Raw genomic sequence first — 102388 nt, forward strand, 5'->3', positions numbered from 1 at the left:
AGCGCCGCTACAAACGGCGCAACCGGATCGAGATCATGTTCGGGCGTCTAAAAGACTGGCGACGTGTCGCTACGCGCTACGACAGGTGCCCTATGACCTTCTTCTCTGCCATCGCTCTCGCCGCAACCGTTATCTTCTGGCTATGAGCAATGAGTCCTGAGCCTAGCAGATGTTTGTCGTCCGGCGAACAGACTTCCCCGTGGTAAGTGGAAAAAGAAAGACGCTGCTTACCGAATAAAACGCATTGTGAGCCTGTTTCTTTACAAACCTAACCTCTCTCAGTCAGGCTATGTCGATCAGATCGCAGGTTTTGGTGGTGTTCTGGTCCGTCCTGATTGGTTTGATGACAAATTTTATGACATTCCAGATGTGATGTGGACCGTTGATGATCCGTGGATTTCCGGACATCTTGAGCGTCGCGGCATTCCGATTTGGATGACGGGCAAAAGAAAATATTTGCCGGAAACTGAAGGCGCTAGGGTCGATAGCTTGCTCAATCTGGTTGAAGAGGGACATGACCGAACCCGAGCAGATATTGCGGTGATTGATTATTTCCGAAAGCATTACGGCATCTGGAAAAAAGCTGGCAATTGGGTTGAAACTTATTCGGTACGCACCGCACCAATGCGGGAGCTTGTCCGGAGAAGAATAGAAGAGTTACAAATGCAGGGCCGGATCTGATCCGGCTTATGCTTGCGCCGCACTAGACATCAGCCTACTGCAGCTATCGTATTAAATTCATTTGAGAAAAAAGTTCCGCTGAACTTAAATGGTGCGGTCGAGAAGATCTTTAAACACCTTAAAAAAACCCGTAAAATAACGGATTAGGTGTCCCACGGAAACGGAAATCGGCGCATTAAATAACAATAGGTTAGCATATGGGTGTCCCACGGTTTCAATGAGCTCAGATTAGCTGCGCGAGCATTTTCTCCGCTACATAAGTAGCGACTAGAGCTCTTATATTTTCAGGGACAAATCGGTTTTTACGGCCTTTCAGTCATTACCGGCGAACCCAATAAATTCAAAATTAGTCGTTCAGAAGCGAGTGTAGTTCATTATACCCATTTGACGAATCGTGAAGATCAACGTGGTTGTTATAAGTCGGTCAAATTCCAAGTTTTGTGCCGAAGCTCGCTTTCTTAAGACTGTCGATGAAGTCTGAATGTTTGACAGTAAGGTCAGCACGACGCAAAAGAATCTGAGTTATCGTCCAAGCAATATAGTGAACGTTGTTGACCTCGATCTGGGCCACGGCTCGCTCTCCACTGTGAACAATGCGCGACCGGAGATCATAATGCTTCTTGAGGCTTGTATATAATGCCAGCCTCGTATCGGGCTTCTCGCTCCATATCACTCCTGCATATCGTGAAATTGTTTCCGTGACAGGACCATCTTTACTCCCCGAAAGTAGCGCTTCAATCGTGGTGAAAAAGAAGAGCACTCGCTCCGCAGGTTCTTGGGCACGGCGTGCTCGGGTCAGCCATCCCAACGCCTGTTGCATACGTTCTGCTAGCGTGTTGCGCTCGGGATTGAATACCTGCTCCGCAACCTTAATCACACTCGAGCTATTGAGAACATCGATGATATCGGCATCAAGTTCGTACCAAGGCGCAGCCGAGCTCCCGCCGAAGGCTGGACCATTAGGGCCAATACGCAAGCCTTGGGATTGGGCGGACTGTGGGGAAATGGGATGCGGTTCGATATCTGCTAGTTTGGGGAATAACCCCTTCGGCCCGTTGTAGTGCAGGCGAACGAAACTAATCGCCACATCGATAAACCATAGAGCCTGTAGCTCCAGTCCTTTCGGCATCCCCTGTACCGACACATCCCAGCAAAGAGCCGGAAGATGGATATGCGTTTCGAAAGAACTTCCCTCTCTTATGATGGTGAAGGCGTTCTTTTCTTGAGCAGGCGGAGAAATTCGGAGAACTGATGATAGACTTTCTACCTCTTGTCGAATTGTTTCACGCGTGGTTATCCGAACAGGCCCAACCCTCACCTCATCTAAATTACCTATGAAACGAAAAAGGGGGTTCGGACGAATTATGCGATACCGTGTCGTCGCCGCGTCACTGATACCAACTGCTATCGCTTTAGCTATATCTTTTACGCTATCGGTTCCACTGCTGCTGAATGCGAGACTGCGGGCGACTTCTTCGACTGATTTCTGATGAATGCGGCTTGTGCCGAAGACTTTTACCGCTCGGGCCGACAAATTTCGCGAAGCATCGATGAGTTCCTCGGTGAACTCCACAGTGCCGTGCCCACCACTGCTAAACCCTTTGCTTGAATCCTTCAGAAGCGCATGAAACACTTCTTCGCTCTCAACGAGCGCAGCCTGAAACGCCTTGACAAACACTTCTGCGAGTTGGACCAACTGATGATGATTAGCCATACGGTTTTAGCTCAGTTTATTGTTTTACTAGGACTCATAACGATCACTATCCTAGTCTCCGTACGATGTCTTGAGGCATACGTTACCCACATCACGCTTTATGTGCGAACAAGAGACCCATCGGCGATTTCTTGAGTTCCTTATGCGCGTTTTTGATATCCATGAAGCGCGGGCGGGCGGGATGTTCCCGAGCCACTCCATATCTGTCTCTGCGACTCGCTGCAGGCCCTTAACCATATGTAGAAATATGCCGGACCGGTAGCAAGTGCAGGCGGTGTGGAATTTAACGAAGCTGCGGCCGCTCTTTCGCTTATGGATAATGCTGGTAGCGGTGTCACGGAATGGGTGAGTGGAAACTCAATGCCGTTTGGGATGGTGTCACTGCGCGGGTCAATAAGGTCAAAAATTCCTTCTACAATCTTTATGACGCTGTTGTGGAGAATTCCTACATTCCTGACATGGTTGTCGAGATTGGCGAATGGCTGCGGGGCAGGGTGTAGCATCACATAATTCTTATGGAAAATCGCGGGGCTGTTGGAAATGATGGAGAAAAACATGCCAGACGAGCAGGATCTGCGATCCCGCATGAATGCCGCAGAACATCAAATCACTTCTATAATTCCGCATTTGACAGCGTTGGAGCAATGGCAGCGCAAATCAGAGATAGACGGTGCGCGCGACGGGGAGCGCTGGAAGAACGTGGACAAGCGATTTGATGAACTCGACAATAAGATCGAGAAGGTAAGCGGCATTCTGTCAAAAATTATGTGGCTGGTCGTGTCCGGCCTTGTCATGGCCTTCGTCGCTTTTGTCGTCAGCAGCGGGTTAAAAGCGATTTAAAGGTGAGGGAACCGTTTTGAGTTTCTCAATAAAATCAATGGGTGATTTAGGATGTGAGGTGAGGGGCTTGGCAAGTTGCGATGATTGTTAACCTGCTGATTTTGTTAGTAAATTTAAGCTTAATCAGCTTAAACATGGTGCGGTCGAGAAGACTCGAACTTCCACGGGTTGCCCCACAGCGACCTCAACGCTGCGCGTCTACCAATTCCGCCACGACCGCCCGTGGTAGGAGCCGAACTACGTCGGCGAGAGGGCATGTAGCAAATCACTTGGGAGCGCACAAGCCCCTTGTGCAGGTTCGGGCCATCTTTTTGTGCAGCTTTGTTGAAAAGTCGGGGATTGTGATGAAATATCGCCCTAAAAAGCCAGAAAACCGGGATTCAATACCGGATTCGATATCGACGGGATCCAAGAAGATCATTCGTCAAAGGGTGTTAATAACGATTTCTGCAGGCCCCAGTGAAGAATTGCACTGCTTTATTAAAAATAAGAATCGCAGTTTAGCGAACGATTCCCTGTAATCGTCGAATATCTTCAATCCGTTTTATGGTCTCGCTATAGCCAATATCAATCGCTTCGGCAGCGCGATGAAAATCCGCCAGTCCAATAAGTCCTATAGTGGGCATTATGGATAAGTCTGGCGGGTCCCCGGCCATTCTTGCGCGGGAGATGCGATCCTGAATTATATTGAATGCCTCCATCATCACGCCAGTGATACCGAGACGGTTTTCTTTTTCACCTCTGGCCGTCGCAGTTGATTGTTTAAACTTCTGCTGAGCCTGAGCGTTTTTAATTACGGCCGCGCGACCAAACTGGTCGTAATGAAGATTAACTGCCAAAACGAGCCGTTGCTCATACGCTCTGCAAACCGAAACCGGGACAGGATTTACCAAGGCCCCATCAACCAAAATTCGACCTTGCCAACGTACCGGTTCAAAAACACCAGGAAGAGCATAAGAGGCTCGCATCGCGTCGATAAGCGGACCTGAAGATATCCAGATCTCGTGACCCGTGTGCAGCTCGGTGCAAACGGCTACAAAAGGTCGGCTGAGACTTTCTAACTCTACGCCATCAAGATGCTCTCGCAGGCGGCTGTCGAGCTTCATGCCACCCAATAGGCCGCTGCCACGAAATGTTATATCTACTAGATTGAACATGCGTCGCCGGGTCAGGCTGCGTGCGAACTCTTCCAGTTCGTCTAGCTTTCCCGCAAGATAACATCCGCCCACCAGCGCGCCGATGGATGTGCCAGCGATCATGGCTATTTCAATTCCGGCTTCGTCTAAAGCGCGTAATACCCCGATATGAGCCCAGCCGCGAGCTGCACCGCCGCCAAGAGCAAGCGCAAGTTTTTGAGATTCTCCGGCTGGATGGATCGTCTCTTCAATGTCAGTTTCAGTCAGTTCGAGGGTGTTTGTTGGTGCCTTCCGTCGTGCTGTCCATGAAAGCATTGCGAATGTTCCCCTATCCAACAAAGACTAGCAGCAGATCGAATTGGATCATATTGCTCATAGGGAGGAGTATGGGATCAGTTAGGCTTAGAGGACAAGTCTGATATTTTGCAGGTCGTCTTCCACGATGACTTTCCGGTAAAAGCAAGAGCGGCGCTCGGTGTGGCAGGTAGGGCCGTCTCCGGCCACTCGCACTTTCAGCCACAGAGCGTCTTGATCGCAATCAGTGCGTAATTCGACCACAGTTTGGAGGTTGCCAGAGGTTTCCCCCTTTTTCCAAAGCGTGTTGCGCGAGCGCGACCAGTAATGGGCAATTCCGGTCTCAAGCGTTAGGCGCAACGCTTCTGAATTCATATGGGCGACCATAAGCAGTTCGCCATCCGCAGCGTCGGTAACTACGGCAGTGATAAGTCCAGATGCATCAAAGCGCGGCATGAAAACCGCGCCTTCTTCTATTGTCGTTTTATCGGCAGGCTGACGAGGAAAAATGTTCATGACAACCCCGTTAGCGAACCAGCTGCATGAAACGCACTTGCTCATCCACCCGTTCTTTAAAAGCGCCGGTGAAGGTCGTTGTAATGGTTGAAGAACCTTGTTTGCGAATGCCGCGCATTGCCATGCACATATGTTCGGCCTCAATCATTACAGCTACGCCGAGTGGCTTGAGAATACGCTGGATACTGTCGCCAACCTGCGCAGTGATGCTTTCCTGCGTTTGTAGACGCCGAGCAAAAATATCAACCACGCGTGCAATCTTGGACAAGCCCACGACCTTTCCATCTGGAAGATAAGCTACATGAGCCTTGCCAATGATTGGAACCATGTGATGCTCACAATGGGAAAAGAAGGGAATATCTTTCACCAAAACAAGGTCATTATAGCCAGATACTTCCTCAAAAGTAGTTCCAAGCACATCTTCGGGGCTCTCGGCATAACCGCCGAACAATTCTGAATAGGATTTTACAACCCGTTTAGGTGTCTCAAGAAGACCTTCTCTGGCAGGGTCTTCACCAGCCCATAATAAAAGAGTCCTTACGGCTGCCTCGGCTTCAGCCTGAGTGGGCCTGAGAGACTGAACAGGCTGGTCGGAATTTTCAACGGGTTTTAGGATGCGAGCGTCCATCAGTATTCTCCAGTAGTCTCCCTCTTAAGAGGAGACGAGTTAAACGGACAATACAACGATGCGCTTTGTGAGCGGGCGATGTATTGATCCGACAGAACAGGCTGCCGGATGATATGAGCGGCTGCCAATTGCCATGTGATAATCTGCCCATGGCGCAGTCGCCTCTTGCCTATTATATAGACAGTAAAAAGCAACTTCAAACCACAGCGAGATGACATTTTTTTGTAATTTCGCGGTTGGATGGAAGGATCGTTCCGATGATCGATGATATTTATAATAAACGTATTCTCGAATTCGCTGGCAACATTGAACGGATTGGGCGGATCGAGGATGCGGATGCAGTAGCAACGGTCCACTCCAAGCTCTGTGGTTCAAAGGTAACTGTCTATTTGAAGATGGCTAATGGCATCGTCACTGACTTTGCGCATGAAGTGAAAGCCTGTGCACTGGGGCAGGCGTCATCATCAGTCATGGCGCGAAATATTATTGGTACTTCTGCCGAAGAATTGAAGGCTGCACGCGACGCTATGTATCGGATGCTTCAGGAGGGTGCGGCACCGCCACAAGGACGATTTGCCGATCTAAAATATTTTGAACCTGTTCGGGAATATAAAGCGCGACATGCTTCAACACTACTGACGTTTGATGCGGTCAATGACTGCATAAAGCAAATTGAAGAAAAGGCTAAGGCTGCCTAATGTGTGTCTGCGGCGGAAAGCATGAGCAGGGTTCGGGCAGGGCGCGCGTATCGCCGAAAAATACCCGCAATTTCACGGATCCGTGGCGAAAAACCCCGGGAAGACTGTTTGGAACCTCGCTTATACGTTTTTATCAGTTGACGCTTTCATCATTTATCGGCAATTCCTGCCGTCACTTGCCTACCTGTTCGGAATATACATATGAGGCCATTGCGCGTCATGGTTTATGGAATGGTGGCTGGTTGGGTCTGTTTCGCATTGTAAGATGCGGCCCCTTTGGAACACACGGGCTTGATCCTGTTCCACGGAGCCTGACAAAAGACCAACGCTGGTTTACGCCTTGGCGTTTCTGGCGCAAAAATGAAAGATGATTTTTCGCTCGATGGAGCGAAGTATAACTATTATGCAAACTCTTGCATAATATTCGGAAACCACCCGCAATCGTTGGCGGGACTGGATAAGGAAGAACAGAATGTCTGATGTTGTTTCCCTAAAATTTCCTGATGGATCAGAGCGTCAATACGACTCGGCAATGACTGGCGCCGAGCTTGCTCTATCCATTTCAAAATCACTTGCCAAGAAAGCTGTAGCTTACGCTATTGATGGTACTGTGCGTGATCTTTCAGATCCAATTGGCAATTCTGGCACGGTTGAAATTCTGACTCGCGAAGACCCTCGTGCGCTTGAACTTATTCGCCACGATACCGCTCACGTGCTGGCAGAAGCCGTTCAGGAACTATTTCCGGGGACACAAGTAACCATTGGGCCCGTTATTGAGAACGGATTTTATTACGATTTCGCACGGGATGAGCCATTTACCCCTGAAGACCTTCCGGTGATTGAGAAAAAGATGCGTGAAATAATTGCGCGCAACAAATCATTCACCAAAGAAATCTGGTCTCGTGAAAAGGCCAAACAGGTTTTTGCTGAAAAGGGCGAGAATTATAAGGTCGAGTTGATTGATGCGATCCCGGAAGGGCAGGATCTAAAGATTTATTACCAAGGGGACTGGTTTGATCTTTGCCGGGGTCCGCACATGGCTTCTACCGGCCAAATTGGCAACGCTTTCAAACTGATGAAGGTTGCAGGTGCCTATTGGCGCGGTGATTCCAATAATCCAATGCTTACTCGCATTTACGGTACGGCATTTGCAAATGAAGCTGATCTTCAAGCCTATCTACATATGCTTGAAGAAGCGGAGAAGCGTGACCACCGCCGCCTGGGGCGTGAAATGGATCTTTTCCATTTTCAGGAAGAGGGCCCCGGCGTGGTATTCTGGCATGCCAAAGGATGGCGCATGTTCCAGAATTTGGTCAACTATATGCGTCGCAGGCTTGATAGTCATGGCTATCAGGAAGTGAATGCTCCGCAGGTGCTAGACAAATCGCTTTGGGAAACGTCTGGCCACTGGGGTTGGTACCGTGACAATATGTTTAAGGTTACCGTAGCAGCCGATGAAACCGAGGATGATCGGGTATTTGCACTTAAACCGATGAACTGCCCCGGTCACGTGATGATTTTCAAACATGGCTTGAAATCCTACCGTGATCTGCCCATCAAACTGGCTGAATTTGGCAATGTCCATCGCTATGAACCCTCTGGCGCATTGCATGGTCTGATGCGCGTGCGAGGGTTTACGCAGGATGATGCGCATATTTTCTGCACAGAAGAACAGATGGCGGCCGAATGTCTGCGCATCAATGACCTGATCCTTTCTGTTTACAAGGATTTTGGTTTTGAGGAAATTACCATCAAGCTTTCTACACGTCCTGAAAAACGTGTTGGTTCCGATGAGCTTTGGGACCGTGCTGAAAGCGTGATGATGTCGGTGTTGGAGCAGATTGAACAGCAGTCTGAGGGGATCAAAACCGGAATTATGCCGGGTGAGGGCGCGTTTTACGGGCCTAAATTTGAGTATACTCTGAAAGATGCGATCGGTCGTGAATGGCAGTGCGGAACCACGCAGATAGACTTTAATCTGCCTGAGCGTTTTGGTGCATTCTATATCGATAAGGATTCCAATAAGCGCCAACCTGTGATGATTCACCGGGCCATCTGCGGATCAATGGAGCGTTTCCTTGGGATTTTGATCGAGAACTTTGCCGGACATATGCCGCTATGGTTCGCTCCAACTCAGGTTGTCGTTGCCACCATCACCACCGAGGCCAATGACTATGCGTTGGAGGCAGCTGAAAAGCTTAAAGCGGCCGGACTTCAGGTTGTCACCGACCTGCGCAATGAGAAGATCAACTATAAAGTACGCGAGCACTCGCTTCAGAAAGTGTCGGTGATTCTTGTTTGCGGGATGCGGGAAGCGGAAGAAAAGAGCGTCAATATGCGCCGGCTCGGTTCCAGAGATCAAGAATCCATGTCTTTGGATGAAGCCATTAGCCGGTTGACCAAGGAAGCGACGCCGCCTGATCTATTACGATTGCGTAACGCACAGTAAAAATAAATTGGCCCGGTTGTGACCGGGCCTTTTTCTTGAGATTTGCATCAATCGGCAGCATCGTCTGGAACTTCAAATTCCGCACTGGCGATGACTTCAATTTCCTCATTATTGCCCGAAGATACCTTAAAATCGCGCTGATAAATGCGATCTTTGTTTTTCGCTACCGCGACATATTCGCCTTCCATCAGCACCATAGATGAATAAGCACCAACGCTTTCCCGCACCGCATCTCCCGATACGTTGAGGATAGACCAAGAAGTGTCGGCGAGTGCTTCGCCGCCTTTGTCACGTACCAGTTTCAAAGTTACTTCTGCTGCACGATGCTGAACGGCAGCTTCCGTTAATTTGCCCGGCTCGACGCGGATATCTGCGCGAATAATCGCATTTGCGGAACCATAATTAGAGACGACATGATAGGTTCCGGCATTTAGACGAATAACCGTATCAGGCTCAACGTCGGGCACAATGAGGGAACGTTCCGCATTATCGTCATCGGCATAAATGGTAAAACGAACGAGGTCGCTTTTGATTGGTATGTCATCCGGCAGGGAAGCGCTCAGCTTCATGCCACCTGCATCCAGATTCATGACTTCACTGCGGTTTGCGTTGCTCAATGTAATGCGCTTTGTAACGCCTGCTCGCCCAAAGGCCGCATGAACGAGATAACTTCCGGGAGGCAGGTCAAACACCGCAGCTCCGCCCACGGAAGATGCAATCAACGGCAAATGCCCATCTGGACCTATATTGGGCGAAAATACTCGCCAGACTATTCCATCGGATAATTCGGGTCCGTTTTCAATGAGCCGCGCTTTCAGGCTAAGCTCAAAGGTCTTGACCAAAGGATTATTCTCTGGACTACCGGGTGCGGCATACGGACTGATCGGCGGCAGCTCTAAGTTTGGCACAGATAAATTAAGCACAGGTGCGGTGCTTGAAATGGAATCAGTGTTTTGTGCAGCGGCAGAATTGGACAGCGCTAACATTAAAACACCAATGAGATATGTGTTTCGCATGAACAAACCGATCCAGTTCTCAACGCATTGATTTTGACGGCATCGTGTTATGGGCCCATGGCTGCGGCAAATTCAAGGCTATTTCGATTGATTTAGCATCGCTCGTCTTTTGCGCGCAGCTCGAGAAAGAAGTATTGATCGTGCCAAGCGAAAATTCGTAGATTCGACTTAAAGCATATTCTAAATGAGGACGAAATGGCCAATCCTGTATTTGATTTTCTTGCGCAGAGAAGTTCCACGCCAATTGCTGCGATGGAGGAGCCTGCACCCAATTCACAGGAGCTTGAACAAATTTTAACGGTAGCCACACGTGTGCCAGATCATGGTGGGTTAACGCCGTGGCGTTTCATTCTCTATCGTGGCGATGCCCGTTATGCGATTGGCGAATATTTGGCTAAACGTGCAGAGGAGCGCGAAGGGCCACTTGCGGAAAACCGCATTGCTCAAGAAAAAGCCCGTTTTGCGCGGGCACCTCTCGTTATCGGAGTTATATCATCGCCCGTCGACCAAGATCGTATCCCGGAATGGGAGCAGTTTTTGTCGGGCGGAGCGGTGGCGATGAAACTTTGCCTTGCCGCAAATGCACTAGGCTACGCCACCAATTGGATTACCAACTGGTATTCAAACGACGAATCCGCTCGCGCCTATCTCGGACTAGCGCCGCATGAACGGGTTATCGGTTTTGTTCATATCGGCACCTCGTCTAAATCGGCACCCGATCGACCACGGCCAAATTTGAATGAACTTGTGACGGAGTTTCAAAGTCCGGATGAGCATTCATCATAAAGGAAAATAAGGTTTTATATATCGAATGATATTTTATGAAATCGGTAACGGACACGGATTGCCACATAACCCGTTGAAAGCGATCATCGCACCGCGTCCCATTGGTTGGATTGGAACGAGATCGCGCAACGGCTGTGTGAATCTGGCTCCATATTCCTTCTTTAACATGATCGCAGATACGCCGCCTCTGGTTATGTTTTCGTCTTCGGGCAAAAAAGATAGTGTCAGCTTTATCGAAGAAACTGGAGTTTTCACGGTTAGCGCAGTCGGTGATCGATTGAAGCAACAAATGAATATTTCATCCATCGATGCGCCACGCGGAACAAGCGAATTTGAATATTCCGGCCTGGCAACAGCACCGGGCCAGTTGGTGGAAGCGCCTTTTGTTAAAGAGGCTTATGCCGCTCTGGAGTGCGAAGCTGTTGAAATCAAACAATTGCGCGACCGAAGCGGCAATTTATCCGAAAACTATATGGTGATCGGGGAAGTTGTCGCTGTACATCTGGATGAAAATGTTCTGACAAACGGGTTGGTCGACATTAAAAAGGCTCGGCCAGTCTCGCGCTTAGGATATATGGATTACGCGACCACAGAAGAAGTGTACCAAATGTTCCGTCCAAAATGGCCGAAAGATCTGTGACCGCTCAAAGTCCGCTTTTTTTCGATTCTTGCCAGATGGCTTCCATTTCCTCCAGGCTTGCATCTTCCAAAGAACGGCTGGCCTGTTTCAAGCTCTTTTCAATGAAATGAAAACGACGGGTGAATTTGGCGTTGGTCGCCATTAATGCGGTTTCTGCATCTATATCCAAATGGCGCCCCAAATTTACCACGGCAAATAAGAGATCCCCATATTCTTCTTGAATTGAGGAATGTTTGCCCTCGGAAATTGCTGATTTAAGTTCTGCGATCTCTTCTTCAATTTTGTCGATTATGGGCGCCGCTTCAGCCCAGTCAAAACCCACTTTTGCAGCTTTTTGCTGAAGTTTGAGCGCTCGTAACAGGGCAGGGAAGGCGTGGGGAATATCGTCTAGATATCCGTCCTTTTCGTCTGCGGCCAGACCATTCTGGTCTCTTCTCCTCGCTCTTTGCGCTTTTTCTTCTGCTTTTATGCGGCTCCAAGAATCTTTTGCCATTCCGGCTTTGCGTTGCTCAGCATCGCCAAATACATGTGGATGCCGGCGGATCATCTTGTCGGTCACAGTTTGAACGACATCCCCAAAGTCGAAATCCCCGTTTTCCTCGGCCATGCGCGCATGAAATACGACCTGCAACAGAAGATCTCCCAATTCCTCTTTTAGATCGTCCATATCATCGCGATCGATGGCATCAAGAACCTCATAGGCCTCTTCCAGCGTATAGGGTGCGATGGAGCGAAAATCCTGTTCGACATCCCACGGACATCCCGTATCCGGATTGCGCAGGGCGGCCATAATTTCCAGAAGACGATCAATGTTGCGGGAGGGCTTCATTTGGGCTCCGATAGGTAGGATGTGCAGTAACAATTAAACCTTGGTTATCTGATTGACTTGCAGTTAGTCCAGCTTTTGCTTAGTCAGACAGGATTGCACCTCAAAACCTTATGTTAACGTTTGGATAATGAAGAATGACAATCCTTGTAACAGGCGGCGCAGGTTATATTGGCTCTCACACTTGTGTTCAGTTGATCGAAGCTGGCCACAAAGTGGTGGTTGTGGACAATTTTGCAAATAGTCATCCCGAAGCATTGCGCCGGATTGAAAAAATTACCGGTTTTGCACCGCGCAAGGAAGCGGGTGACATTCGAGATCGTTCGTTTCTCGAACAGGTGATCCGTCATCATAATTGCACTGCGGTTGTTCATTTTGCGGGATTAAAAGCCGTGGGCGAATCGAATGAAATGCCCCTGCATTATTATGATTGCAATGTGTTGGGCACGCTCCGCTTGCTGCAGGCAATGCAATCGACCGGCGTCAAGACGCTTGTTTTCAGCTCATCCGCTACCGTATATGGCGACCCGGTAAAACTGCCGATTACGGAAGATCTGCCTCTATCCGCTACCAACCCATATGGTCGGACAAAACTTATAATTGAGGACATGCTCCGCGATCTTTTTGCCAGTGATCCGAGCTGGAAAATAGCAATTTTGCGGTATTTCAACCCGGTTGGTGCGCATGAAAGCGGTTTGATCGGAGAGGACCCCAAAGGTATTCCAAATAATTTGATGCCAATCATTGCACAGGTTGCGACTGGCCGTCGGAAGCAGCTCAATGTTTGGGGTAACGATTATCCGACGCGCGATGGCACGGGAATACGCGATTACATCCATGTCGTTGATCTCGCGCAAGGTCATTTAAAGGCTCTAAACAAATTGCAGGATCCGCAATGTTTTGCAGTCAATCTCGGCACAGGGCAGGGGCACAGTGTGCTTGAGGTGATCGAGGCGTTTGAGCACGTATCAAATCGCAAAATTGAATATGAGATTTCTCCCCGCAGAAAAGGGGACGTAGCTGAATGCTATGCAGATGCAAGTTTCGCACGCGATTTTCTAAACTGGCAAGCCAAAAAAGATCTGCGGCAAATGTGCCAAGATATGTGGAACTGGCAATCGAAAAACCCCAACGGTTATGAATAATATCAAAGCCGCAGCTTCAAGAAGGCATATTTAATGCGTCTTTTGCCAGATCGCTTCACCACTATGCTTGTGGCTACCATGCTGCTGGCTTCGTTCTTGCCCGTGCGCGGGGAGATTGCGGTTTGGTTTAGCATTGCTACTAAAATTTCTGTTGGGCTCTTATTCTTTTTGCACGGTGCGCGTCTATCACGTGCGGCTGTGCTAAGCGGAGCGACACATTGGAAATTGCATCTGACGGTTTTGTCAGCAACTTTTGTGCTGTTTCCGATGTTGGGATTACTCGCTGGATGGGCAGTGCCCGGTCTTTCACATTCGGCATTTTATGCGGGTATACTTTATTTGTGCGTACTGCCGTCAACGGTACAATCTTCAATTGCTTTCACCTCAATCGCTGGCGGAAACGTCGCGGCGGCAGTTGTTTCGGCGTCCGCATCTAATATTTTTGGCATGTTCATAACACCGCTCTTCGTCGGTTTGCTCTTCACAGTTCAAGGGGGCGGTGGAATTTCATTTGATGCATTTCAATCAATCTTGCTTCAACTGTTCGCGCCTTTCGTGCTCGGTCAGATCCTGCAGCCATGGATTGGCAGTTTTCTTCGGCGTAACAATAAACCGCTCGCTATTGTTGATCGCGGCTCCATCTTGATGGTGGTTTATCTTGCGTTTAGCCAAGCGGTTACCACCGGGCTCTGGCAGACGGTTACGTGGAATGATCTTGCCGTGATGACATGTATTAGCATCACGCTTTTAGTCTTTGTTCTCGTCGTCACATGGTATGGTAGCGAGTGGCTGGGCTTTAATAAAGCCGATAGGATCACGATCTTATTCTGTGGTTCGAAAAAGAGTCTGGCTAGTGGTGCGCCCATGGCGAGCGCTATTTTTGCCGGTTCAGACATTGGGGCGATCGTTCTGCCGCTGATGCTTTTTCACCAAATCCAGCTTATAGCTTGCGCTATTATTGCACGCAGGCTTTCGCGCAAAAATCTGAGATAGACAATCTCGGCATCACAACAAGATAGGCAAATATGACCCAACAAAATGGTAGTGCAGATGCGCCGAAAACATTCGACCAAGAGGCTTTGGCGGAAGCATATAATAGGGCGTTAGATTTAGAAAAATCTGGCGATTTTAATGCTGCGGCTGAAGCATATCGAAAAGTTCTTGAAATTGATCCGGATGATCATGGCGGTGCAGCGGTACGCCTAGCGAGTATGGGCCGAGGCCAAGTTCCACCGAAAGCACCGGACGCTTATGTCAGCACTCTTTTTGATCAACATGCAGAAATGTTTGATTCCATACTTGTTGATCAGTTGGGATATGATGTTCCGCTGCAGGTGCGTGAAACTTTGCTTGAAATTGACAATGAATTTCAAGCAGATCGAATGCTTGATCTTGGCTGCGGAACCGGCCTTTCTGCAGATGCGCTGGACGATATGGCCAGCCATAAAACCGGCGTCGACATTTCCGAAAATATGATTGAAGTCGCTTTTGAAAAAGGCGATTACGATGCTCTTTATGTGGGCGAAGTGGTCAAGTTTCTCGAAACTTGGGACGAGGGCCAGTGGGATTTGATCATCTCGACGGATGTGTTGCCGTATATGGGAGAATTGGAGCGTTTGTTTGCGGGCGTGTCCGCACATTTGAAGCCAGGCGGATATTTTGCTTTTTCAAGTGAAACATTATCGGCAGATCAACTCGGCGGCCGGGACTTTATCGTTGGTGCTTATCAGCGCTTCGCTCACGCTGAGCAATATGTCCGTAGAGTGCTTATTGATAACCAGCTTGAATGTGTGATCTGCAAAAATATTATTGTGCGAAGAGAACAGACCGAGCCGGTGCCGGGCCATCTCTATATTGCACGAAAGCTATGATAGGAATTATCGTAGCTAAACCGTTTGGCAATGCAGTCTTGTCTATCTGGCCCACAATGCGTTCACGTATTTAGTAATGCATGACACGCATTAGCTGCCGCAGGTGTCAGCTCTGATGCGACCTATGACATTACTATAGTCATCAATCGGTTCCATAATCCATATTATGTGATACATGGGTTGGCTATATGAGCGACGCCTATTGGCTTTAGGCTTGTTCCCTGCTTGCGAATTACGCTAACCGTTATTTTGATCCCGCTACACGATTAAGCTGCCACTTTGTCCCCGGCCCTATAAGGCACTAGGGCCGCTTTCATTGGGCGACATCCCGAAAGCACAACTCTGGATTGGTTTAGTTGCGGTTCAGTTCATTGGACCGAAATAGCGCGTGGTTATCTAAATTAAGATGTCAAAAATTCCGACTGTGTCTATCGTTAGATTGCCAATATCAAATTCAGGCAGGCGTTAACGCAAACCAAGTGGAACGAAGTTCTATTAAGAACGTTATTTAGCATATCGTATTAAACGAGTTTTGCGAACTGATCTGTTCGGGAAAGGGTCTATCCGCTTATGTCTGTTTTAATTAGTCTGCTCGTAACGGTTCTCGTTGTTTTCCTTATATTATATCTAATCAACATGTTGCCGCTCGACGGACGTGTGAAGCAAATAGCTCAGGTGATCGTCATCATTTTGGGTATTGTTTCACTTTTAAAATATCTTGCCGTTTTTTAACCGAAAACCGAGGGTCGACGGCAATATAATGAGACCGTTTTCGGTGCTCTCATTTTGTTGATTGCGATCTTTGTATTTTTTAAGTAGCATAAACAGTGACGGCTACTTTTAGTTGCATTTAATAACAGGTTGCTATTATAGCTGGCATAACTTCACCGAAGTTAATTTGACGAAATTCATTTTTTCAAGAAGGTCGTCTTATCGTGATCCGTGTCTTGCTTGGGGGCGGCATATGAAAGCGGCATTTGTAAAGGCGTCATTAGTGACGGCCGTATTGACGGCTATTTCACTTCTATTAGCCTGGGGGATTTGGTAGCGAAGTTGGGAAATTAAGCGAAAAGCTCGGTTTAGGGTTCGGTCTGGGCGTGGATATAACCCTGCCTTTTTTGATGATGTTTCCTCCCCTCACCTATATTTTTATTCAGCATAATAAGCTAAAAGAAGCATATGAAGATCTTGAGACGGCGCATTCTGAGCTACAAGCGCGGTCTCGAATGGATCACATGACGGGTTTGCTTAATCGTGAAGCGCTTTTTGAAGCGATGAAGGTGAGCCGGTCTCGCATTAATACCGGCATGGTATTAGTCGTCGATGCCGATCATTTTAAAAGCATTAACGACACTTATGGGCATGGTACAGGTGACCGTGCATTGAAACTCATTGCGTTTGCGCTTCAGAATGTAACACGCAAAGGCGATCTTGTTGGGCGCATCGGCGGTGAAGAATTTTGTGTCTTTTTACCCAGTGCTAGCTTGGAGGTGGGGAACCATGTCGCTGAGCGAATACGCGCTGAAGTTGAGAATACGCCTTTCTATGCCACTGATAATAAAATCTATCCGCTAACCATTAGCGTGGGTGTGGCTGTTGCGGCTAAACACGAGACGAACTCTCAGGTCCTTAGCCGGGCTGATCGGCATCTCTATATGGCAAAGCAACGGGGCCGTAATTGTGTTGTTTCTGATAAAGAGTGGGATGACGTGCCCGATACGACGATAGTATCAATCAATGATGGGCGCAGTTCAGCTCACTATTGATGCGTCAGTGCCAGGGTTCAACTTCTTCTTCTGACCAGCCGATTGGAGTAAAACCGATTTTCTGATAGAGTTGTAAGGCGTAAGGGCTATCAAGGCTGTTGGTGCTGATTGTCACCTTTTCAGGCCCGTGCGCCCAAGCATTTGCTACAGCTTCACTCAGAAAAAACCTTCCCAACCCCCTGCCCTGATATTCGCTTATCAGGCCAAAATAAACGATTTCCGCGCGTTCGGGCAGCTTTGAAATATCGATTTCAACAAAACCCGCTGGGCATCCATTGACGTATAAAATGTGTATTTCAGTCTTGTCGGAATGGATGATCGCCGCCAATTCCTCATTCGTCTGCAATCGCCGAAGCATCCAATGATGCTGGCGTCCGATACGTTCATAGAGATAGCGATAAAAATGCAAGGGCATATCGCTGGCACGCATTATCGCCATTCTTATACCAGCAGGTGCCGGAGCGGCCATATTAGGCCGCTCGGTCATGGCTAGATAGGTAATTCTGGCGTGGAGTTTTTCAGCCATTAATCCGCTTCACCCAAAACGACTGGCGTGTCGGGACGACTGCCCCATTCGCTCCAAGAGCCATCATACAGCCGGTTATCTTCATGTCCTAACGAAGCAAGTGCCAATGTGATAACAGCGGCCGTCACACCGGATCCGCAACTCGTCACCACAGGTTTGTTGAGATCAATACCGGCCTCGTCAAAAATTTTGCGAAGGCTTGCGAGATCTTTCAATTCGCCTTTTTCTGATAGCGTATTTACTGGCACATTTCGCGCACCCGGCATATGGCCAGAACGCATGCCAGCACGCGGCTCAGCATCGCGACCGGTAAAGCGGCCGGCAGCTCGCGCATCGGCAATCTGCGCGGTGCGTTTTTCAACAATTTCTACCATTTCGTGAAATAGCACCACTTTGCTTTGATCAAATGCAGGTTTGAAAAGCGATGGCGCGATTTTGGTGACTTCATCTGTGGTCGGAAAACCAGCTTTTTTCCAATTATCGAACCCGCCATCCAGCACCAACGCATTTTTGACGCCCATAATTCGGAACATCCACCATACACGCGGTGCGGAAAACATGCCGGGACCATCATAAATAACCACGGTTTCATCGGCAGTTATGCCCATTGATCCTACCATGCGTGCGAAATATTCCGGTGACGGCAAAGTATGTGGTAATGTGGAATCCGGATCTGCGATCTGGTCTTGGTCAAAAAATATGGCACCGGGAATATGGGCTGCATCATATTCTTCGCGTGCGTTGCGGCCCGAGGCGGGCAAATACCAAGATGCATCTATGATAGAAAGGCCCGGTTCTCCGAGTCGATCCTTGAGTGCTTCACGAGAAATGACGTAGGCGCTTTTTTCAGACATGTTTTCTCCCAAGGATTTGTTCAGACTTGCGGGTTCGTACCAAACCGAATACGAAATCGTCGGTTTTCCTTTCCCTTTTTCTCAATCTTTCCAATATAAATTTCGCCGACTTCATTCGTTTGTGAAACATGGGTTCCACCGCAAGGTTGCGAGTCTATGGAGCCATTTTCTCCTATAGCTACCATCCGAATGCGACCGGTTCCGATCGGAGGACGAACGTTCTTGGATTTTATGAGATCGGGGTTTGAAAGCAAATCATTATCGGTGATCCAATGATAACTTATTGCTTCGTTTGCGTTAACAAGCTCCATCAGCTTTTCTGTGACAAGTTCCTTGGTGTAACTAGGGTCTGGTAGATCAAAGTCCACCCGGCTTTCCTCTTCGCCTACTGCGGCACCTGTAATGGGAAACGGACAAACGACTGATAGTAAATGGCAGGCGGTATGCATGCGCATTAACTTATATCGGCGCTGCCAATTAAGGTGGAGTGTGAGTTTTTCCCCGATTTGAAGTGTTGGTTGTCCGTCTGCGGGCATGTGAACGATTTCGTTTTTAGTCTCGCCCGTTTGGGTCGCGATAATTTCCATACGCGATCCGTCGGCACGCTCAAAATAGCCTGTGTCACCAGGCTGCCCACCAGAAGTTGCATAGAAAATCGTACGATCGAGGATTATGCCGCCATCCACATTGATTGCCAGCACCGAGCTTTCCGCGGTCGATAAATAAGGATCTTCACGGAAAAGAGCTTCAGTCTCATAGGCCATGGCTAGTCCTCGTAAGGTATATTGAATTGGGCTTTTGTGGTGAGCCAGCTTGGTTCGGGAAGGTTTTTTGAGCGCAAGAAATTCGGATTGAAGAGTTTGGATTGATACCGATTACCATAATCACACAAAACGGTCACGATTGTGTGGCCCGGACCAAGTTCTTTGGCAAGACGAATGGCACCGCCAATATTGATGCCGGTAGAACCTCCAAGGCAAAGCCCCTCCTCCTGCACAAGATCGAATAAGATTTCGAGCGCTGTGGCATCGGTGATCTGATAGGAAAAATCGGGTTTGAAACCTTCAAGATTAGCAGTGATACGCCCCTGCCCTATGCCCTCGGTAATGGAATCACCTTCAGACTTGAGTTCTCCGGTTGTATAAAAAGAATGGAGAGCCGCGCCGAGTGGATCGGCAAGCGCAATCTTAATGTCATTATTTTTCGCTTTGAGACCAAAAGCCGTGCCGGCAAGGGTCCCGCCCGATCCAACAGCAGCAACAAAGCCATCGATTTTGCCGTCAGTTTGTTGCCAAATTTCTTGAGCAGTGGTTTCAATATGGGCGATTCTGTTGGCAATATTATCAAATTGATTTGCCCAAATAGCGCCATTGGGTTCGGTTTTTGCCAATTGTTCAGCAAGACGGCCGGATAGACGCACATAATTATTCGGGTTTCGATAGGGTGCCGCTGGCACTTCAATCAGCTCTGCGCCCAGCAAGCGCAGTGCGTCTTTCTTTTCTTGGCTTTGGGTTTCGGGAATAACAATCACGGTTCGATAACCCAGAGCCTTCGCAACCATAGTGAGGCCAATTCCAGTATTGCCTGCGGTTCCTTCTACGATCACACCGCCCGGCTTGAGCAATCCGCGTTTTTCCGCATCGCGAATGATATAAAGTGCTGCGCGATCTTTAACAGACTGGCCAGGGTTCAAAAATTCGGCCTTACCATAAATCTCACACCCCGTGAGCTCAGAAGCTTTCTTTAAACGGATCAGCGGCGTGTTGCCGATAGCGTCGAGGACAGTGTTATGCATGGCCTGTATCCTTTCAATTGAAAGGAAATTATGGGTAAGCTGTTCATTCTTCAAGCAAGTAGCCGCCCAATTTTAGTCACCACTTGTAATTTCACGCCTTAATTCTTTGCGCCTATGAAAAAACCGCCCCTTTCGGAGCGGTTTCGAAGAAAACTCACTTCATATCCTGTCATGCAGCCTTTGGGGCACCGGAAGAATTGCGGCGTTTACGCCGAAATGGACGTTTTGTTTGCGTAAGCATATCGCCATTCGTCGTGGCCTTGGGAGCAACTGCTTGTCGATGTTCGCTTGCTTTTTGCTCAGGACGACGGTTTTTCTGTGCCGGCTTTTGGGAAGCGGGTTTACGATTGCGCTGTGGCCGCCCGTCCGCCCCGGAATTAGCGATAGGTGCCGGTGCAGGAGCTGGCTTTACCGGAGCATCTGTAATCGCGAGCTTGGTGCGAGTAACGCGTTCAACAGCCCGCAATTTGGATTCTTCTGTCGCCGGATCGTAAAGTGTTATCGATGCACCGCTGGCACCGTTGCGTCCGGTACGCCCGATACGGTGAACATAGGTTTCAGGCTCGTCAGGCAAATCGTAATTTACAACGTGACTGATACCTGGAACGTCGATGCCGCGAGCGGCAATATCCGTGGCAACCAGAATGCGCAAAGCGCCGGAACGAAAACCTGTCAATGCGCGCTGTCGAGCATTTTGGGACTTATTTCCGTGGATTGCAGCCACATCGTACCCATCTCGCTCAAGATGCCGCACCACCGCATCCGCACCATGTTTGGTGCGGGTGAAAACGATAACCGATTTCATATCTGGATTTGTCAGCATCGCGGAAAGCAGACGACGTTTTTCCCGCGTTGGTACCGGATGGACCACCTGCGTGATTTCAGCGGCAGTTGTTCCCTGTGGTGCGACTTCGACGCGCACAGGATCGCGCAGGAGCGCCTGAGCGAGTTTTGCGATTTCTTTCGGCATAGTTGCCGAGAACAGCGCCGTCTGACGGTCTTTATGCGTGCCTTTAGCAATGCGCTTCACATCATTGATGAAGCCCATATCAAGCATGCGATCAGCCTCATCAAGAACCAACCAACGCGTTTCCGACAGATCAATAGAATTCTCACGCACAAGATCGGTCAAGCGTCCCGGCGTGGCGATCAATATGTCGACGCCCGGCTGCATACGTTTGATCTGGCTTAAGCGTGAAACGCCGCCCAGAACAAGTGCCGTTGATATATGTGCATTTTTAGCAACGGAGCGGATGGTTTCTTCGATCTGGACCGCAAGTTCACGGGTGGGTGCAAGGATCAAAGCGCGAGCTGTTTTGCCCTTTCGCTTATCTCCCAGAGCGATGATTTGCTGCAAGATGGGAAGGCTGAAGGCCGCCGTCTTGCCAGAACCAGTTTGCGCAATACCCAGAATATCCCTACCCTGCAATTGATGCGGAATAGCCTGAGCCTGGATTGGCTTTGGTTCGGTTAGACCCGCTGCCTCTACGCCTTTAAGCAATATTCCAGTCACGCCGAGTGCGGCAAAGCCGCCAGTTATTTCTTCGGTCAATTCAATCTCTTTCAACGGATCCATTGATGGGTAATCCGCTTTAAAACTCGGAACAAGCGCAACTTGCCCAATAAAATTTTTTGATGATACGACGGGACGCCGGATGAAAATCCCAGCGACTTGCGCAGCCGTGCCCCAACAATGGTTGAGGTTCTTTTGCAAGCGAACCATTTCGAAAGCAAAAGACGAGACGCAACAAGTCCTAGTCCGGGAAAGCTGAACATATTCAGCCCATGCGCCTGACGGGCATATGGCCTTTTCTCGATGAAAAAGCAAATATTTTCGCAAGAATCCTGCTGTTAAATGATGAAATCCGCCAAAACTTGGTTATCCGTGATATCCTGAAAGGCCCAGCCGGCTTCGGTGAATTTCTTTTCGAGGATTTTAAACCTTGATGGTTCCTTGGTTTCGATACCAATTAGCACCGAACCAAAATTTCGCGCTGATTTTTTAAGATATTCAAACCGGGCAACATCATCGTCGGGCCCTAGTAAATCAAGAAAAGAACGCAATGCACCGGGGCGTTGCGGGAAGCGGAAAATGAAATATTTCTTTAGTCCTTCGTAGCGTAGTGCACGCTCTCGAACATCGGGGAGACGTTCGAAATCGAAGTTGCCGCCTGAAACAACAATGACAATAGTTTTGCCTTTTAGCTCGCTTTTTTTGAAGTCTTTCAGCGCATCAATGCCAAGCGCGCCCGCAGGTTCAAGCACAACGCCTTCAATGTTGAGCATCTCGACCATTGTCGAACATAAACGGTTTTCGGGGACCGCAATTACATTTTCAGCATTGAAATTTTTTAGAAACTTGAAGTTTTCCTTGCCAATTTCTGCAACCGCGGCGCCATCGACAAAATTATCAACGGTTGGAAGTTTAATTCTTTTTCCTGCTTCCAGACTCAATTTGAGGCTTGCAGCTCCTTGCGGCTCTATGAACCGAAATTGACAGGTCCAGCCAAGCACACTGAGGTAATGGGTGACGCCGCCCGACAGCCCGCCCCCACCCACTGGCAAAAAGATCAAATCAGCTTGTTTATCTCCGGGCAATTGCTCGACAATTTCTAAGGCAACAGTGGCTTGGCCTTCCATAATCTTTGGATGGTCAAAAGGCGGCACCATTATGCCATTATTGTTTGCAGCATATTCTTGCGCGGCAGCATAGCAAACATCAAAAATATCGCCCACCAGCCGAATGTCGACAAACTCGCCACCGAAAGCCCGTGTTTTATCGATTTTTTGCTGGGGGGTGGTGACTGGCATAAAAATTACACCCTTGCGGGCGAAATGCCTACAAGTAAATGCGAATCCTTGCGCATGATTACCGGCAGATGCACAGACAAAAACCGCGTTTTTATCGAGGGTTTTGACCGCATGAGAAATGAAATTGAGTGCGCCGCGGATCTTATAGGAGCGAACTGGCGTCAAATCTTCCCGCTTAAGCCAGATCTCAGCGCCATATTTGCGAGAGAGATATTCATTGTGCTGCAAGGGCGTCTCTGGAAACAGCTCATGCATATCACCATGAGCTTTTTTCACGGCTTCAAGGAAGGTGGCCATTATCTATTCCAATCATTCAGCTTTTGCTGAATGGCTACATGCGACTAACGTTGCAGACAAGGCAAGATTTTTATGATCGCGCCATTTTTAGTTTGAAATTGGTGCGGACGACGGGGGTCGAACCCGTAAGCCATTGTAGTGGCGGCAGATTTTAAGTCTGCTGAGTTTACCAGTTTCTCCACGTCCGCAGCTCGAATTGTGTATGTCATGATTTGCGACATAATTTCAAGCCACTTCACGCATTTACACAACTAGCTTGGTTGGTTTCAAGCTCTTCTGGCCTGAACGACATGACAGTGAAGCGAATTATAAGTTCGTGTTGGAACTATGCTTAATTTAGTTGCGGGGGTCTCCGCCCAGAGATTAATCTGAAACAAAAATGGAGTTGCGGATGACCACTGTTGAACAGCAGACTGTGACTGCTGCAATGCTCGCTATTGGAGATGAACTCCTTTTCGGGCGGACCAAAGATAAAAATATCGGCCATTTAGCTGATGTACTGACGGCAGCGGGTATTGATCTGAAAGAAGTGAGGATTGTTGCTGACGATGAATCAGCGATAGTGGAGGCATTAAACGCGCTGCGGCATCGTTTTGATTACGTGTTTACATCGGGAGGCATCGGGCCAACTCATGATGACATCACTGCGGATGCAGTTTCAAAAGCGTTTGGGCTCGACTGTATTTACGATGAAAAAGCGATGAAGCTGCTAGCAGAAAATTACGCCACACGTGGACTGGAATTCACACCTTCCCGCCAGCGAATGGCGAGAATGCCCAGGGGAGCGCAACATATTGATAACCCAGTTTCCGCTGCTCCTGGCTTTCAGATAGGGAATGTATTTGTGATGGCCGGGGTGCCGTCTGTTTTTCAGGCTATGATTCACAATGTGTTGCCCCGTCTTCGCATGGGTCGCAAGCTAATGTCCAAAACCGTTCATTGTGCGTTTGGAGAAGGCGTTATCGGTGCCCCGTTGACTGACATTCAAAACCAACATTCGAACACGGTCATTGGATCTTATCCGAAATTCGAAAATGGTCAGTTTAGCACTGAATTGGTGGTTCGGGGAGCAGATGAAAATGCAATAGATGCAGCGGTACAGGCTATCAAGGAGATGATCACACAGCTTGAAAAGCAAGGTGCTGCATGAATCCCAAAGAATTACCATTGTTAGGTCAGGCTCATATTATGATAAACTAAAAGCAGCCTGAAGGAGGTTAAATATGTCTTATAAGACGTTAGTTGCATACTCCCGAAGTGAAAACGAGCTAGCGCGTGTGGTCACTGCTATTCGAGCGGTGATGGGTAAGTTGCCAGATATTCATGTTATTGGCCTTTATTCGATACCATCGCCCATTGTTTATGCCGATCCGAATGGATTTATCGATCCGGGCATGTTCGAGTTGCATGACAAACAGCACAATGAGCTGTCGTCAAAATTAAAAGCAGCTTTTCAGACAGAAATGGATCGGCTGGGCCTTCCCCATGAATATAAAATTGCACGGTCGGAATCGGGAACTGCTGCCGAGGCTGTACTTACTTCATGCTATGGGGCTGAATTGCTTGTTGCGGCGCAGCCAGACCCTAACGATCCCACGATGAGCCATGAATCTGCGGATCCAATAGTGTTTAATGCAAGTTGCCCGGTTCTGTTGGTGCCCTATGCCCCTATAACGCCGTGTGAAGGCATCGATCGCGTGGTGGTGGCATATAACGGCAAACGCGAAGCCGCACGAGCGGCATTTGATGCGCTTCCCCTATTGAAAGCAGCGTCGCATGTCGAGCTTATTTGGGTCGATGCTCCGGTGCGAGATGAAGGCGAACCGCTAGCTGGAAGTGGAATTGTTCGTGCGCTTACCCGTCACGGAATCAATGTGAACCTTTCACATATCCCGTCCAATTCTCGCTATGCGCAAGATGTGCTGCGGGACTATGTTATTGCTGAAAGAGCGGACCTATTGGTGCTAGGTGCTTATAGTCATTCCCGCATCCGGGAACTGGTTTTTGGTGGGGTTACCCGATCCATGCTTAACAATCTGCCGGTGCTAACTCTATTCTCTCGCTAATTCAGCTCTGCGTAAAAATGAATGCGAGTGACCGCAGATTTGAGGCAGCTCTTGCAAGAAAGGCTTTTTTGCGGTTATCAGCATTACCCGGCGCTGACCGTGCCGGGCGGAGTGTCTTTGATCAATCTGTGTTAATCCGGAAGTATAGTAGGGTGATCGCAGATTTTGACAGGTCAGCGCGCCTGGCATCCGCCAACGCGCATTTTAGTAGTATCGATCTGGTTGAGTGACCGGATCATCCACGGAGCGTTTCGATGTCGTTGCCCGATAAAGCCTTTCCCGTCTCTTGGGACCAGTTTCACCGTGATGCACGCGCCCTCGCCTGGCGCATTGCTGATATGGACCGCGAATGGAGAGCAATTGTCGCCATCACGCGGGGCGGATTGGTTCCAGCCGCGATTATATGCCGGGAACTCGGCATTCGTTTGATCGAGACGGTCTGCATTGCATCTTATCACGATTATGACACTCAAGGTGACATGCAGGTTTTAAAAGGCATTGGTAGTGGCTTGCTTGAGAATCAGGGCGATGGGGTTATTGTTGTCGATGATCTGACAGATACCGGTAAAACGGCGGCAATCGTACGTGAAATGATGCCTAAAGCGCATTTTGCGACTGTATATGCAAAGCCGCAAGGACGCCCGCTTATCGACACATTTATTACCGAAGTTTCGCAGGATACTTGGATATATTTTCCATGGGATATGGGCTTCACTTACCAAGAGCCGATCGCGCAAGGTAAGCGGGGCTAAATCAAAAGATTTGAACTGCAAATCTGGTAATATCATCGTCACAATCACTGACTAAGATTAGCAGCGGATGTTTGCTCATCAGATAAGATGTGGCGATGTTTGATTCGTCCGTTGCTGTTCTGGAGGGCAGTAACGGAGAACTGTTGTGCTTTTTTCGAATCGCATAGCTTAGTTGAAAATTTAAGGCTTTTAGATTGAAAACAGCGGCTCAAAAATTTGTTGCGAAGGAAAAGCGTATCCTTACGCCTTCTGGCCGTTTGCAGCAGGTTGCGGCCCTAGTCTATCGCTTTAAAAAGGACAAGTTGCAGATCCTGCTGATTACCAGCAGGGGAACTGGCCGCTGGGTCATACCTAAAGGCTGGCCGCAAGTGGGTCGCACCCTAGCAGAAACCGCGGCGTGCGAAGCATATGAAGAAGCTGGCATTCATGGTGAATTGTTCCCCCACCCGATCGGACAATTTGATTATTGCAAAAATGATCTGCCACCAGAACGACTTAATAAATTTACCGTTTCGGTATTTCTGTTGCGGTTTCTGGAGCAAGCGGAAAGCTGGCCAGAGCGTGATCAGCGAAATTGCTTATGGATAAGCCCTATCGAGGCAGCGGAGCGCGTCGATGAAGAAGGGTTGAAAGAGATTCTTCGACAATTCAGCGCCCAGCATTCATTCTTCGCGACTGAATGATTGTTCCCGGGAAATATGCTCATATGGCGCTCGGTTTTTGGACCGAATAAATCCGAAGACCGAGTTTGTATTCAATGTCATTATAATTGTCTGCGTTCTCCCCGTTATCCACATTTCACCCTACTCGTCCCCACAATATATAGGGGTAGGCTGTTTATTAAGAAGCAAGGCTTGACCCTAATGAGCGAGTCGCTTTTTATATGATTATCGTTGCGTAAGTAGCGTGGGCTGAGCGTTTTATCCTTCGGTCTTTCCTCACTTAGTTGGAGTTATTTTTGAGCGGGCGCTGTGTTCACACTTGCAGCACCGCCGATAAATTTTTATTTTCAAAATTGGGTTTACGTCTATTTTTTAAAAAATAATCCGCGGGTAATTGTCGATTTTATACTAGATTTAGTGGCTTTTGTCGTGGTAGGGTACTATATAGAGCAAAGCATCGCTAAGCATTTATTGATTAGCGATGGCGTTGCGTGCAGTCATGTCGGCATCCAGGAAGCCAAAATGACCGGAATTTTTCAGGAGGGCTGGGCTCTTCGAAACCATCACCGGCCTTATCGGTTAGGTGATTAGAGATCAATCCAACAGGAAGCGAGCTTTTGGGCAAGAAGCTGTTGGCGGGACTACTATATCTAGATTGTTTGGATGGGACAGATGAAGATCGAGCGCCGTTTTACCAAAGAGAACCAGTCGGCCTATGCGGATATTGAATTCCGTAAGACGATCAGTGAGATCAAGAATCCAGACGGTTCGATCGTGTTCCGCCTTGAGAACATTAATGTTCCTGCGCAGTTCAGTCAGGTGGCTGCAGACATTCTGGCGCAGAAATATTTCCGCAAGGCGGGTGTTCCCGCTCGCGTGAAAAAGGTCGAAGAGAACAATGTTCCGTCCTGGCTGTGGCGTTCAGTTCCGGATGAAGCTGCATTGGCCGAACTTCCGGAAGATGAGCGTTTTGGCTCGGAAATGGATGCGTGTCAGGTTTTCGATCGCCTGGCCGGTACTTGGACCTATTGGGGCTGGAAAGGTGGATATTTCGATTCGGAAGAAGACGCGAAAGCCTTCCGTGACGAGCTTGCCTATATGCTGGCGACGCAGCGCGTAGCGCCAAACAGCCCTCAATGGTTTAATACGGGTCTCCACTGGGCCTATGGTATCGATGGTCCGGGCCAAGGGCATTATTATGTTGATTGGCAGACCGGCAAGCTTAACAAGTCAAAATCGGCTTATGAACATCCACAGCCCCACGCCTGCTTTATCCAGTCTGTTCAGGATGATCTCGTCAATGAAGGCGGTATCATGGATCTCTGGGTGCGTGAAGCGCGCCTGTTTAAATATGGTTCGGGTACCGGGTCTAACTTCTCGCATTTGCGTGGCGCGGGTGAAAAGCTTTCGGGCGGTGGCAAGTCATCGGGCCTGATGAGCTTCCTCAAAATTGGTGACCGTGCTGCTGGTGCGATCAAATCAGGCGGCACGACCCGTCGTGCTGCGAAGATGGTGGTTGTTGATGTCGATCACCCCGATATTGAAGAATATATCGAATGGAAGGTGAAAGAGGAGCAGAAAGTTGCCGCCCTCGTCACCGGCTCCAAAATCGTTAAGCAACATCTCGTCGCCATTATGAAAGCCTGCGTTAATTGCGAAGGTCATAATGATGATTGCTTCGATCCGCTCAAAAACCCTGCGCTCAAACGCGAGATCAAAGCAGCCAAAAAGAACCAAGTTCCGGAAAACTATGTGCAACGTGTCATTCAGTTCGCACGCCAAGGTTACACGGATATTGAGTTCCAGACCTATGATACAGACTGGGATTCGGAAGCCTATCTGACGGTTTCAGGTCAGAATTCAAACAATTCTGTTTCTCTGAAAGATGAGTTTCTGCGCGCAGTGGAAAATGATGGCGACTGGAACTTGACGGCACGTCGCGATGGTCGCGTAATGAAGACGCTCAAGGCTCGCGATTTATGGGATAAGATCGGTTATGCGGCTTGGGCCTCGGCTGATCCGGGTCTACATTTCAACACCACGATGAATGATTGGCACACCTGCCCTGCTGAAGGTCCGATCCGCGCATCAAATCCGTGCTCGGAATATATGTTCCTTGATGACACGGCTTGTAATCTTGCTTCGATCAACCTGCTGACCTATCGCAATCAAGATGGTACGTTTGATATTGAGGCTTTTGAACACACGGCGCGCCTGTGGACGATCGTGCTTGAGATTTCTGTAATGATGGCACAGTTCCCATCCAAGGAAATTGCTCGCCTATCTTACGAATATCGTACGCTCGGATTGGGTTATGCCAATATTGGCGGCCTGTTGATGACTTCCGGCATTCCCTATGATTCCGATGAAGGCCGCGCCATTTGCGGTGCATTAACTGCAATCATGACCGGTATAGCCTATGCTACATCGGCGGAAATGGCGAAGGAACTTGGAGCTTTCCCAAGTTACGAACCTAATGCAGCCAATATGCTGCGGGTTATCCGCAACCATCGCCGTGCGGCCTATGGCGAAAATCAGGGCTATGAAGGCTTGGCTGTCAATCCGGTTGCATTGATTGCCGAAAATTGCCCCGAACAGGCGCTGATCACCCATGCCCGCGCCGCTTGGGATAAGGCGCTCGAATTGGGTGAAAAACATGGCTATCGCAATGCTCAGGCGACGGTCATTGCACCAACCGGGACTATTGGTCTGGTCATGGATTGCGACACCACGGGTATTGAGCCTGACTTTGCGCTGGTGAAGTTTAAAAAACTTGCCGGTGGTGGGTATTTTAAGATCATTAATCGTGCCGTACCGGAAGCCTTGCGCACATTGGGCTATTCGGAAAGCCAGATTGCTGAAATTGAGGCCTATGCGGTTGGTCACGGCAACCTCAATCAGGCTCCGGGTGTCAATCCTGCTTCTTTGAAGGCTAAGGGCTTTACCGATGAGAAAATTGAAGCGCTGAATGCTGCTCTCAAGAGTGCTTTTGATATCAAGTTCGCCTTCAATAAATGGACGCTGGGCGAAGATTTCTGCAAAGAAGTTCTGAAGCTCACGGATGAGCAACTCAACGATTTTTCGTTTGAAATGCTGCCAGCGCTCGGATTTTCGCGTCAGGATATTGATGCAGCCAATATTCATGTTTGCGGTGCTATGACATTGGAAGGTGCGCCTTTCCTTAAGGAAGAGCATTACGCTGTGTTCGATTGCGCCAATCCATGCGGTAAGATCGGTAAGCGTTATCTTTCTGTTGAAAGCCACATTCGCATGATGGCTGCGGCTCAGCCATTCATTTCGGGTGCGATCTCTAAAACGATCAATATGCCCAATGAAGCAACGGTTGAGGACTGTAAGAACGCATATATGCTGTCCTGGAAGCTGGCTTTGAAAGCTAATGCACTTTATCGTGATGGCTCCAAACTTTCCCAGCCGCTTAACGCATCGCTTATCGCGGATGATGAGGATGAAGATGATGCGGTCGAAGCACTGATTGAAGCGCCGGCTGCGGCACGGGCTGTTCAGGTGACAGAGCGTATCGTTGAAAAAGTGGTCGAAAAGTTTGTCCATGAACGGGAAAGACTTCCAAATCGTCGTCAGGGCTACACTCAAAAAGCGGTTGTGGGCGGGCACAAGGTCTATCTGCGCACCGGTGAGTTTGGCGATGGCCGTTTGGGTGAAATCTTCATCGATATGCATAAGGAAGGCGCTGCTTTCCGTGCAATGATGAACAATTTCGCCATCGCTGTTTCGCTCGGGCTGCAATATGGTGTGCCGCTGGAAGAATATGTCGAAGCTTTCACATTCGTGAAATTCGAGCCAGCCGGTATCGTTCAGGGCAATGACGCGATTAAATCCGCGACTTCGATCATTGATTATGTCTTCCGTGAACTCGCCGTCTCCTATCTGGGGCGCAATGATCTTGGCCATGTCGACACAAGCGACTTCTCCAATACGGCACTTGGCAAAGGCATTCAGGAGGGTAAAACCAATCTGGTGTCGACCGGCTGGACCCGCGGATATAAGCCTTCGCTGGTGCCTAAGGACACACCATCGGGCGAAGCGAAAGGTATGGCCGCGGCCAAACCGCAAGCTTCTAATGTAACGACTTTGAAATCATCGTCTCGCCCAACCACAGTTGGTTTGATGACTGACGGAGCAACAGCTTTCAAGCGTGACGTTGATGAACAGCCAATTCCCGTAGCCCAGCCAGAAAAACCTTCGGCGACGGAGCTGTTTTCTGACAAGGCGGCGGCAGAAGCGGCGTCTGCCCGTACCGAAAGCGCTAATTCTGCTAGGAAATTAGAAAACGACCGTCGTATGAAGTCGATGATGCAGGGTTATACAGGCGATAGCTGCACAGAATGCCAGAATTTTACGATGGTTCGTAATGGCACCTGTCTGAAATGTGACACTTGCGGCGCAACAAGTGGTTGTAGCTAAGAAATAATATAATGCGCGGATTATTCGATCCGCGCATTTTTATTCTCGCAAATTTTCCAAGTTATTTGCGTGTGCCTTATCAAACTGATTGCAATACTTCGTAGCCTAAGCTTCAGTGTAGTTACTTTGTTGTCGCAAAGTTGCTCACTACTAAGTTGATGATTCAACTTTATTACGAACTAACGTTCTTGAATAATTGCTACCTCCTGAACTGGAAACCGGATTTTGCAAAAAATATCGGAACAGAAACCGGTTCAGCTTCGTTTCTTCAGTGAAAACGGATGAAAAGGAGATAGGGTATGCTTAGAACCACACTTCTGACGACAACATGCGCGCTTCTCATCAGCGGGTCAGCTTTTGCACAAGACACTGCCCCGGCCCCAATGGATGGTGCGCCTGCCGCTTCTGAAATGCCAGTTTCCTCAAAAGATATGTTTGGCAATCCACGCACGGGAGAAACGGACACTATCGGGTTTCTGGAAGCTAAAGACGGGCAGATTCTTGTTTCGAGCTTTATCGGCCAAAGTGTCTATGAAAGTGAGGCGAATGACGCCCAGTCCGTGGGCAAGCTCAATGATTTGATTGTGAGCGCAGAGGGCGAAATTGAAGCCGCTGTCATTGGAGTAGGTGGATTTCTCGGGATCGGCGAAAAAGACGTCGCCGTAAGCCCTGATCAGCTTCAGCTTGCTGAACGCAGCGATGGTAAAAAGTGGCTATTTATAAAGGCGTCCAAAGAACAGCTTGAGGAGGCACCCGCTTTTGATCGTGCGTCCCTGTTCGTTGACGGAGTAGCTGATCCTGCCGCAGCATCGCGGTCGAATGCAGATAATCCAGATGCTACAGCTCCGGCTCCTGCCGCCCCGGCAGCCCCTGCTGACCCTGCCACAACCCCTACTGATCCCGCTACGGATCCGGCAACGCCTGCTGATCCCGCATCGCCTGAAACGGCACCTGCCAACTAGTAAGCTTACCCTCCGACCAATGCAACCCTGGCTATCACGCCGGGGTTTTGCTTTCGATCAAAAATCCCGTCTTGATTTCGTTCTGGGCTCACCTTACCAAATATTGATCGGTGGCACGCCTTTGAGCGTATTGCGAAATCGGGTAAATGCTTTGTCGGAATTTCTCACCAACTATCCCTGGGCCCACACAATCATAGCGTTAGCAGCACTCTTTCTGACTGCTTCAGTCGCTAATTTTTTCCTCAAGTTCATCTTCCTTAAGGTACTACATAGGATTGTTAAGCGGACAACTTTTGGTCAAGATGAAGAACTCAAGCGGCACGGGGTTATCCGCCATCTTACAAATATTGTCCCTGCCCTGATCATCGCATCAGGTATTGTGGCAGTGCCAAGCCTTCCAACAGCGGCAGTTATTGCTGTCCGCAATGTGGCAATTGCATTTATCATTCTGACAGTGGCGATGGCGCTGAATTCGCTCTTGAGCGTCGTTGATACGCTTTATGGACGCAAGGAAGAGGCAAAAGACAGGCCACTCAAAGGCTATATTCAAGTCGCCAAACTGGTTGTTTATCTCATTGCAGCGGTTTTGATCATAGCGACATTGCTTGATCGATCCCCGCTCATTTTGCTGTCGGGCGTCGGTGCGATGGCAGCGGTTTTGATTCTTGTATTTCAAGACACGCTTTTATCGCTGGTAGCCAGTATGCAAATCGCATCTTCTAATATGGTGCGCGTTGGCGATTGGATCGAAATGAAGAACCTTGATGCAAATGGTGATGTGATCGAAATTGCCCTCTACACCGTTAAAGTTCAGAATTTCGATAAAACCATCACGACTTTACCAATTCGCAAACTCATTACCGAACCAATGAAAAACTACCGAGGTATGCAGCAGGCTGGCGGAAGACGGATCAAGCGATCAATTTACCTCGATCAATCAACGATTCGCTTTATAACTGAGAAGGAGCGCCAGCAGCTTGCAACAATTGATCACCTTAAAGATTATCTGACGCGCAAAGAAAAAGAAATTTCTGAATGGAACCAGAAACTGGGCGAGCGCGCTCGCAACCCGATCAACACACGGCGCTTTACCAATATAGGAACATTTCGAGCCTATATTGAATCTTATCTGCGCGCCCATCCATATATTCACGGTGGAATGACATTATTGGTTCGTCAACTTGATCCCACTCCACAAGGTTTGCCGCTAGAAGTCTATTGCTTCACCAATACTACCGTCTGGGCTAATTACGAAAATATCCAATCCGATATCTTTGATCATATATATGCAGTGATGCCGGAATTTGATCTACAGCCCTTCCAGAATCCTACTGGCAAAGATTTGCGCAATTTGGGCGTGAAAGAAATGCTGAATTAATTCGCGTTTCGGAACATTTGGAACATGGCTGCTAGCGCAGCCACACAGCCATTGCCCCTGTAACGCCGCGGACATTTAAATGATACAGGGGCAATTATGCGATAAATCTTTTCGATTTATGGAATGGAAAATTCATCCCGGAGCTTAACACGCCTTAGACCAATCCGTTACGAGCAATTTGCGACTTGCTTTTTACTGCGGCTTGGACCTGCTCAGCAGGGTGCTTTGACTCTTTGCGCAGCCATAACGCCACCGCAACCCGGCAATATTGGGGTCGTCCTCAGTCATCTTTTTCAAGCATTTCTTTAACAGTAGTAGCTAACTGTTTGAGAGAGAACGGTTTTGGAAGGAAACCAAATTTTGCATCTTCGGGCAGATTGCGGGCGAAGGCATCTTCTGCATAGCCGGAAACAAAGACAAATTTTATATCCGGATAGGTTTTACGCAATTCGCGTAACAAAGTGGGGCCGTCCATTTCCGGCATCACGACGTCTGAGACGATGATATCCACTTTACCGTCTAATTCCTCCAGCACTTCCAATGCTTCCACGCCGGAGGCAGCTTCATGAACTGTATAGCCGCGGGATTGCAGTGCCCGCACGCCACCCATACGTACTGCGTCCTCATCCTCGACCAGCAGGACGGTTGCTGATCCTGAAAGGTCAGTCGCTTTTTCGGCGTCTTTTTTCTTAACGGACACAGTGGAGTCCTCGGAGCCTTTTTCTACAATCAGGCGCGGGAGGAAAATCTTAAAAGTTGTCCCTTTTTCAAGCTCGGAATCGCAATAAATGAAACCGCCCGTCTGCTTGATAATGCCATATACCATCGATAGGCCGAGGCCCGTGCCCTTCCCCACTTCCTTGGTGGTAAAGAAAGGTTCGAAGATTTTTTCGACGATATCAGAAGGTATACCCGAGCCATTATCTTCGACTTCGAACAATACATAATCGGCTTCTGGCAGATCGCGATAATGCAGGGCAGAAATTTCTTCCGCTGGGACATTGCGCGTACGAATGGTGATCTCGCCGCCTTCTGGCATCGCATCACGCGCATTAACCGCAAGATTGACCGCGACTTGCTCAAACTGACCGAGGTCGGCCGTCACAGGCCACAGGTCTCGGCCGTGTTCTATCTTAAGTTTGATATCTTTACCGACCAAGCGCGCGAGAAGCATACGCAAATCTGCGAGAACATCTGTCAGATCAAGAACTTCAGGTCTTAGCGTCTGTCGGCGAGAGAATGCCAACAATTGGCGCACCAGCGAGGCAGCGCGATTGGCATTCTGCTTGATATTCATGATGTCTGGGAATGAAGGGTCAGCAGCGCGATGGTTGCTCAACAGCAAGTCTGACGACATGATTATTGCGGTCAACACATTGTTGAAGTCATGCGCAATTCCGCCAGCCAGCTGCCCAACCGCTTGCATCTTCTGGCTTTGCGCCATTTGATTTTCGAGCGCTTTTTGTTCCGTGGTCTCAACAGCTGAAATAATGGCCGCTTCTTCGATCGCTTCTCCGCCCAAATCAGTGACTGCACTAAGATAAAAGCGAATATGGCGATCTTCATTACCCGGCAGAACAGTATCGACCGGGGAAATAATCGCTTGCCCTGCAAATGCGGCGGCGAGCGCGTTATTAAACGCTTCACGGTCGCGTTCATGCACCACGTTCTCAAGCTTCATACGCCGATCAATGTCATCTCGATCAACTACGGAAGAGAAAATATCAAGGAAGCGCGCATTGGTACGCAAGGTACGCCCTTCGGCGTCCACTGCTGCAATAGCCATCGGTGCGGAGTTAAAGAAACGCGTAAACCGCACTTCAGACGAACGTAACGCTATCGAATCATCATCACCTTCAGCACGATCAAGAACAATTGTGCGGCTGGTGCCCGGACTGCCATCACGTGCTGCCTGTACGCGATGATAAAAACGCACGGCAAGACTCTGCCCATTTTGTTTGATGAGGTCCAGATCAATCACCGTATTACGGCTGGTTCCGGGTTCTGCTTTAACCGCTTTGATAAGCGCCATTCCGCTGCCGGCAACGATCTCGTTTAGCGTCAAGGAACCGGGTGCAAATTGCGTCAGATCAACACCAAGCCAGCCAGCGAGCGTCGCATTGAGATAAATGATACGGCCCGCTGGGTCTGCAGAGAAAAACCCTGCCGGGGCATGATCAAGGTGGTTAATTGCTTCCTGCAGCTCTTGAAAGAAACGTTCCTGCTCGGATCTTTCTTCGGAAATATCAGCGATCTGCCAGACAATGAGTTGTCCTTTAAACTCGGCCCCGCCGTCGAAAGGACGTGCCTTTATACGATACCATACGGGGTTAATATTTGTCCCGTTGGGGTGGAGTAATCCGTTGGAAAGGCGAACTTCCTCCTGTGCGGATTGCCCATCATGCACCGCATTGGTCATGCGATAAATTGCATCGGAGGCTGCGGGTTCTTGTGAAAGAATATTATCGAGCGAGCGGAGATCCTCGACGCCCGTTGCGCCGGTCATGCGAATATAGGCTTCGTTGGCATAAACGATCTGACCACGCGCATCGGCAATGACAGTACCTTCTGGCAGCGTATCCATAAACGCTTGCGCCAAATTCTTGCCTGTGTCGCGTTGTTTAAAGCTAATCAAGCCTATCGCCATGCCGAACAGGTAAAAAACCCCTATCATCGACAAAAGGCCCATCAGAACCAGTGCGAAGCCCTCCCCCAAACTCTTATGGAAGAGTGCATAGAGGATAGCAGTGCAGATAAGCACGATGCCGAGGATCAGCAGTCGTATGCCCGCTCTGGAACCATGCTTTGGCATGAGAAGCGGTTGTTGATGGTTGTGGTCCGTCTGTCGCGACATCAGGCGCATTGCCCTTTCGTGGTGGCTTGGTGCCTATGGAGGAAACAATTGTTTCCGATCATTTCATATTCTGGAGGAAGCGCTAGCTCATTCATAAAACAAAACCAACACATTCCCGGTTATATTTGAACTTGAGCGGAACTGTTCCACATTTTTCACATATTGCTTGGTATAGCCGATTCGCCAAAGGGGTTAATCGCACGTCAATAAACTTTGGGGCGTCTGATCAGACATTGAACGAGCGTTTTCTTGATTTTGGTTGGGGATCATTGGTTTGACCTAAAGCGTTGCTACATTCCCATCTTAATCAAATTGAACTACTCTTCGGCAAAATAGTTACTATAAGACTCGCCGCTTGATGCGGCTTTTGCTCCGCAAACTTTTGGTGAGTATGAGAGGATTATCCGCATGAAAGATTGGCTCAGCGGTTTTTTGGGTGAAAACACTGTAAACTTCGGCGGATTCATCCTTATCCTAGCGCTTATTATATGTGGAATTTTCGTGGTTCTCGCATTTATGCGTCGCATCGGAGGTGGAAGCTTTACCGTCGGCGGACGTAACGCGTCTTTACCCCGACTTTCCGTAATGGATGCTGCCCCGGTTGATGCCAAACGCAAGCTGGTCTTGATAAGACGAGATGATGTTGAGCATTTGCTGCTTATCGGCGGGCCAACCGATTTGGTGGTGGAGCAAAATATCAATAAAGAGACATGGAACGATCAGAAAAGATCGCCATCACGAATTGAACCGGACGATGTTGAACGATTCCGCCAGCGTGAAGCAGCTCTTGGGGCCAATATTGATAGCACTATTCAGCTGAATTCGCCGATTGAGCACTCTGAACCGGTCGCTCCGAAGGTTTCTACGCAAGCCGAAAAAGTAAATCCAGCGCATTCGTATTTACAGCAACCCATCAGCGCCGTTGCCCCACAGATCGCAAGGCGTGAAACTCAGGCACGTGAAATTCCGTCTGCCCCGCGCCCTGCTCCGTCGCATCCTCCGCAGCCCCGGCAAGTCTTGCCGACGCAACCATCTGAACCGCAATCTGGGCCTAGGCTCCATCCTGCCTATCCGTTGAGCCAAGTTTCGCGCGGTGTCTTAACATCCACATCTGGGGCTTCAGCATCATCAGCAGCAGGGTCAACATCGGGAGCATCAACCAGTGCTTCAACGAATGTTGATCTGGGTAAGGTTAACCCAGCTGCAGAAGCTTTGGCGCCAAGGCCCGTTCCTACGCAGGTGACAGATCCGGCTGTTCAGAACGAAGCGGATAGGGCGCCAACTCGTCCTTTCAGCGAATTTCAATCTTTTGCAGATGTTGGTAGTTCTGATCCGGGTTCAGATAATAAGGATCTGCGTGTCACGGATTCGTCTTTGAACCAATCGGCAGATAGGACGGAGTTGTTCGATACGGTAGACTTTGAAACAGAATTGCTTGGGTCTTTGGATATTTCGCCTATTGAGCCCGAAGCAGAGCATTCCATTGAAGATGAGATCGAAAAGCTACTTGGGGATCTGGGCAAGGAGCGCAACCCCGACAGGTAGTGAAACCGAAATTGTATTGCCAAAAATAGCAAAAAGGCTGCATGAAAATGCAGCCTTTGTAATTTCAAACAATCGCGCTTAATTAATCGTCACGGTAGACTTTTTCGCGACGTTCATGCCGCTCTTGCGCTTCAATAGAAAGTGTTGCGATTGGACGAGCGTCTAGCCGCTTCAAACTAATCGGATCACCAGTTTCCTCGCAAAAGCCGTAAGTGCCCTCATCAATACGGCTAATTGCTGCATCAATTTTGGAAATCAGTTTACGCTGCCTGTCACGCGCGCGTAACTCAATTGCCCGGTCTGTTTCGGAGGATGCCCTATCCGCCAAGTCCGGATGATTTGCGTTTTCCTGCTGTAACGCTTCCAGTGTTTCACGGGCTTCACGCAGGATATCATTCCGCCAAGCAATCAGCTTCGAACGGAAATAAGACTTCTGCCGTTCATTCATGAACGGTTCGTCTTCAGTGGGCCTATAGTCAAGGTCGATTAATTCACTCATTCTGAATCACCCCACATCTAGGAGACGCGAGCGGTTATATAAGTCCAACTCAACGAGGACACAACCGAAAATAGCTCCAACCCCCAACATTTTAGTAATTTTCGATTGAACAATACTTACGCAATACCTCAAATACACCTACGGCAAAGGAGTTGCATTCTAAAACTCTATAATGTTTTCAGTCATTTAAATTGTTATCTTCTACCAAAACAGCATAATTACACCTTTCCCAATAGACCACAACCGTGAGAGATGACGGTATGCGTGCATTTCGTTTGGCTCAAGAAAACGCGATGTCGCTATTGGTCCTGCAACTTGCGGAGAAGTGTGGCAAGATAGCCAATGAGGAATCGCATGGGACTATAAAATGAGCCAACTTCTCCTTCTTCGACATGCAGCGGCAGCAAAAGCGGCTTTTATGATGAGCGATTTCGATCGCCCTCTTGCCGAAGAGGGGCGCGCATCGCTTGAAGTGCTGGCGAATGCAATCTCGGAGGCTAAGCTCTTTCCTGATCGAATTTTGGTTTCAGCATCTTCTCGAACCAGAGAAACCGCTTTGATTTTAACGGAACGCTTGGGACGGACAATTGAAACTATTGTCGATGACATGCTCTATAATGGCGGCACTATAGATTATTTGGATAGTATAAAACGGCATGGGAATGTTGATCGGTTAATGCTGGTCGGCCATAATCCAACTATAAGTGATTTGGCGCTCGCCCTCACCGGGGAAGACACTGCGCATGCTATTTCAAGGCTTATTTCTGGATTTTCGCCATCAAACATGGCGACAATTTCTTTTGAAACAGCACTTTCGGATATTGAGACTAAGCAAGGTCGCCTCGAAAGTTTCCCACTACCTTGATAGTCAGAAATTAAGGATCTGCATCGAACTATATTGCTTTTGTCATTCTGTGGTTCCTATTTATAAGATTAACAGAGTGCCGAGACGGAAAAGCCATTGGGAAAATTGACCAGCTTCGGCGACGAAGCAAAAATCGCCTTTGATACGCTGACAGATCGCGCAAGCAATCTCCTGTCACCTTCTGTTCGTTTGGGGGTCACTGGGCTCTCGCGGGCTGGTAAGACGGTATTCATCACATCGTTGGTGCACAATCTGGTGCATGGCGGTCGGCTGCCGATGTTTGAGGCTTATAAATCCGGGCGAATTTCTCGTGTGCTGCTGGAGCCGCAGCCTGATGACGCTGTACCCCGCTTTCAGTATGAAGAACATTTAGCTGCTTTGCTCGATAAGCGAATTTGGCCAGAATCAACCCGAGCAATTTCTCAGTTACGATTAACTATTGAATTTGAAGCCGCGTCGGCCTGGGGGCGTTGGCTGTCGCCCGGACGTCTATCAATCGATATTGTCGATTATCCGGGCGAGTGGCTGCTAGATCTTCCCCTTTTGGGAAAGACATATCAGGAATTCAGTGCAGATTCGTTTTCACTCGCCAATGAGATCACCCATAAAGGCTTGGCAAAAGAATGGTTAGCGGAGGCCCAAACGGTCCATGCCTCTGAGGATGCGGACGAACTGACTGCGCAAAAACTTGCAAAAAGCTTCACAGCCTATTTGCGAGCTGGCAAGGCGGATGAGCGTGCGCTGTCCTCGCTCCCGCCGGGACGATTTTTGATGCCCGGAGATTTGGACGGATCGCCCGCTTTGACCTTCGCTCCTCTTCCCAATCTCACTGAAAATGATTTTAAACCGGGCAGTCTCGGCGCGATGATGCAACGCCGCTACGAGGCATATAAAACCTATGTCGTTAAGCCGTTTTTTCGAGAACATATTGCGCGTTTGGACCGGCAAATTATTCTGATTGATGCAATGCAAGCCATGAATGCAGGGGGTGCGGTCGTTGCGGATCTGGAGCGCGCTTTAACTGATATAGTTTCCTGTTTTCGTTCGGGACGAACCAATTTGCTTACGGGATTAATCCAGCGTCGGATTGGCCGAATATTGGTGGCAGCGACAAAAGCCGACCAGCTTCATCATGAAAGCCATGACCGGTTGGAGGCTATCGCCCGACGTCTTGTTGAACGTGCGATACATCGCGCTGGAGTATCTGGAGCCGACATTGAGGTGCTGGCCATGGCCGCAGTGCGGGCCACGAGAGAAGCAAGCGTGAAGGAAGGTCGAGACAGTTTACCCGTCATTGTCGGCACCCCCCTTAAAGGTGAGCGAATTGATGGAAGGCTTTTCGATGGTGAAACCGAAACAGCTATATTTCCTGGGGATTTACCGTCCAATCCCGATGCAATTTTTCAACATTCCGCAGATGCGGAATCGGCTGTGCGATTTGTTCGTTTTCGGCCGCCCAAGTTGGAAAGGACTGCCGAAGGGGTAACGCTTTCTTTGCCCCATATTCGGCTTGACAGAGCTTTGCAATTCTTGATTGGGGATCGGCTGGTATGAGTAAAATTCCTCCGAGAAAACCCACGGCATTCGATATGGGCCCTACCAATGAGCGTAAGCATAAAACAAATGATGCGCCCAGCAGCCCTCGCCGCCCCCGAGCCGTTTCTGATCTTGAGCAGCTTGTCATTGAAGCGGATATTTTTGCCCTCAGTGCTGAAGAACAGGAAGAGCTAGCAGCTCTTGATCCGAATTTTGAGCCACAACCCTCAAGGCATTGGTCTTTAAGTCGAATTTTGTTTGGTGCGCTTGGTATTCTTCTTTCATTTGCCGTGGGCATCTGGATTGAGGACTTAATTAGCGCACTTTTTATACGCGCCGACTGGCTTGGATGGACCGCCTTAAGCGTGGCGATTGTCGCGGCTATCGCTTTTATCAGCATTATCTTTCGCGAGTTGCTAGCCCTTCGGCGATTAGCCTCGGTTCAGCATTTGCGCAAACATGCCGTAGATGCGGCTGCACACGATGATATGGCAGCGGCGCGCAAAGCCGTTCAATCTTTGCGTTCGATTGCAAAGAATTTGCCCGAAACCGCTCGTGGGCGCCAAATGCTCGACAGTCTGACCGATGATATTATTGACGGACGCAATCTGATCAAACTTGCAGAAACCGAAATTCTGCGCCCACTTGATCAAGAAGCGCGAGCGTTGATTTTACACGCTTCACGTCGGGTATCAATCGTCACTGCTATCAGTCCGCGGGCTTTATTGGATATTGGCTATGTTATTTTTGAGTCGGCCCGTCTCATTCGAAGGCTTTCGCAAGTTTATGGGGCTAAGCCCGGCTCCTTGGGATTTATGAAACTGTTGCGCCGGGTGGTGGCACATCTTGCGGTAACGGGAACCCTAGCGATGGGGGATAGCGTAATTCAACAATTGGTGGGACAGGGGCTTGCTTCGCGATTATCGGCCAAATTGGGCGAAGGTGTCGTTAATGGGTTGATGACTGCGCGGATTGGCATTGCCGCAATGGAAGTTGTTCGGCCCTTCCCGTTCATTGCAGAGAAACGGCCGGGCGTCGGCGATTTTCTGAGCGATCTAGCGCGCATGGCTGGGCCAAGTCAAAAGACGAAAGCTAGCAAATAAGCGCAGCTTGCTTTATGAAATCTTGACGTAACGTGCGTATGAGAACGAAGCATTAACCATTCGATAGGATTATACAGACTGTGATTGGCGATAGGCCATTCGCAAATTGACGAATCCACCCCCATTTGGGCTGTTAGCCCCGGACAGAGCTGAACATGAAGAAACATATTGCTGCCTGCCTCACGCTGCCCGCTCTGCTTTTGGCCGCGCCTGCAATGGCTGCTGACAAAGACGAGAAATTCTTCCGCTCTATCGAAGGGCAGTGGTCGGGACCTGGCGAAATCGTTGCTGGAAAATATAAGGGTACCAAGTTTGTTTGCAATCTCGAAGGTACGACACCGGAAGCTGCGATCGGAATGACGCTGGATGGCTCATGTCGCGTCGGTGTGTTTTCGCAGGCAATGAAGGCGACCGTGACCCGGGTTGGCAACACTTATTCTGGCAAATTCAACGATGGCGCTGAAGGAAAGGGATTGAACGTCACGTCAGGATCGGTCAGCGGAAACCGCGTCATATTGGGGCTTAATCGCAAAGAATTAAATGGCGCGATGCTGGCCCGCGTTGCGGACAAAAACACGATGAATGTGACTGTCTCAGTGAGGGTCGATCAAGATCTTATTCCAGTCATTGGGATGAGTCTAAAGCGCGTCGATAATACGGCGGTCGGTAGTATCGCAAAAAACTAAGCAGATCCTATTTCTCGCCACCAGCCCGCCGATGCGCGGGCTTTTTCGATACCTGTTTGTTCACAGTCCTTTTCCCATTGCGAGACGGTTCGCCCGGTAATCACAAGATCAGGGGCGATATCGTTCAGTGGAACCAAGACAAAAGCGCGTTCGGAAATGCGTGGATGCGGGAGAATGAGAGTTTCCTCAGACATATTGACCGCCCTTTCCGCTTCGTCGAGCATCGCAAGAATATCTATATCAATGATGCGAGGTCCCCAGCGCTCCGATCGTACCCGTTTCAATTGACGCTCTATCTCCAGACAAACATCAATGAGATTTAACGGCTCTAAATCAGTCTCTATCTCAGCGCAGGAATTATAAAACCATGCCTGATCTGTTTTCCCCCAAGGCGGAGTGCGGTAGACGGGGGATACTTCAATAACTCTCGTATCACTACGGGAGTCGAGCAATTGCAGTGCGTTTGCCATAGACACGATGGGATCATCGAGATTGCCGCCCAAACCTAACCAGGCGCGAAAAGATGGCTGCTTTTTGCTCACTGGGGATAAGTCACTGTTACTTCAACGTAATCCAATACGCCTGGTACCGGTGCATTGGGCTTTCGAACCGTGATTTCCGCACGTTGGATTTGAGGAAAGCGTTCTACCAATGCGCGCCCAACATCAAGAGCCAAAGTTTCAATCAGGTAACGTTGCCGGCCAGTTATAATGTCTTGAATGACGGAAAAAGCGATGCCGTAATGAACAGTGCCCTCAATATTGTCTTCTAACAGCGAATTGCCCGGTTCTACGTCCAGCACAGCATCAACGTAAAAGCGCTGCCCAAGGGCGTGCTCTTCATCAAGCACACCGTGGTGCGCAAAGAAAGCGCAATTCATAATGCGAATTGTGTACACGGTTTTAATCCTACTCTGTTGCTGCTTCGCTTTGCAGGATAGCATCAGCAACTGCAAGAGCGTCCCTATTAAAAGCGACATTATGGACCCGGAAAATGCTCGCTCCAGCCAATCGCATTGCAATAGAGGTCGCAGCCGTTCCAATATCTCGGTTCATCGGTGCATCCTGACCAGTCATAGCGCCAATAAAACGCTTGCGCGAAGTGCCAACCAGCAGCGGATATTCGAAAGCCTGAAGCTCTCGAAAACGAGCCATTAAAGCAATGTCTTGCTCGGTGTTTTTGCCAAATCCAAAGCCCGGATCTAAGCATATTCGCGATTTTTCAACACCACATTGTTCGGCGATCTGGAGCGAGACATTTAAAAAATTATGCTGATCAGCGATTACGTCTTGATCGGTGATGCGGTCGCGGCTCGTATGCATGATAACGAGACCTGCGCCAGTTTCTTTCGCAATGGCGGCGATTTCGGGTTCCCTTTGCAGCCCCCAGACATCATTGACGATATGGGCCCCGGCCTCGACTGCCCTAAGTGCGGTTGAAGCGCGATATGTATCAATCGAAATAAGGCAGTTAAATTGTTTAAGCGCTGTGATGACGGGAATAACCCGCGCAGCTTCGGTTTCTGCGTCTATCGAGGCTCCGCCGGGCCTGGTCGATTCTCCGCCCACATCAATGATAGTGGCGCCTTCATTGAGCATTTTTTCAGCATTCGCCAATGCTTGATCAAGTTCATTATAGCGTCCACCATCGGAAAAAGAATCCGGCGTAACATTAAGGATGCCCATGATGATCGATTTTGATCCAATAGCGATGTTACGGCCGTGAGCGAGCTGCCAGAGTTTCGACATTTCAGATAGTTTCCAACCGGGGAATGAGGGATGTAAAAGCAGGATTAAAGATAGTCAGCCTAGTTCTCGTGATGTTGTTAGAGTTCTCTTGACCTTTGCGTGCCATGTTACACATGTGTTTATGAATTTGATTTAGCTTTTTGAAGAGGCACCGGGCACATGTCATTAGGAAAATGGGTTCTAGCCACCAGCCTGACGCTCTTGGTCGCTACATCCCATGTGAACGCTGCGTCAATCCACAAAACTATTCGCTATTACGACATTAACGGCAAAACCGCAGCAGATCTCGATAAGGCCCTGTCAGCCAGCGGGCCATTCCTCAAAAAAACTGGTCAGCATCATCCGGGTGCTGCTCAAATCCGTTTTGATGCAAAAGTGCGCTACGGGCGAAATTCTGGTGATGTTCGGTGTAAGGTGCAGGATGTTTACGTCAATATTCATGCAAAAGTTACACTTCCGCGTTGGAAACAGCGGCGGCGAGCGTCCATTGAGCTCGCCTTGATATGGGATACACTCCTTCGCGATATTCGCAGGCATGAAGAAAGCCATATTGTAATCGCCCGCAGTTATGCCAGTGAAATGGAGCGCCAAATACGAGCGCTCTATACCCGGCGCGATTGCAGCACTTTGCGGGCTGATATCGACAAAGTCACCAGTAAGCTGATGGAGCAGCACGATAAAGCACAAGAACGTTTTGATCGTGTGGAGACAATCAATTTCGAAAGCCGTTTCGAGCGCCTCCTGACATATCGAATGGAGCAAATGCTAAAACAAATTCGTTAATGTCAGCAGCGGCGTGGGGTCCCTCGCCGCTTTGGATTACTCCACACAATCGATCTAATTTTGTGGTTCAGGCGGTCTAGTTCTGACGTTCGGGAACCTTCACCACCAATCCGTCGAGCTCGTCGCTCACACGAATTTGGCAGGAAAGACGGGAAGTCGGCTGCACTTCATAGGCAAAGTCCAACATATCTTCTTCCATCGCATCCGGCCCACCGACAATGCCAGCCCACTCTTCGTCAACATAGACGTGACAGGTTGCGCAAGCGCATGCGCCTCCACATTCTGCATCAATGCCGGGAATTCCGTTGCGGATTGCAGCTTCCATTACGCTTGATCCGTTGTCAGCCTCGACTTCTGTTCGCAATGAGCCGTCCGCAGACACGAATATGATTTTTGTCATTGTTTAAGTTCCTAAGCACGCCGGTAGGCAGAGTTTTGATTCACTGGCTTACATCTGGGGAGATAGCGAGAGTGGATATATAATTACCGAGCCAAATACGGCCTTCTCGCCATAAGTTCAACTGTGGGCAGCGCTGAACCTTCGATATGCGCCAAAATGCCGTTATTTTTATTTCGTAGCTTTTTCTGTGTGTTTCTCACGTTTGGACTGCCCTGCGGCGCTATAAAGAGTTACAGTACCGCAATGTTTAATTGCTGTTCTAATTTAATAATCTTTTTTAGCTGACAATCTAGGTTAGGCGATAATGTTAACGAATTTCAGTGCGGGCTTTGCAGTCAATTTTGCTGTATAATTGATTTCCACAGGTGCGCAGCAGGTAAAAAAGCCAGAATTCGGGGTTTTTCATATCGGCGCCCTATTTCTGTTAACCTTATATTTAAACTTTTAGGCATCGCTGATCTGCGCCTATTTCCTAAATAAGGATGAGCCGGTACGATGCAAAATAGCGGAAAAAATTCGTAACGGTCTTGGATATTGTGACCGTGACAGTAATGAGTACGAGGTAGGCAAAGCGATGGCTTCCAAATCGAAGGCGCATAAACTCGATCACGAAGTAGAAGAAGCGCTGGAGAAAGCGCTGGAAATTGATTTCGGTGACGATTTCGATATCGACCTGAATCTCAGCGCGTTTGACGATGAGTTCTCGGTGGACGATCTCGAACAGCAAATATCGCGTGCCGCCGAAGAATTGGTGGCCGAACAAAATAGTAAGGTTGGCGCGGCAGGCTCCACGGGCGATGTGAACGCCGAAACGAAAAACACTGTGGAATCTGTGGAGGCCATTTCGGTCATTCCGAGCCCTGCTGCACCACCGATTCCACCGGTCGTGGGTGTTGCCAAAAGCCTATCGTCCGCTGCTGCCGAAAAGCCCGCCGCTATTGATAAAGCAACCGTCAAAACCGAGGCTGCAAAGCCCGCTCCTACAATCGCGGCTACTCCTCTTCGTACGCCGGCTAATGATGATTCCTTTAGCGCCCGCCCGATCGGCGCTGCGCCCCGTCGGGTCACAGAGAAAACCTCAAAGCTGTTTTGGACGACAACCGCTATCAGCGCCCTTTGGGCCGCAGGTGGTTTGGCGGTCAGCAAAGCAATCAATCCTAACGTTTTCTCAAGCCTTGGTGAGACTGCTCAATTCTTTGGATCTCCTGCCGGAATCGGCGTCGCGACGGGTGTTGCGCTACCGGTTATGATGTTCTGGGGCTTTGCTCATTTGGTTCGTCGCGCACAGGAAATGCAATATGCAGCGCGTGACATGTCCGAAGCCGCGATGAAACTCATGCAGCCAGAAGCAATCGCCGGTGACCGCGTTTCTACGCTGGGCCAAGCGGTGCGTCGTGAAGTGGCGGCAATGAACGAAGGGATTGAGCGCACGCTCGCACGTGCCGTTGAATTAGAAACGCTCGTTCAGGCAGAGGTCAATCAGCTCGAACGTACTTACAGCGATAATGAAGTGCGGATCCGCTCACTGGTCAGTGAACTGGGGAATGAGCGTGAAGCGGTGGTCAGCCACGCAGAGCGTGTGCGTTCATCGATCTCCGGCGCGCACGAACAGTTAAAAGAAGAATTATCAAGCGCTGCCAATATCATACGCGACAATGTTCTTTCAGCATCTCAACAGCTGACATCGGTTCTTGGTGAATCCGGCGAACGCCTGATCAGCAATATCAATGAGAGTGGAAGCGCAATTGCGGAAGCAATCGAAAAACGCACCGGTGATATAGCATCGGGAATAACAACGTCTGGCGAAGTATTTGCCAACGAGCTTGATAGCCGCATTGCGAAACTTGATCAGCATTCAAAAGATGTGACTGAGCGCGTCAGTGCCGCATTGGATAGTCGCATTTCTGGTATCACCAATCTTCTTGGTGATGCGACCCAGACAATGGTAAGCGAGTTTGACTCACGCCTTGCCAATCTGGACAGTACTTTGGAAGAGCGTGGACGCTCATTGATTTCCGAATTTGAAACCCGCGCCCATGCGCTTGATAGTAGCACAGAGAAGCTGAATACAGCGCTTGAGGCTCGGTCGAGGCAGATCAACGAAAATCTCATCGCCCGCACGCGCGAAATTGCCGAAACATTCTCAAGCGGTCGTACTGGCTTTAGTGCAATGATTGATGAGACCAAAGCGCGTATTAGCGACGATCTCGCCTCAGTCAGCGAAAGCGTGGGTAATGTTCTTAGCGAAAAGGCAAACGCCTTTGCAGGTAAACTCGCAGAAAGTCGCGATATTCTGGCGTCTTCTCTGGATGGTGAGACAGAGCGGGTGGCCGCAATTATCCGTGATCATGCTGGCACGCTTGCAGCGCGCACCGGCGACATTGAGAAGGCCGTAGCGGAAAGCTCATCTATCTTGACCTCGGCGGCAGACCATCATGCAGCAATTCTTTCTGAGAGAACTGCCGCGCTTCAACTTGAAATGGCCAACAACGCTGATCGACTGGAAACTTCATTTGCAGAACATAGCCGTTCGCTAGAAGAGCGGGCTATTTCGCTGCAAAATGTAGTCGCTGGCAATCAGGCCCTACTTGCCCAGCTGCTTGACGAACGCACCGCCGCTCTTCGAAATAATTTTGACGAGAGTCGTGAGGAGCTTGCGAAATCCTTTGAGGAGCGGATTGCTTCATTAACGGCAATCATCGCTGACAATAAGGACGCCCTAGCCCGTACTTTGGACGAGCGCGCACAAATATTGAACGAAACAATAGGTGCTAGCCGCGAGGCTCTCGACGCTACATTTAGCGATCATGTACAGCGAATTGAGGAACGGACAAGTGGCCTGCGCACTGTGTTGGACGTTCACAATAATTCCCTCGCCAATATATTGGGCGAACATGAACAAGTGATCGAGAATCGTGCTGAGATCATCCGATCCGCACTTGCTGAAACAACAAGCTCTCTGAACGAGACGTTGCAGCAGCATGAGCAGACGCTCTCACAACGGACTGCTGATCTGCATAATGCAATCGAAAACAGCAGCGGTGCCATCAGCAAGGCATTTGAAAATCAGTCCGGCATCATCGAAGAACGCACCGAAACGATGGAAAAAGCATTGTCCATCGGTGTCGACAATGTACGTCGCGCATTGGAGCAAAGCGCTGGTGTGGTCGCCAGCTCATTGCGTGACAAAATTACCGAAGCTGCTGGTACACTTTCGGCAGAAGCCGCGAAGGCGGGCGAAGCACTCAACGGTTTTGGCGAATCCTTTAGTGCGAATATCATCAACAATCTGGCCGCAACGGAGGAGCGTTTGGGAGATCGTGCAAACGCTCTCGCGGGCCGCCTCACCCAGATTGAAAGCAGCTTTGCCGATACAGCGCTGAAAACAAGCGAAACGCTTTCAGAACAGTCCGAATCTTTTGCTTCACGGGTTGCGGAAAATCTTGCTGGAACCGAAGCACGACTTGCTGAGCGGGCGACGGCCATTGCCGGTGGTTTGGAGACGATTGAAAGCCGCCTCACCGGCGAACTTGGAGCAATCGAATCACGTATTGCGGAAACGGCCTCTCACACGAGCCGCACACTTGCGGAGCACAGCGAAGCCTTCTCCAACAGTGTGGCGGAAAACCTTTCCGGCACGGAATCGCGGCTTGCAGAACGCGCTGACGCAATTGCAACCCGCTTGGGCGATATCGGCTCGCGGATTACAATGGAACTTGGCTCCGTTGAGGCACGCATTGCGCAGGTAACTGATACGACTGCCATAACGCTTGAGGAGCGCACACGCGAACTCAATGAGGTTCTCGCTGCACGCTCGCAAGAAATTACCCAAATTCTCAACGATACGGCAGAGCCGCTGGTGCAGCGTTTGGCAGATAGCGGCCGCGGGCTTGCACATCAACTTGAAGAGGCAACCCATGCCGCGACAGATCGTTTGCGGGCGGAAAATGCCGCTCTTGTAAACGCTCTGGCCAGCCGCACCGCCGAGACAATCGCTGCGGTGCAACAGGCGCAGTCTAGTCTTTCAGGTAATGTAAGCGAACTGATTGATCGGTTGGCTAATTCCAATGGCGAATTGGGTAAACTGATCGATGCTGCGGCGCGCAATCTTAACGATATTGACAGCCGCTTGGTGGACACAACGTCCAGCTTTGTTGAAAATGCCAATCGTGCTGCCCAGATGTTCCAAGCATCGACCGGGCTTATTGATGGTAATATCGGCACGCTTCGCGCGCTTTCTGACAGCACCTTGTCGCAGATTGCTGATATTGCCAATCGCTTTGAAGATCATGGAAGGGTTCTCGCTTCGGCATCAGAACTGATCGGCAACGCCCAGAACAATCTGGTCGGAACGCTTGAAGACCGACAGAATGCCCTCGATAAATTGGCATCCGGTCTGGTGGAGAAATCCGAAAGTGTCGAGCAGCTCATGCGGTCCTTTGAGCACATTGTCAGCTCGGCATTTGAAAGAGCCGAGGGCCAGACGCGCAGTTCGGCAGAAAAAATGCGCGAGAGCGTTTCTGAGATTGTTGAGCAAGCATCACAGAAGTTCTCGACTGCTACGGAAGAGATTCGGAGAACAGCCGCAGAAATTCGTAGTGAGCTCGACACTACCCGTGGTGAGCTGAAGCGTGGTGTGCTTGACATGCCAGCAGAAGCTAAGGAAACCACGACGGCAATGCGCAAGGCCGTGAGCGAGCAGATCAATGCGCTTAAGGAGCTTGCAGCAATCGTTAATAAATCGGGTCGCTTGGTCGATGTCGGCGAAAGCCGTGCCAATCGCCCGGCTTCGCGTCCGGTACAAACGCAGCGTCGGGTCGCTGCACCGGCTCCAGTCGCAGCGCCTGTAGCACAACCGGCTCGTACTGCTACTGCCACTCAAACCCGACCAGCTGAGAATTCGAGGACCAATTCCACACCAGCGGCAGATAGGCCACGTGGCTGGGTTTCAGATCTTCTGGCACGCGCGTCGCGAGAGGAAGAAAATGATGGTGAAGTGGTGGGGCAGCCCACGGCAGCGCCTCGGTCCCCTCGGCACGTGGTTGAATCGTTAAATTCGCTTTCAGTGGATATCGCCCGTGCAATTGATCATGACGCATCGGTCGAGCTTTGGGAGCGTTATCGCCGTGGTGAACGCAATGTATTCACGCGACGTCTCTATACGCTCAAAGGCCAGCAGACTTTTGACGAGATCAAACGCAAATATCAGACGGACGGAGAATTCCGCCGTGCAGTGGATCGTTATATGGATGACTTCCAACGTCTGCTGGAAGATGTTGCGCGGAACGACCGGGACAATATGGTCATGCAGACCTATCTGACTTCAGATACGGGCAAAGTCTATACAATGCTGGCTCACGCAGCCGGACGGCTTGGCTGATTTCTGCGAACTTAACAAACATAAAACGCGGCTCGGTTGGGCCGCGTTTTTGATTCAAATAGTTAAACGGACAATTTCAAGCGTTAGATTAAATGATAGGCCATATCGCACTGTGTATAAATCACCGCGAGAATTGGCATCTGCTGAACTCCTCATGCGGCGCTAATTCACCGAAAATAATAGATCCACTCGGCAACTGGCCTGGCGTGAAAACTATTGATGCTTTGATTTTTCTGATAGGGCCTAGGCATCGATCAGCGTTAGAAAGCAGTATGTTCGGCGCAGTCGTATGAACCACCAGCTTTGCTGGCAGTCCCACGACGACCGTTATTAGAAAGAATTTCGGCGTTGCTCGCAGCGTTCACGCGTTAGAGCGAAGAAACGGTCCAGGTTACGACTTCACTCAAGGTGCGGTCAAAGGCAGTATTGATCGCTTTTACATAATCGCTGTTACTGCCCCCGCTAACCGGAACCTCATTGCGAAAGATACGCGTGGCGCGCACTTCCCCAGTTTTATCGTTCATCAATCGGACCGCGAGTTCAACCACTGCACTTGTCCCCGACCCGTAGGCTTGGATGCCAAAAGAGCGTAGATCAGTCAGAATTTGGTAGTTGATTGCTAGTCCATCCCCAGGACGGCCAACCCCGCCGAAAACCCCTGTATTCTCGTAGGCTTGCACGAGGCGGGACTGCACAATATTTGTGAGCCGATCACCCCATTGTGCGCCTTTGAGATATTCAATCGATCTCGGTGCGGAACTTACGACAATATTTTCACTATCAATGGCTTTGAGTGCGGTAGGCGGAGGAACCAGAAGCTGCAAATTCTTTCGGTTTGCGCTACTGACCGCTGGCTGCGGAGCCGACAGATTAAACGTATCAAGTGGCGTGGTCGTACCACAGCCCGCGATGGTGATGGCCAGAATTGTCGTACTGATTATCGACGAACTACGCACGCGCCTAACGGTCATGTCGTTGGATCCAGTTTTGAAATTCAATGACGCGTCCTTCCATCATAACGGGGAACGTTGCCTGGTCCGCCAAAAATCAAGCGCTGTGGATTTCGCTCCAGCTCAGTAATCGCTTGCTCTATACGTTGAATAGTGCGGCGGCTATCGACTATCAAGGCTTGCACATCGCGCAATCCCTGCCCCGAGAAGCGGTCCAGATTTGCTGCAATAGGCGCGATACGATTGTCCAGATTGACCGCAGTTTCCCGGATGGCTTGTAGCGTCGCATTCGCCTGCGCTACTACCCCGTCTTTATCGTCACTAGAAAGAAGCTTATCCGCTTTGGCCATGATGCTGTCTACGCGCTCGGAGGCGGCGTTAAGACGTTTCATCATCTCTTTCGCGTCTGAAATAATTGCACTGATATTGCCGGTATTTGATCCCAATTCTTCGATTATATCAGAGTTTTTCGCCAAAGCGTCGGTAAATATTTTGGTGTTGTTTATCGTATCGGTTAGCGGGCCTCGGGCTTCCTTAGCAAAACCCTCCAGCTCACCTAAAACGCTATTGGCACGTGCAAAAATATCTTGAGCAGTCGCCAACAAATTATTCACTGCTGACGGATCGGCATCAATGCGAGCAACCGTGTCCTCTTTAGCTGCTTCTGTTAGAAGATTCGGTTCGTCGAGCCTTCCGCCTTTCAATTCAATATAGGCTTGGCCGGTAAGCCCCTGAAAACCAAGAGTCGCAGCTGTCGAACGTGTGATGGGAGTCGTCGCATTTACACGTGTCTGAACAATAACCATTTCAGGATTGGTTTCATCTAAGTGCAAGCCGCGCACATCGCCCACCTTGATTCCGTTAAACAGAACCTGACTTCCGATGCTTAATCCGGTGACGGATCCGGGAATACGCACGTCAAGTGGCATCGAATCGCGTGCCTCTCCATAGCGAGCGATCCAATAAACGAAGCCGAACGCCAGCACACTGATGACCAGTGTGAACACTCCTACCAGGACATAATTGGCTTTAGTTTCCATTTCCTATCCCGTTTGTACCCGGTTTTCCGGCCGCCGCCTTCTATTTATTGCCGAAGGATCCATTTGACGTGCCCGCTTACCACGAAAATAGGATTTCACCCAAGGATCATCTACAGTTAGCATATCTTCAATGGTGCCGGTGACTGACACTTTCTTGTCCCCCAACACTGCAATACGGTCACAAACCGCAAAAAGAGAGTCCAGATCATGGGTGACCATATAAACGGTCAGCCCCATTGTATCACTCAAATTTCCGATTAGTTCATCAAACTCAGCAGCACCTATCGGGTCGAGGCCAGAAGTCGGTTCATCAAGAAATACGATGTCAGGATCCAGCGCAAGCGAACGCGCCAGCGCGGCACGCTTTATCATGCCGCCTGAAAGTTCTGACGGAAATTTCTCAGCCGTATCTGGATTCAAGCCAACCAAATCTATTTTCAACCGCGCCAGCTCGTCCATCAATTTAGGTGAAAGATCCAAATATTCGCGCATCGGTACTTGTATATTTTCAAGCACATTCAGAGCAGAGAAAAGCGCGCCATGCTGAAACAGCACCCCCATACGCATATCAATGCCCATTTTCTCGACTTCGGATAATTCGTCGATATTGCGACCCAAAATCTCAATATCACCGGATTGTTTTTTATTTAAACCGAGAATGGTTCGCATCAAAACAGATTTGCCAGAGCCAGAGGGGCCTATGAACCCCAGAATCTCGCCCTTGTAGATATCAAGCGACAAATTATCGAGAACAGGCGCGCGACCACCGAAGGAAACCGTTACGTCGCGTACCGAAATAATCGGCTGCAATGAACGATTTTCCTGGCTATGCGGATTTGACTGATCTTCGATATTACTCACCATAATTAGTCTTTATATGAGACGCGCAGCATACTGAACCTGATACAGCAAATCCAATGCGGTTTTGTGGACAACTGTGCCAAAAAGACCAAAAAACTGCTCCAAACCGCTAGTTTTCTCAAAAATCAATGGCGGCATAGAACATTGCAAACAAGCCGTCCACCACGATGACTACGAAAATCGACTTCACAACCGATGCTGTGACGCGGCGCCCCAGTGATTCTGCACTGCCACCAACTTTCATTCCCTCCACAGAGGCAAGAATGCCAATAATCATCGCCATAAATGGAGCCTTAATCAGGCCCGCAAAATAGGTGTTCAATGCTACCGCATCGTGAAGTCGAGAGATAAAAGCTTCAGGTGAAATACTCGAATAGAACCATGCAATACCCGCAGCACCTATTAAAGCTGCGAGATCGGCTAAAATCGTGAGCAATGGCAATATTATCACCAACGCCACCAAGCGAGGGAAAACCAATACACCGATCGGATTGAGACCGATTACGGTAAGCGCATCGGTTTCCTCACGCATTTTCATGGACCCGATCTCGGCAGTGATAGCGCTGCCGGAACGACCAGCAATCATGATCGCGGTTAACAGAACGCCTAATTCTCGCAGAACCAAAATTCCAACCAGATCGACCACAAAGATTTCCGCACCGAAATAGCGCAATTGGAAAGCGCCTTGCTGTGCGATAATTGCGCCAACAATAGTGGACATAAGAACGATGATCGGAATCGCCCCACCCCCCATGCGATCCATCTGGTTGACGATTGCAGGTATTGGAATTCCGCTGCCCCGATCCGCTTTTAATTGAGCGCCTCGAATGGTTGCACCAAGAATGTGCATAGCCATTTTGAAATCATCTACCGCCGAAAATACGCCGCGCCCAATCGCCTCCAGCATTGATGTAATCAGAAATGGCTGCTTGAGTTTTGGAACATCCAGCGTCCGTTCAACGGATTTTCCTACCTCGTCCATCAATGGCAGCCACGCGGACCGGACACCTTCGAGGCGGGTTTCAATATTCTGCTGCATCAAACGACTGCGTAACCGTTCGATCAACCAAGCGCCAGCGGTATCAAGTCCTGAAATTTGTGTAACATCGATAGAAACGGGCTGAATATATTCGTGTTTTTCCAGTCCGCGCATTTGGGCATCAACATGGTTTACGCTTTGCGAAACCCATCTTCCGCTCAAGATGATACGCGATGCACCATCGTGCTCGTCCAGATCAACCTTCGGCGTCATATCGGCAGCAGCTCTTGCTTTGTCGGCGGCCTCAGTCAACATGGTAATCCTATAAACGACTCGTTGCGCTAGAGAAGTACTGCGCTCTGGAAGGCACATTCATGCAAAATAATTTGAAAATCATCAGTGAACGCTATCCTATTGCCGGTAAATTCACAATCTCTCGAGGGTCGAAGACCGAAGCTGAAGTCGTTGTCTGCGAAATTCATCGAGGTAATTTGGTAGGCCGTGGTGAATGTGTACCCTACACTCGGTACGGCGAATCTGTGACCAGTGTAATACAGCAGATCGAAGCGGTGCGCATGGAAATTCAAGCGGGTGCCAGCCGACAAGAGATTCAATCTCTCATGGCTGCCGGTGCTGCTCGCAATGCTGTTGACTGCGCATATTGGGATTTGGAAGCAAAGCTTACCGGAGTGAGCGTTGCGGAACTGCTGGGCATTGAAACAAGGCCGCTGCAGACTGCTGTTACTGTCTCCTTAGGATCATCGCGAGAAATGGCCGAATCCGCTGCTAGGCTCGCGCATTACCCGTTTATCAAAGTCAAATTGGGCGCGGAAAACGACATAGAACGGATGCACGCAATCGCCGAAGCAGCACCGAATAGTCGAATTATTATTGATGCGAATGAAGGCTGGACCGTCGACAACATAGAAGAAAACATGGCGGCGGCGGCTAACGCAGGTGTGGTTCTCATTGAGCAACCCCTGCCCGCAAGTCACGATGAAATTTTGGAAGAAATAGCTCGTCCGCTGACAATTTGCGCCGATGAAAGCGCGCATACGTTAGAAGGTTTGTCGAAACTGGCGAAACGTTATGATGCGGTCAACATCAAACTCGACAAAACCGGCGGGTTAACTGAGGCGCTTGCCATGCGCGATAAAGCCATTGAACTGGGATTACAGATTATGGTCGGCTGCATGGTAGGGACATCTCTTGGAATGGCGCCTGCTGTTCTTCTCGCACAAAAGGCTGATGTCGTTGATCTAGATGGCCCATTGCTGCTTGCTCACGACCGTGAGCCCGGCTTACGCTATGATGGCGCATTGGTTTATCCACCAGGAAAAGCGCTCTGGGGCTAAGTGTTTGATAAGCAGCGGATTGATTGGTCGCAGAACTTGCGAGCATAAGGCGTTCTGATGTATCTCTTCCGCGACTGGCGGAAAGCCGTAAAGTTTTGGAAAGTGACGCGACTATAATGACCAAAAAAACTCCTCCCACTTCCACGCGTTCGGATTTTGACGAAGCGGCGCTTTTTTTTCATCGTTACCCGAAGCCCGGCAAGCTGGAAATTCAAGCTACAAAACCGCTCGGCAATCAACGAGATCTTGCGTTAGCCTATTCGCCGGGTGTTGCGGCACCCTGTTTGGCAATTCATGAAAACCCTGCCTCCGCAGCCGAATATACGGCGCGCGGCAATCTCGTCGCAGTCGTTTCCAACGGTACAGCAGTGTTGGGACTGGGTAATATAGGCGCCCTCGCCTCAAAACCGGTGATGGAAGGCAAGGCGGTACTGTTTAAAAAATTCGCGGATATCGACGTTTTCGACATTGAAATCGACGCGCATGAGATCGAACATATCGTCAATGTCGTATCGGCACTTGAGCCCACCTTTGGTGGCATTAATCTTGAGGATATTAAAGCGCCGGAATGTTTCGAAGTTGAAGAACAACTGCGCGCTAAAATGAATATTCCGGTCTTCCATGACGACCAACATGGCACTGCCATCATTGTAGCGGCAGCGATTCTAAACGGACTGGATCTAGCAGGAAAGCAAATTTCTGAAGCGAAAATTGTTACTTCCGGGGCCGGTGCTGCCGCGATTGCCTGCCTCAACCTTCTGGTCAATCTTGGTGCAAAACGCGAAAATATCTGGGTTTGCGATATTGAAGGCGTGGTCTATGAGGGGCGTGAAGCACTCATGGATCGTTGGAAACGGGCCTATGCTCAAAAAACAGATGCGCGCACTCTAGCTGACATTATTGATGGCGCGGATGTGTTTTTAGGACTTTCAGCGGCTGGTGTTTTGAAAACTGAAATGCTCCAGAGAATGGCTGAAAAACCATTGATCATGGCGCTGGCTAATCCGAATCCGGAAATCATGCCGGAAGTGGCGCGTGAGGCCCGAAGTGACGCTATGATTTGCACAGGTCGGTCTGATTATCCAAATCAGGTCAATAATGTGCTGTGTTTTCCACATATTTTCCGCGGCGCATTGGATGTTGGTGCGACAGCTATCAACGAAGAAATGAAGCTTGCAGCGGTTCGCGCTATAGCCGCGCTTGCACGCGAAGAGCCTTCCGATGTGGCGGCACGCGCATCGACAGAGGAAACACCCACATTCGGGCCTGATTATCTCATTCCCTCGCCTTTTGATCAGCGTCTTATCTTGAGGATTGCTCCAGCCGTTGCTCAAGCAGCAATGGATAGTGGTGTTGCAACGCGTCCAATAGAAGATATGGGTGCTTATCGCGACAGACTTAACAGGTTTGTTTTCCGTTCTGGCCTTATTATGAAGCCAGTCTTTACCACCGCGCGCGCCCAAACTACGCCCAAGCGGGTGATCTATGCGGATGGCGAAGATGAACGTGTATTACGTGCTGCCCAAGTCGTTATCGAAGAAGGTATCGCAGCGCCCATCTTGGTCGGTCGACCTCAGGTCGTTGAAACCAGACTGAAACGCTATGGTTTGAAGATCCGCCAAGGCACGGATTTCGAACTCATCAACCCTGAAGATGATCCGCGCTATCGGGATTACGTCGATCTGTACCTGTCTTTTGCGGGACGCCAAGGCATTACTCCCGAGGCAGCACGCACCATTGTGCGCACTAACTCCACTGCCATTGCAGCACTGGCCGTCATGCGCGACGAAGCCGATGCGATGATTTGCGGACTGGAGGGACGTTTTGAAAGCCATCTCCGCACAGTTAGCCAGATAATCGGAAAGGCGCCAGGTCTTAGCGAATATTCCGCTTTAAGCTTGCTTATTTCTCAGCGGGGTACACTCTTTCTGACGGACACCTATGTGAGCGTCGAGCCCGATGCTGAAGAAATCGCTGAAAGTGCCATTCTGGCAGCAAAAGAAATTCGGCGTTTTGGGATTGAGCCTAAAGCTGCCTTGGTCTCACATTCCAACTTTGGCTCCAAAGAATCTGCAAGTGCCGACAAGATGCGTCGTGCAGCTGCACTGCTAGCGCAAAAAGCTCCAGAGCTGGAATCGGACGGAGAAATGCACGGTGATTCCGCATTGTCACAAGTGCTGCGTGATCGTGTATTCCCTAACTCAAGGCTCAAGGGAGAAGCGAACCTACTGGTTTTTCCGAATCTTGATGCAGCAAATATTACTCTTAACGTGGTTAAATCCGTTACGGATGCGCTGCATGTGGGCCCTATCCTACTTGGTGCAGCACGTCCGGCCCATATTTTAACACCTTCTGTAACATCTCGCGGGGTAGTTAACATGACAGCCTTGGCCGTAGTTGAGGCCATTCAGCGCGCCGGAGAACTAAAGAAATCTGTATAATTTATAATAATATAAAACAGTAATAAATCTATCTATACGCCAAGTATACTTACCATATACTTGGCGTTAGTGTTTTTTTAACTATAAAAATTAACCATCATCACATCGAACAACAAAATAGGCTGTTCTGTGATGATTGCTAATCAAGTATTTTTTCAGATATTTCGACTAAACCGGCTGCTTATTAACCGACAAGGGCCGTTTTCTGCGGTCAAGACCGTAGCGGCGATCTTGGCAATCGGAAGCATTATCGCCGGATGCACAACGGTCCAAAAATCATATATTTGCACACCGCAACAAGAAGCGCGCCTTAATATTGCCAAGGCGCAAACAACGAAAGATATTCAACGGTTTCGATCGTCTCTTTCCAACGTTCATTTAAAAATTAATCAAGACCGATGCCGAAGAACGCTTTTTTCAAGACCACTAGACTCAAACAAATGTGAATCCTACAAAATGCAGACTGAAAAATTAAAGTCTGCGATAAGGAAACATCAGGAACGACTCCACGAAATAAACGCAGCGCTCAATGGCCGTTTGCATAAAGAAGATCACGTTAAATCGTGCTCTCCGACATGGCTTTCTTCCCCGGTCCGCCAGATGCGTAAAGCTCCGAAACGTCTGCCGGCAGTTAAAAAGAAGCAACCAGTAACACCGGTCAAAGCTACTGAAAAGCTGGTGCCGGACATTGTCGTTGAGCCATCAACGCCATTGCCCACGGACCCGGCCCATATGCCTTTGCCTGAAAATGAGAGCGAGAACAAAAACACCCCGGCTGAGCTGCCATTCTATAAAGCTCGCCCCAAGAGCGAGCCAACTATAGAGGAAAAAAGTGTGCAGCTTGAACGTAGCTACATTCCCGATCCTAATATTAGGGTCGTCGGTCCAACGTTTTTTGCCGACCAATCAGAACCAGAAGATCCGCCATTTCGGGCCCATGAGCCTGACCAGTGAGTGCTAAGCGCAGGGGCAAAAACAGCGACTTGCCCTTGCGTCCGGTAGCTTCCTTGATCCGCTCAGTCCAGATTTTCCATGTCTGGTTATTCCAAGGTTCTTGGGGCATAAAATCAAATGCTTGGCGCACAAATTCGATGTCGTCATCGGACAAATTCGGCTTTTCGGATAGGTCACCTCGCACCAATTGCCACCAATGGCTCACTTCACCAAAGCGATCTAGGTTTTTCCTGATGGTGAGCCAAAATGGCTCGGCTTCTTCACCCTTTATGCCTAAATCTTCCAGCCGGTCTTTTGCCTGTTCAAACGTCATTTCATGCAAAAGAGTACGATTAAGCGTATCCAGTTCAGCAGGATCAAATTTAGCTGCGGATTTTGTGATGGCACTTAGATCAAAATGCTCCGCAAGTGTCTTCATATTTGGAACCGCAGAAACCGCCTCGGACGTGCCAATAAGCACCGCCAATGATGCGATAGCCATCGGCTCATATCCGGCTTCGCGTAAAGACCCTAACGATAAGGCTCCTGTGCGCTTTGACAAGCCTTCACCTGAGACAGTAGTGAGAAGATTGTGATGGCCAAAAACCGGAGGCTCAGCACCTAATGCCCGGAAAATCGCAATTTGTGCGCCGGTATTGGTCACATGATCGTCACCGCGGATAATGTGGGTTACGCCCATATCAATATCGTCGGCAACTGAGGGCAATGTATAAAGATAAGTCCCGTCCTCACGAATAAGAACCGGGTCTGACATTGAAGCCAGATCCACCGTTTGCGGGCCACGGACGAGATCATCCCAATGAACTTCTGTCCGACGTGTGACCATTGGGTCATTTTCGAAATTGGGCAGTAAAAAGCGCCAATGGGGTTTTCTACCCTCGGCTTCTAATTTCGCTTTTTCGTCCTCGGTGAGCTTGAGTGCTTCACGGCCATATATGGGAGGAAGGCGACGAGCTAAACGCAGCTTTCTGCGACGTTCAAGTTCGTCGGCTGTCTCATAGCAAGGATAAAGAAGCCCGGCCTCTCTCAGCTTGTCCGCTGCTTGAGCGTAAACGTCAAAACGCTTTGACTGATATTCCACTCGGTCGGGCTTTATTCCCAACCAGTCGAGATCAACCGCGATAGAACGGGCATATTCATCGCGTGACCGCTCAATGTCGGTATCATCATAACGCAATATGAACTGACCACGGTTTTTCTGCGCATAAAGCCAGTTTGAAAGGGCGGTCCGGGTATTACCAATATGAATATACCCAGTTGGCGATGGGGCAAAACGAACTGTAATTGACATTGGAGATCTTTCAGCGGTCGCGGAAGCGGTTCGTGATAGGATAGCGACGATCGCGTCCGAAATTTTTCCTAGTAATTTTTACACCTAGCGCTGACTGTCGGCGCTTATATTCCGCCAGATGTAGCAAATGTTCGATACGTTGCACTGTTTCAGCTGGATGGCCGCGTGCGATAATTTCTGCATTGCTCATCTCGTTTTCGACAAGACATTCAAGAATATCATCGAGCACCGGATAAGGAGGCAGCGAATCTTGATCCGTCTGGTTTTCTCTCAGCTCGGCGCTCGGAACCTTAGTGATAATATTATGGGGTATTACCTCGCCCGATGGCCCCATCGCGCCTTGCGGCACATGTTTATTACGCCATTCTGACAAGGCGTAGACACGCATTTTGTAGACATCTTTGATGGGGTTGAAGCCACCGTTCATGTCGCCATACAAAGTGGCGTAACCCACTGACATTTCTGATTTATTGCCTGTGGTTATAACCATTGATCCGAATTTATTGGATATGGCCATGAGAATCGTACCCCGGGCACGGCTTTGAAGATTTTCTTCTGTGACCCCGCTTTCGCTGCCTTCGAACATCGGAGCGAGAGTTGACAGAAATCCTTCAACGGGCGCTGCGATTGGGACAATGTCGTAACGAACGCCCAATGTTTCTGCGCAATCCGCAGCGTCTTTCAAGGACTCGTTTGAGGTATAGCGATAAGGCAACATCACACAGCGCACCCGATCTTTGCCGAGTGCATCAACTGCAAGTGCCGCGCAAATTGCAGAATCTAGCCCGCCTGAAAGTCCGAGTACGACATCTTTGAAGCCGTTTTTGTTCACATAATCTCGTAAACCAAGCATACAAGCGGTGTAATCAGCCTCAAGCTCGTCGGGAAGAGAGGCTTGCTCGCCTTGCTGGCAGCGCCAACCTTCATCTTCACGAATCCATTCGGTGAGCGTGATGGATTCAGTGAATTGCGGCATCTGGAAGGCTAAAGATTTGTCTGCATTAAAGCAGAAAGAACCGCCGTCAAAAACCAGCTCATCTTGTCCGCCGACCTGATTTGCATAAAGAATTGGCAGTCCAGTTTGAATGAGCTGACGCAGCACCGTCTGATAACGACGTTCCATCTTGCCGCGGTGATAGGGAGAACCATTCGGGACCAGAAGAAATTCAGCGCCACTTTCCGCAAGCGTTTCGGCTACATCAAGATCACCCCATATGTCTTCGCAAATAGGGATGCCAATGCGTACTCCACGGAAGTTCACCGGCCCAGGCATCGGACCCGATTCAAAAACGCGTTTTTCGTCGAACTCACCGTAATTGGGCAAATCGACTTTAAAGCGCTCGGCAATGATTTTTCCGCCATCGAGCACAGCGATTGCATTGTGCACGCCGCTTTCTCGCGCCATGGGTGTACCAATGATCACCCCCGGCCCACGGTCAGCTGTATCCAAAGCTAGCTCTGCTACGGCGCTCTCGCAGGCCTCTACGAAAGCTTTGCGAAGAATAAAATCTTCAGGAGGATAGCCGGATATGAAAAGCTCGGTGAACAGAACAAGGTCAGCGCCCATCTGTTCAGCCTTAGCGCGCGCAACCCGCGCTTTTGCAAGATTTCCAGCTATATCGCCCATAACGGGATCGAGTTGCGCCACGGCAATACGAAGCATGTCGAGATTCTCTCGGGTATTATTCATTTACAAGCTTTAACGTGCTGCTGACAGCGATGCAATTATCGCGATGCAGTTTCTGTAAAGAAGAGCCATTTCAACTGCTAAATTTCAAACCAAAAGGTAGAAAATAATACATATAGCCAGGTCGTGGCCGTCATCAAAATTGCGATCAGCACCGCCAAGGACCCGCAATCCTTTGCAATTTGAATCTCTTTACGAAAATCCCGCGAGATCGCATCACAAGTAGCCTCAATAGCCGTATTGAGAACTTCGACCAGAATAAGCAGAAGCAGCGAGCCTGTCAGGGCAAAAAACACAAGCCAGCTTGTGCTGATTAAAAAGGCTAAAGGAAGCGAAATAAGAAACAGGATTAGTTCTTGTTGAACAGCTTTCTCATTGCGCGCGAGATAGGAAAGTGCCCGCATTGAGTTGATAAATGCACGATAAATTCGCTGCATGGCTTCCCTCTTAAGCCTTGTGCAAAACAATAGGCGGAGAGGTTAATCTCCGCCTACGCTCAAAACTCAAACCCAATCAATCAGGCAGACGCCGCCTGCTTGCCATTATCCGCATCACGTTCTTTTTTCAGCAGTTCAGCTAAAAGGAATGCCAGTTCAAGCGCCTGATCAGCATTCAGACGCGGATCGCAATGAGTGTGATAACGATCATGCAAATCTTCAGCAGAAATCGCACGGGCACCGCCTGTGCATTCCGTGACGTTCTTGCCGGTCATTTCAACATGAATACCACCGGGATGTGTTCCCTCTGCGCGATGAACAGCAAAGAAGCTCTCAACCTCCTGCAGAATGTGATCGAATGGCCGCGTCTTGTACCCGCCGGCTGTGATTGTATTGCCATGCATTGGATCGCAGGACCACACAACCTTGCGGCCTTCCCGCTCTACAGCACGGATCAATTGCGGCAGGTGATCTTCAACTTTATTGTGTCCAAAACGAGCAATAAGTGTCAGGCGCCCTGCCTCGTTTTCCGGATTGAGCAGGTCAATCAACCGGATGAGATCATCGGGTTCAAGTGATGGGCCGCATTTCAGACCAAGCGGGTTTTTAATCCCACGGCAATATTCAATATGAGCGTGATCAGCCTGCCGGGTTCTGTCGCCAATCCAAATCATATGGCCGGAAGTGCCATACCAGTCACCGGAAGTTGAATCGATGCGGGTTAGCGCTTCTTCATAACCAAGAAGCAGAGCTTCATGACTGGTATAAAAATCTGTCTCACGCAATGCCGGATTACTTTCAGCGGTAATGCCGATCGCACTCATGAAATTCATGGTTTCTGAAATGCGCTGCGCCAGAGCGGCGTAACGCTCTGCCTGAGGGCTTTTGCCCACAAAGCCGAGCATCCATTGGTGAACATTTTCAAGATTGGCATAACCACCTTGAGCGAATGCACGCAACAAATTAAGCGTCGCCGCTGACTGGCGATAAGCCATATCTTGGCGATTAGGATCGGGAATACGGGAAGCGCTGTCGAATTCGATACCGTTGATGATATCACCACGGTAAGATGGAAGCTCCACCCCGTTCAACGTCTCCATATCAGAAGAGCGAGGTTTTGCGAACTGCCCGGCGATACGTCCAACTTTAACGACTGGCTTGGAAGCGCCAAAAGTCAGCACCACTGCCATTTGCAAAAAGACACGGAAAAAGTCGCGAATATTATCCGCGCCATGTTCTGCGAAGCTTTCTGCACAATCGCCACCCTGAAGCAAAAACGCCTTACCTTCAGAAACCGCGGCTAGCTGAGTTTTGAGTTTGCGCGCCTCGCCTGCAAAAACGAGCGGTGGATAGGTACGAAGACGGGCCTCAACATCTGCAAGAGCCTGTGCATTGGGATAGCTTGGCACTTGCTTAATTGGCTTGTTTCTCCAGGAATTAGGGGTCCAGTTCTTCGTCATTTCACACCTGTTTCATTATCCGCGCAAAGTTGTCGGATTATATTCCTCCTTACACGGAAGCCGTAAAGTGGCAGAATTATCTATCTTTCACTCCATATCGGCATACGTGACAAGCGCTGGTATAAAGCAGAGCGCGACTTTATACCAGCTCTATTCAATGACAGTTCATACTGCCTCTACTAGGCCACGCTTGTTAGAGCGCGTAATTTTATCATCTATAGCTTGCCTAGCGGAGCTTCAACTTCCCACGCGTTCACCATTACGGATTATATAGGTTGGCTGATACATAGTAACCAGCTCTTCTGCGGCTGTGGGATGAACTGCCATGGTGCGGTCAAAATCATCCTTGGTTGCACCAGCTTTAAGAGAAATACCAAGCAACTGAGCCATCTCACCTGCATCTGGCCCCATAATATGCGCGCCTACAACTTTGCGACTTTCAGCATCGACTATCAGCTTCATGAGCATTTTTTCATCACGGCCGGAAAGCGTATGACGCATGGGGCGGAACAGCGCTCTATAGACCTCCAATTCGGAATATTTCTTGGCGGCCACGTCCTCGGGCAAGCCAATAGTGCCAATTTCCGGTTGCGAGAAAACCGCCGTCGGGATCAATTCATGATCCGGTCGGGTTGGATTATTCTTAAATTCAGTTTCCAAAAAACACATGGATTCATGTATCGCTACAGGCGTAAGCGCCACACGATTGGTAACATCACCCACCGCCCATACGGATTCTGCGGAAGTGCGCGAATATTCATCAACAATAATCGCGCCAGTAGCCTCATCTTGTGCCACACCGGCAGCTTCTAGGCCAAGGTTCTCGGTATTGGGCTGGCGGCCGATTGCGAGCATCGCCTGATCAGCCTGGTGTATGCTGCCATCGGAAAGGGTTATCTGCCGTCTTCCGTCGGCAAGTTTCTCAATCTGCTTATATATGGCTCCGCAAATCACGCGGATACCTTTGGCTTCCATCGTTTTATGTAACAGATCGCGTAGATCGGGATCAAAGCGCGACAATATCTCTTTGCCGCGATAAACAATCGTCGTTTCAACGCCCAATCCATGAAATATATTGGCGAATTCGACTGCGATATAACCGCCACCGGCAATGAATATGGATTTAGGCAATTGCGGCAGATCAAATGCCTCATCGGAACTGATGCAATGCTCAATTCCAGGCAAACTATCACCCATTGCCGGTCGGCCACCGGTTGCGATTAAAATTCTCTCAGCAGTCAGTTGGCGGCCATCTGCAAGCTCTACCGTATGCTGGTTAAGCAATTTTGCTCGCATGTTGAAAATATCGACTTTCGAATTTTCTAGTCCTTTGCGATAAAGCCCTTCGAGACGCGAAATTTCACGGTTTTTAGCTTCTACTAGCTTGTTCCAGTCAAATTTCCGCTCGCCTACGGACCAACCATATCCAGCGGCATCGTCAAAATGTTCGGGAAATTGAGAGGCGTAAACATAAAGCTTTTTCGGTACGCATCCCCGTATCACGCAGGTGCCTCCCATGCGGTACTCTTCAGCAAGCCCGACTTTTTTGCCCATTGCTCCAGCAAGCCGGCCAGCGCGAACACCGCCCGAACCGCCGCCGATTACAAAAAGATCATAATCAAAACTGGCCATAGAGAGACTCCATTCATGTAACTTAACTCTTATATGCAGCAAAAGAAAAAGCCCGGCTAGGCTTGCCGGGCTTTAAATCGCGTAAAAAGTCGCACTTGTTATTGAGCTGGCTGTTCCGGTGCTGCTGCAGCGCCCGCCTGTGCCGCCAGCACTTCACCCACATTCTGTGCAAGGTCTCGCGCCACGCCATTTTGCCAGATATTGGCAGCACGAATAACTTCACGCGTCACGATTGGTCCTTCTGTAAGAAGTTTTTTGCCCGCCTCGGAAGTGTAGAAAGCAGTAATCGCCTTCAATTCGTCTTCGCTGAATGTATTTGCATAGGCACGGGCGGCTTCGGTTTCCAGATCTGCGCGCCGTGAAGCCAGAGCAATAGCCTTATCATCAACCGTTTTGGTGATAAGAGCCTCAAGATGAGGGTCCTTCTGGATGAGTTCTGCTTTGAGAGCACGGGCAGCGCTCGGCAGAATTTCATCAAACTGATCAGTTGCCTGAATTGCGGAGATTGCCGCACGTGCAGCTTCCAAATGAGATGCCGAAATTTCCTGTGCGGAAGCAGCATGAATGCCTGCAAGCAACACGAGAGCAGAAAATGGTGCAATCAGACGGCGAAAGCCAGTTGCCGGGATCATAAGGTCAGTACTCCGTTCAAATAATTCTTAGTGCCCGTTCAAGGCCGGTTAATGGTTCGGATTCCGTCAGGGCCAGCTATGATTGCGGCACTTGCCAGTCCGATAAAAAGTCCGTGTTCGACAACGCCCGGTATAGAAAAAAGAGCGCTTGATAGATTCTCTGGATCGGGAATGCGGCCAAAAGATGCATCCACGATATAATGTCCCCCGTCGGTAACGAAAGGTGATCCGTCTTGTAAACGCAGCACCAAAGCACCTGCAAGCCCACATTGGGTTGCGGCGCTTTCTATTGCGCGCATTGTTGCACCAAGACCGAAACGGTTGACCTCTATAGGTAGTGGAAACTCGCCTAATCTATCAACTAGTTTTGACTGATCAGCAATAACAACCATAGAATCCGAGGCAGCAGCCACAATTTTTTCGCGCAGTAGCGCGCCGCCCCCGCCTTTAATCAATGAAAGAGCGCTATCAACCTCGTCGGCACCGTCAATTGTGAGATCAAGATGTGGTGTTTCGTCCAAGGTGGTCAGGGGAATCCCAAGTTCGTTGCACAGTTTCTCAGTGCGTTCCGAAGTGGGTACTCCAATAATTTTAAAGCCAGATTGAACTTTTTCTCCCAGTAGACGGACAAATTCTTCCGCGGTTGAGCCAGTGCCGATACCCAGGCGCATTCCCTCCTGAACATGCGTGAGAGCTTCGGCCGCCGCTGCAATCTTCAACTTGCGTGCATCGTCCATTTTAAATCACCGTCTCCCCGGATTCTTACTCATATTTGCAAGCCATCTAGCATGTACCGACCGGGCTACAAAGCTTCTTATCCAAATTTAACGTAAATATAAGATAGTGGCATATTTTTTCTATCAGCCCGCGGAGCTTGAGGTCCTCGATGGTTAAAGGTAGCAATGGATCATCTCGCTGATCAAAGGCATAAGGAATTCACATGTCATCGGTATCTGCCAAACCTATTATAGTGTTTGATCTTGATGGAACGCTGGTTGAAACAGCGCCTGATCTTCTGGACAGCCTCAACCATTGTTTACGCATATCTGGATTAGAAGAGGCTGACCCCGCCTCGCTTCGTCGCTTTGTCGGGCATGGCGGCAAAGTAATGATAGAGCGTGCATTCGCGGCGCAGCAGAAGCAGATTGATGAGGTTAGACTGGATCATCTGGTCGAAGAATTCCGATCCTATTATGCAGAAAACATGCCCGGACAATCGAGCTTTTTTCCGGGCGTACTGGAAGCTATGGATCGTTTTGCCGCCAATGGATACATTCTGGCGGTTTGCACCAACAAGTTTGAAGCGCTCGCCATCCGACTTCTCAAAGCCATGGGCGAAGATCAGCGTTTTGCTGCAATTTGTGGCGCGGATAGTTTTGCGTTTCGAAAGCCTGATCCGAGGCATCTGATAGAGACAATCAAACAGGCTGGTGGCGATCAGAACCGGGCTATTATGGTTGGGGATAGCCGCACCGATATTGATACTGCAAAAGCTGCTGGCATTCCGGTCGTTGCCGTTGATTTTGGTTACACCGATTTGCCGGTCCACCACTATGAGCCGAGCCGGGTCATATCGCATTATAATGAATTTACATTACAAATGGCAGACGAACTTCTGAAAGCCGTGGCGGATCAGGTGTAACTTTCGCCTACCCCGCCCTGACAAGAGAGCTCCAAACCTGCGGTAGCAAGGCCGGTAGATCCTCCGCAATTAATCCGCGTCCGAAACGACGCGCGGCGTCCGCGTGCATCCAGACCGCCGCGCAACTGGCCTTAAACGCAGGCATATTTTGTGCGAGCAATCCGCAAATTATTCCGGTGAGTACATCTCCCGATCCTGCTGTAGCAAGGAGCGGAGTTGCATTGGAATTGATTGCGGCTCGACCGTCCGGTGCCGCTATAACAGTATCTGGGCCTTTAAAAACCAGTATAGCGTTGGCGCGCTTGGCGGCTTCTCGCGCTTTTGTGAGCTTTGAGAGATCCTGACGCGCATGAATATCCGGAAAAAGCCTTGCAAATTCGCCTTCATGTGGCGTGAGAACCAAAGCCATATCCTTGCCACGTGGACTTTCAAAAAGTTTGGTAGGATCTTTTTCGAAAGCCGTGATGCCATCTGCATCAAGAACAAGGCCATTAATGTTCATCGATAACACACCAAGTGCATGATCGCGCCCCAATACTGCATTGCCGTAGCCCGGCCCCAGTGCGACAGCAGAAACTTTTCGCTCTGTGATGAAGCGTATTGCATCTTGTAATGAACGTGTCTCGCGCAGCATGATGCTGGTTAGATGTGAAGCGTTAACGGCTAGAGCATCTGGCGGCGATAGCAGCGTTACCGCCCCCGCACCGCTTCGCCCAGCCGCAATAGCTGCCAAGCGAGCAGCGCCAGTTGAATAAAGTGGTCCTGAAAATATAGCCGCATGTCCCCGACTATATTTATGTGATTGAGTAGGTACTAATGGCAGATCCGTGACCCAAAGTTCCGAAGCGTTCTCAAAGGCTTGTGGTTGAATCTCGTATAAAACCGCGTCGTCAATTCCTATATCCGCAAGGTGAAGAACGCCGCAAAAACCTCTTCCGGGTTGCAAAATATGGCCGGGCTTTTTTCGAAAAAATGTAACAGTGGCGCGAGCTTTGACAGCACACCCCATCACTTGGCCCGTCTCACCAGAGATTCCACTCGGTAAATCAACGGCAATTACCGGTATGTTTGAAGAGTTAAGTTCTTCAATGATGGTAGCCGGTTGCCCTGTAATAGGTCTCTTTAAACCGGCGCCAAATAATGCATCTATGACGCCGACAAAATCAGAAGGTTTAAAATCTGCGATGGTTTTGACTTCACCTTTGTAGAAAACCGACGCCCTCATGGCATCAGTTCCAGACCGCGGCACCCCGTGAGTGTAACAGGTTACCTTTCTGCCGGTCTCACGCAAAAGCTGCGCGGCAACATAGCCATCACCGCCATTATTGCCAGGTCCGCATAGGATGGCGATCGGTCCATTTTCGGGAAACATATTTCGGGCAGTATGCGCCACAGCCTGTCCGGCCGCCAGCATCAGTTCAAACCCATCTATGCCGGATTTTATTGTAATGTTATCGGCTCGTGCCATTTCCGCAGGCGTCAATAATTCAAACATTCGAGCCTCCTATAAGCAATCAACTTTTGGACCGCCTGATATCCTTATGCAAGAGCGCACAAATTATCCTCTTAATGATGCATTTTTAGGCATTTTCTGGCAGGTCAAACAAGCAGAACTAAAGAGGTTATGCAAATTATCACATTCACGACACCCTAAACGCAGTATGGACCTTCCAACGCACTCATTTCAGACAGAATTATCTGCCTAATAAGAAAAATAATGCATTTTTTTCTAACTGGCACAGAATGTGCTTCTATTAAATTTATACGGTATTAAATTGATACCAGCACCCTGCCCTTTGCGAACACGAGCGGAGACAATTCTGCGATGAAAAAAATCGAAGCCATCATTAAGCCGTTTAAGCTGGATGAAGTCAAAGAAGCTCTTCAGGAAGTCGGCTTGCAAGGTATTACAGTGATCGAAGCGAAAGGTTTCGGTCGCCAAAAAGGTCATACCGAACTTTATCGAGGTGCTGAATATGTGGTCGATTTTCTTCCCAAAGTGAAAGTCGAAGTCGTTGTCGCTGACGAAACCGCAGAAAGCGCCATTGAAGCCATCCGTAAAGCAGCCCAAACCGGCCGTATTGGCGATGGTAAAATATTCGTTTCCCATGTCGAAGAAGTCATCCGCATCCGCACCGGTGAAACCGGCGTTGACGCTATCTGATCAATAATCCTCCCCAGCATCCTTTTCCAAACAGGAAATCAAAATGACCACTGCCGCCGATATTCTTAAACAGATCAAAGATCTCGACATTAAATTTGTCGACCTGCGCTTCACTGATCCAAAGGGCAAGCTTCAACATGTGACAATGGATATCGGTCTCGTTGACGAAGACATGTTCATTGATGGCGTCATGTTCGACGGCTCATCGATCGGGGGCTGGAAGGCCATCAATGAATCCGACATGGTTCTTATGCCGGATCCAGAAACTGCGCATATTGATCCATTTTTTGCACAGTCTACCCTGGTAATTCTTTGCGATATTCTTGATCCAGTTTCAGGGGAAGCATATAGCCGCGACCCGCGCACCACTGCAAAGAAAGCCGAAGCCTATATGAGGTCGCTTGGGATCGGCGACACGGTATTTGTCGGCCCGGAAGCAGAGTTCTTTGTTTTCGATGATGTGAAATATAAGGTCGATCCGTTCAATACAGGCTTTAAACTGGACTCGACCGAACTGCCTTCCAATGATGATACCGACTACGAAACCGGCAATCTTGGCCACCGCCCACGTATGAAAGGCGGTTATTTCCCTGTTCCGCCCATCGACAGCGCGCAGGATATGCGTTCGGAAATGCTTACAGTTCTTACTGAAATGGGCGTTACCGTTGAAAAACATCACCATGAAGTAGCTTCGGCGCAGCACGAATTAGGCGTCAAGTTTGACACTTTGGTTCGCAATGCCGACAAGATGCAGATCTATAAATATGTTGTGCATCAGGTGGCCAATGCGTACGGCAAAACAGCTACCTTCATGCCAAAGCCGGTTTTTGGTGACAATGGCTCAGGCATGCATGTTCACTTCTCAATCTGGAAAGACGGCAAGCCAACCTTTGCCGGTAATGAATATGCTGGCCTTTCGGAAACCTGCCTTTACTTCATTGGTGGCGTAATCAAACACGCCAAAGCAGTGAACGCATTCACCAATCCAACGACCAACTCCTATAAGCGCTTGGTTCCTGGTTATGAAGCTCCGGTGCTGTTGGCCTATTCAGCGCGCAACCGCTCCGCTTCATGCCGTATTCCTTTCGGCTCATCGCCAAAATCAAAGCGTCTTGAAGTTCGCTTCCCCGATCCTTCGGCTAATCCTTATCTGTGCTTTGCCGCGCTGCTGATGGCTGGGCTTGATGGTATCAAAAACAAGATCCATCCCGGTCAGGCGATGGATAAGGATCTTTATGATCTGCCCGCAAAAGAGCTAAAGGAAATTCCGACAGTTTGTGGTTCGCTGCGCGAAGCGCTGCAGGCACTCGATAAAGATCGCGAATTCCTTAAAGTTGGTGGCGTTTTTGAAGACGATCAAATCGATAGTTTCATCGAACTTAAGATGGCTGAAGTGATGCGTTATGAAACCACTCCGCATCCAATCGAGTTTGATATGTACTACTCAGTCTAAGTTTACTGAGCGGAAAGACGCAGAAAATAGGCACAATAAAACCCTGCCATGCGGCAGGGTTTTTTCAACATTTACAATAGCTTATTTAGGGCAGTTGATAAGTTGAACAAGCTTAATTAATGGCCTTTAATAAACGATCTGAAATCATCATTTCTTGCTTTCGAAACGCGCGACGTGCATTGGCTTCAGCGTCTTCGCCCCAATGCTCAATTGTCCAATCTTCGTCGATATGAGCGCGAGACCAGCCTTCTTCAGCAGAAATTTCGTTTTTAGCTACTGCCAGCGCAATGATAGCTGATCCGCTTAGCGTGGTCATAGTATGAAGCGCGGCCAGAGCAATTGGATGTTTGAATGATGAGAGTTGAGCTCCAAAAGCGGTGATTGCCTCGCGTGGCTGCTCTACATGCATCACGCCCTCAGCGAGAGAAAAACGAGCGCCTAAACTGTCCATCCAGTCGATGAGCGGATCCCAACGTTCAGTTTGCCTTGCGACCAGTTCTTTGGGACTTTCTGCTCGATAGCAAATCATGTCAGTGCCTGCAAAGCGCAGAATATCTTCGATCACCGCCTGCGGGTCGAGAGCTATGCCGTCTATGGCGGTGTTAACCAGCCGAGTGGCTGGCATTTTTGCAGGATCTACAACATCTTTCTGGGCTCGAAACTCTTCCGCAACAATTTCAGCAGCCGCAGCAGACGGCAAAAGCATAAGGTTGCGCGCTGGGGTTTTCACCGAACGACCATCAAGTTGCACCGTGAATCCATTATCCAGCTCTGCAATCTCTGCCTTTTCGTAAAATCGCTTGGGCAGTGATGCTTGCATTTGTTTTTGTGCTCGCACCATTGGGTTCTCATCGGATAGCTGCTTGCCCGCTTCCAGATCATTAAATATGTCGCGCATGATTTATCCTGTTAATTCAGTTCAGAGCGGATCACTCGTCCCCGTCCGCTTCGTCAAAGCCGAGCAAGTTCCAAGATTGCACCATATGGGGTGGTAAAGGAGCGGTTACATCGATCCATCCGCCTGACGGATTAGGTATTCGAATGCGGCGCGCGTGAAGATGCAGTTTTTTTTGAATGCCACCGGGAAATTCCCAGTTCTGATCGGCCTCAAAATATCTTGGATCGCCGATAATCGGATGACCTATATGGGTTGCATGAACCCGGAGTTGATGAGTGCGTCCGGTATAGGGCTCCATTTCAAGCCAAGTTAGATTATTACCAGCTTTTTCAATAATCCGGTAATAGGAAATAGCGTGATCTGAATCCGGCTCCCCATGCTGACATACCCGCATTTTGTCACCATCGGGCGTTTGATCCTTAACCAGCCAAGTGGAAATTTTGTCTTCGCGTTTGCGTGGCACGCCTTTAACCAAGGCCCAATAGGTCTTTTTGGTTTCTCGCTCCCGGAATGCCGCAGCTAATGCCTGGGCGGCCCCGCGAGTACGGGCAACCACCAGCACACCTGACGTATCTCGGTCAAGGCGGTGCACCAGTCGAGGCTTCTCGCCCCTCTTATTGCGCCATGCTTCCAACATGCCGTCAACATGGCGGGTCAGTCCGGATCCACCCTGTACGGCAAGCCCTGCTGGTTTGTTAAAAACATAAATTTTTGGATCTTCATAAAGCAGCATTTGGGCCAGCACGTCGCCGTCTTGCTGATTACGGATGGTTCGGGCAGTGACTGGCCCGGTGGCCTTGTCATCCACCGGCAAGGGAGGAATACGGACCGTCTGCCCCGCTTGCAAACGGGTATCAGATTTGGCACGTCCTCCATCCACACGAATCTGACCGGATCGCAAAAGTTTCTGCAAATGTCCGAAGCCTAATCCCGGATAATGGACTTTGAACCAGCGATCGAGCCGCATGCTCGTTTCGCTTGCATCCACAATCTTCTGTACTACGCCTGCCATGAAAAACCCGATCAACTGTTATTTTTACCGTCAATAGACGCGATACCTGCTGAATGCCAGCATAATCAGTCAGAGCATGAGCGATCCCCAGCGTCGAAAATCCTCAAGAGCCTATTGGAAATCTCACGCTCGGTTACAAGCTTATATAATTTATGGTCGAATCCGTCACTATATTGCCGTTTCTCTTCATCATTCCCGGTTGATAGAATGTTGGGTCTGGCCCATCTATCATCAAAATGTATAACGCACGGGAGTGCCAAGTGTCCTTACTCAAAATCTACTGGCGCGCCATGGAATATCTGGCAGCTGAAAAAGCTGCGACTATTACCATGTGTATAGCAAGCGTGTTGGTAGCCCTCGTCATGTTGGCTGAACCGGTCCTTTTTGGCCGCGTCATCCAATCCATTTCCGACGGGTCCGGCATTTTCATCCAGCTTATAATGTGGGCTGGACTAGGCGTTTTTAACATTATTGCTGCGGTGTTTGTCGCACGTGGTGCAGACCGACTTGCGCATCGCCGCCGTCTCAGTGTCATGGTCGAATCTTATGAGAGACTGATTACCATGCCTCTCTCATGGCATCAGGAACGCGGGACATCCAATGCACTTCATACGCTGATAAGAGCAACGGATTCGCTGTTTACGCTCTGGCTTGAATTCATGCGCCAGCATCTCACCACAATCGTAGCTTTGGTCACGCTTATTCCGGTGGCAATGAGCATGGATCTGCGAATGTCTTTGGTACTCGTGGTGCTTGGTGTGATTTATATCATGATCGGCCAGCTCGTCATGCGAAAGACCAAAGATGGTCAGGCGGCGGTTGAAAAACACCACCATCAACTGTTCGAGCATGTCAGCGATACTATTAGTAACGTATCCGTTGTGCAAAGTTACAACCGAATTGCGTCTGAAACTCAGGCTTTGCGTGCTTATGTTCGTAAGCTTGAAAATGCTCAGTTCCCGGTTCTCAACTGGTGGGCATTGGCAAGTGGCCTTAACCGAATGGCCTCGACCTTTTCGATGGTGGTCGTACTGGTTCTTGGCGCCTATTTCGTAACCAAAGGAACGATGAGGGTTGGCGATGTCATCGCCTTTATCGGTTTTGCTCAATTGATGATTGGACGCCTTGATCAGATCAGCGCTTTCATCAATCAAACGGTGACTGCGCGCGCCAAACTCGAAGAATTTTTCGAAATGGAAGACGCCACCGCCGAACGACAGGAGCCGGAAGAAGCAACCGAACTTACGAATGTGCAAGGTGATATTGTATTTGACAATGTTACCTTTGAATTCCCCAATTCGGGACAAGGGGTTTATGGCGTCTCGTTTGAGGTGAAATGTGGACAAACGGTAGCGATTGTCGGTCCTACTGGCGCTGGTAAAACAACGCTAATCAATATACTTCAACGCGTTTACGATCCCGCTATAGGCCGCGTATTGATTGATGGTACAGACACCCGAACCGTTAGCCGTCATTCCTTGCGTCGAGCAATTGCTACGGTGTTTCAGGATGCAGGCCTATTTAACCGCAGCATCGAAGCGAATATTCGCATCGGCTGCGAAGATGCCACCTATGAGCAAGTTCACGCTGCTGCTAAAGCTGCCGCAGCGCATGATTTCATTTTGGCTAAAAGTCATGGATATGACACGATGGCTGGTGAAAGAGGTACGCAACTTTCTGGTGGCGAGCGTCAGCGTCTTGCCATTGCCCGCGCTATCTTGAAAAACGCACCAATTCTTGTTCTGGATGAAGCAACCAGTGCGCTGGACGTTGAAACCGAAGAAAAGGTCAAGCGCGCAGTCGAAGACCTTAGCCAGAACCGTACGACATTTATCATCGCCCATAGGCTTTCAACGGTTCAATCCGCCGATCTCGTCCTATTTATGGATAAGGGCCATCTGGTTGAATTTGGCAAATTTAACGAGCTCGCAACCCGCGGAGGCAGGTTCTCTGATCTGTTACGGGCGGGCGGTCTAAAGCTCGAAGACGAAAGCGTCGCAGAACAATCCGGCGGGGAAAGCAATGTCATGGCCTTTCCCGCTAAGGGATCCGCTGCTTGATAATAAAAACCGCCCTTCGGGGCGGTCTTTATGCGGGTATCTCGAAACTTAACCCATCATATCCCGGCTCTACATGGTCCGGCGTCTCACGCATGACTATTTCATAATCAAGCGGCACATGCATATGGGTGAGTATCGCGCGTTTAGGTTTGAGCTCTTCAATCCATTCCAGCGCCTGCCCTAACGAAAAATGGCTGGGGTGCGGCTTATATTGAAGTGCGTCGATGATCATCACATCGGCATTGCGAATATAATCCAGACTCTGCTCAGGAAATGCGCTGACATCGGTACAATAGACGACTTTCCCAATTCTGAAGCCGAGAGACTCAATATCGCCGTGTATTTGCGAAAAAGGTTCAAACCTTATCGCCCCGCCAGCACCATTAATTGAAAACGGAACATCTGGCGCAATGTCATGCATGCTCAAAATGGGTGGATAGTTGGAACCCGGGGGTGTCTCAAAACAATAGCCAAATGCCTCAAACAGCCTGTTGCGTGTGAGCCGGTTCGCATAGACATCCATCAGCTTTTTATTTTCAACGACATAGGTTCGCAGATCATCAATGCCGTGAATATGGTCAGCATGTGGGTGAGTATAGACCGCAGCGTCGAGCGTCTGGACCTTAGCATCGATCATCTGGGCGCGGAAATCCGGTCCAGTATCGATGACGACAGTGGTCCTCAAACCTTGATCATTGAAACGCTCAACTAGAAGCGATGCACGGCGGCGACGATTCTTTGGATTTTCTGGATCGCAATTGCCCCAGTCGCCATTAATGCGTGGAACGCCCGGCGATGATCCGCAGCCCAAAATGGTAAAGCGCAGGCAATTGCGGGGTTCTGCCACAGTTATAATCCTTCGGCGGGTGCCGGCATTTTAGAAAAGAGCCGAAACACATTCGCACTGGTAATTCGGCCAATCTCTTCCGTGCTCACGCCAATCGTCTTTGCCAATACTGCCGCAGTATGCTGCACGAATGCAGGTTCATTGCGCTTGCCGCGATAGGGTGTCGGTGCCAGATAGGGTGCATCAGTTTCCACTAAAAGACGATCATGCGGTACAATTGACGCCACTTCGCGAATTTCGGCTGAGTTTTTAAACGTCAGGATGCCGGAAAAAGAAATATATCCGCCGAGCTCAATACCTTTTTCTGCCAGCGCCCGTCCCGATGAAAAGCAATGCAGAATGAAAGGGAATTTCCCCTTCTTTGTTTCGCTTTCGAGGATCTGGGCCATATCATTATCTGCATTGCGCGCATGGATAACGAGCGGCAGCTGCGAACGCCGAGCGGCTTCGATATGCACTAGCAAACCCTGTTTTTGCGCTTCGGGCGGCGCATAATCATAGTGGTAATCGAGCCCCGCCTCCCCAATCGCTACGACTTTTGGGTGCTCGGCCAATCGCACTAGATCGTCAGCTGTGACGTCAAGTTCTTCATGAGCATTGTTGGGGTGCGTACCCACAGAGCAATAGACAGCGCCGTATTTTTCCGTAAGTGCCCGAATAGTGTCAAATTTTCTGACACGGGTGCAGATCGTCACCATGCGTTTGACGCCGGCATCTAATGCGCGCTGAATTACCGCGTCACGTTCCGGCTCAAAATCGGCAAAATCCAGATGGCAATGACTATCGACCAGCATATTCCACTCAGCCCTGCTCGTCAGTATCTACAAAACGCGGAAAGACCGGTTGCGGTGCGGGCAGTAGCGTTCCCGCCACAAGCGAGTTGGTAGCGATATTGGAAAATTGGCGCTGATCAGCTGGAATCGCTAGAATGTCGAGAAGTTTTTCTGCCGATTGTGGAATGAAGGGCTGCACCATAATGCCTACGCGCCGGATGACTTCGGCGGTGACATAAAGCACTGTGTTCATGCGCTCAAGATCGGTTTTGCGCAATGCCCATGGTTCTTGCGCGGCAAAATAGCGATTTGCTTCTGCCACAACAGCAAAAATTGTTCCTAGAGCTACATGCAGGGCCTGATCGCTCATAGCTTTGCGCGCAGCATCAAGCGCTGAGGCGGCCTGATCTAGAATGGCTTTATCCGCCTCTGTGAAATCGCCGGGCGTAGGCACCTTGCCTTCGCAATTTTTTGCAATCATTGACAGCGAGCGCTGCGCGAGATTGCCAAGATCGTTAGCAAGATCGGCATTGGTGCGATTGACGATCGCTTCATGGCTATAGCTGCCATCTTGGCCGAAAGGCACTTCGCGCATCAGGAAATAGCGCAACTGGTCCAGACCATAGCGCTCGACCAGATCAAATGGGTCAATAACATTGCCGACCGACTTCGACATTTTCTCGCCGCGGTTAAACAGGAATCCATGCGCAAAGACCCGCTTTGGCAGTTCAATACCTGCAGACATCAAAAAAGCAGGCCAATAGATGGCGTGGAAACGCGATATATCCTTGCCAATAATATGAGCATTGGCAGGCCAATAGCCCCATTTTTCGCTGTTCTTATCGGGGTAACCCAAGGCGGTAATGTAGTTGGTGAGCGCATCAACCCACACATACATGACGTGTTTTTCGTCTCCGGGCACTGGGATGCCCCAATCAAAGGTCGTACGCGAAATCGACAGATCTTTGAGGCCAGATTTTACAAAGCTGACAATCTCGTTGCGGCGATCTGCGGGCATGATGAAGCCCGGATTTTTTTCATAAAGTTCGAGAAGTTTATCCTGGTAGTTCGAAAGACGGAAAAAGTAACTTTCTTCCTCAACCCACTCAACCTGTGTCCCTTGAGGGCCATACCGATGACCGTCCTCGCGAAGCTCGGTTTCTTCCTCACCGTAATAGGCCTCATCGCGCACCGAATACCAGCCGGCATAGCCTCCTTTATAGATGTCACCATTGGCGTCCATGGCCTGCCAGATCGCTTGGCTGGCTTTATAATGGCGCTCTTCCGAGGTGCGAATATAGTCATCATGCGAGCTGTTGAGCATTTCGCCCATACGCTGGAACGCTGCTGTGTTCCGGTCTGCTAGTTCACGCGGCGTGATACCTTCTTTACGGGCGCTTTGCAGCATCTTGATGCCATGTTCGTCCGAGCCGGTCAGAAAGTAGACATCCTTACCATCAAGGCGCTGAAAGCGGGCTAAAGCGTCGGTGGCGATGAGCTCATAAGCATGTCCGATATGAGGTTTACCATTTGGGTAAGCAATCGCGGTCGTGATGTAGAATTTTTCGCGGCTCATTGGGGATCCGGTCTTTCGATTACTGTGAACACATCTGAAAGCTTACAGATGCGAGAAAACTGTTAGCGGTGACATAACGCAAGAAAACCATCATGTCACGCTAGCTGAGGGATGCCTGCGTGAAAAGCTCGCTGAGTTTTCTGGAGCAAGATCAAAACGGCTTGTTTTCGGTCAAGATTATAGGTTTCAGCTTCTGTGATTTCTCGCGTCAATTCGCTCCAGAAACGAGACCATATTTCGGCTTCACGCAAGCTGTGACTATGAGCGAGACGGCCTGCCTCATTTGCAACTTTACTGAGCAGATAATCACGGAATAATTCATATTGTATTTCGGCTTCCCGCCCAGTTAGCGCTGTGGCGAGTGCATGCGCTTTGGGTAAGTTCAATACGGGATCCGCCAAAATTGTATCGACGGCTTCGAATATCTCCATGCCACCAAACGTAGAAAGCAGCAGACCCTTGCGGACACTGCCTTCTGAACGCTGCAGAAGTGCTGGGGTTATATCCTCGGATTTAAGCCCATTATTGGCACCAAGCTGCTGGAGAGCGTCGGCAAGATGACTGTCATTTAACGGCTTGAACGGAATACTTTGACAACGCGACCGAATTGTCGGCAAAAGCCTGCCCGACGAATGTGAGATCAGGATGAACAGCGCTCGCGCTGGCGGTTCCTCGAGAGTTTTAAGCAAAGCATTGGCTGCGTTGCGATTCATATCATCAGCAGGATCAATAATCACAATTCGCCATGCATTGTCTGACGCCGTGCGAGACAAAAAATGCGTCACGCGGCGGATTTCTTCCACCGGAATATTGGTCCTGAATCTACCGGTTTTCTGATCGAATGGCCGGTCGATGTGTAAAATAGCAGGTTGCATGCCCCCAGCAATTTGCCGCCACAAGGGCTTGCTGAAATCTGGTTTAATGATTTGATCCGGCGCCGCGCTATGATCGCCATGAGCTAACATATGCCCCGCAATATGAAATGCGAGGGTTGCTTTGCCGATACCTTGCACGCCTTCAAATAATAAAGCGTGGTGCATACGTCCATCGCGATAGGCATGAGCAAGAAAAGAACCTACATCCTCATGTCCGGTGAGATAAGCGTTGGCCGCTGGCTCAACCAAACCTTCAATCGAATCATGGGCTTTTGGAGTTTCCAGATCCTCAATCACAGAAGACCTTTCTGAACCAACAGCGCGTCAACCAGCCTGTTGATTTCACCTGATATTTCATCAACGGATTTATCTGCATCTATCACGTGACAACGATCCGGTTCTTCCTGCGCAATGGATAGGAAAGCCTGCCGACGCGCTTCGTGTATGGTCGCCCCCTCTTTCTCAAACCGATCTACAATTTCTGTACCGCGTCTTTTTTCCGCTCGCGCAAGTCCTTTTTCGGCAGGAATATCGAGTATGATCGTTAGATCCGGCAATATTCCATCTACGGTAATACGCTCGATTGCGGCCATGAATACGGGATTGAGATTTCCGGTCACTCCCTGATAAACACGGCTTGAATCGATAAATCTATCGCAAAGAACGATCTGCCCTTGCTCGAGTGCAGGCCGAATGCGTTCATCAATATGGTCGGCGCGCGCAGCAGCAAAGAGAAGCGCTTCCATTGCAGGTCCATAGCACTCAACATTGCCGCTAAGAACCACATGCCGGACTGCCTCGGCGCCAGCCGAGCCGCCTGGTTCGCGGGTGATAACCACGTCTTGACCGAGCTTGCGTAAATGTTCTGCCAGTAGCGCAATCTGCGTTGATTTACCGGCACCTTCGCCACCTTCAAACGTAATAAAAAGACCGCTCACGCTAATTCCGCAAAAATGAGTTAGGCCCGGACGGGCATGTCCTGTTTATCGGCGTTTGATCGTGAGGTCGAGCCTTTAGAGATATTTTCTCATCCAACCTGTCGCCAGTTCCAGTGCAGCACTTCGCGCTTTTTGAGAAAGTGTCCCTTCCTGCACCGCCCTGGCCGTTACAACGGGCAATTCGCGCACTATCGCGCCGTCAAGCTCAAACTGCACCGTGCCTACACGTATTCCCGCAGCAAACGGCGCTTGGAGCGGACCCTCATAGATTAGACTGGCTTTCAATTTCTCACGCCCGTCTTTCGGCAACAAGAGTGAGACCTCATTTTCAACTTTTAGAGGAACTGTTGCTTGGCTGCCCCCGAACACTTCGGCATCGCCTACAATATCTTCAGCGGAGAAAATCTGTACCTCATCAAATGCCGACATTCCCCAATCGACGAGTTTTTTTGCCTCTTCCTCGCGCTCCTTAATAGTTGCAAGTCCACTCATCGCCAGAAACAAACGCCGGCCGTTTTTTGCTGCAGAACCTACAAGCGCATAGCCCGAATCTTCGGTGTAGCCCGTAGCCAATCCGTCTGCACCAATATCGAGCGCAAGAAGTGGATTTCTATTGCGTTGGAAAATCTTATTCCATGTGAAATTCGGTTGGGAGTAAAATTTATAGAATTCGGGATAGGTCGTGTAGATATGTTGTGCAAGTCTAAGCAGATCAGACAAAGTGACGGTCTGTTCTGGTGCTGGTAAGCCAGTGGAATTAACAAATCTTGAATTTGACAATCCCAATTCCACGGCTCGATTATTCATCATTTCAACAAAGGATTGTTCATTTCCCGCCAGCCCTTCCGCCAATATAATAGCGCCATCATTGGCGGCCTGAACAATCATTCCTTGCAATAGATCTTCGACCGAAATGCTCGATTTTAGCGCGGCAAACATTGTGGAGGTGCGTGACGGAGCTCCCCCCGTCCGCCAAGCATATTCACTTACGGTATAAGTTGTATCCAACCTAATGCGGTTTTCCTTCAATGCGTGAAAGACGAGCTCCGCCGTCATCAATTTTGCTAAAGAAGCGGGCGCGATATTTTTATCGGGGTTTTTTGCAAGAAGGACAGTGCCGCTGTCATGGTCTATGAGTAAAACTTGGGGCGCTTTCGTCACGAAAGGCTCTTTTTGCACTTGCGCATGAGCCTCGGGCAAGCTCGCCCAGATAACGACCAGCAGAGCAATCGCGAGTTTTATACCGTTTGACAACAGCCACATATCTATTTCCCACGCAATGCAAGTCTTATAAAGCGATACAACTCTTATAAAACAGCTACGCAGTTATAGATAGGAATCAATCCATCCGCACAACAAAAGCGTCTGTTGCGCCCGCATCCCATGCAGCTTTCAACAATTCATCATTGCTGTGATTTTCGGCATAGGCTGAGAGTTCATATAATTCGCCATCTGCAGTGGGGATTTTGACACGCTTCACCCGAGCAAAAGACGGCAAGCCCTGCTCCAGCTGGGTGGCAGCGGAAAGCGACGAGAACAAGCCGAGCTCAACATATTCGCGTTGCTCTTCGGCCATACGATTCTTCCACAAGGCAGACACAGCGCTTTCATTCAAAATATTATTATAGACCTGATTGGCCCAATCATCAGCCAAAGCAATGCGATCTTCCGCATATCCCGTAAGCCCAGTAATATGACCAGCATCTGCAATTCCAAAAGACGCCGGGCGATCAGAAGGCACAGGCACAGAGGCCGGAAGAACTGGACTCTCGTCTGCCATTTGTCCATCCGTGGGATAGCTTGCAAAAGGAGCGTCAGCCTCTACAGTCGGATTAACCGGCATCGACGCCAATGCTGGCGACGAAGGAACCGGCGCATTCATGGCTAACATAACGCCCGATGCGGGCTGACCCACGGGATCGCTGCCACCAGGAATATAAGATGCCAATAAGAATGCATCATCATTGCCGTCAAGCGGAGCTCTACCCACATATTCAACTTTTACTTGGGCCACTCCACTGTGTTTATAATCCAAAAGCTCGGCAGCTCTCTTAGATAGGTCGATCACGCGCCCACGTGCAAATGGGCCTCGATCATTCACCCGCACGATCACTGAACTACCGTTTTCGGTATTGGTCACTCGAGCATAGCTCGGTAGTGGCATGGTTGGATGTGCGGCAGTCAAATGTTCTTTATCGTAGATTTCACCATTTGCGGTGAGGCGTCCATGAAAAGCGTTGCCGTACCAGGACGCTTTTCCAACAACCGTATAATCTTTCTTCTTTTCCTTCGGATAATACCATTTACCCTTCACTTGATAGGGTTTACCGATTTGGTTGCGTCCGCCACCGCGTGGCAATGGCTTTCCAGCGGAATGAGCCACCCGCGGACTGGCCTTCACACCATATTTTGATTCAGGAAAATATTCTTTTGTCTGTTTCTTTTTAGGCGATTGTTCTGGGGAACCCGCGCAACCAGCAAGAACGATTGCTATTGCAGAGAAAGAAAGCAAGGAGACCGAGCGCCAAGATCTTAGCTTCCGAACGGACCTAATGCTTACCGCACGACATTCCTGCTGATATGAATCCATACGTCTCACGCCTGCCATTTCAAAATACGATTTAATTCGTCCATTGAACCGAAACTAAAACCGATCGGCCCTGTGATCGCACTGAATGATTGACGGAATATTAATTTAATGGCCCTGGCGAAACTGAACCCCGCATACAGAAGCTCCCCCTCTCCTTTAAGGAACCAAGTTGTAACCTAGACGTTTTAACGCCAATAATAGGGAGATACAATATGTTCCGCGCATTAATCCTTTGGTTCTTAGGCGTTCCTTTTCTTGTGGTTCTGGTACTTTGGTATTTCTTCTTCTAAATTTTTGGAACCTTAGGGCAACGCGTTCGTTTCATCTACGGCTCTTATGACCTCCGAGCCAGTCACCTAACGTCAACATGGCCCGCCCCCCCGGCGGGTCTTTTTTTGCACTAATAATACGAAGGATCCGGGCGAAAAACCTCGATTGCTTTCAATCGGACTTTGAAATGTGCCGGCGTCCAACTGGTAAGTTCACCATCTGTATTAACTGGTCTTGGCTTTTTCGTTTTAATTATTAATTCAGTAGCCGAAAATGCACGGACATCCTCCCACTTAGCTTGCGTCCCCTGCCGGAGACTGGGAAGAAATTTTAGCAATTTCCACCAGTGATCGACCTCTAAACTATATATATCCAGCAATCCGTCATCAATTTTTGCGTCTTGTTTGATGGCCATGCCACCGCCATAAAACTTACCATTCCCGACCGAGACCTGCAGCGTCGAAATTTTTTCCGTCGTACCCTCATGTTCCAAATATGCGGTAAATAAATCGGAGCGCCAAAGAATGCGCGCCGCTACAACAGCATAGCCTAGTTTACCAAACTTTCTTTTGGCATCTGCGTTAAGCTGTTGAGCCAGATCTGCGCTGAAACCAACACTGGCAACGTTGAAAAACGGATGTCCGTTCACCTCGCCTAAATCTACTGGATAGGGTTTATAAGCGAGTAATTCACGCGCTGCCTTTAACGGATCCGCTGGTATTCCAATTGTACGTGCAAAATCATTGGCGGTGCCCATTGGTAAAATTGCTAGGGGCAATCGGGTTTCGAGTATGCCTTTTGCTGCTGCGTTCAGCGAACCATCACCGCCAGCCACAATTACCAAATCAACCGCTTGATTATTGCGGATAATATCCGAGATGCTTTCGTCTTTCGTGGGACTTTTCTCGATTATCGAAATGCCGCCATCTTCCAAAATGGAACGAATAGCCGGACCAAATTCACCGCCACCACGTGCATTCGGATTAACAATAAGTAAGGCGCGGCGATTGGAGAGATGAGCCATCAAACACCTGCTATTTTGGTAGCTATATTATAGGATGCAGATTTGCGGCAAGATGATGGCCCCCCCCCCGAAATGACCCCAGCAACAACACCGTCATATAAGGCGAACTATCATGCGTGTCGGTCTAAAATCGCGTTTGGAAGCCGTTGACGATGCACTTCATAACCGTGCTTAATCGGGGGGCATTGGGAGTTTTGAAACTACCGAACTCTACGATCAGCACCGCTGAAATTTATACGCCAACTATCTGTACGTAGAAAGAAAGATTTTGATCACTGATCAGGCCTTTTCTTAAGGCTTCAGGCCAATTTGATCACGGAAGTTGAAATGGCGCACCCGGCGAGATTCGAACTCACGGCCTCTGCCTTCGGAGGGCAGCACTCTATCCAGCTGAGCTACGGGTGCAGATTCCATCAATTAACCGCGTTCTAACCGAAGTTGGATTTCGCTTCAACGACTTATTTCACATATGCCCACAAAAGACGACTGGACAAACTAAGTTGAGCAATGTGACGCAGTGGCATCTGCAGCTTCGCGCGCTAAAAGGCTGCAAACCTTTTCTTGGTTTCTGAACAAACATCAGCGCATTGCTGCCAAATCTCTTCGGAGCAAAGACGCTGAAAGCAAGCGAGGCACCATAATGTCAGAAACAATTTCCGCCGATCTTTTTCCTCTTGGCGAAGACAATACTCCCTATCGCAAACTTTCATCAGATTACGTTTCAGTCGAAAGATTCAAGGGGCAGGATATTCTGGTTGTTGAACCGGAAGGCCTCCGCTTGCTTTCCGAGGCCGCTTTTGGTGACATTAATCACCTTCTTCGGCCCGGACATCTGCAACAGCTCGCTAATATTCTGCAAGATCCGGAAGCAACGGCCAATGATCGATTCGTCGCATTTGATCTGCTGAAAAACGCCAATATTGCTGCCGGCGGGGTTCTTCCAATGTGTCAGGACACCGGAACAGCAATCATAATGGGCAAAAAGGGCCGTCGACTTTGGACCGAAGGCGGAGACGCTGAAGCGCTCGGCGCCGGGGTCCTTGACGCATATAATAAGAAAAACCTGCGATACTCGCAGCTTGCCCCAATCTCAATGTTTGAGGAAAAAAACACCAAGAATAATCTGCCTGCTCAAATTGATATTTATCAGGAAGGCGAGGATGCCTATAAATTCTTGTTTGTAGCCAAAGGTGGCGGCTCGGCAAATAAGACGTTTCTTTATCAGGGTACGCCTTCCCTGCTTACCCACGACAGGATGATTAATTTCCTCAAGGAAAAGATACTCACCCTTGGAACAGCCGCCTGCCCGCCCTATCATCTTGCCATTGTCATTGGTGGCACCTCAGCCGAAATGAACCTCAAAACGGTGAAACTTGCATCCACGCGCTATCTGGATGAGCTGCCCACAGAAGGTTCAGAAACCGGTCACGCGTTCCGTGATATTCAAATGGAAGCAGAGATTCATAAGCTCACGCAATCTCTTGGCATTGGGGCCCAGTTTGGCGGGAAATATTTCTGCCATGACGTGCGCGTTATCCGCTTGCCACGTCACGGCGCATCACTGCCAATCGGCCTGGGCGTTTCGTGTTCAGCTGACCGGCAAGCCAAAGGTAAAATCACGCGAGAAGGCATTTTCCTTGAGCAACTAGAAACCAATCCGGCCCGCTTTATGCCCGACATCGATGAAGCTAAGCTATCGTCGCATGTGATAAAGATTGATCTCAATCAACCGATGGATCAAATACTTAAGGAATTGTCGAAACACCCTGTAAAGACACAGGTTTCTCTGACTGGATCGATAATCGTTGCCCGTGATTTGGCGCACGCTAAAATCCGTGAACGGCTTGAAAATGGTGAGCCTATGCCGGATTATTTCAAGAACCATCCGATCTATTATGCCGGCCCAGCAAAGACACCCACTGGATATGCTTCGGGATCATTTGGCCCTACAACCGCTGGACGCATGGATTCTTATGTTGACCAATTCCAATCATTTGGCGGCTCAATGGTCATGCTTGCAAAGGGCAATCGTTCCCGTCAAGTCCGCGAAGCTTGCGCACGGCATGGTGGGTTCTATCTTGGCTCTATTGGCGGACCGGCTGCGAGATTGGCACAAGACTGCATCAAAAAAGTTGAAATGGTCGAATATCCCGAACTCGGTATGGAGGCGATCTGGCGTATTGAGGTTGAAGATTTTCCCGCCTTTATCGTTGTGGACGACAAGGGTAATGATTTCTTCAAGGAATTCGATCTGGAATAACAAAAGGCGGCGAAAGCCGCCTCGTTATTTTTAACGGTCGCGTGTCAGGCCTTTTTGCGCCAATTCTTGCAGATAGTTTTGCCAGAGCGTCTCACGCTCGGTCCCTAATTTGCGTAAATAGGTCCACGAAAAGAGACCCGTATTATGCATATCATCAAAGGTGATGCGCACGGCATAATTCCCAATCGGCTCCATTTGCATGATTTGCACTTCGCGTTTGCCGCCCACCGTAACCCTTTGTTCGGGTGAATGGCCCTGCACTTCCGCCGAGGGCGAAAGCACGCGCAAAAGCTCAGCAGAGAGTTCAAACCGTTCACCGTTCTCAAAGGCGACTGTGAGCAGCTTGCGATTACTCGATACGCGTAGCTCGGTAGGCCAAACTTCGCTCATCATCATTCTCCGATCATCAATCCGTGTTACCTTTAAGGTTGCTCACCCGCTTCATCTATCTGCCGACCGATACACGCTCGCGAATGCAATAGAAAGGCAAACTGGACAACTTCCATATAAGCACCTATCAATTAAAGTAGATAAATTCACTCCGGCTTAATCGACTAATGGTTTCATGATGCAGCACATTCCAACGTCACCATTTGTTTCTTCAAATGAACGAATGATCGATCCTTTTGGACGTGCGGTCACTTATTTGCGCGTTTCAGTGACTGATCGCTGTGATTTTCGTTGTACTTATTGCATGGCGGAAAATATGACGTTTCTGCCGAAAAAAGATTTACTCACGCTCGAAGAACTTGACCGAATTTGCAGTGCCTTTATTCGAAAGGGCGTTCGTAAGCTACGTCTTACCGGCGGCGAACCTCTTATGCGCAAGAATATCATGCACCTGGTGCGCGATCTATCAAGGCATTTGCATTCGGGCGCGTTGGAAGAGCTGACGCTGACGACTAACGGTTCTCAACTTCATCGATTTGCGCAAGAACTCGCTGATTGCGGCGTCCGCCGCATCAACGTGTCTCTGGATACGCTTGATGCAGCAAAGTTTCGTGAAGTAACGCGTTGGGGAGATTTGGCGAAGGTCTTGAACGGGATTGATGCCGCCCAGAAAGCCGGGCTTGATATTAAAATCAATACGGTTGCATTGAAGAATTTCAACGAATTCGAAATTGGCGACATGATCGAATGGGCGCATGGCAATGGCATGGATCTCACCTTGATTGAGACCATGCCCATGGGCGAGATCGATTTTGACCGTACAGACCAATATTTGCCCCTATCGAAACTGCGTGCTGATCTCTCAAAACGTTTTACTATGGAAGATATTTCTTATCGTACGGGTGGGCCTGCGCGTTATGTTACGGTGGCCGAAACGGGACGTCGCCTTGGCTTTATCACTCCGTTGACGCATAATTTTTGCGAAAGCTGCAACCGGGTACGACTGACCTGTACCGGTATGCTCTATATGTGCTTAGGGCAAAATGACGATGCAGACTTGCGCAAGGCCGTGCGCGAGAGCGAAAGTGACATTCCTTTATATGCAGCGATCGACGAAGCGATTTCTCGCAAGCCCAAGGGGCACGATTTTATTATCGACCGCGATCATAATCGCCCAGCAGTGGCACGTCACATGAGTCTTACAGGCGGTTAAGAAATAATATCGGCCTTTTTATTTGATATCTAAATAAAGCTCGCGAAGCGAGAACTGTAGGGATATGTATTCCTAAACAGGATTCTTATCGTGCTGCAAGCTGCCAATTTCCGCGCAAGTATTTTTATGCTTCTTGCCATGGGCACTTTTACCATTGGCGATACTATTACCAAATATCTGCTAACTGAGATGAATAGTGGCCAATATATTCTGCTGCGCGGAATATTCGCCACAGTTGCCATTGCAATTTTAGCGTGGAAAACAGGAGCATTCCGGCATTTCTCGCTTGAGAAAATGACTGTGATAAGAGTTGGCGCGGAAATCCTTGCGACTGTGACTTATATTTATTCGCTCGGTCAACTATCCCAAGCCTTCTGCTCGGCGGTGTTTCAAGTGACGCCGCTGGTCGTCACACTTGGTGCGGTACTTTTTCTCAATGAAACCGTAGGCTGGCGGCGCTGGCTTTGTATATCGATCGGTCTCGTCGGGGTGATAATCATCATACGCCCCGGCATGGACGGGGCCGAAAGCTTAACTGCTGTTGCTATTTTATTGGCAAGTGTGATTTTTGCCGCCACGCGAGACATTGCTACCCGTCGCGTTCCAAAGCATATTTCAACGCTCTATTTATCGATGCTAACGTCTGTGTGCATTATGTTTGTCGGAGGCGCGCTCGTGGTTCCTATGGGCGGATGGCAGCCATTAAGCATGTCGGCTGTCATTTATATCATCATAGCGGCAGGCCTGCTGTTGATCGGTTACCACTTCATCATTTTAGCCATGCGAGAGGGTGAGGTTTCGTTCGTTTCGCCGTTTCGTTATTCAAGCCTGTTATGGGCTATCGTCTTGAGCACATTGGTATTTGGCGAAGCACCGGACAGCTACACGATTATCGGGTCGCTCTTCGTAGTTGGAAGCGGCATATATATGGTTTATCGTGAGCAAATCCGAAAGAAAAAATTGGGCACAAGAACAACCTTAGCCACCGAGCCAACCGGCATTGATCCGTCATGAAGCGCAAACAATATGGCACTATTGGTGCGATAATCGCTGGTGGAAACTCTAGCCGAATGAACTCTAACGGTGTGATCGGCGACAAATTTTTGCTTCGTTTAGGCGAATGCTCAGTCATAGAAATGGTCGCTCGCCGCATGGCAGCACAGCTAGACGTCCTGTTTATCAATGCAAATGGCGATCCTAAACGCTTGAAGTCTTTAGATCTGCCCGTCCTTGCCGATCTTGATACTGCGCATAAAGGCCCGTTGGCTGGCCTTTTGACGGCGCTATCCTATGCAAGCGATTATCGCTTTTTGCTTACGGCTCCTGCCGACTGCCCTTTTCTACCGCTTGATCTTCATAGCAAGCTGTTGGAGCGGCAAAATGAGACTGGGGCCGATATTGTGTTGGCGCGCTCAAATGAACGCATTCATCCAATTTCTGGTTTATGGAGCACTGCGTTAAAGGCAAATCTCTCGCAATGGCTCATGAGCTCCACGCGTGCAAGCGTGCTTTCTTTCGCTGAACAGATCGGGTTTGAGACTGTGAACTTTCCTCTGGTTTCATTGTCAGAACCTTCAATAACATACGATCCGTTCTTCAATATTAATTTCCCAGACGATCTTGCGATGGCGCGGCAGATCAATGAGGCTCTGCAATGGAATTAAAACTGTTCGGAATTACTGGCTGGAAGAACTCTGGTAAAACCACTCTTACCGAGAAGTTGGTGCGCGAATTGGTCAGGCGCGGTTATCGCATAGCCACGATCAAACACGCTCATCACGATTTCGATATTGATCATAAAGGCACTGATTCTTGGCGTCATCGCGCAGCCGGTGCGAGCGAAGTTGCGATTGTGTCATCGGCTCGTTACGCCATCATGCATGAAAATCGCGGTGAACAGGAACCCTCTTTGCATGAAATAGCTGCGAAACTCAGCCCATGCGACCTTGTGATAGTTGAAGGGTACAAAAACGAATCTCATCCAAAAATCGAGGCCCGCCGTCTATCCGCACAGCCCGGGCCAGCGCTTCACGAGGACGATCCGCATATCGTGGCCATCGCTAGCGACCATCTCATCGATCATCCGACCCTTCCGACATTTTCAATTGATGATGTCGCAAATATTGCAGATTTTGTCGAACATTATACCGGTTTACAGGAAAGTCGGTAATCAGCAGCGGCGAATCAGGCATTTAGCTCGGTTTTCCATTCCTATAATCAGAGAATCTAATCGTGTTTGGGAAAATTAAATTGCGCGGCTCGTCTTGCCTTCCGCTGCATAAAGGTGGAAATAGACCCTAGGAGCGGATGATTTCACGCAACAGCGTAAAAATATTGCGCATCATCAATTCCTGGAGTTAATGGAAGTCTGAAGTGTCATCAAAATGGCAAATACCATCGGAGGTGGCAGCATATCTTGAAGCGGCTGAACCAGAATAAGAATCAGGGAACCCAGCCACAACAAACGAGAGGACGAGAAATGCGCGTTTCAAAGCGTATCGCTTTAGCAGCATCGGCTGCAGCAATGGTAATGGCAGTTTGCGGAATGGGAGCAAGCATCGCAAACGCCCAAGAAAGTTTAAAATTGAAGATCGGCACCGAGGGCGCGTACCCTCCATTCAACTTCATTGAGCCTGACGGTACTCTTTCGGGCTTTGATGTTGATATTGCCAAAGCGCTCTGCGAAGAAATGAAAGCAGAATGTGAGTTCGTAACGCAGGAATGGGACGGCGCAATTCCGGCTCTTCAAGCGGGCAAGTTCGATGCCTTCATTGCATCCATGTCCATCACAGAGGAACGCAAGAAGCAGGTCGATTTTTCGAATAAATATTACAACACTCCTCCTGGGATCGCGGCACCAAAAGACACCGATATTACCGGTGTGACGAAAGAAGATCTGGCAGGAAAAACCATCGGAGTTCAGGTCTCTACGACCCATGCGAACTATTCCGAAAAGACTTTTACCGACAGCACGATCAAGGCCTATCCAACAGCCGAAGAATATCGCCTTGATCTGGCAAATGGGCGGTTAGATGCGGTCAATGACGACAGCGTCACGCTTTCTGAATGGTTGAAAACCGATGATGGCGCATGCTGTAAGATGGTTGCCACCTTCCCGCCAGTGACCGAAATTCATGGTCCAGGTGCAGGTGTGGCATTTAAACAGGGTCGGCCAGAGCTAGTGGAAAAGTTTAACGAAGCCATTAAAGCGATCCGCGCCAATGGAAAGTACAAAGAAATCAACGATAAATATTTTGATTTCGATGCTTATGGCGCTGAAAACTAATTCCCTATAAGCAGTTACGCCGGATTTCCCCAAGGAAACCCGGCGTAATTACCTATTAAGCGGCTGTTCAAAAATAAAAAATCATGACGGGAAATTCTTTGTATCTCTTTGTTATCGCACAGCTTCGAGCGAAGGAGTAGGCGCATGGAACATTACGTCACTCTTTTGGGATTTAGCTCCAATGGCTGGGGAACAAGCATTGCTTGGGGGCTCCTTGTTACCATTTCGCTTGCTCTGGCCACATTGCCGTTAGGGCTTATGCTGGGCTTTTTAGTTGCGCTTGGTAAGCTCTCGGAGGAGCGCTCCATCCGTTTGGCAAGTAATATTTACACGACCATTTTTCGTGGGCTGCCCGAGTTACTAACGCTTTTTCTGGTTTATTTTGGCGCGTCTTTGGGCCTGCAAAAGCTTCTCACGCTGTTAAACATTGATGCAAATATTGAGATCAACGCCTTTGTGGCCGGTATGATCGCGCTAGGCTTTGTATTCTCTTCATATTCCAGCGAAGTTTTTCTTTCGGCATTTCGTGCGATTCCGCGCGGGCAATATGAAGGTGGCTATGCAATCGGATTGTCTCATTGGCAAACCACGCGCATGATCATTTTTCCACAACTGATCCGTATCGCCCTGCCCGGCCTTGCAAATCTGTGGTTGGTGTTGCTGAAAGACACGTCGTTGGTTTCAGTCATCACGCTTTCCGACATTTTGCGTCAGACATCCATTGCTGCCCGCGTTACAAAAGAGCCTTTCCTCTTCTTCGGCGTGGCGTGCCTACTCTATCTCGGCTTGGCGATTATTTCTTCGTATTTCATTGAACGCATTGCCCGTTGGGCCAATGCCGGCCACAGCTCTACTCGCGGTGCTTGATGATGAGTGAAACGTTTTCTCCAAACCCCGCTCGCCTGCCACCACCGCCTGTCGTCCGCCGTTGGACCTGGAGCCGTATTGTTGGCAATATTATTGTATCGATCTGGGCGCTGATTTTTCTGGGCCTTGTGATCTATCTTTATAATGTTTGGCAGATCGATTTTATTGAAACCTATGCGCCTCGCTATTGGTCGGGCCTGCTGACAACAATAAAATTAGTCGTCATTTCCGTTATATTAGGCGGCCTTATCTCACTGCCCGTAACCGCGGCACGCATGTCGGACAAAAAGTGGCTACGAAAACTCGCTTTCGGATATGTCTATTTTTTCCGGGGCACGCCGCTTCTTGCTCAGACCTTCCTGATTTATTACGGGTTCGGAACATTTAGACCGTTTTTAGAAACTGTCGGTTTATGGGGCTTTTTTCGTGATGCGTGGAGCTGCGCGATCTTAGCTTTTTCGCTCAACACCTCTGCTTATCAAGCAGAAATTTTGCGGGGTGCCATTCAAAGTGTTCAGAAAGGTCAGTGGGAAGGAGCTGCCGCTCTGGGCATACCCAAACGGGTCGCTTTCTTCAAAGTTATCTTGCCGCAGGCCCTCATCGTGGCTCTGCGACCCTATGGCAATGAAATCATCTTGATGATCAAGGGATCGGCAATTGTAGCGATCATCACCGTATTGGATCTTATGGGTGAAACGCGGCGCGCATTTTCGCGCACATTTGATTTCCAGACCTATATTTGGGCGGCGGTGCTCTATCTGTTAATGGTTGAGTGTCTGCGGCATGTTTGGGATTTTCTGGAAAGACGTTTAACCCGCCACCTCATTCGGTGAATATAGATCGTGGTTCACTGAATAGATATTCTACCCGCGCCCGCCCATTTCTTAAAGAATTGCGGCGATGAGCGGTTTTTGGAGGAAATAAAATGGCTGTAACCAAAGTGGCGTTTTTGGGTCTTGGAGTTATGGGCTATCCAATGGCCGGCCATCTGAGGGTCAAAGGCGGTCACGATGTGACAGTTTACAACCGGACGGTGGAAAAGGCTCAAAAATGGTCCGAACAGTTTGGTGGCCGTTTTGAGAGCACGCCGCAAGCTGCCGCCGCAGACGCAGATTATGTCTTTTGCTGTGTGGGCAATGATGATGACCTTCGTTCAGTAACAACGGGGGAAAATGGCGCGTTCTTGTCGATAAAACCCGGCGCGGTCTTCATAGACAACACCACAGCATCTGCAGAGATTGCAAAAGAGCTGAACATCGAAGCCAAAGCCCGCGGGTTTCACTTTCTGGATGCACCCGTCTCCGGTGGCCAGGCAGGCGCTGAAAATGGTGTGCTCACTGTCATGGTCGGAGGTTCGCAAGAAATATTTGACCGCGCAAAGCCAATTATCGAAGCCTTTGCGCGCTCGGTTGGGCTAATGGGGCCAGCAGGATCGGGACAACTGGCCAAAATGGTCAACCAAATATGCATAGCCGGTCTTGTTCAGGGGTTGGCCGAAGGTATTCATTTTGGCAAAAAGGCTGGTCTCGATATTGAAAAGCTCACTGCGATCATCTCCAAAGGAGCAGCGGGATCTTGGCAAATGGAAAACCGTTCCGCTACCATGAACCAAGCCCAATATGATTTTGGGTTTGCTGTGGATTGGATGCGCAAAGATCTTGCGATTTGCCTTGAAGAAGCCAACCGAAATGGTGCCTCTCTGCCAGTCACCGCTCTTGTTGACCAATTTTACAAAGATGTCCAAAAAATGGGTGGTGGGCGTTGGGATACGTCATCCCTTCTCGCCCGGTTGGAAAAATAAAAAAAGCCCGGAGTTTCTCCGGGCGTTATTTTTATTCTGTGTTAGAATTTAACTTTGCCTGTTAGTGAAATGGCAGTCACCAGATCGTTACCAAATTCCGCTTTTGAGCCGAGACCTGGCGTTCCGACACCCCTATCATCAAGGCTTCCGGACGTTAGAAGGCCTGCGGCACCCGCCAATCGTAGCTCAACATGTTCCGTCGCCTTATAGGTAGCGCCAAGGCCGAATGTCCACACGTCGGTCTGGGCGCTCAAGCCTCGCGTCGTACCGCGATCCCAGCTCACCGTGGCCGCGGCTGACCATTGATCATCAATCTTGTGGCCCACGCCCCCGACTACTGTCCAGCCATCCTTAAACCCTAATTCGAGCGCCATAATTTCTTGTCCAGGTGCAAAAATGCCTGCATAAATTTGGCCGCTCGAATTAACGAAACTGATGCGCTCGATACTCGACCAGTCTGTCCATTTAACCGAACCAAATGCCAACCAATCCGGCGCAACTCCGGTTTGAAATTTAAATTCGACGGATTGCGGAGAGACAACCGCTCCTGTGACGCTGACATTCGTGTTTGGAATTATATTTCCTACAATACCGTCCAAATCATAGCTCAATTCAGACTGATAGACCAAACTGGCGCGCATTGAATATTCCGGAATTTCATATGCAGCACCCAAGCGCCAGCCGACACTTTCGCCCTCCACGTCAAGCGTAGCGACACGGAACGGCAGCGGACCTTGGCCAGGTAAAAGCCGGGTCTGCTCGCCACGCAATTGCTGATAGCTGACGCCACCGAGAATACGGAAATAGCCCTTCTCTCCGGCTGAAAACCGGTAAGAACAATTTAGCCCATAATCATGAGAGGAAATTTCTTGCCGGATCGCCACATACATACGCACCGTTTCCATGCCAGCATCGGTGTAGGCGCCCCATGGCTGTCGATATTGGCCAGCACAGGCAAGGTCATCGGTGAGGTCAATTTTCGCGGAAACTTTTGGCACCCAATAGCTCTTAGTCTCCTCAACTGAGGTTGCGTAAGGCGTCCCCGTCATTGGGTTTGTCGTACCGCTAAAAGCCGAACCACGGATGTTTTTCAGTTTCCGTTGAGGCGCGACAAAGGTCGCTGTCGTATCAAGAACCGTTCCCTGTTCGAACAGAATATCAAAATCCTGTGAACTTCGTTCAAACCCTCCTGCAAGGCTTGATGTTGCGCTTCCGAACAGCGCCAAAGTAAGTATTAGCAACCTCACAGGTGACGCCATAATTCTTTATCCCCCTCGCAATACTCACCCGTTGACACTAAGCAAGTGTACAAAACTAGACGACCCATTATCCCGGCTAGTCAGAACCATGACAAACAATGTTGACATCAGCAATCCCAACTAAACATTTGGTATCTCTGGGTAAAATTTAGCGCGCTTACGCTTTAGTCACCGCGGTTTTGAGCTATTCTGCGTCAATTGTGCCACGGCAGCATAATTCACACTGAGATGACCGGGCCCTAGCCCGGCCATCCTAGACCAATTTATGAGCTTAACCGGCCTCGCGAATTCTCTCTTGGGCAGTAGCGACCCGAGCTGCAGAATCCTTGAGTTCCGTTAGTCTTGTTCGCTCCGCTTCGACCACATCTTCACGAGCATTGGCGACGAACTTCTCGTTGGCGAGTTTTTTCTCGATGCGATCCATTTCAGCCGCTATTTTCCCAGCTTCCTTCGCCAAACGGGCTGCCTCTGCCTCCAGATCAATCAAGTTTCCGAGTGGAATGCAGATTGTTGCTTCGCCCAGAACAAGCTGAGCTGCACCCTTTGGCGCATCCATCTCGAAAGTCACGCTCTCAACCCGCGCCAATCGCTTGATTGCTGCGTCATGACGAGCGAAGCGGTCCTTGGTTTCCGCCGTGGCATCCAGCACCACGATGGGGGCAATGGCTCCGGCTGGGACGTTCATTTCAGCACGAACCGAACGAATGCCTGTTACCAGATCGATCAACCAGTTAATGTCGGCCGCAGCCTGTTCATCGATAAATTGCTGCTCGGGCCAAGCAGTAAGTGCAAGAACATTCTCGCGGCTTCTGCCTTCGCCTGCTGTCAATGACCAAAGTTCTTCGGTCATAAACGGCATGAATGGGTGCAAAAGCTTATAAATTTCATCGAGACAATAGGCTGCGGTTGCCTGCGCCTCAGTTTTAGCCGCTTCATCGTCACCCATGAAAATTGGCTTTAGCAGCTCTAGGTACCAGTCACAGAACTGATGCCAGACAAAACGATAAGCAGCACCGGCTGCATCATTGAAGCGATAAGTAGCAATTCCCTCTGTGACAGCCTTGTTAGCTTTTGTCAGCTCTGTGAGTACCCAACGATTGACTGCAAGTTCAACTTTGTTCGGGTCAAAATTCGGATAGATCTTCACCCCATTCATCTGCGCAAAGCGCGTCGCATTCCAGAGTTTGGTGCCAAAATTACGATAACCGGCAATACGCGCAGGATCGAGCTTAACGTCACGCCCCTGCGCCGCCATGATCGCGAGCGTAAAACGCAGGGCATCGGCGCCATATTCGTCCATCAATTCCAAAGGATCAATGACATTGCCCTTTGATTTGGACATTTTGGCACCGTTTTTATCGCGAACGAGTGCGTGGAGATAGACCGTATGGAACGGGATTTCTTCCATAAAATGAAGGCCCATCATCATCATTCGAGCGACCCAGAAGAACAGGATGTCAAATCCAGTTACCAAGACGCTCGTCGGATAATAGGTAGCCAGTTCTGGAGTTTTATCCGGCCAACCAAGAGTTGAAAACGGCCAGAGCGCGGATGAAAACCAGGTATCGAGAACGTCGGTATCGCGTTCTAACTCTACATCTTCACCATAATGGGCTCGGGCTGCAGCTTTGGCTTGTTCTTCACTTTTTTCCACAAAGCATTTGCCATCGGGACCATACCAAGCCGGGATCTGATGGCCCCACCACAATTGACGTGAAATGCACCAAGGCTGGATATTTTCCATCCAATCAAAATAGGTTTTTTCCCAATTTTTCGGAACGATCTGGGTTTTCCCCTGACGCACTGCGGCCATGGCAGGCTTGGCAAGCTCGGCTGCGTTCACATACCACTGATCCGTCAAATAGGGCTCGATTGGCACGCCACCACGATCGCCATGCGGGACAGCGTGGGTGTGATCTTCAATCTTTTCCAAATATCCGCGTTCGTCCATCAATTCCACGATACGCTTGCGCGCAGCAAAACGGTCTTGACCATCTAGCTCGTTGATCAGAGCCTTTAACTCGGCTGTAAGTTCCAATCCCTCAAGAAAATCAATGTTTTCTTTCAAAGTGATTGCAGCTGATGGCGTGAAAATATTGATCGCACGCAGATTATTGCGCTTCCCAACTTCGAAATCATTGAAATCGTGGGCGGGAGTAATCTTTACAGCGCCTGATCCCGATTCTGGATCTGCATAGTCATCGGCAACTATCGGAATGCGGCGGCCAACAAGAGGCAAAACCACATCATTGCCAACAAGCGCATGATATCGCTCATCTTTCGCATTAACTGCAACACCGGTATCGCCTAACATGGTTTCCGGGCGGGTCGTTGCTACTACGATGTAAGTGTGCGGGTTTTCCGGATCGAAAGGTACGTTTTCAAGCGGATAGCGGAAATGCCAAAGATGACCTTTGGTCTCCCGTGACTCGACTTCAATGTCAGAAATTGCCGTAAGCAGTTTCGGGTCCCAATTTACCAAGCGCTTATCGCGATAGATCAGGTTTTGCTTGTAAAGGCTTACAAATACTTCCAAAACCGCCTTGGACAGTCCTTCGTCCATGGTGAAACGCTCGCGCGACCAGTCGCATGATGCACCCAAACGACGGAGCTGATTGGATATCATCCCACCGGATTCGGCTTTCCACTGCCAAACGCGCTCAATGAATTTTTCACGTCCCATAGCATGACGATTTGGCTCTTTGCGTTCGGCGAGCTGACGCTCCACAACCATCTGTGTCGCAATACCGGCATGGTCTAGCCCCGGCTGCCACAGAACGTTTTTGCCGCGCATACGTTCAAAGCGCACCATAATGTCTTGGATCGTATTGTTGAGCGCATGGCCCATATGCAGCGATCCGGTGACATTAGGCGGTGGGATAACAACAGCAAAAGGATCTGCACCAGCTTTAGAGCCGGCGCCAGCTTTAAATGCTCCTGCCTCATCCCAACGTGCAGCGATCTTCGGCTCAATGGCCGCGGCATTATAAGTCTTCTCAAGCATGGAAACGTCCGGTTTTAATGCAGTATGAATAGGTTAAGCGGTGAATAGCAACTATAGGCCCACAAATCATCCTAAAAATCAAAACCCGCCTGCAAGGCAGACGGGTCAATCTTGAGCATTTGGCGATCTCTTAACGATCGCGCCGGACGACCCGTTCAATTTCCTCGCGGACAAGCCGTTCGACTAAGCTAGGTAAATTTTTATCAAGCCATTCCTGCAGCATAGGCCGCATTATATCCGCAGCAATATCATCAAAGGAGCGAGGCGGCTCAGCCTTCATGGCATGATCCAAATTTTCAAAGGCAGTGGCAACATAACGTTCGGTCACCTCGGAAAGGATATGCTCTTTACTCATCGTCAATCCCTCACCTTCTGACGCTGCTGGATAAGCAGAACCTTCCTCCACCGCAGAATGATTTGAAATCAGATCGTCTTCTTGGGTCTCTTCGACAGAAAGAGCCTCTGCACCGCCCATGGCTTTTGGCACCCACTCATCATTGTGATGATCATCATTCTGTGCGGCAAGAACCGGTTCGTCATCCTCTTGCTCTAAGCCCGTCTCGAACTCGGCAATGTCGGAGATTGTCCCGCGAAGCGTAAGCTCTTCTTTAAAATTAGCCACTGAATTCGCAGGGGCCGACTTTTCGGACTGAGTTTCGTCGTCCTGTTCGCGCTTTGCTTCATTTGATACCGGGCGAATAAATTCGGTGACCTCACCGCGTGGGCCTTGCGGAGGGAATGGAGCTATTGGGTCGGGATGGCGCGCCACATCGCTGTCTTCAATGATTCGGCGAATCGACGCCAGAATTTCTTCCATAGACGGTTCTCGCGCTGCGCTGGAGGTTTGTGCCATAGTTATCCGACTTTCCCTTATCGCCAATTGTTCTAACAAAGGCAGAGAATCAATGGATTAAGGGTACCGAACCTAAAGTGATTTGAGAATCCCTTGTGGGAAATAGGACGATCAAACTCACAACTTTATCGATTTATTAAGATTTCTCTCAAGCTGATCGACTCAACAAAAACGGCGCATGACGCGCCGTTAGAGTTAGATTGAAACAATTACCGATGAGCAATCAGCGACCATCCGGCGTACGCAGACCGATCCACTTGTCTTTGACTGCGTTATAATGCTCTTCCGGCTTATAGGCTGCCACTTGCAGATTAAGCTTATCGGCCGTCATCCGACCGGTAGCACTCAATAATGCATAGCTCGCTACAACAACATCATGCTCGGCGCGCACCAATGCAATCTGCGCATCAATCAAATTGTTTTGAGAATTCAACACATCCAACGTTGTTCTCTGACCTACATTGCGCTCTTCAATAACGCCGTTAAGAGCGAGCTGGGCAGCAGAAATCGCCTCGCGATTGGCAGAAACAGACGCTCGGGCAGCCTCTAGCCAAGACCAAGCTGAACTGATCGCCTGCCTGACCTGGTCCTGTACGATATCGACTTCTATGCGGGCCTGACCAAGCTGTTCCTTCGCCTGACGCACCTGAGCCGAGGTACGCCCACCCGTATAGATCGGAATTTTTACTCCTAGACCGATAGAGGCTGAGTTTCCGTCTGCAATATCAGAGCCTGAATAGGTATCCATATGGCTAGCGCTGGCGCTTAGACCAACACCAGGTAACAAGGCGCCTTCTTTAGCTTTAACATTATAGCCTTGGGCGTTAACCGCGTATTTGGTCGCAACGATCCCCGGGTGTGACGCCAGTGCAATAGCATATGCTTCATTCACGGAACGTGGAAGGTTCTTAGCGGCAGCAGCGGCTTGAAGCTTGTCAGGCGATGTTCCGACAATCTGCAAATAGGTCGCTTCCGCAGTCTTTACATCTGCTCTTGCCGCATTGAGCGCTGCGATAGCAGTGGAGCGCTGAGCCTCGGCCTGGGCAACATCGGTCCGAGTTCCCTCACCCACATCCAGTCGAGCACGAGCCGCCCGCACCTGTTCGTTCATAGCGGCGAGGTTTTTCTCACGCAATGCAGCGATTTGGCGGAATTGATAAACGTCCATATAGGCCTGAACCGCCTGAAAGAGCGTGTTCTGTTCATCATTTAACAGATTGTGACGCTGAGCGAAAACTCGGGTTTCGGCAGCTGCAACATTGTTTTGGGTTTGGAAACCGTCAAACAACATTTGATCAAGCTGGATTCCCACTGTTCCCACTGTTCGCGGATTGGATCTCGGAGCCTTACTGCGGCTGACATCGTAACCGGCTGAAATCTGCGGACGATAGCCTGATTTAGCGATTGCAACGTTCTCGTCCTCAATCCGCACACCTGCGCGCGATGAGTTCAAAGATGCATTGTTTTTATAGGCCTTAGCGAGAGCGCCGTTCAGCGTCTCTGACAAAGCAGCATGTCCCGACAAAACGGTACCAGAAAGCAAAATTGCCGCTGCTAAAAGTCCTTTATACGCTTTGAACACCGTTTACCTCATCCTTACAATAACCGTGCAATTGAACCACCGGCCCTAGGTTACTTCATAACCTGCAAACTTAACCATTTCCACCGCTGATGAAGATGCGTTCACAAACAATTGAGCACCGATGCATTTTTAACCCAGAATGACAGGTTAAAATACGAATTCTTCAGCTTTTTCAAACCCTGGCAAAGGCTTCACGGCTGCATTGAAGACGCTGCGGCCAGACACAACGCCGTCTTCCTTAACGTAAATGCGTGCCACTCCCGCAAGTCCTTCCCCCTCCACTGCAATCAGGCGACCGCCTTCTTTTAGCTGATCAAAAAGGCCTTCCGGGACAAAATCTACCGATCCTTCGAGCATGATAACATCGAACGGAGCCTCAGCTACATAGCCCGCAGGAAGTTCCCCCGTGACCACCACTACATTATCATATCCATGTTGCGGCAATGTCGAAGACGCTGCAGCCGATAAATTTGAATCGCTTTCAAGACCAATTACAGAATCTGCCAGTTCAGACAAGATCGCAGATGAATAGCCCATCCCGCAACCAATATCCAAAACGAGATCATTTTTTGTGATTTCTGCTAGTTGTACCAATTTAGCAAAGGTCGAAGGATCCAGAAGGTAACGCGGCTCGACGCTCTCGCTATTAAGGAGAATTGCTTCATCGATATAGGCGAGAGCCTGACGATTTGCCGGTACAAAAACTTCGCGCGGCACAGAAAGAAATGCCTCGAGAACACGCAGGTCCGTGATATCACGGGTCCGGATCTGATTATCGACCATTTTCGTGCGTAGTTCTTGAAAATCGGCTACCGTAGCCATTGCAATATATCCTTCTAAATCGCTTTAACGCGGTGGTCGCCTCTGATTTATAACGGAGCGCCAAACGCGGAAGCATCATAAACGAGATTGACCGCTGATGTGGCAAAAATCGCAGCGACAGTCAATCAAACTCCAATCTTGTACCGATCTGTATCAGCACTTCGTGGAGTGCCCCCGTTTCACCGGACAGATCGGCTAGTTTGATTTAGCCCTGATGAACTGCCGAGGGGAAGCCATCTTGAGCGCGGAATGAGGATGT

At 49.4% G+C, this 102388-nt stretch carries 87 protein-coding genes, 3 tRNA genes and 3 pseudogenes; 44 read left to right on the forward strand and 49 right to left on the reverse strand.

The window, feature by feature from the left end:
* On the forward strand, positions 1-146 hold a 146-nt coding region (locus C7374_RS10840), incomplete at its 5' end, for a transposase (protein ID WP_146612710.1).
* Positions 147-162: 16 nt separating this feature from the next.
* Positions 163-681 (forward strand): annotated as a pseudogene (locus C7374_RS10845) (glycosyltransferase family 2 protein); the annotation flags it as partial.
* 424 nt (positions 682-1105) lie between these two features.
* Here C7374_RS10845 and C7374_RS10850 read toward each other — a convergent pair.
* Positions 1106-2395 carry a HEPN domain-containing protein gene (locus tag C7374_RS10850; RefSeq protein ID WP_111575654.1) on the reverse strand — a complete coding sequence of 430 codons (1290 nt, stop codon included), beginning with the start codon at positions 2393-2395 and terminating at the stop codon, positions 1106-1108.
* A gap of 341 nt (positions 2396-2736) precedes the next feature.
* Here C7374_RS10850 and C7374_RS15970 point away from each other — a divergent pair, with 341 nt between their 5' ends.
* Positions 2737-2895: a hypothetical protein gene (locus C7374_RS15970; protein WP_158527829.1), complete on the forward strand. Its 159-nt coding sequence runs from the start codon at positions 2737-2739 to the stop codon at positions 2893-2895.
* 55 nt (positions 2896-2950) lie between these two features.
* Positions 2951-3235: a hypothetical protein gene (locus tag C7374_RS10855; protein ID WP_111575655.1), complete on the forward strand. Its 285-nt coding sequence runs from the start codon at positions 2951-2953 to the stop codon at positions 3233-3235.
* A gap of 135 nt (positions 3236-3370) precedes the next feature.
* Here the strand turns inward: C7374_RS10855 and C7374_RS10860 are convergent.
* From C7374_RS10860 to folE, 4 genes are all read right to left on the reverse strand, one after another.
* Positions 3371-3455: transfer RNA gene (locus C7374_RS10860), tRNA-Leu, on the reverse strand.
* A 280-nt stretch (positions 3456-3735) separates the two neighbouring features.
* Entirely contained in the window at positions 3736-4686 is a 951-nt protein-coding gene (locus C7374_RS10865) for a patatin-like phospholipase family protein (RefSeq protein ID WP_111575656.1), read from the reverse strand.
* A gap of 87 nt (positions 4687-4773) precedes the next feature.
* The gene (gene hisI, locus C7374_RS10870; protein WP_111575657.1) at positions 4774-5181 is read right to left on the reverse strand and encodes a phosphoribosyl-AMP cyclohydrolase; all 408 of its coding nucleotides are present in this window, start codon (positions 5179-5181) and stop codon (positions 4774-4776) included.
* A gap of 10 nt (positions 5182-5191) precedes the next feature.
* Entirely contained in the window at positions 5192-5809 is a 618-nt protein-coding gene (folE, locus tag C7374_RS10875; protein WP_111575658.1) for a GTP cyclohydrolase I FolE, read from the reverse strand.
* 257 nt (positions 5810-6066) lie between these two features.
* Here folE and C7374_RS10880 point away from each other — a divergent pair, with 257 nt between their 5' ends.
* The 3 genes from C7374_RS10880 (at position 6067) to thrS (ending at position 8956) form a co-directional block, all read left to right on the forward strand.
* Entirely contained in the window at positions 6067-6507 is a 441-nt protein-coding gene (locus tag C7374_RS10880; RefSeq protein ID WP_111575659.1) for an iron-sulfur cluster assembly scaffold protein, read from the forward strand.
* On the forward strand, positions 6507-6878 hold the full coding sequence (gene yidD / locus C7374_RS10885; protein WP_111575660.1) for a membrane protein insertion efficiency factor YidD: 372 nt from the start codon (positions 6507-6509) through the stop codon (positions 6876-6878). The genes C7374_RS10880 and yidD overlap by 1 nt, the downstream gene beginning before the upstream one ends.
* A gap of 101 nt (positions 6879-6979) precedes the next feature.
* Positions 6980-8956, forward strand: coding sequence for a threonine--tRNA ligase (thrS, locus tag C7374_RS10890; protein ID WP_111575661.1), 1977 nt, complete (start codon positions 6980-6982; stop codon positions 8954-8956).
* 47 nt (positions 8957-9003) lie between these two features.
* Here thrS and C7374_RS10895 read toward each other — a convergent pair whose 3' ends face one another.
* Positions 9004-9972 carry a hypothetical protein gene (locus tag C7374_RS10895; RefSeq protein WP_111575662.1) on the reverse strand — a complete coding sequence of 323 codons (969 nt, stop codon included), beginning with the start codon at positions 9970-9972 and terminating at the stop codon, positions 9004-9006.
* A gap of 195 nt (positions 9973-10167) precedes the next feature.
* On the opposite strand from C7374_RS10895, the gene C7374_RS10900 reads away from it, so the two are divergent.
* Together C7374_RS10900 and C7374_RS10905 are read left to right on the forward strand one after the other, a co-directional pair.
* On the forward strand, positions 10168-10758 hold the full coding sequence (locus tag C7374_RS10900; protein WP_111575663.1) for a nitroreductase family protein: 591 nt from the start codon (positions 10168-10170) through the stop codon (positions 10756-10758).
* Positions 10759-10786: 28 nt separating this feature from the next.
* Positions 10787-11398: a flavin reductase family protein gene (locus C7374_RS10905; RefSeq protein WP_111575733.1), complete on the forward strand. Its 612-nt coding sequence runs from the start codon at positions 10787-10789 to the stop codon at positions 11396-11398.
* Positions 11399-11402: 4 nt separating this feature from the next.
* On the opposite strand, the gene mazG is transcribed toward C7374_RS10905, so the two are convergent.
* A complete protein-coding gene (gene mazG, locus C7374_RS10910; RefSeq protein WP_111575664.1) occupies positions 11403-12227 on the reverse strand; it encodes a nucleoside triphosphate pyrophosphohydrolase in 825 nt (274 codons plus the stop codon).
* A gap of 134 nt (positions 12228-12361) precedes the next feature.
* Here mazG and galE point away from each other — a divergent pair, with 134 nt between their 5' ends.
* From galE to C7374_RS10935, 5 genes and pseudogenes are all read left to right on the forward strand, one after another.
* On the forward strand, positions 12362-13369 hold the full coding sequence (galE, locus tag C7374_RS10915; protein ID WP_111575665.1) for a UDP-glucose 4-epimerase GalE: 1008 nt from the start codon (positions 12362-12364) through the stop codon (positions 13367-13369).
* 33 nt (positions 13370-13402) lie between these two features.
* Positions 13403-14362: a bile acid:sodium symporter family protein gene (locus tag C7374_RS10920; protein WP_111575666.1), complete on the forward strand. Its 960-nt coding sequence runs from the start codon at positions 13403-13405 to the stop codon at positions 14360-14362.
* 32 nt (positions 14363-14394) lie between these two features.
* A complete protein-coding gene (locus C7374_RS10925) occupies positions 14395-15240 on the forward strand; it encodes a class I SAM-dependent methyltransferase (protein ID WP_111575667.1) in 846 nt (281 codons plus the stop codon).
* 570 nt (positions 15241-15810) lie between these two features.
* Positions 15811-15972 (forward strand): Thivi_2564 family membrane protein, encoded by a 162-nt coding sequence (locus tag C7374_RS10930; protein WP_111575668.1) that lies wholly within the window; start codon positions 15811-15813, stop codon positions 15970-15972.
* A gap of 311 nt (positions 15973-16283) precedes the next feature.
* Positions 16284-17006, forward strand: a pseudogene (locus C7374_RS10935) (GGDEF domain-containing protein); the annotation flags it as partial.
* A 4-nt stretch (positions 17007-17010) separates the two neighbouring features.
* On the opposite strand, the gene C7374_RS10940 reads toward C7374_RS10935, so the two are convergent.
* From C7374_RS10940 to C7374_RS10970, 7 genes and pseudogenes are all read right to left on the reverse strand, one after another.
* Complete coding sequence (locus C7374_RS10940) at positions 17011-17532, reverse strand: GNAT family N-acetyltransferase (protein ID WP_111575670.1); 522 nt, start codon at positions 17530-17532, stop codon at positions 17011-17013.
* Positions 17532-18386, reverse strand: a complete 855-nt coding sequence (gene sseA / locus C7374_RS10945) for a 3-mercaptopyruvate sulfurtransferase (protein WP_111575671.1) — start codon at positions 18384-18386, stop codon at positions 17532-17534. The genes C7374_RS10940 and sseA overlap by 1 nt, the downstream gene beginning before the upstream one ends.
* A gap of 20 nt (positions 18387-18406) precedes the next feature.
* Positions 18407-19150 carry an alanyl-tRNA editing protein gene (locus C7374_RS10950; protein WP_111575672.1) on the reverse strand — a complete coding sequence of 248 codons (744 nt, stop codon included), beginning with the start codon at positions 19148-19150 and terminating at the stop codon, positions 18407-18409.
* 2 nt (positions 19151-19152) lie between these two features.
* A complete protein-coding gene (locus tag C7374_RS10955) occupies positions 19153-20181 on the reverse strand; it encodes a cysteine synthase A (RefSeq protein WP_111575673.1) in 1029 nt (342 codons plus the stop codon).
* A 169-nt stretch (positions 20182-20350) separates the two neighbouring features.
* A pseudogene (locus C7374_RS10960) lies at positions 20351-22009 on the reverse strand (DEAD/DEAH box helicase).
* A 23-nt stretch (positions 22010-22032) separates the two neighbouring features.
* Positions 22033-23289, reverse strand: coding sequence for a threonine ammonia-lyase IlvA (gene ilvA, locus C7374_RS10965; protein WP_111575674.1), 1257 nt, complete (start codon positions 23287-23289; stop codon positions 22033-22035).
* Positions 23290-23388: 99 nt separating this feature from the next.
* Positions 23389-23477: transfer RNA gene (locus C7374_RS10970), tRNA-Leu, on the reverse strand.
* 203 nt (positions 23478-23680) lie between these two features.
* Here C7374_RS10970 and C7374_RS10975 point away from each other — a divergent pair.
* From C7374_RS10975 to C7374_RS11010, 7 genes are all read left to right on the forward strand, one after another.
* Positions 23681-24439, forward strand: a complete 759-nt coding sequence (locus tag C7374_RS10975) for a competence/damage-inducible protein A (protein WP_111575675.1) — start codon at positions 23681-23683, stop codon at positions 24437-24439.
* Between the two features lie 73 nt (positions 24440-24512).
* Positions 24513-25355 (forward strand): universal stress protein, encoded by an 843-nt coding sequence (locus C7374_RS10980; RefSeq protein WP_111575676.1) that lies wholly within the window; start codon positions 24513-24515, stop codon positions 25353-25355.
* 254 nt (positions 25356-25609) lie between these two features.
* Positions 25610-26107 (forward strand): xanthine phosphoribosyltransferase, encoded by a 498-nt coding sequence (gene gpt / locus C7374_RS10985; protein WP_111575677.1) that lies wholly within the window; start codon positions 25610-25612, stop codon positions 26105-26107.
* Positions 26108-26301: 194 nt separating this feature from the next.
* Positions 26302-26790: an NUDIX hydrolase gene (locus C7374_RS10990; RefSeq protein WP_111575678.1), complete on the forward strand. Its 489-nt coding sequence runs from the start codon at positions 26302-26304 to the stop codon at positions 26788-26790.
* 651 nt (positions 26791-27441) lie between these two features.
* On the forward strand, positions 27442-31212 hold the full coding sequence (locus tag C7374_RS11000) for a vitamin B12-dependent ribonucleotide reductase (protein WP_111575680.1): 3771 nt from the start codon (positions 27442-27444) through the stop codon (positions 31210-31212).
* A 299-nt stretch (positions 31213-31511) separates the two neighbouring features.
* Entirely contained in the window at positions 31512-32174 is a 663-nt protein-coding gene (locus tag C7374_RS11005) for a PRC-barrel domain-containing protein (RefSeq protein ID WP_111575681.1), read from the forward strand.
* Positions 32175-32325: 151 nt separating this feature from the next.
* Entirely contained in the window at positions 32326-33552 is a 1227-nt protein-coding gene (locus C7374_RS11010) for a mechanosensitive ion channel family protein (RefSeq protein WP_111575735.1), read from the forward strand.
* Between the two features lie 280 nt (positions 33553-33832).
* On the opposite strand, the gene cckA is transcribed toward C7374_RS11010, so the two are convergent.
* Positions 33833-36406 carry a cell cycle histidine kinase CckA gene (cckA, locus tag C7374_RS11015; protein WP_111575682.1) on the reverse strand — a complete coding sequence of 858 codons (2574 nt, stop codon included), beginning with the start codon at positions 36404-36406 and terminating at the stop codon, positions 33833-33835.
* 408 nt (positions 36407-36814) lie between these two features.
* Between cckA and C7374_RS11020 the strand changes: the two genes are divergently transcribed.
* Entirely contained in the window at positions 36815-37951 is a 1137-nt protein-coding gene (locus C7374_RS11020) for a flagellar biosynthetic protein FliO (protein WP_111575683.1), read from the forward strand.
* A gap of 82 nt (positions 37952-38033) precedes the next feature.
* Here the strand turns inward: C7374_RS11020 and dksA are convergent, their stop codons facing one another.
* Entirely contained in the window at positions 38034-38450 is a 417-nt protein-coding gene (dksA, locus tag C7374_RS11025) for an RNA polymerase-binding protein DksA (RefSeq protein WP_111575684.1), read from the reverse strand.
* Positions 38451-38817: 367 nt separating this feature from the next.
* On the opposite strand from dksA, the gene C7374_RS11030 reads away from it, so the two are divergent.
* The 4 genes from C7374_RS11030 to C7374_RS11045 all read left to right on the forward strand — a co-directional run bounded on the left by C7374_RS11030 (position 38818) and on the right by C7374_RS11045 (position 42640).
* Positions 38818-39315, forward strand: a complete 498-nt coding sequence (locus tag C7374_RS11030) for a SixA phosphatase family protein (RefSeq protein WP_111575685.1) — start codon at positions 38818-38820, stop codon at positions 39313-39315.
* A gap of 96 nt (positions 39316-39411) precedes the next feature.
* Complete coding sequence (locus C7374_RS11035; RefSeq protein ID WP_111575686.1) at positions 39412-40869, forward strand: YcjX family GTP-binding protein; 1458 nt, start codon at positions 39412-39414, stop codon at positions 40867-40869.
* On the forward strand, positions 40866-41954 hold the full coding sequence (locus C7374_RS11040; protein ID WP_111575687.1) for a YcjF family protein: 1089 nt from the start codon (positions 40866-40868) through the stop codon (positions 41952-41954). The genes C7374_RS11035 and C7374_RS11040 overlap by 4 nt, the downstream gene beginning before the upstream one ends.
* A gap of 155 nt (positions 41955-42109) precedes the next feature.
* Positions 42110-42640 carry a hypothetical protein gene (locus C7374_RS11045; RefSeq protein WP_111575688.1) on the forward strand — a complete coding sequence of 177 codons (531 nt, stop codon included), beginning with the start codon at positions 42110-42112 and terminating at the stop codon, positions 42638-42640.
* On the opposite strand, the gene folK is transcribed toward C7374_RS11045, so the two are convergent.
* The 3 genes from folK to folP form a co-directional block, all read right to left on the reverse strand.
* Positions 42637-43110, reverse strand: coding sequence for a 2-amino-4-hydroxy-6-hydroxymethyldihydropteridine diphosphokinase (gene folK / locus C7374_RS11050; RefSeq protein ID WP_111575736.1), 474 nt, complete (start codon positions 43108-43110; stop codon positions 42637-42639). The genes C7374_RS11045 and folK overlap by 4 nt on opposite strands.
* Before the next feature lie 68 nt (positions 43111-43178).
* Positions 43179-43538 (reverse strand): dihydroneopterin aldolase, encoded by a 360-nt coding sequence (gene folB, locus C7374_RS11055; protein WP_111575689.1) that lies wholly within the window; start codon positions 43536-43538, stop codon positions 43179-43181.
* 10 nt (positions 43539-43548) lie between these two features.
* Positions 43549-44388 carry a dihydropteroate synthase gene (folP, locus tag C7374_RS11060; protein WP_111575690.1) on the reverse strand — a complete coding sequence of 280 codons (840 nt, stop codon included), beginning with the start codon at positions 44386-44388 and terminating at the stop codon, positions 43549-43551.
* Between the two features lie 159 nt (positions 44389-44547).
* On the opposite strand from folP, the gene C7374_RS11065 reads away from it, so the two are divergent.
* Positions 44548-45171: a DUF922 domain-containing Zn-dependent protease gene (locus C7374_RS11065; RefSeq protein ID WP_111575691.1), complete on the forward strand. Its 624-nt coding sequence runs from the start codon at positions 44548-44550 to the stop codon at positions 45169-45171.
* A 76-nt stretch (positions 45172-45247) separates the two neighbouring features.
* Here C7374_RS11065 and C7374_RS11070 read toward each other — a convergent pair whose 3' ends face one another.
* A complete protein-coding gene (locus C7374_RS11070; protein ID WP_111575692.1) occupies positions 45248-45571 on the reverse strand; it encodes a 2Fe-2S iron-sulfur cluster-binding protein in 324 nt (107 codons plus the stop codon).
* 574 nt (positions 45572-46145) lie between these two features.
* On the opposite strand from C7374_RS11070, the gene C7374_RS11075 reads away from it, so the two are divergent.
* Positions 46146-50951, forward strand: a complete 4806-nt coding sequence (locus C7374_RS11075) for an apolipoprotein A-IV repeat region-like domain-containing protein (protein WP_111575693.1) — start codon at positions 46146-46148, stop codon at positions 50949-50951.
* A 368-nt stretch (positions 50952-51319) separates the two neighbouring features.
* On the opposite strand, the gene C7374_RS11080 is transcribed toward C7374_RS11075, so the two are convergent.
* From C7374_RS11080 to C7374_RS11095, 4 genes are all read right to left on the reverse strand, one after another.
* Positions 51320-51922: an ABC-type transport auxiliary lipoprotein family protein gene (locus C7374_RS11080; RefSeq protein ID WP_111575737.1), complete on the reverse strand. Its 603-nt coding sequence runs from the start codon at positions 51920-51922 to the stop codon at positions 51320-51322.
* A gap of 23 nt (positions 51923-51945) precedes the next feature.
* Complete coding sequence (locus C7374_RS11085) at positions 51946-52941, reverse strand: MlaD family protein (RefSeq protein WP_111575694.1); 996 nt, start codon at positions 52939-52941, stop codon at positions 51946-51948.
* 3 nt (positions 52942-52944) lie between these two features.
* Positions 52945-53805, reverse strand: a complete 861-nt coding sequence (locus C7374_RS11090; protein WP_111575695.1) for an ABC transporter ATP-binding protein — start codon at positions 53803-53805, stop codon at positions 52945-52947.
* A 115-nt stretch (positions 53806-53920) separates the two neighbouring features.
* Positions 53921-55096: an MlaE family ABC transporter permease gene (locus tag C7374_RS11095; RefSeq protein ID WP_111575696.1), complete on the reverse strand. Its 1176-nt coding sequence runs from the start codon at positions 55094-55096 to the stop codon at positions 53921-53923.
* A 59-nt stretch (positions 55097-55155) separates the two neighbouring features.
* On the opposite strand from C7374_RS11095, the gene dgcA reads away from it, so the two are divergent.
* The 3 genes from dgcA to C7374_RS11110 all read left to right on the forward strand — a co-directional run bounded on the left by dgcA (position 55156) and on the right by C7374_RS11110 (position 59531).
* The gene (gene dgcA / locus C7374_RS11100) at positions 55156-56136 is read left to right on the forward strand and encodes an N-acetyl-D-Glu racemase DgcA (protein WP_111575697.1); all 981 of its coding nucleotides are present in this window, start codon (positions 55156-55158) and stop codon (positions 56134-56136) included.
* Between the two features lie 116 nt (positions 56137-56252).
* Positions 56253-58577 carry an NADP-dependent malic enzyme gene (locus C7374_RS11105; RefSeq protein WP_111575698.1) on the forward strand — a complete coding sequence of 775 codons (2325 nt, stop codon included), beginning with the start codon at positions 56253-56255 and terminating at the stop codon, positions 58575-58577.
* Positions 58578-58709: 132 nt separating this feature from the next.
* Complete coding sequence (locus C7374_RS11110; RefSeq protein WP_111575699.1) at positions 58710-59531, forward strand: hypothetical protein; 822 nt, start codon at positions 58710-58712, stop codon at positions 59529-59531.
* Here C7374_RS11110 and gltX read toward each other — a convergent pair.
* The 7 genes from gltX to rpiA all read right to left on the reverse strand — a co-directional run bounded on the left by gltX (position 59449) and on the right by rpiA (position 67407).
* Positions 59449-60822, reverse strand: a complete 1374-nt coding sequence (gene gltX, locus C7374_RS11115; protein ID WP_111575700.1) for a glutamate--tRNA ligase — start codon at positions 60820-60822, stop codon at positions 59449-59451. The two genes, C7374_RS11110 and gltX, sit on opposite strands and share 83 nt — an antisense overlap.
* Positions 60823-60832: 10 nt before the next feature.
* Complete coding sequence (locus C7374_RS11120) at positions 60833-62512, reverse strand: NAD+ synthase (protein WP_111575701.1); 1680 nt, start codon at positions 62510-62512, stop codon at positions 60833-60835.
* Between the two features lie 77 nt (positions 62513-62589).
* The gene (locus C7374_RS11125; RefSeq protein ID WP_111575702.1) at positions 62590-62946 is read right to left on the reverse strand and encodes a diacylglycerol kinase; all 357 of its coding nucleotides are present in this window, start codon (positions 62944-62946) and stop codon (positions 62590-62592) included.
* An 80-nt stretch (positions 62947-63026) separates the two neighbouring features.
* Positions 63027-64406: a class II 3-deoxy-7-phosphoheptulonate synthase gene (locus C7374_RS11130; RefSeq protein ID WP_111575703.1), complete on the reverse strand. Its 1380-nt coding sequence runs from the start codon at positions 64404-64406 to the stop codon at positions 63027-63029.
* A 237-nt stretch (positions 64407-64643) separates the two neighbouring features.
* Complete coding sequence (gor, locus tag C7374_RS11135) at positions 64644-66038, reverse strand: glutathione-disulfide reductase (RefSeq protein WP_111575704.1); 1395 nt, start codon at positions 66036-66038, stop codon at positions 64644-64646.
* 98 nt (positions 66039-66136) lie between these two features.
* Entirely contained in the window at positions 66137-66670 is a 534-nt protein-coding gene (locus tag C7374_RS11140) for a DUF2059 domain-containing protein (RefSeq protein WP_111575705.1), read from the reverse strand.
* Positions 66671-66708: 38 nt separating this feature from the next.
* Entirely contained in the window at positions 66709-67407 is a 699-nt protein-coding gene (rpiA, locus tag C7374_RS11145; protein WP_111575706.1) for a ribose-5-phosphate isomerase RpiA, read from the reverse strand.
* A 203-nt stretch (positions 67408-67610) separates the two neighbouring features.
* Here rpiA and C7374_RS11150 point away from each other — a divergent pair, with 203 nt between their 5' ends.
* Positions 67611-68312 carry an HAD family hydrolase gene (locus tag C7374_RS11150; RefSeq protein ID WP_111575707.1) on the forward strand — a complete coding sequence of 234 codons (702 nt, stop codon included), beginning with the start codon at positions 67611-67613 and terminating at the stop codon, positions 68310-68312.
* A gap of 7 nt (positions 68313-68319) precedes the next feature.
* Here the strand turns inward: C7374_RS11150 and C7374_RS11155 are convergent, their stop codons facing one another.
* Entirely contained in the window at positions 68320-69807 is a 1488-nt protein-coding gene (locus tag C7374_RS11155; RefSeq protein WP_111575708.1) for an NAD(P)H-hydrate dehydratase, read from the reverse strand.
* Between the two features lie 330 nt (positions 69808-70137).
* On the opposite strand from C7374_RS11155, the gene C7374_RS11160 reads away from it, so the two are divergent.
* Complete coding sequence (locus C7374_RS11160) at positions 70138-70476, forward strand: P-II family nitrogen regulator (RefSeq protein WP_111575709.1); 339 nt, start codon at positions 70138-70140, stop codon at positions 70474-70476.
* Between the two features lie 43 nt (positions 70477-70519).
* On the forward strand, positions 70520-71929 hold the full coding sequence (gene glnA / locus C7374_RS11165; RefSeq protein WP_111575710.1) for a type I glutamate--ammonia ligase: 1410 nt from the start codon (positions 70520-70522) through the stop codon (positions 71927-71929).
* Positions 71930-72041: 112 nt separating this feature from the next.
* Here the strand turns inward: glnA and C7374_RS11170 are convergent, their stop codons facing one another.
* Together C7374_RS11170 and C7374_RS11175 are read right to left on the reverse strand one after the other, a co-directional pair.
* The gene (locus tag C7374_RS11170; protein WP_111575711.1) at positions 72042-72827 is read right to left on the reverse strand and encodes an ATP12 family chaperone protein; all 786 of its coding nucleotides are present in this window, start codon (positions 72825-72827) and stop codon (positions 72042-72044) included.
* A 31-nt stretch (positions 72828-72858) separates the two neighbouring features.
* Positions 72859-73839 carry an RluA family pseudouridine synthase gene (locus C7374_RS11175; protein WP_111575712.1) on the reverse strand — a complete coding sequence of 327 codons (981 nt, stop codon included), beginning with the start codon at positions 73837-73839 and terminating at the stop codon, positions 72859-72861.
* A 260-nt stretch (positions 73840-74099) separates the two neighbouring features.
* Here C7374_RS11175 and C7374_RS11180 point away from each other — a divergent pair, with 260 nt between their 5' ends.
* Entirely contained in the window at positions 74100-75899 is a 1800-nt protein-coding gene (locus C7374_RS11180) for a glucan ABC transporter ATP-binding protein/ permease (protein ID WP_111575713.1), read from the forward strand.
* A gap of 28 nt (positions 75900-75927) precedes the next feature.
* Here C7374_RS11180 and C7374_RS11185 read toward each other — a convergent pair whose 3' ends face one another.
* From C7374_RS11185 to C7374_RS11225, 9 genes are all read right to left on the reverse strand, one after another.
* The gene (locus C7374_RS11185; protein ID WP_111575714.1) at positions 75928-76746 is read right to left on the reverse strand and encodes an MBL fold metallo-hydrolase; all 819 of its coding nucleotides are present in this window, start codon (positions 76744-76746) and stop codon (positions 75928-75930) included.
* 2 nt (positions 76747-76748) lie between these two features.
* Complete coding sequence (locus tag C7374_RS11190) at positions 76749-77540, reverse strand: TatD family hydrolase (RefSeq protein ID WP_111575715.1); 792 nt, start codon at positions 77538-77540, stop codon at positions 76749-76751.
* A gap of 7 nt (positions 77541-77547) precedes the next feature.
* On the reverse strand, positions 77548-79095 hold the full coding sequence (gene metG, locus C7374_RS11195; RefSeq protein ID WP_111575716.1) for a methionine--tRNA ligase: 1548 nt from the start codon (positions 79093-79095) through the stop codon (positions 77548-77550).
* 95 nt (positions 79096-79190) lie between these two features.
* Entirely contained in the window at positions 79191-80267 is a 1077-nt protein-coding gene (locus C7374_RS11200) for a DNA polymerase III subunit delta' (RefSeq protein ID WP_111575717.1), read from the reverse strand.
* On the reverse strand, positions 80264-80908 hold the full coding sequence (gene tmk / locus C7374_RS11205) for a dTMP kinase (protein WP_111575718.1): 645 nt from the start codon (positions 80906-80908) through the stop codon (positions 80264-80266). Before tmk ends, C7374_RS11200 begins: the two co-directional genes overlap by 4 nt.
* A gap of 75 nt (positions 80909-80983) precedes the next feature.
* Positions 80984-82171: a D-alanyl-D-alanine carboxypeptidase family protein gene (locus C7374_RS11210; RefSeq protein WP_111575719.1), complete on the reverse strand. Its 1188-nt coding sequence runs from the start codon at positions 82169-82171 to the stop codon at positions 80984-80986.
* Between the two features lie 76 nt (positions 82172-82247).
* Positions 82248-83498, reverse strand: coding sequence for a septal ring lytic transglycosylase RlpA family protein (locus C7374_RS11215; protein WP_111575720.1), 1251 nt, complete (start codon positions 83496-83498; stop codon positions 82248-82250).
* 400 nt (positions 83499-83898) lie between these two features.
* On the reverse strand, positions 83899-84792 hold the full coding sequence (locus tag C7374_RS11220; RefSeq protein ID WP_111575721.1) for a lipid kinase: 894 nt from the start codon (positions 84790-84792) through the stop codon (positions 83899-83901).
* Between the two features lie 328 nt (positions 84793-85120).
* A tRNA-Arg gene (locus C7374_RS11225) sits at positions 85121-85197 on the reverse strand.
* A gap of 235 nt (positions 85198-85432) precedes the next feature.
* On the opposite strand from C7374_RS11225, the gene C7374_RS11230 reads away from it, so the two are divergent.
* Positions 85433-87052, forward strand: coding sequence for a fumarate hydratase (locus tag C7374_RS11230; protein WP_170130243.1), 1620 nt, complete (start codon positions 85433-85435; stop codon positions 87050-87052).
* Positions 87053-87082: 30 nt separating this feature from the next.
* On the opposite strand, the gene C7374_RS11235 is transcribed toward C7374_RS11230, so the two are convergent.
* Positions 87083-87442: a gamma-butyrobetaine hydroxylase family protein gene (locus C7374_RS11235; protein WP_111575722.1), complete on the reverse strand. Its 360-nt coding sequence runs from the start codon at positions 87440-87442 to the stop codon at positions 87083-87085.
* 178 nt (positions 87443-87620) lie between these two features.
* Between C7374_RS11235 and moaA the strand changes: the two genes are divergently transcribed.
* The 8 genes from moaA (at position 87621) to C7374_RS11275 (ending at position 94609) form a co-directional block, all read left to right on the forward strand.
* On the forward strand, positions 87621-88655 hold the full coding sequence (gene moaA / locus C7374_RS11240) for a GTP 3',8-cyclase MoaA (protein ID WP_111575739.1): 1035 nt from the start codon (positions 87621-87623) through the stop codon (positions 88653-88655).
* A 90-nt stretch (positions 88656-88745) separates the two neighbouring features.
* The gene (locus tag C7374_RS11245; protein ID WP_245412638.1) at positions 88746-89669 is read left to right on the forward strand and encodes a DMT family transporter; all 924 of its coding nucleotides are present in this window, start codon (positions 88746-88748) and stop codon (positions 89667-89669) included.
* Positions 89666-90319, forward strand: coding sequence for a molybdenum cofactor guanylyltransferase (gene mobA, locus C7374_RS11250; protein WP_111575723.1), 654 nt, complete (start codon positions 89666-89668; stop codon positions 90317-90319). The genes C7374_RS11245 and mobA overlap by 4 nt, the downstream gene beginning before the upstream one ends.
* Positions 90310-90825, forward strand: a complete 516-nt coding sequence (gene mobB, locus C7374_RS11255; protein ID WP_111575724.1) for a molybdopterin-guanine dinucleotide biosynthesis protein B — start codon at positions 90310-90312, stop codon at positions 90823-90825. Before mobA ends, mobB begins: the two co-directional genes overlap by 10 nt.
* Positions 90826-91134: 309 nt before the next feature.
* On the forward strand, positions 91135-91941 hold the full coding sequence (locus tag C7374_RS11260; protein ID WP_111575725.1) for an ABC transporter substrate-binding protein: 807 nt from the start codon (positions 91135-91137) through the stop codon (positions 91939-91941).
* Between the two features lie 144 nt (positions 91942-92085).
* On the forward strand, positions 92086-92808 hold the full coding sequence (locus tag C7374_RS11265) for an ABC transporter permease (RefSeq protein ID WP_111575726.1): 723 nt from the start codon (positions 92086-92088) through the stop codon (positions 92806-92808).
* A gap of 2 nt (positions 92809-92810) precedes the next feature.
* Positions 92811-93641 (forward strand): ABC transporter permease, encoded by an 831-nt coding sequence (locus tag C7374_RS11270; protein WP_111575741.1) that lies wholly within the window; start codon positions 92811-92813, stop codon positions 93639-93641.
* Positions 93642-93733: 92 nt separating this feature from the next.
* Positions 93734-94609 (forward strand): NAD(P)-dependent oxidoreductase, encoded by an 876-nt coding sequence (locus tag C7374_RS11275; protein ID WP_111575727.1) that lies wholly within the window; start codon positions 93734-93736, stop codon positions 94607-94609.
* Between the two features lie 41 nt (positions 94610-94650).
* Here C7374_RS11275 and C7374_RS11280 read toward each other — a convergent pair whose 3' ends face one another.
* The 5 genes from C7374_RS11280 to C7374_RS11300 all read right to left on the reverse strand — a co-directional run bounded on the left by C7374_RS11280 (position 94651) and on the right by C7374_RS11300 (position 102129).
* Entirely contained in the window at positions 94651-95868 is a 1218-nt protein-coding gene (locus tag C7374_RS11280; RefSeq protein WP_111575728.1) for an OmpP1/FadL family transporter, read from the reverse strand.
* A gap of 271 nt (positions 95869-96139) precedes the next feature.
* Positions 96140-98872, reverse strand: a complete 2733-nt coding sequence (locus tag C7374_RS11285; RefSeq protein WP_111575729.1) for a valine--tRNA ligase — start codon at positions 98870-98872, stop codon at positions 96140-96142.
* 130 nt (positions 98873-99002) lie between these two features.
* On the reverse strand, positions 99003-99725 hold the full coding sequence (locus C7374_RS11290; RefSeq protein WP_111575730.1) for a PopZ family protein: 723 nt from the start codon (positions 99723-99725) through the stop codon (positions 99003-99005).
* A gap of 223 nt (positions 99726-99948) precedes the next feature.
* Positions 99949-101307, reverse strand: a complete 1359-nt coding sequence (locus C7374_RS11295; RefSeq protein ID WP_111575731.1) for a TolC family outer membrane protein — start codon at positions 101305-101307, stop codon at positions 99949-99951.
* Positions 101308-101454: 147 nt separating this feature from the next.
* Positions 101455-102129, reverse strand: coding sequence for a protein-L-isoaspartate O-methyltransferase family protein (locus C7374_RS11300; RefSeq protein WP_111575732.1), 675 nt, complete (start codon positions 102127-102129; stop codon positions 101455-101457).
* Positions 102130-102388: the final 259 nt, after the last annotated feature.

It is taken from the genome of Falsochrobactrum ovis (assembly GCF_003259955.1).
GTDB classification, from domain to species: domain Bacteria; phylum Pseudomonadota; class Alphaproteobacteria; order Rhizobiales; family Rhizobiaceae; genus Brucella; species Brucella ovis_A.

What these genes read in the sequence shown, in the direction of transcription:
- C7374_RS10850 (WP_111575654.1), bottom strand. Translation starts at nt 2,395, where the DNA reads ATGGCTAATCATCATCAGTTGGTCCAACTCGCAGAAGTGTTTGTCAAG.
- C7374_RS15970 (WP_158527829.1), top strand. Translation starts at nt 2,737, where the DNA reads ATGGGTGAGTGGAAACTCAATGCCGTTTGGGATGGTGTCACTGCGCGG.
- C7374_RS10855 (WP_111575655.1), top strand. Translation starts at nt 2,951, where the DNA reads ATGCCAGACGAGCAGGATCTGCGATCCCGCATGAATGCCGCAGAACAT.
- C7374_RS10865 (WP_111575656.1), bottom strand. Translation starts at nt 4,686, where the DNA reads ATGCTTTCATGGACAGCACGACGGAAGGCACCAACAAACACCCTCGAA.
- hisI (WP_111575657.1), bottom strand. Translation starts at nt 5,181, where the DNA reads ATGAACATTTTTCCTCGTCAGCCTGCCGATAAAACGACAATAGAAGAA.
- folE (WP_111575658.1), bottom strand. Translation starts at nt 5,809, where the DNA reads ATGGACGCTCGCATCCTAAAACCCGTTGAAAATTCCGACCAGCCTGTT.
- C7374_RS10880 (WP_111575659.1), top strand. Translation starts at nt 6,067, where the DNA reads ATGATCGATGATATTTATAATAAACGTATTCTCGAATTCGCTGGCAAC.
- yidD (WP_111575660.1), top strand. Translation starts at nt 6,507, where the DNA reads ATGTGTGTCTGCGGCGGAAAGCATGAGCAGGGTTCGGGCAGGGCGCGC.
- thrS (WP_111575661.1), top strand. Translation starts at nt 6,980, where the DNA reads ATGTCTGATGTTGTTTCCCTAAAATTTCCTGATGGATCAGAGCGTCAA.
- C7374_RS10895 (WP_111575662.1), bottom strand. Translation starts at nt 9,972, where the DNA reads ATGCGAAACACATATCTCATTGGTGTTTTAATGTTAGCGCTGTCCAAT.
- C7374_RS10900 (WP_111575663.1), top strand. Translation starts at nt 10,168, where the DNA reads ATGGCCAATCCTGTATTTGATTTTCTTGCGCAGAGAAGTTCCACGCCA.
- mazG (WP_111575664.1), bottom strand. Translation starts at nt 12,227, where the DNA reads ATGAAGCCCTCCCGCAACATTGATCGTCTTCTGGAAATTATGGCCGCC.
- galE (WP_111575665.1), top strand. Translation starts at nt 12,362, where the DNA reads ATGACAATCCTTGTAACAGGCGGCGCAGGTTATATTGGCTCTCACACT.
- C7374_RS10920 (WP_111575666.1), top strand. Translation starts at nt 13,403, where the DNA reads ATGCGTCTTTTGCCAGATCGCTTCACCACTATGCTTGTGGCTACCATG.
- C7374_RS10925 (WP_111575667.1), top strand. Translation starts at nt 14,395, where the DNA reads ATGACCCAACAAAATGGTAGTGCAGATGCGCCGAAAACATTCGACCAA.
- C7374_RS10930 (WP_111575668.1), top strand. Translation starts at nt 15,811, where the DNA reads ATGTCTGTTTTAATTAGTCTGCTCGTAACGGTTCTCGTTGTTTTCCTT.
- C7374_RS10940 (WP_111575670.1), bottom strand. Translation starts at nt 17,532, where the DNA reads ATGGCTGAAAAACTCCACGCCAGAATTACCTATCTAGCCATGACCGAG.
- sseA (WP_111575671.1), bottom strand. Translation starts at nt 18,386, where the DNA reads ATGTCTGAAAAAAGCGCCTACGTCATTTCTCGTGAAGCACTCAAGGAT.
- C7374_RS10950 (WP_111575672.1), bottom strand. Translation starts at nt 19,150, where the DNA reads ATGGCCTATGAGACTGAAGCTCTTTTCCGTGAAGATCCTTATTTATCG.
- C7374_RS10955 (WP_111575673.1), bottom strand. Translation starts at nt 20,181, where the DNA reads ATGCATAACACTGTCCTCGACGCTATCGGCAACACGCCGCTGATCCGT.
- ilvA (WP_111575674.1), bottom strand. Translation starts at nt 23,289, where the DNA reads ATGGCCACCTTCCTTGAAGCCGTGAAAAAAGCTCATGGTGATATGCAT.
- C7374_RS10975 (WP_111575675.1), top strand. Translation starts at nt 23,681, where the DNA reads ATGACCACTGTTGAACAGCAGACTGTGACTGCTGCAATGCTCGCTATT.
- C7374_RS10980 (WP_111575676.1), top strand. Translation starts at nt 24,513, where the DNA reads ATGTCTTATAAGACGTTAGTTGCATACTCCCGAAGTGAAAACGAGCTA.
- gpt (WP_111575677.1), top strand. Translation starts at nt 25,610, where the DNA reads ATGTCGTTGCCCGATAAAGCCTTTCCCGTCTCTTGGGACCAGTTTCAC.
- C7374_RS11000 (WP_111575680.1), top strand. Translation starts at nt 27,442, where the DNA reads ATGAAGATCGAGCGCCGTTTTACCAAAGAGAACCAGTCGGCCTATGCG.
- C7374_RS11005 (WP_111575681.1), top strand. Translation starts at nt 31,512, where the DNA reads ATGCTTAGAACCACACTTCTGACGACAACATGCGCGCTTCTCATCAGC.
- cckA (WP_111575682.1), bottom strand. Translation starts at nt 36,406, where the DNA reads ATGTCGCGACAGACGGACCACAACCATCAACAACCGCTTCTCATGCCA.
- C7374_RS11020 (WP_111575683.1), top strand. Translation starts at nt 36,815, where the DNA reads ATGAAAGATTGGCTCAGCGGTTTTTTGGGTGAAAACACTGTAAACTTC.
- dksA (WP_111575684.1), bottom strand. Translation starts at nt 38,450, where the DNA reads ATGAGTGAATTAATCGACCTTGACTATAGGCCCACTGAAGACGAACCG.
- C7374_RS11030 (WP_111575685.1), top strand. Translation starts at nt 38,818, where the DNA reads ATGAGCCAACTTCTCCTTCTTCGACATGCAGCGGCAGCAAAAGCGGCT.
- C7374_RS11040 (WP_111575687.1), top strand. Translation starts at nt 40,866, where the DNA reads ATGAGTAAAATTCCTCCGAGAAAACCCACGGCATTCGATATGGGCCCT.
- C7374_RS11045 (WP_111575688.1), top strand. Translation starts at nt 42,110, where the DNA reads ATGAAGAAACATATTGCTGCCTGCCTCACGCTGCCCGCTCTGCTTTTG.
- folK (WP_111575736.1), bottom strand. Translation starts at nt 43,110, where the DNA reads ATGGCAAACGCACTGCAATTGCTCGACTCCCGTAGTGATACGAGAGTT.
- folP (WP_111575690.1), bottom strand. Translation starts at nt 44,388, where the DNA reads ATGTCGAAACTCTGGCAGCTCGCTCACGGCCGTAACATCGCTATTGGA.
- C7374_RS11065 (WP_111575691.1), top strand. Translation starts at nt 44,548, where the DNA reads ATGTCATTAGGAAAATGGGTTCTAGCCACCAGCCTGACGCTCTTGGTC.
- C7374_RS11070 (WP_111575692.1), bottom strand. Translation starts at nt 45,571, where the DNA reads ATGACAAAAATCATATTCGTGTCTGCGGACGGCTCATTGCGAACAGAA.
- C7374_RS11075 (WP_111575693.1), top strand. Translation starts at nt 46,146, where the DNA reads ATGGCTTCCAAATCGAAGGCGCATAAACTCGATCACGAAGTAGAAGAA.
- C7374_RS11080 (WP_111575737.1), bottom strand. Translation starts at nt 51,922, where the DNA reads ATGACCGTTAGGCGCGTGCGTAGTTCGTCGATAATCAGTACGACAATT.
- C7374_RS11085 (WP_111575694.1), bottom strand. Translation starts at nt 52,941, where the DNA reads ATGGAAACTAAAGCCAATTATGTCCTGGTAGGAGTGTTCACACTGGTC.
- C7374_RS11090 (WP_111575695.1), bottom strand. Translation starts at nt 53,805, where the DNA reads ATGGTGAGTAATATCGAAGATCAGTCAAATCCGCATAGCCAGGAAAAT.
- C7374_RS11095 (WP_111575696.1), bottom strand. Translation starts at nt 55,096, where the DNA reads ATGTTGACTGAGGCCGCCGACAAAGCAAGAGCTGCTGCCGATATGACG.
- dgcA (WP_111575697.1), top strand. Translation starts at nt 55,156, where the DNA reads ATGCAAAATAATTTGAAAATCATCAGTGAACGCTATCCTATTGCCGGT.
- C7374_RS11105 (WP_111575698.1), top strand. Translation starts at nt 56,253, where the DNA reads ATGACCAAAAAAACTCCTCCCACTTCCACGCGTTCGGATTTTGACGAA.
- C7374_RS11110 (WP_111575699.1), top strand. Translation starts at nt 58,710, where the DNA reads ATGATTGCTAATCAAGTATTTTTTCAGATATTTCGACTAAACCGGCTG.
- gltX (WP_111575700.1), bottom strand. Translation starts at nt 60,822, where the DNA reads ATGTCAATTACAGTTCGTTTTGCCCCATCGCCAACTGGGTATATTCAT.
- C7374_RS11120 (WP_111575701.1), bottom strand. Translation starts at nt 62,512, where the DNA reads ATGAATAATACCCGAGAGAATCTCGACATGCTTCGTATTGCCGTGGCG.
- C7374_RS11125 (WP_111575702.1), bottom strand. Translation starts at nt 62,946, where the DNA reads ATGCAGCGAATTTATCGTGCATTTATCAACTCAATGCGGGCACTTTCC.
- C7374_RS11130 (WP_111575703.1), bottom strand. Translation starts at nt 64,406, where the DNA reads ATGACGAAGAACTGGACCCCTAATTCCTGGAGAAACAAGCCAATTAAG.
- gor (WP_111575704.1), bottom strand. Translation starts at nt 66,038, where the DNA reads ATGGCCAGTTTTGATTATGATCTTTTTGTAATCGGCGGCGGTTCGGGC.
- C7374_RS11140 (WP_111575705.1), bottom strand. Translation starts at nt 66,670, where the DNA reads ATGATCCCGGCAACTGGCTTTCGCCGTCTGATTGCACCATTTTCTGCT.
- rpiA (WP_111575706.1), bottom strand. Translation starts at nt 67,407, where the DNA reads ATGGACGATGCACGCAAGTTGAAGATTGCAGCGGCGGCCGAAGCTCTC.
- C7374_RS11150 (WP_111575707.1), top strand. Translation starts at nt 67,611, where the DNA reads ATGTCATCGGTATCTGCCAAACCTATTATAGTGTTTGATCTTGATGGA.
- C7374_RS11155 (WP_111575708.1), bottom strand. Translation starts at nt 69,807, where the DNA reads ATGTTTGAATTATTGACGCCTGCGGAAATGGCACGAGCCGATAACATT.
- C7374_RS11160 (WP_111575709.1), top strand. Translation starts at nt 70,138, where the DNA reads ATGAAAAAAATCGAAGCCATCATTAAGCCGTTTAAGCTGGATGAAGTC.
- glnA (WP_111575710.1), top strand. Translation starts at nt 70,520, where the DNA reads ATGACCACTGCCGCCGATATTCTTAAACAGATCAAAGATCTCGACATT.
- C7374_RS11170 (WP_111575711.1), bottom strand. Translation starts at nt 72,827, where the DNA reads ATGCGCGACATATTTAATGATCTGGAAGCGGGCAAGCAGCTATCCGAT.
- C7374_RS11175 (WP_111575712.1), bottom strand. Translation starts at nt 73,839, where the DNA reads ATGGCAGGCGTAGTACAGAAGATTGTGGATGCAAGCGAAACGAGCATG.
- C7374_RS11190 (WP_111575715.1), bottom strand. Translation starts at nt 77,540, where the DNA reads ATGCTGGTCGATAGTCATTGCCATCTGGATTTTGCCGATTTTGAGCCG.
- metG (WP_111575716.1), bottom strand. Translation starts at nt 79,095, where the DNA reads ATGAGCCGCGAAAAATTCTACATCACGACCGCGATTGCTTACCCAAAT.
- C7374_RS11210 (WP_111575719.1), bottom strand. Translation starts at nt 82,171, where the DNA reads ATGTGGCTGTTGTCAAACGGTATAAAACTCGCGATTGCTCTGCTGGTC.
- C7374_RS11215 (WP_111575720.1), bottom strand. Translation starts at nt 83,498, where the DNA reads ATGGATTCATATCAGCAGGAATGTCGTGCGGTAAGCATTAGGTCCGTT.
- C7374_RS11220 (WP_111575721.1), bottom strand. Translation starts at nt 84,792, where the DNA reads ATGGCTCATCTCTCCAATCGCCGCGCCTTACTTATTGTTAATCCGAAT.
- C7374_RS11230 (WP_170130243.1), top strand. Translation starts at nt 85,433, where the DNA reads ATGTCAGAAACAATTTCCGCCGATCTTTTTCCTCTTGGCGAAGACAAT.
- C7374_RS11235 (WP_111575722.1), bottom strand. Translation starts at nt 87,442, where the DNA reads ATGAGCGAAGTTTGGCCTACCGAGCTACGCGTATCGAGTAATCGCAAG.
- moaA (WP_111575739.1), top strand. Translation starts at nt 87,621, where the DNA reads ATGCAGCACATTCCAACGTCACCATTTGTTTCTTCAAATGAACGAATG.
- mobA (WP_111575723.1), top strand. Translation starts at nt 89,666, where the DNA reads ATGAAGCGCAAACAATATGGCACTATTGGTGCGATAATCGCTGGTGGA.
- mobB (WP_111575724.1), top strand. Translation starts at nt 90,310, where the DNA reads ATGGAATTAAAACTGTTCGGAATTACTGGCTGGAAGAACTCTGGTAAA.
- C7374_RS11260 (WP_111575725.1), top strand. Translation starts at nt 91,135, where the DNA reads ATGCGCGTTTCAAAGCGTATCGCTTTAGCAGCATCGGCTGCAGCAATG.
- C7374_RS11265 (WP_111575726.1), top strand. Translation starts at nt 92,086, where the DNA reads ATGGAACATTACGTCACTCTTTTGGGATTTAGCTCCAATGGCTGGGGA.
- C7374_RS11270 (WP_111575741.1), top strand. Translation starts at nt 92,811, where the DNA reads ATGAGTGAAACGTTTTCTCCAAACCCCGCTCGCCTGCCACCACCGCCT.
- C7374_RS11275 (WP_111575727.1), top strand. Translation starts at nt 93,734, where the DNA reads ATGGCTGTAACCAAAGTGGCGTTTTTGGGTCTTGGAGTTATGGGCTAT.
- C7374_RS11280 (WP_111575728.1), bottom strand. Translation starts at nt 95,868, where the DNA reads ATGGCGTCACCTGTGAGGTTGCTAATACTTACTTTGGCGCTGTTCGGA.
- C7374_RS11285 (WP_111575729.1), bottom strand. Translation starts at nt 98,872, where the DNA reads ATGCTTGAGAAGACTTATAATGCCGCGGCCATTGAGCCGAAGATCGCT.
- C7374_RS11290 (WP_111575730.1), bottom strand. Translation starts at nt 99,725, where the DNA reads ATGGCACAAACCTCCAGCGCAGCGCGAGAACCGTCTATGGAAGAAATT.
- C7374_RS11300 (WP_111575732.1), bottom strand. Translation starts at nt 102,129, where the DNA reads ATGGCTACGGTAGCCGATTTTCAAGAACTACGCACGAAAATGGTCGAT.